The sequence below is a fragment of the Zobellia sp. 1_MG-2023 genome (assembly GCF_030549125.1).
In the GTDB taxonomy this organism is placed as follows: domain Bacteria; phylum Bacteroidota; class Bacteroidia; order Flavobacteriales; family Flavobacteriaceae; genus Zobellia; species Zobellia russellii.
Map to the genome: position 1 here is coordinate 807,399 of NZ_JAUOSY010000001.1, position 115,343 is coordinate 922,741.

At 39.0% G+C, this 115,343-nt stretch carries 110 protein-coding genes (2 of these 110 cut by a window edge); 76 read left to right on the forward strand and 34 right to left on the reverse strand.

The genetic code is table 11. From position 1 onward, the window contains the following. From rfbB to purD, 12 genes are all read left to right on the forward strand, one after another. Nucleotides 1-62: the 3' portion of a dTDP-glucose 4,6-dehydratase gene (gene rfbB / locus Q4597_RS03240; protein ID WP_303404714.1), read on the forward strand. 961 nt of this gene lie to the left of the window's left edge; only the last 62 of its 1,023 coding nucleotides appear in the window; its start codon lies beyond the left edge, outside the window; it ends in the stop codon at nucleotides 60-62. Between the two features lie 3 nt (nucleotides 63-65). Next, nucleotides 66-920, forward strand: a complete 855-nt coding sequence (gene rfbA, locus Q4597_RS03245; protein WP_303404715.1) for a glucose-1-phosphate thymidylyltransferase RfbA — start codon at nucleotides 66-68, stop codon at nucleotides 918-920. A gap of 18 nt (nucleotides 921-938) precedes the next feature. Next, complete coding sequence (gene rfbC / locus Q4597_RS03250; RefSeq protein ID WP_303404716.1) at nucleotides 939-1,484, forward strand: dTDP-4-dehydrorhamnose 3,5-epimerase; 546 nt, start codon at nucleotides 939-941, stop codon at nucleotides 1,482-1,484. Next, nucleotides 1,481-2,257 (forward strand): dTDP-4-dehydrorhamnose reductase, encoded by a 777-nt coding sequence (gene rfbD / locus Q4597_RS03255; protein WP_303404717.1) that lies wholly within the window; start codon nucleotides 1,481-1,483, stop codon nucleotides 2,255-2,257. Before rfbC ends, rfbD begins: the two co-directional genes overlap by 4 nt. Nucleotides 2,258-2,330: 73 nt before the next feature. Then, nucleotides 2,331-4,538: an ATP-grasp fold amidoligase family protein gene (locus Q4597_RS03260; RefSeq protein ID WP_303404718.1), complete on the forward strand. Its 2,208-nt coding sequence runs from the start codon at nucleotides 2,331-2,333 to the stop codon at nucleotides 4,536-4,538. Nucleotides 4,539-4,554: 16 nt separating this feature from the next. Continuing rightward, complete coding sequence (locus Q4597_RS03265; RefSeq protein ID WP_303404719.1) at nucleotides 4,555-5,640, forward strand: glycosyltransferase; 1,086 nt, start codon at nucleotides 4,555-4,557, stop codon at nucleotides 5,638-5,640. Nucleotides 5,641-5,652: 12 nt separating this feature from the next. Then, a complete protein-coding gene (locus Q4597_RS03270) occupies nucleotides 5,653-6,684 on the forward strand; it encodes an EpsG family protein (RefSeq protein WP_303404720.1) in 1,032 nt (343 codons plus the stop codon). After that, on the forward strand, nucleotides 6,681-7,781 hold the full coding sequence (locus Q4597_RS03275; RefSeq protein WP_303404721.1) for a glycosyltransferase: 1,101 nt from the start codon (nucleotides 6,681-6,683) through the stop codon (nucleotides 7,779-7,781). Before Q4597_RS03270 ends, Q4597_RS03275 begins: the two co-directional genes overlap by 4 nt. Further along, nucleotides 7,778-8,863: a glycosyltransferase gene (locus Q4597_RS03280; protein ID WP_303397220.1), complete on the forward strand. Its 1,086-nt coding sequence runs from the start codon at nucleotides 7,778-7,780 to the stop codon at nucleotides 8,861-8,863. Before Q4597_RS03275 ends, Q4597_RS03280 begins: the two co-directional genes overlap by 4 nt. Further along, nucleotides 8,860-9,993 (forward strand): O-antigen ligase, encoded by a 1,134-nt coding sequence (locus tag Q4597_RS03285; RefSeq protein ID WP_303404722.1) that lies wholly within the window; start codon nucleotides 8,860-8,862, stop codon nucleotides 9,991-9,993. The genes Q4597_RS03280 and Q4597_RS03285 overlap by 4 nt, the downstream gene beginning before the upstream one ends. A 93-nt stretch (nucleotides 9,994-10,086) precedes the next feature. Further along, on the forward strand, nucleotides 10,087-11,454 hold the full coding sequence (locus Q4597_RS03290; RefSeq protein ID WP_303404723.1) for a sugar transferase: 1,368 nt from the start codon (nucleotides 10,087-10,089) through the stop codon (nucleotides 11,452-11,454). A 93-nt stretch (nucleotides 11,455-11,547) separates the two neighbouring features. Next, a complete protein-coding gene (purD, locus tag Q4597_RS03295) occupies nucleotides 11,548-12,819 on the forward strand; it encodes a phosphoribosylamine--glycine ligase (protein WP_303404724.1) in 1,272 nt (423 codons plus the stop codon). 49 nt (nucleotides 12,820-12,868) lie between these two features. Here purD and Q4597_RS03300 read toward each other — a convergent pair whose 3' ends face one another. Further along, nucleotides 12,869-13,090, reverse strand: a complete 222-nt coding sequence (locus Q4597_RS03300) for a DUF6341 family protein (RefSeq protein WP_215436665.1) — start codon at nucleotides 13,088-13,090, stop codon at nucleotides 12,869-12,871. Nucleotides 13,091-13,387: 297 nt separating this feature from the next. Here Q4597_RS03300 and Q4597_RS03305 point away from each other — a divergent pair, with 297 nt between their 5' ends. Genes Q4597_RS03305 through Q4597_RS03315 form a run of 3 tightly spaced genes read left to right on the forward strand, consistent with a single transcriptional unit; the run spans nucleotide 13,388 to nucleotide 15,905 of the window. Further along, nucleotides 13,388-14,233 (forward strand): hypothetical protein, encoded by an 846-nt coding sequence (locus Q4597_RS03305; RefSeq protein WP_408065828.1) that lies wholly within the window; start codon nucleotides 13,388-13,390, stop codon nucleotides 14,231-14,233. A gap of 33 nt (nucleotides 14,234-14,266) precedes the next feature. Next, nucleotides 14,267-14,869, forward strand: coding sequence for a DUF4254 domain-containing protein (locus Q4597_RS03310; protein WP_303404726.1), 603 nt, complete (start codon nucleotides 14,267-14,269; stop codon nucleotides 14,867-14,869). Between the two features lie 34 nt (nucleotides 14,870-14,903). Next, entirely contained in the window at nucleotides 14,904-15,905 is a 1,002-nt protein-coding gene (locus Q4597_RS03315; protein WP_303404813.1) for a glycosyltransferase family 9 protein, read from the forward strand. 4 nt (nucleotides 15,906-15,909) lie between these two features. On the opposite strand, the gene Q4597_RS03320 is transcribed toward Q4597_RS03315, so the two are convergent. After that, nucleotides 15,910-16,527, reverse strand: coding sequence for a TetR/AcrR family transcriptional regulator (locus tag Q4597_RS03320; RefSeq protein ID WP_215436660.1), 618 nt, complete (start codon nucleotides 16,525-16,527; stop codon nucleotides 15,910-15,912). 362 nt (nucleotides 16,528-16,889) lie between these two features. Between Q4597_RS03320 and Q4597_RS03325 the strand changes: the two genes are divergently transcribed. The 10 genes from Q4597_RS03325 (at nucleotide 16,890) to Q4597_RS03370 (ending at nucleotide 27,801) form a co-directional block, all read left to right on the forward strand. Continuing rightward, nucleotides 16,890-17,600, forward strand: coding sequence for a DUF2064 domain-containing protein (locus tag Q4597_RS03325; protein WP_303404727.1), 711 nt, complete (start codon nucleotides 16,890-16,892; stop codon nucleotides 17,598-17,600). A gap of 95 nt (nucleotides 17,601-17,695) precedes the next feature. Next, nucleotides 17,696-20,914, forward strand: coding sequence for a SusC/RagA family TonB-linked outer membrane protein (locus tag Q4597_RS03330; protein WP_303404728.1), 3,219 nt, complete (start codon nucleotides 17,696-17,698; stop codon nucleotides 20,912-20,914). 39 nt (nucleotides 20,915-20,953) lie between these two features. Continuing rightward, nucleotides 20,954-22,396 (forward strand): SusD/RagB family nutrient-binding outer membrane lipoprotein, encoded by a 1,443-nt coding sequence (locus tag Q4597_RS03335; protein ID WP_303404729.1) that lies wholly within the window; start codon nucleotides 20,954-20,956, stop codon nucleotides 22,394-22,396. Nucleotides 22,397-22,479: 83 nt separating this feature from the next. Then, entirely contained in the window at nucleotides 22,480-23,703 is a 1,224-nt protein-coding gene (locus Q4597_RS03340) for an ABC transporter substrate-binding protein (RefSeq protein WP_303404730.1), read from the forward strand. Continuing rightward, a complete protein-coding gene (locus tag Q4597_RS03345; RefSeq protein ID WP_303404731.1) occupies nucleotides 23,693-24,547 on the forward strand; it encodes an ABC transporter permease in 855 nt (284 codons plus the stop codon). The genes Q4597_RS03340 and Q4597_RS03345 overlap by 11 nt, the downstream gene beginning before the upstream one ends. Further along, nucleotides 24,537-25,310, forward strand: coding sequence for an ABC transporter permease (locus Q4597_RS03350; RefSeq protein ID WP_289037885.1), 774 nt, complete (start codon nucleotides 24,537-24,539; stop codon nucleotides 25,308-25,310). The genes Q4597_RS03345 and Q4597_RS03350 overlap by 11 nt, the downstream gene beginning before the upstream one ends. Beyond that, the gene (locus Q4597_RS03355; protein WP_303404732.1) at nucleotides 25,310-25,636 is read left to right on the forward strand and encodes an ATP-binding cassette domain-containing protein; all 327 of its coding nucleotides are present in this window, start codon (nucleotides 25,310-25,312) and stop codon (nucleotides 25,634-25,636) included. Before Q4597_RS03350 ends, Q4597_RS03355 begins: the two co-directional genes overlap by 1 nt. 20 nt (nucleotides 25,637-25,656) lie before the next feature. Continuing rightward, nucleotides 25,657-26,031: an ATP-binding cassette domain-containing protein gene (locus Q4597_RS03360; RefSeq protein WP_303404814.1), complete on the forward strand. Its 375-nt coding sequence runs from the start codon at nucleotides 25,657-25,659 to the stop codon at nucleotides 26,029-26,031. Between the two features lie 28 nt (nucleotides 26,032-26,059). Continuing rightward, complete coding sequence (locus Q4597_RS03365) at nucleotides 26,060-26,980, forward strand: nucleoside hydrolase (RefSeq protein WP_303404733.1); 921 nt, start codon at nucleotides 26,060-26,062, stop codon at nucleotides 26,978-26,980. 35 nt (nucleotides 26,981-27,015) lie between these two features. Beyond that, entirely contained in the window at nucleotides 27,016-27,801 is a 786-nt protein-coding gene (locus Q4597_RS03370; RefSeq protein ID WP_303404734.1) for a patatin-like phospholipase family protein, read from the forward strand. 41 nt (nucleotides 27,802-27,842) lie between these two features. On the opposite strand, the gene Q4597_RS03375 is transcribed toward Q4597_RS03370, so the two are convergent. After that, nucleotides 27,843-28,892, reverse strand: coding sequence for a ferredoxin--NADP reductase (locus Q4597_RS03375; RefSeq protein ID WP_289060182.1), 1,050 nt, complete (start codon nucleotides 28,890-28,892; stop codon nucleotides 27,843-27,845). Between the two features lie 267 nt (nucleotides 28,893-29,159). Here Q4597_RS03375 and Q4597_RS03380 point away from each other — a divergent pair, with 267 nt between their 5' ends. The 19 genes from Q4597_RS03380 (at nucleotide 29,160) to Q4597_RS03470 (ending at nucleotide 47,225) form a co-directional block, all read left to right on the forward strand. Then, nucleotides 29,160-30,629: a DUF5687 family protein gene (locus Q4597_RS03380; RefSeq protein ID WP_303404735.1), complete on the forward strand. Its 1,470-nt coding sequence runs from the start codon at nucleotides 29,160-29,162 to the stop codon at nucleotides 30,627-30,629. A 53-nt stretch (nucleotides 30,630-30,682) separates the two neighbouring features. After that, nucleotides 30,683-31,411 (forward strand): ABC transporter ATP-binding protein, encoded by a 729-nt coding sequence (locus Q4597_RS03385; RefSeq protein WP_303404736.1) that lies wholly within the window; start codon nucleotides 30,683-30,685, stop codon nucleotides 31,409-31,411. Between the two features lie 417 nt (nucleotides 31,412-31,828). Continuing rightward, on the forward strand, nucleotides 31,829-34,384 hold the full coding sequence (locus Q4597_RS03390; RefSeq protein WP_303404737.1) for a lipopolysaccharide assembly protein LapB: 2,556 nt from the start codon (nucleotides 31,829-31,831) through the stop codon (nucleotides 34,382-34,384). 3 nt (nucleotides 34,385-34,387) lie between these two features. Beyond that, nucleotides 34,388-34,837, forward strand: coding sequence for a polymer-forming cytoskeletal protein (locus Q4597_RS03395; RefSeq protein ID WP_215436624.1), 450 nt, complete (start codon nucleotides 34,388-34,390; stop codon nucleotides 34,835-34,837). Beyond that, nucleotides 34,815-35,039 carry an AtpZ/AtpI family protein gene (locus Q4597_RS03400; protein ID WP_215913386.1) on the forward strand — a complete coding sequence of 75 codons (225 nt, stop codon included), beginning with the start codon at nucleotides 34,815-34,817 and terminating at the stop codon, nucleotides 35,037-35,039. The genes Q4597_RS03395 and Q4597_RS03400 overlap by 23 nt, the downstream gene beginning before the upstream one ends. 2 nt (nucleotides 35,040-35,041) lie before the next feature. Further along, complete coding sequence (locus Q4597_RS03405; protein WP_215436618.1) at nucleotides 35,042-35,428, forward strand: DUF6168 family protein; 387 nt, start codon at nucleotides 35,042-35,044, stop codon at nucleotides 35,426-35,428. Between the two features lie 95 nt (nucleotides 35,429-35,523). Next, complete coding sequence (gene atpB / locus Q4597_RS03410) at nucleotides 35,524-36,702, forward strand: F0F1 ATP synthase subunit A (RefSeq protein ID WP_215436615.1); 1,179 nt, start codon at nucleotides 35,524-35,526, stop codon at nucleotides 36,700-36,702. Between the two features lie 38 nt (nucleotides 36,703-36,740). Next, nucleotides 36,741-36,935 carry an ATP synthase F0 subunit C gene (gene atpE, locus Q4597_RS03415; protein WP_036825176.1) on the forward strand — a complete coding sequence of 65 codons (195 nt, stop codon included), beginning with the start codon at nucleotides 36,741-36,743 and terminating at the stop codon, nucleotides 36,933-36,935. Nucleotides 36,936-37,021: 86 nt separating this feature from the next. After that, a complete protein-coding gene (locus tag Q4597_RS03420) occupies nucleotides 37,022-37,522 on the forward strand; it encodes a F0F1 ATP synthase subunit B (protein WP_215913385.1) in 501 nt (166 codons plus the stop codon). Nucleotides 37,523-37,588: 66 nt separating this feature from the next. Next, a complete protein-coding gene (gene atpH / locus Q4597_RS03425; protein ID WP_215436611.1) occupies nucleotides 37,589-38,128 on the forward strand; it encodes an ATP synthase F1 subunit delta in 540 nt (179 codons plus the stop codon). Nucleotides 38,129-38,183: 55 nt separating this feature from the next. Next, the gene (gene atpA / locus Q4597_RS03430) at nucleotides 38,184-39,764 is read left to right on the forward strand and encodes a F0F1 ATP synthase subunit alpha (RefSeq protein WP_215436608.1); all 1,581 of its coding nucleotides are present in this window, start codon (nucleotides 38,184-38,186) and stop codon (nucleotides 39,762-39,764) included. Between the two features lie 92 nt (nucleotides 39,765-39,856). Further along, on the forward strand, nucleotides 39,857-40,717 hold the full coding sequence (gene atpG / locus Q4597_RS03435; protein WP_215436605.1) for an ATP synthase F1 subunit gamma: 861 nt from the start codon (nucleotides 39,857-39,859) through the stop codon (nucleotides 40,715-40,717). A 141-nt stretch (nucleotides 40,718-40,858) separates the two neighbouring features. After that, nucleotides 40,859-41,305 carry a hypothetical protein gene (locus Q4597_RS03440; protein ID WP_303404738.1) on the forward strand — a complete coding sequence of 149 codons (447 nt, stop codon included), beginning with the start codon at nucleotides 40,859-40,861 and terminating at the stop codon, nucleotides 41,303-41,305. 81 nt (nucleotides 41,306-41,386) lie between these two features. Then, complete coding sequence (locus tag Q4597_RS03445) at nucleotides 41,387-42,853, forward strand: lipopolysaccharide biosynthesis protein (protein WP_303404815.1); 1,467 nt, start codon at nucleotides 41,387-41,389, stop codon at nucleotides 42,851-42,853. 76 nt (nucleotides 42,854-42,929) lie between these two features. Beyond that, the gene (gene dut, locus Q4597_RS03450; RefSeq protein WP_303404739.1) at nucleotides 42,930-43,364 is read left to right on the forward strand and encodes a dUTP diphosphatase; all 435 of its coding nucleotides are present in this window, start codon (nucleotides 42,930-42,932) and stop codon (nucleotides 43,362-43,364) included. A gap of 35 nt (nucleotides 43,365-43,399) precedes the next feature. After that, a complete protein-coding gene (locus Q4597_RS03455; protein ID WP_303404740.1) occupies nucleotides 43,400-44,341 on the forward strand; it encodes a lipopolysaccharide assembly protein LapB in 942 nt (313 codons plus the stop codon). A gap of 14 nt (nucleotides 44,342-44,355) precedes the next feature. After that, nucleotides 44,356-45,150 (forward strand): DUF4292 domain-containing protein, encoded by a 795-nt coding sequence (locus Q4597_RS03460; protein WP_289037905.1) that lies wholly within the window; start codon nucleotides 44,356-44,358, stop codon nucleotides 45,148-45,150. After that, nucleotides 45,140-46,369, forward strand: a complete 1,230-nt coding sequence (locus Q4597_RS03465) for a murein hydrolase activator EnvC (RefSeq protein ID WP_215436595.1) — start codon at nucleotides 45,140-45,142, stop codon at nucleotides 46,367-46,369. Before Q4597_RS03460 ends, Q4597_RS03465 begins: the two co-directional genes overlap by 11 nt. 13 nt (nucleotides 46,370-46,382) lie before the next feature. After that, complete coding sequence (locus tag Q4597_RS03470) at nucleotides 46,383-47,225, forward strand: aldo/keto reductase (RefSeq protein ID WP_303404741.1); 843 nt, start codon at nucleotides 46,383-46,385, stop codon at nucleotides 47,223-47,225. Nucleotides 47,226-47,232: 7 nt separating this feature from the next. On the opposite strand, the gene Q4597_RS03475 is transcribed toward Q4597_RS03470, so the two are convergent. Together Q4597_RS03475 and Q4597_RS03480 are read right to left on the reverse strand one after the other, a co-directional pair. Next, entirely contained in the window at nucleotides 47,233-47,745 is a 513-nt protein-coding gene (locus Q4597_RS03475; protein ID WP_215913378.1) for an acyl-CoA thioesterase, read from the reverse strand. Nucleotides 47,746-47,876: 131 nt separating this feature from the next. After that, nucleotides 47,877-48,836 (reverse strand): SPOR domain-containing protein, encoded by a 960-nt coding sequence (locus Q4597_RS03480; RefSeq protein ID WP_215436585.1) that lies wholly within the window; start codon nucleotides 48,834-48,836, stop codon nucleotides 47,877-47,879. Nucleotides 48,837-48,941: 105 nt separating this feature from the next. Between Q4597_RS03480 and dprA the strand changes: the two genes are divergently transcribed. After that, a complete protein-coding gene (gene dprA / locus Q4597_RS03485; protein WP_215436582.1) occupies nucleotides 48,942-50,045 on the forward strand; it encodes a DNA-processing protein DprA in 1,104 nt (367 codons plus the stop codon). 182 nt (nucleotides 50,046-50,227) lie between these two features. Here dprA and trpS read toward each other — a convergent pair whose 3' ends face one another. Next, nucleotides 50,228-51,196, reverse strand: coding sequence for a tryptophan--tRNA ligase (trpS, locus tag Q4597_RS03490; RefSeq protein WP_303404742.1), 969 nt, complete (start codon nucleotides 51,194-51,196; stop codon nucleotides 50,228-50,230). Between the two features lie 72 nt (nucleotides 51,197-51,268). Here trpS and Q4597_RS03495 point away from each other — a divergent pair, with 72 nt between their 5' ends. After that, the gene (locus Q4597_RS03495) at nucleotides 51,269-52,009 is read left to right on the forward strand and encodes a 1-acyl-sn-glycerol-3-phosphate acyltransferase (RefSeq protein ID WP_303404743.1); all 741 of its coding nucleotides are present in this window, start codon (nucleotides 51,269-51,271) and stop codon (nucleotides 52,007-52,009) included. A 13-nt stretch (nucleotides 52,010-52,022) separates the two neighbouring features. Here Q4597_RS03495 and Q4597_RS03500 read toward each other — a convergent pair whose 3' ends face one another. The 6 genes from Q4597_RS03500 to recA form a co-directional block, all read right to left on the reverse strand. Next, a complete protein-coding gene (locus Q4597_RS03500; RefSeq protein ID WP_303404744.1) occupies nucleotides 52,023-52,943 on the reverse strand; it encodes a YeiH family protein in 921 nt (306 codons plus the stop codon). 77 nt (nucleotides 52,944-53,020) lie between these two features. Further along, complete coding sequence (locus Q4597_RS03505) at nucleotides 53,021-53,905, reverse strand: LysR substrate-binding domain-containing protein (RefSeq protein ID WP_303404745.1); 885 nt, start codon at nucleotides 53,903-53,905, stop codon at nucleotides 53,021-53,023. Between the two features lie 53 nt (nucleotides 53,906-53,958). Continuing rightward, nucleotides 53,959-55,557: an outer membrane beta-barrel protein gene (locus Q4597_RS03510; protein ID WP_303404746.1), complete on the reverse strand. Its 1,599-nt coding sequence runs from the start codon at nucleotides 55,555-55,557 to the stop codon at nucleotides 53,959-53,961. A 56-nt stretch (nucleotides 55,558-55,613) separates the two neighbouring features. Then, nucleotides 55,614-56,186 carry an RNA polymerase sigma factor gene (locus Q4597_RS03515; RefSeq protein WP_215436564.1) on the reverse strand — a complete coding sequence of 191 codons (573 nt, stop codon included), beginning with the start codon at nucleotides 56,184-56,186 and terminating at the stop codon, nucleotides 55,614-55,616. Between the two features lie 76 nt (nucleotides 56,187-56,262). Then, nucleotides 56,263-56,688 (reverse strand): hypothetical protein, encoded by a 426-nt coding sequence (locus Q4597_RS03520; RefSeq protein WP_303404747.1) that lies wholly within the window; start codon nucleotides 56,686-56,688, stop codon nucleotides 56,263-56,265. 144 nt (nucleotides 56,689-56,832) lie between these two features. Beyond that, complete coding sequence (gene recA, locus Q4597_RS03525; RefSeq protein WP_215436558.1) at nucleotides 56,833-57,840, reverse strand: recombinase RecA; 1,008 nt, start codon at nucleotides 57,838-57,840, stop codon at nucleotides 56,833-56,835. A gap of 515 nt (nucleotides 57,841-58,355) precedes the next feature. Here recA and Q4597_RS03530 point away from each other — a divergent pair. Further along, a complete protein-coding gene (locus Q4597_RS03530; RefSeq protein WP_289060152.1) occupies nucleotides 58,356-59,387 on the forward strand; it encodes a rhodanese-related sulfurtransferase in 1,032 nt (343 codons plus the stop codon). A gap of 3 nt (nucleotides 59,388-59,390) precedes the next feature. On the opposite strand, the gene Q4597_RS03535 is transcribed toward Q4597_RS03530, so the two are convergent. Further along, nucleotides 59,391-60,560 carry an MFS transporter gene (locus Q4597_RS03535; RefSeq protein ID WP_303404748.1) on the reverse strand — a complete coding sequence of 390 codons (1,170 nt, stop codon included), beginning with the start codon at nucleotides 60,558-60,560 and terminating at the stop codon, nucleotides 59,391-59,393. A gap of 176 nt (nucleotides 60,561-60,736) precedes the next feature. Between Q4597_RS03535 and Q4597_RS03540 the strand changes: the two genes are divergently transcribed. The 6 genes from Q4597_RS03540 to Q4597_RS03565 all read left to right on the forward strand — a co-directional run bounded on the left by Q4597_RS03540 (nucleotide 60,737) and on the right by Q4597_RS03565 (nucleotide 66,702). Next, nucleotides 60,737-61,987 (forward strand): regulatory iron-sulfur-containing complex subunit RicT, encoded by a 1,251-nt coding sequence (locus Q4597_RS03540; RefSeq protein WP_215436549.1) that lies wholly within the window; start codon nucleotides 60,737-60,739, stop codon nucleotides 61,985-61,987. Continuing rightward, nucleotides 61,980-62,465: a gliding motility lipoprotein GldH gene (locus Q4597_RS03545; RefSeq protein WP_215436546.1), complete on the forward strand. Its 486-nt coding sequence runs from the start codon at nucleotides 61,980-61,982 to the stop codon at nucleotides 62,463-62,465. The genes Q4597_RS03540 and Q4597_RS03545 overlap by 8 nt, the downstream gene beginning before the upstream one ends. 3 nt (nucleotides 62,466-62,468) lie before the next feature. Next, the gene (locus tag Q4597_RS03550; protein ID WP_215436543.1) at nucleotides 62,469-64,811 is read left to right on the forward strand and encodes a penicillin-binding protein 1A; all 2,343 of its coding nucleotides are present in this window, start codon (nucleotides 62,469-62,471) and stop codon (nucleotides 64,809-64,811) included. A 113-nt stretch (nucleotides 64,812-64,924) separates the two neighbouring features. Continuing rightward, complete coding sequence (locus tag Q4597_RS03555; RefSeq protein ID WP_303404749.1) at nucleotides 64,925-65,623, forward strand: CoA transferase subunit A; 699 nt, start codon at nucleotides 64,925-64,927, stop codon at nucleotides 65,621-65,623. A gap of 31 nt (nucleotides 65,624-65,654) precedes the next feature. Next, nucleotides 65,655-66,008, forward strand: a complete 354-nt coding sequence (locus Q4597_RS03560; protein ID WP_038236936.1) for a four helix bundle protein — start codon at nucleotides 65,655-65,657, stop codon at nucleotides 66,006-66,008. 40 nt (nucleotides 66,009-66,048) lie between these two features. After that, a complete protein-coding gene (locus Q4597_RS03565) occupies nucleotides 66,049-66,702 on the forward strand; it encodes a CoA transferase subunit B (RefSeq protein ID WP_215436538.1) in 654 nt (217 codons plus the stop codon). 368 nt (nucleotides 66,703-67,070) lie between these two features. Here the strand turns inward: Q4597_RS03565 and Q4597_RS03570 are convergent, their stop codons facing one another. Next, on the reverse strand, nucleotides 67,071-68,228 hold the full coding sequence (locus tag Q4597_RS03570; RefSeq protein WP_303404750.1) for a methionine aminotransferase: 1,158 nt from the start codon (nucleotides 68,226-68,228) through the stop codon (nucleotides 67,071-67,073). 111 nt (nucleotides 68,229-68,339) lie between these two features. Here Q4597_RS03570 and Q4597_RS03575 point away from each other — a divergent pair, with 111 nt between their 5' ends. Then, nucleotides 68,340-69,314, forward strand: a complete 975-nt coding sequence (locus Q4597_RS03575; protein ID WP_303404751.1) for a ThuA domain-containing protein — start codon at nucleotides 68,340-68,342, stop codon at nucleotides 69,312-69,314. A gap of 2 nt (nucleotides 69,315-69,316) precedes the next feature. Beyond that, entirely contained in the window at nucleotides 69,317-69,706 is a 390-nt protein-coding gene (locus Q4597_RS03580) for a DUF2721 domain-containing protein (protein ID WP_303404752.1), read from the forward strand. Nucleotides 69,707-69,969: 263 nt separating this feature from the next. On the opposite strand, the gene Q4597_RS03585 is transcribed toward Q4597_RS03580, so the two are convergent. Beyond that, nucleotides 69,970-70,959, reverse strand: a complete 990-nt coding sequence (locus Q4597_RS03585) for a succinylglutamate desuccinylase/aspartoacylase family protein (RefSeq protein WP_215436532.1) — start codon at nucleotides 70,957-70,959, stop codon at nucleotides 69,970-69,972. 41 nt (nucleotides 70,960-71,000) lie between these two features. Beyond that, nucleotides 71,001-71,891: a RimK family alpha-L-glutamate ligase gene (locus Q4597_RS03590; RefSeq protein WP_289060136.1), complete on the reverse strand. Its 891-nt coding sequence runs from the start codon at nucleotides 71,889-71,891 to the stop codon at nucleotides 71,001-71,003. 258 nt (nucleotides 71,892-72,149) lie between these two features. On the opposite strand from Q4597_RS03590, the gene Q4597_RS03595 reads away from it, so the two are divergent. From Q4597_RS03595 to Q4597_RS03615, 5 genes are all read left to right on the forward strand, one after another. Beyond that, on the forward strand, nucleotides 72,150-72,818 hold the full coding sequence (locus Q4597_RS03595) for a succinate dehydrogenase cytochrome b subunit (RefSeq protein ID WP_289037946.1): 669 nt from the start codon (nucleotides 72,150-72,152) through the stop codon (nucleotides 72,816-72,818). A gap of 2 nt (nucleotides 72,819-72,820) precedes the next feature. After that, nucleotides 72,821-74,824 (forward strand): fumarate reductase/succinate dehydrogenase flavoprotein subunit, encoded by a 2,004-nt coding sequence (locus Q4597_RS03600; protein ID WP_303404753.1) that lies wholly within the window; start codon nucleotides 72,821-72,823, stop codon nucleotides 74,822-74,824. A 6-nt stretch (nucleotides 74,825-74,830) separates the two neighbouring features. Continuing rightward, nucleotides 74,831-75,577 (forward strand): succinate dehydrogenase/fumarate reductase iron-sulfur subunit, encoded by a 747-nt coding sequence (locus Q4597_RS03605; RefSeq protein ID WP_215436524.1) that lies wholly within the window; start codon nucleotides 74,831-74,833, stop codon nucleotides 75,575-75,577. Nucleotides 75,578-75,665: 88 nt separating this feature from the next. Then, the gene (locus tag Q4597_RS03610; RefSeq protein ID WP_215913359.1) at nucleotides 75,666-76,136 is read left to right on the forward strand and encodes a very short patch repair endonuclease; all 471 of its coding nucleotides are present in this window, start codon (nucleotides 75,666-75,668) and stop codon (nucleotides 76,134-76,136) included. Between the two features lie 92 nt (nucleotides 76,137-76,228). Further along, nucleotides 76,229-76,774, forward strand: a complete 546-nt coding sequence (locus Q4597_RS03615) for a type 1 glutamine amidotransferase domain-containing protein (RefSeq protein WP_303404754.1) — start codon at nucleotides 76,229-76,231, stop codon at nucleotides 76,772-76,774. Between the two features lie 388 nt (nucleotides 76,775-77,162). On the opposite strand, the gene Q4597_RS03620 is transcribed toward Q4597_RS03615, so the two are convergent. Continuing rightward, nucleotides 77,163-80,027, reverse strand: coding sequence for an exo-alpha-sialidase (locus tag Q4597_RS03620; RefSeq protein ID WP_303404755.1), 2,865 nt, complete (start codon nucleotides 80,025-80,027; stop codon nucleotides 77,163-77,165). Between the two features lie 368 nt (nucleotides 80,028-80,395). On the opposite strand from Q4597_RS03620, the gene Q4597_RS03625 reads away from it, so the two are divergent. Further along, the gene (locus tag Q4597_RS03625) at nucleotides 80,396-81,688 is read left to right on the forward strand and encodes an aminopeptidase P family protein (protein ID WP_303404756.1); all 1,293 of its coding nucleotides are present in this window, start codon (nucleotides 80,396-80,398) and stop codon (nucleotides 81,686-81,688) included. 27 nt (nucleotides 81,689-81,715) lie between these two features. Here the strand turns inward: Q4597_RS03625 and brnQ are convergent, their stop codons facing one another. Beyond that, a complete protein-coding gene (gene brnQ / locus Q4597_RS03630; protein ID WP_303404757.1) occupies nucleotides 81,716-82,996 on the reverse strand; it encodes a branched-chain amino acid transport system II carrier protein in 1,281 nt (426 codons plus the stop codon). A 383-nt stretch (nucleotides 82,997-83,379) separates the two neighbouring features. Here brnQ and Q4597_RS03635 point away from each other — a divergent pair, with 383 nt between their 5' ends. Next, nucleotides 83,380-83,598 (forward strand): hypothetical protein, encoded by a 219-nt coding sequence (locus Q4597_RS03635; protein WP_038236978.1) that lies wholly within the window; start codon nucleotides 83,380-83,382, stop codon nucleotides 83,596-83,598. 196 nt (nucleotides 83,599-83,794) lie between these two features. Here the strand turns inward: Q4597_RS03635 and Q4597_RS03640 are convergent, their stop codons facing one another. Then, the gene (locus Q4597_RS03640) at nucleotides 83,795-84,832 is read right to left on the reverse strand and encodes an alpha/beta fold hydrolase (RefSeq protein ID WP_303404758.1); all 1,038 of its coding nucleotides are present in this window, start codon (nucleotides 84,830-84,832) and stop codon (nucleotides 83,795-83,797) included. A gap of 9 nt (nucleotides 84,833-84,841) precedes the next feature. After that, a complete protein-coding gene (gene thiL / locus Q4597_RS03645) occupies nucleotides 84,842-85,891 on the reverse strand; it encodes a thiamine-phosphate kinase (protein WP_303404759.1) in 1,050 nt (349 codons plus the stop codon). A gap of 323 nt (nucleotides 85,892-86,214) precedes the next feature. On the opposite strand from thiL, the gene Q4597_RS03650 reads away from it, so the two are divergent. From Q4597_RS03650 to Q4597_RS03695, 10 genes are all read left to right on the forward strand, one after another. Continuing rightward, nucleotides 86,215-86,544, forward strand: a complete 330-nt coding sequence (locus tag Q4597_RS03650) for an iron-sulfur cluster assembly accessory protein (RefSeq protein ID WP_215436501.1) — start codon at nucleotides 86,215-86,217, stop codon at nucleotides 86,542-86,544. Between the two features lie 62 nt (nucleotides 86,545-86,606). Continuing rightward, nucleotides 86,607-88,052 carry a Fe-S cluster assembly protein SufB gene (sufB, locus tag Q4597_RS03655; protein ID WP_215913352.1) on the forward strand — a complete coding sequence of 482 codons (1,446 nt, stop codon included), beginning with the start codon at nucleotides 86,607-86,609 and terminating at the stop codon, nucleotides 88,050-88,052. A gap of 49 nt (nucleotides 88,053-88,101) precedes the next feature. Beyond that, on the forward strand, nucleotides 88,102-88,854 hold the full coding sequence (gene sufC, locus Q4597_RS03660; protein WP_215436495.1) for a Fe-S cluster assembly ATPase SufC: 753 nt from the start codon (nucleotides 88,102-88,104) through the stop codon (nucleotides 88,852-88,854). A 72-nt stretch (nucleotides 88,855-88,926) separates the two neighbouring features. Further along, nucleotides 88,927-90,243, forward strand: coding sequence for a Fe-S cluster assembly protein SufD (gene sufD, locus Q4597_RS03665; protein ID WP_303404760.1), 1,317 nt, complete (start codon nucleotides 88,927-88,929; stop codon nucleotides 90,241-90,243). A 142-nt stretch (nucleotides 90,244-90,385) separates the two neighbouring features. After that, a complete protein-coding gene (locus Q4597_RS03670; protein ID WP_215913350.1) occupies nucleotides 90,386-91,003 on the forward strand; it encodes an outer membrane beta-barrel protein in 618 nt (205 codons plus the stop codon). A gap of 79 nt (nucleotides 91,004-91,082) precedes the next feature. Beyond that, nucleotides 91,083-92,297 (forward strand): aminotransferase class V-fold PLP-dependent enzyme, encoded by a 1,215-nt coding sequence (locus Q4597_RS03675; RefSeq protein WP_303404761.1) that lies wholly within the window; start codon nucleotides 91,083-91,085, stop codon nucleotides 92,295-92,297. A gap of 73 nt (nucleotides 92,298-92,370) precedes the next feature. Beyond that, a complete protein-coding gene (locus tag Q4597_RS03680) occupies nucleotides 92,371-92,793 on the forward strand; it encodes a SufE family protein (RefSeq protein WP_215436486.1) in 423 nt (140 codons plus the stop codon). A gap of 52 nt (nucleotides 92,794-92,845) precedes the next feature. Continuing rightward, nucleotides 92,846-93,175 carry an SUF system Fe-S cluster assembly protein gene (locus Q4597_RS03685; protein WP_215436484.1) on the forward strand — a complete coding sequence of 110 codons (330 nt, stop codon included), beginning with the start codon at nucleotides 92,846-92,848 and terminating at the stop codon, nucleotides 93,173-93,175. Between the two features lie 8 nt (nucleotides 93,176-93,183). Then, entirely contained in the window at nucleotides 93,184-93,690 is a 507-nt protein-coding gene (locus Q4597_RS03690; protein WP_303404762.1) for a DUF2480 family protein, read from the forward strand. Between the two features lie 66 nt (nucleotides 93,691-93,756). Continuing rightward, a complete protein-coding gene (locus Q4597_RS03695) occupies nucleotides 93,757-94,677 on the forward strand; it encodes a DUF3078 domain-containing protein (RefSeq protein ID WP_215436478.1) in 921 nt (306 codons plus the stop codon). Between the two features lie 888 nt (nucleotides 94,678-95,565). On the opposite strand, the gene hflX is transcribed toward Q4597_RS03695, so the two are convergent. Continuing rightward, nucleotides 95,566-96,777, reverse strand: coding sequence for a GTPase HflX (gene hflX, locus Q4597_RS03700; protein ID WP_303404763.1), 1,212 nt, complete (start codon nucleotides 96,775-96,777; stop codon nucleotides 95,566-95,568). Nucleotides 96,778-96,853: 76 nt separating this feature from the next. Between hflX and Q4597_RS03705 the strand changes: the two genes are divergently transcribed. After that, a complete protein-coding gene (locus tag Q4597_RS03705; RefSeq protein WP_303404764.1) occupies nucleotides 96,854-97,828 on the forward strand; it encodes an endonuclease/exonuclease/phosphatase family protein in 975 nt (324 codons plus the stop codon). Between the two features lie 5 nt (nucleotides 97,829-97,833). Here Q4597_RS03705 and Q4597_RS03710 read toward each other — a convergent pair whose 3' ends face one another. From Q4597_RS03710 to hemB, 6 genes are all read right to left on the reverse strand, one after another. Then, complete coding sequence (locus Q4597_RS03710; RefSeq protein ID WP_303404765.1) at nucleotides 97,834-98,547, reverse strand: 3'-5' exonuclease; 714 nt, start codon at nucleotides 98,545-98,547, stop codon at nucleotides 97,834-97,836. A gap of 135 nt (nucleotides 98,548-98,682) precedes the next feature. Next, a complete protein-coding gene (locus Q4597_RS03715) occupies nucleotides 98,683-100,482 on the reverse strand; it encodes a DUF4153 domain-containing protein (protein ID WP_303404766.1) in 1,800 nt (599 codons plus the stop codon). A gap of 320 nt (nucleotides 100,483-100,802) precedes the next feature. Then, the gene (locus Q4597_RS03720; protein WP_303404767.1) at nucleotides 100,803-101,279 is read right to left on the reverse strand and encodes a methylated-DNA--[protein]-cysteine S-methyltransferase; all 477 of its coding nucleotides are present in this window, start codon (nucleotides 101,277-101,279) and stop codon (nucleotides 100,803-100,805) included. A gap of 39 nt (nucleotides 101,280-101,318) precedes the next feature. Beyond that, nucleotides 101,319-102,425, reverse strand: coding sequence for a CNNM domain-containing protein (locus tag Q4597_RS03725; RefSeq protein ID WP_215436464.1), 1,107 nt, complete (start codon nucleotides 102,423-102,425; stop codon nucleotides 101,319-101,321). 51 nt (nucleotides 102,426-102,476) lie between these two features. After that, on the reverse strand, nucleotides 102,477-103,808 hold the full coding sequence (locus tag Q4597_RS03730; RefSeq protein ID WP_303404768.1) for a serine hydrolase: 1,332 nt from the start codon (nucleotides 103,806-103,808) through the stop codon (nucleotides 102,477-102,479). 20 nt (nucleotides 103,809-103,828) lie between these two features. Next, a complete protein-coding gene (gene hemB / locus Q4597_RS03735) occupies nucleotides 103,829-104,818 on the reverse strand; it encodes a porphobilinogen synthase (RefSeq protein WP_215436460.1) in 990 nt (329 codons plus the stop codon). Between the two features lie 69 nt (nucleotides 104,819-104,887). On the opposite strand from hemB, the gene Q4597_RS03740 reads away from it, so the two are divergent. Next, complete coding sequence (locus Q4597_RS03740; protein WP_303404769.1) at nucleotides 104,888-107,530, forward strand: DEAD/DEAH box helicase family protein; 2,643 nt, start codon at nucleotides 104,888-104,890, stop codon at nucleotides 107,528-107,530. Here the strand turns inward: Q4597_RS03740 and Q4597_RS03745 are convergent. The 7 genes from Q4597_RS03745 to hemA all read right to left on the reverse strand — a co-directional run bounded on the left by Q4597_RS03745 (nucleotide 107,517) and on the right by hemA (nucleotide 113,872). Beyond that, the gene (locus Q4597_RS03745) at nucleotides 107,517-108,176 is read right to left on the reverse strand and encodes a hypothetical protein (RefSeq protein ID WP_303404770.1); all 660 of its coding nucleotides are present in this window, start codon (nucleotides 108,174-108,176) and stop codon (nucleotides 107,517-107,519) included. The genes Q4597_RS03740 and Q4597_RS03745 overlap by 14 nt on opposite strands. Further along, nucleotides 108,173-108,334 (reverse strand): hypothetical protein, encoded by a 162-nt coding sequence (locus Q4597_RS03750; protein WP_289037988.1) that lies wholly within the window; start codon nucleotides 108,332-108,334, stop codon nucleotides 108,173-108,175. Before Q4597_RS03750 ends, Q4597_RS03745 begins: the two co-directional genes overlap by 4 nt. Nucleotides 108,335-108,352: 18 nt before the next feature. Further along, complete coding sequence (hemF, locus tag Q4597_RS03755; protein WP_303404771.1) at nucleotides 108,353-109,255, reverse strand: oxygen-dependent coproporphyrinogen oxidase; 903 nt, start codon at nucleotides 109,253-109,255, stop codon at nucleotides 108,353-108,355. A 118-nt stretch (nucleotides 109,256-109,373) separates the two neighbouring features. Next, complete coding sequence (locus Q4597_RS03760; RefSeq protein ID WP_303404772.1) at nucleotides 109,374-109,925, reverse strand: GNAT family N-acetyltransferase; 552 nt, start codon at nucleotides 109,923-109,925, stop codon at nucleotides 109,374-109,376. Nucleotides 109,926-109,941: 16 nt separating this feature from the next. Continuing rightward, nucleotides 109,942-110,976 (reverse strand): uroporphyrinogen decarboxylase, encoded by a 1,035-nt coding sequence (hemE, locus tag Q4597_RS03765; protein ID WP_303404773.1) that lies wholly within the window; start codon nucleotides 110,974-110,976, stop codon nucleotides 109,942-109,944. 59 nt (nucleotides 110,977-111,035) lie between these two features. After that, entirely contained in the window at nucleotides 111,036-112,619 is a 1,584-nt protein-coding gene (hemC, locus tag Q4597_RS03770; protein WP_303404774.1) for a hydroxymethylbilane synthase, read from the reverse strand. Continuing rightward, the gene (hemA, locus tag Q4597_RS03775; RefSeq protein ID WP_215436442.1) at nucleotides 112,616-113,872 is read right to left on the reverse strand and encodes a glutamyl-tRNA reductase; all 1,257 of its coding nucleotides are present in this window, start codon (nucleotides 113,870-113,872) and stop codon (nucleotides 112,616-112,618) included. The genes hemC and hemA overlap by 4 nt, the downstream gene beginning before the upstream one ends. Before the next feature lie 206 nt (nucleotides 113,873-114,078). Here hemA and Q4597_RS03780 point away from each other — a divergent pair, with 206 nt between their 5' ends. Together Q4597_RS03780 and Q4597_RS03785 are read left to right on the forward strand one after the other, a co-directional pair. Further along, nucleotides 114,079-114,969, forward strand: a complete 891-nt coding sequence (locus Q4597_RS03780) for a helix-turn-helix transcriptional regulator (protein ID WP_215436440.1) — start codon at nucleotides 114,079-114,081, stop codon at nucleotides 114,967-114,969. A 170-nt stretch (nucleotides 114,970-115,139) separates the two neighbouring features. After that, nucleotides 115,140-115,343: the 5' portion of a ThuA domain-containing protein gene (locus tag Q4597_RS03785; RefSeq protein ID WP_303404775.1), read on the forward strand. 2,607 nt of this gene lie beyond the right edge of the window; only the first 204 of its 2,811 coding nucleotides appear in the window; the start codon lies at nucleotides 115,140-115,142; the stop codon falls past the right edge of the window.

The following is a 115,343-nucleotide window of genomic DNA, read 5'->3' on the forward strand; positions in this document are numbered from 1 at the left end:
ATTTTGATTCTGGATTACGAGATACGGTTATGTGGTATATAAACAAATATCAGAAGGTTTAGCGTATGAAGGGTATCATTTTAGCAGGAGGATCAGGAACGCGTTTACATCCCCTTACATTGGCCGTAAGCAAGCAGCTTATGCCCATTTACGACAAGCCGATGATATATTACCCATTGGCCACCCTTTTGTCCGCTGGTATTCAAGAAATTTTGATCATAACGACCCCACAGGATATTGGCCTTTTTCAAAAATTATTGGGAGACGGAAGTCAATTGGGCTGTAATTTTCAATTTGCCGAACAAGAGAACCCGAACGGATTGGCAGAAGCTTTCATTATCGGAGCGGATTTTATAGGAAACGATAAAGTTGCCCTTATTTTAGGCGATAATATATTTTATGGCTCCGGTCTTGCAAAGCTACTCCAGGCGAACAACGACCCTGATGGAGGTATTATTTATGGCTATCACGTACAAGACCCGAAGCGCTACGGTGTAGTGGAGTTTGATAAGGACGGAAAGGCAATTTCCATAGAGGAAAAACCCCAGAACCCTAAATCTAATTATGCGGTTCCAGGCATCTACTTCTATGATAATGAGGTGTTGGAAATAGCAAAGCGCATTAAACCCAGCCCTAGGGGCGAATTGGAAATTACCGATATCAATAAAGAGTATCTCGCTAAGGAGAAATTGACAGTGAGTATCTTAGATCGCGGTACGGCCTGGTTAGATACCGGAACCTTCAGTTCCCTTATGCAGGCCTCGCAATTTGTTGAGGTTATTGAAGAGCGTCAGGGACTAAAGGTGGGAGCCATTGAAGAGGTGGCCTATACGATGGGATATATTTCTCGGGAACAACTACATAAATTGGCCAAACCGCTGGTAAAAAGTGGTTATGGTATCTATTTGCTAGAGTTATAATCGACGGAAAACCGCAATATGAAAATAACGGAAACCAGTTTAAAAGGCTGTTTTATCATACAACCGAGATTATTTAGAGATGAGAGAGGTCTCTTTTTTGAATCGTATCAACAAAAAAAATTCGAAAGCGCTATCGGGAAAGAAGTCCACTTTGTCCAAGATAATATCTCGGTATCGAAAAAAGAGGTACTAAGAGGACTTCATTTGCAGACAGGGCTTCATGCCCAGGCCAAATTGGTTCAGGTAGTCCATGGGGAAGTATTGGATGTGGTAGTTGACTTAAGGCCTGAAAGTCCTACTTTCGGACAGCATTTTAAGCAAATATTGTCAAGTGAAAATAGAACTTCTATTTTTATACCAAAAGGTATGGCCCATGGTTTTTTGACCTTGAGCGAAGAGGCCACCTTTATGTATAAGTGCGATGCTTTTTACAACGTAGCTTCCGAAAGTGGTATAATCTATAACGACGAGGATCTAAAAATTGATTGGGAGAGCCCGGTAGAGTCGCCTATGATTTCCGAAAAAGATAAGTTACTTCCTACCTTTAAAGAATTTTTTAAATGAAGTCCGTACTTGTTACCGGGGCCAAGGGGCAGTTGGGGAAAAGTATTTCCGATTTTGTCGTTAATTATCCTGATTTGGATTTCACCTTTAAGGATAAGAGTCAATTAGATATCAGTAACCCGTTGGACGTGAACAAAGAGTTTAGTTCATCAACATATGATTACTGCATTAATTGCGCTGCTTACACCAATGTGGATCAGGCTGAAATAAACCCGGAATTAGCAGATAAGATAAATGCCAAAGGTGTTAAAAATTTGGCTTTGGCTTGTAAGGAAAATAAGGTGATATTGGTGCATATATCTACCGATTATGTTTTTGATGGAGATAAAACCCAACCCTATACCGTTGGCGATAAACCCAACCCCATCAATGTATATGGTAAATCTAAGCTAAAGGGAGAACTGATTATTCAAGAAACATTAAATAGTTTTTATATTGTTCGCACGTCATGGTTATATCACAAAAGCTATGGAAAGAACTTTTATAAACGGATTATAGAAAAGGCAAAGGCAGGTGAAATTCTTCGCGTAACCGATACACAAAAAGGTTGTCCAACAAATGCGAGTAATTTGGCTGTTTATGTCCTAAATTTGATTGATCAAAATACTACGCCCTTTGGTATCCTACATTTTACGGACAATGAGGCGATGACTTGGTTTGATTTTGCAAAAATAATAATTAGAAACGAAGGTCTCGATTGCGAGGTTAGGGTTCTTGATAAGAAGAAGAGCTTTGGGGGTGCGAGAAGACCTTCAAACAGTGTTTTGGGGTAAAAGTTTTAAAGAATAAAATTTGTTCATCAAGAATAGCCCCCTAGTGTTGATTAGTATTATAGATTTTTAATTAATGAAAAATTTCAGATTCCTCTTAAGGAAATATAGTAATATTGTTCAGAATTTTTCATACCTAACTGTACTTCAGGTTTTTAATGTTTTCTTTCCAGTTATAATCTATCCTTTCCTCATTGATTTATTTGGATTGGAACTTTGGGGAAAAATAGTTTTGGCGCAGTCTTTGGCCCTCTATCTTTCATTATTTGTTGATTTCGGCTTCGATCGATACGCAACCAAGGAGATTTCCATTTACAGGGACAATGTTGATAAGCTCTCAGAAATTGTTTCTTGTATAGTACCTATAAGAATCGTTTTGGGTGTTGTTGTTTTTGCTTTATATGCCCTAGTTGTTATTAACGTTCCGTTCTTCAAGGGAGATGAAACACTATATCTTCTGTTTTACGCTTTGAATTTTAACTTCATTCTGTTTCCAAAATGGTTTTTTCAAGGTATCGAGAAAATGAAATACATTGTAATAATCAATGTTTCTGTAAAAATATTTTTCGTCGCATTGATGTTTACGACAATTAAGAGCAGCACAGACTATTTGTTTGTGCCTTTATTTTTTGGAATAGGGGCTTTTGTGGGAGGGATTATAGGCCTTGCTATAATGCTGAGGCATAAGAAGGTGTCTTTTAAAATTTATGGGATAAGCTACTATTATCACTATATAAAAAATAGTTTTTATCTTTTTGCATCCTCTTTGGTTATTTCGGTTAAAGATAGGTTCAATGTGTTTATTGTAGGGTACTTCTTAGGCATGTCGGAAGTTGCCCTATATGACATTTCTATCAAATTGGTTTCTCTCATGACCCAGCCTATAGACGCGATTAATGGAGCTATATACCCAAAAGTGGCAAAAGAATTGAATATGTCTTTTGTGAAGAAGGTAGCGTTATACAGCATTTTGCTCGTATTGGCTGCAGTATTGCTCACCCAGTACTTTTTATATGATATTTTTAATTTTTTGAATATTGATGAAATTATCAATGAAGGGGCCATTCGATTGTTTTTGTTTAGCTCTCTGTTTCTAACCGCTTCTGTATTTTTGGCGAGAAATTGTTTTATCGTATTTGATAGATTTAAGCTCTTGTTTAATTCTATGGTATGGTCATCGGTTTTGTACGTGGTTCTAATTTTAGTACTGTTTTTTCTTGGTCATATAACTTTTAAGTATATTGTTCTTGTTGTATTTATAGTTTATGTTTTTGAATTTGCATACAGGTACTATTTGGCAGAAAAATATAATCTTTTATCTATGAATGTTAGAAAAAATTTGGGCAAGTATTATTATGGCAACGGGCCATATAGTTTTTTAATAAAACCATTTGTTTATTTGTATGATCTCTATAGACATTACTTAGTAAATGAGATTGTATTCACTAAGAGTAGGTTTAAGAGAAGAATGGGGGAAAAATTAAACCTCAAGAATCCCCAAACTTTAAACGAAAAGATTCAGTGGCTTAAGTTATATAATAGAACCCCCTTGCATACAACCTGTGCCGACAAAATAGAGGTTAGGGATTATGTGTCGGAAGAAATTGGTGAAGAATATTTGGTTCCGCTGTTAATGGTAACTACAAATGTTAACGATATTGCGTATGACAAACTACCGAGTGGCCCTTTTATAATTAAGACTAACCACGATTCAGGTAGTTATAAAATAATAAAAGATAAAGACAAGGTCAAGGATTGGGAGGAACTCAGGAAATTTTTCGCTAAGAGTTTGAAAACAAATTTTTATTATAAATCGAAAGAGTGGCAGTATAAGAATATACCTCCAAAAATATTGGTTGAACGCCTATTGCAAACGAAGGAGGGAAAGATTCCTGAAGACGTTAAAATACATTGTTTTCATGGTAGGCCTGAGTATATACAATTAGACTTTGATAGAGGAACGGACCGTCATTCAAGAAATTGGTATGACAAAAACTGGAATAGGGCCAAATTTCATTGGTCAACAAAGCTTAAAAGCGGAAAGGAAACCTTGCCAAATTCAAAAATGGTTCTAAAACCTTTGACACTTGATAGAATGTTGAGTTTTGCAGAAATTCTAAGTAAGCCGTTTCCATATGTAAGAGTTGATTTTTATTCCTTGAATGATGAGAAAATTTTTTTTGGTGAATTAACATTTAATCATGACTCTGGGTTCAGACCAATCGTTCCGAAAGAATGGGATTATAAACTTGGTGAATTGGTAACATTGCCAAAAAAAAAATAGACCAATTAAAAGTTATATGAAAAGAAGTGTAGTGTTTTTACTGCCTTCATTATGGGGAGGAGGGTCTGAAAGGGTGTTTCTGAATCTATGTAAGCATTTAGATAAAAATAAGTTTGATGTGACCTTATGTCTTCTTAAAAAAGAAGGTGAGTTTTTATCGCATATTGGTAGCAATCCAAGCTTTCAGATTCACGACCTTGGGGTTTCAAGAGTGCGTTATTCCATTTTACCTATTGTAAAATATCTTAGAAAGGTTAAGCCAGATGTGGTGATATCTACTTTAGGCCATTTAAACGCCATATTGTCGGCGATTTCATTTGTTATACCTAAGAAAGTTAAACTCATTGGAAGGGAGTCGAATATCGTAAGTATGAGCAATCACAATAAAATAACACTATTGTTGTATCGGTACTTTTATAAAAACTTCGATAAAGTTGTCGTACAAAGTAATGATATGGAGGTCGATTTAAAAAAAGTCGTCAAAAACTTCAAGGAAAATCAAATCGTTAAGATTAATAACCCTGTGGATTTGGATAGTATTGTTAAAGCAAAAGATACGGCGAATGCATTACTTCCGAAAGATAAAATAAACCTAATATCCGTAGGAAGCTTGACGCATCAAAAGGGATACGATATTCTTTTAAAATCATTTGCCCGATTTCATAATAAGAACAAATATCATATCACTATTTTAGGAAGGGGTAAACTTTTAGATGAATTGAACAAATTGGCAATAAAGGAGAATGTAGACAAAAATGTTTCGTTTATCGGGTTTAAGCCCAATCCTTACGAGTATATTGCACAGTCGTCGATATTCATATCCAGCTCAAGGTTTGAAGGCTTTCCCAATGTGGTCTTAGAGGCTTTGACATGCGATGTACCTGTTATAGCTAACTCGTATAAAGGCGGTATAGATGAAATCCTTAATAAACCGATTTTGGGTAAAATAATTGATTTGAAAAAGAGTGATGTTTTTGAAAGTACATGTGAAGAGATTCTGTCAAGAGATTTACCTAAAGGTTGTTTGAGTAAAGAAATAAACCAAATGTATGGAATAGCCGCAATTGTCAAAAAGTATGAAATGCTTATACTCAACATATAACTAGTTGTAATAATGACATATTACCTCGTTCTTTACCTCTATTCATTAGCAACCTCACTTTTACAGGTATTACTAAATAAGCGAATAAGTTTATTGTTGTTCTCTCTGTTTTTGGCTCTGATAGCCGTGTTGGCATTTAGGGGTAGCGATGGCGTAGATACAGAAAACTATCTAACTTTTTTCAATGATATAGGGTATAAGGAAGAAGGATATGAGGGATTAGATATTGGTTTTCTATATCTTTCAACACTTATTAAATGGATTAAAAACAGCGAGGTTTTTTATTTTCTTTGTATTGCTGTATTGTCGGTGGGGCTGAAATTAAAGGCAATGGATAAACTTTCTCCTTTGCCTCTTGTTAGTGCCTTTGTTTTATTTGGCACTTATTTTTTGTCTTTGGAGGCAAATCAAATAAGACAGGCCTTAGCGTTAGGCGTAGGTCTTCTTTCTTTACACTTTATAATTAAAAGGAAACGACTATGGTTTTTTTCTTCTATAATTTTAGCGGCAACATTTCATGTTTCTTCTATAATATTGTTGCCGGCATGGTGGCTCTTTGATTTCAAGATTTCAAGAAAAAGGTTGTTGCTGATTTTGGGGATATCCTTTTTATTTGTGTTCATTTCACTCGTAGATGTTTTTCAATTTAGTGTTAAGTACGCTTTTTTTTGGGGCCAATTTATTTTTTCCAAGTTATTGAACTATGCTTCAAAAATGGAGAGGGTAGGGTTTTCCCCCATTCAATTATGGTATGTTTTTATTTCTGTAGTTTTTATTATTGAAAGAAAACGAATTAACAATCAGACCTATTCCTTTTTGCTCAATTTATTCATTATTGGGGTTGCAATGAATTTCTTTCTCAATAGTTTTTCATACATGATAAGAATTACTTATTACTTCATTGCAATAGAGGGTGTTCTATTGGCATACTTGCTCAAGAATAGTAAACTAGGAACTAGAATTGTGTTTTTCCTCCTTGCTGCCATAATGTTGGCCCTCAAAAACTTTAAATACTATAACGCAAATTTGGAATTTTTTCAATGAAAAAGGTATTACACTTATTTCCTGCATATAAAATTGGGGGAGCTCCAGTTAACGTGCTTCGATTCATCAAGGGCAGCAACGATCAGATTATTAACTACGCCGCGGCATTAAAGGTTGATAATCGATTGTTTGCCGACTATTTAGAAAATACGGATGATAGCTTCGATGTCGATTTAACCAGCTTAAAGTGGAAATCATTTATTGAGCTGTTGCGCATTGTTAAAAAGATAAATCCCGATATTGTTCATGCCAATGGTAAAGGTGGGGCTGTATATGCGTTTTTAATATATGTGTTTTACAGAAAAAGAGTTTTTTATACGTTTAGGGGCTTTCACATCAAATATGCGGGTATTAAACATAAATTTTATGTTTATTTTGAGCGTTTATTTTCTCACATATACACAAAGGCCATTGCCGTCAGCCACTCTGAGAGAGAGTTATTTTTAAAAACGACACAGGTCAAAGCTGAAAAGGTTGAGGTGATAGGAAATGGGGTGGAAATTAGCCCTAGGCCATTACCGCCAGAGATGCGGTGTGAGGTCGATAAATATAAACTCAATATCGTAACCTTGTCTAGAATAGCTGAGGTTAAAGATATTGAGACCATGGTCAAGGGGCTGGAGTTGTTGAATGACACCGAGGTGTCCCTCCATATAATGGGAGGCTATTTGAGCGTAGACCAGTTTTATAAAGATAGGATTGATAAAATCATTGCGGGCTTATCTTGTAAAGACCGTATCTACTTGTGGGGAGATATAGAAGGTGCGGGCGACTATGTCCATAATTTTGACTTATATTTGTCCACGTCGCTTTCCGAAGGTTTGCCCACGTCTATAATCGAGGCAGGCTTGAGCGAAGTATTAGTGTTAGCTACGGACTGCATTGGTAATATCGATTTAATTGTAGAAGGCAAAACGGGGTATTTATTTCCAAAAGGAGATACTGCAGAACTTGTAAATCAACTTAAACAAGCTATTGGCCGGTTTGGCTCTCAACAACAATCCGAAATCATCGCGAATAATTTAAGGCAGATGAAGATGTATTCCATTAGTTCAAACGTTAGTAAATTAATGTATTTATACTCGAGAAAGGATTGAAAATTTTACAAATAAATAAATATTTCTTCCCTGATATTGGAGGTGTAGAAACGGTAGTGAAACAATACGCCCATGCCGTTAACACTGAACACTCTGTCAAAGTTCTTTGTGTGCATAAGGACTTTAGTTTTAAAACTGTTGAAGAAACTATAGACGGGGTAGAAGTCTTAAGGTGTTCATCATTGGGGACTTTTATGTCCATGCCTATTTCTTTTTCCTTCTATTTCCATTTTTTCAGACTTTATAAAGAATTTGAGATCTTTCACTTTCACGAACCTTTTCCACTTGCCTCTTTGCTGTCATTGTTTATCAGCAAAAAAAGAAAGATTGTAGTAACATGGCATAGCGATATAATTAAGCAAAAGGCCTTAAAAAAAATAGTTGAGTATTTTCAATCCTTACTCTGTAAAAAGGCTACGGTTATAACTACAACATCCCCTGATCTTCTCGATTTTTCTTCCGTATTACATGCGTATCGGGATAAAGTAAAAATATTGCCCTTGGGTATTGATTTCGATTTTGAAACCGTTACGGCAAAGACAGGGGACTATATCCTATACTTGGGAAGACTCTCTTACTATAAGGGAATCAATACGCTTTTAGAAGCTTTTCTCAAGGCCAAAACTGATAGAGAGTTGGTTATCGTTGGTGATGGCGACAAGGGTATTGTTGATTTAATCGTAAGTACACAAAAGAAAACGAGTAAAAATATTAGATTCATTAATGAGTTTGTAGATGAAGAAGAAAAGCAAAATTTTTTAAAGAATTGTTTCTTTTTCGTTTTTCCCTCCATTGCTGCTAGTGAAGCATTTGGTATTATACAGTTAGAGGCAATGGTTTATGGGAAACCGGTTATTAATACAAATTTGCCGACGGGTGTGCCTTTCGTAAGTTTAAATAATATAACTGGTATTACGGTAGAACCATCAAATGCCGATGAACTGGCCATTGCGATAGATCGGTTGTCTTCCGATACAGATTTGGTCGAAAGTATGGGGCACAATGCTGTTAAAAGGGTCCAGTCTTACTTTTCCAATATAAAAATTATGGCGGACCTTAGGGCTTTATATAATGAATTATGAAGTTGGATAAAGACTTTTTTGGGTTTTATGTTTTTGCTTTTGTTCTGCCATTGCCGTTGCCTTTAATCGTGTCGTCGTTGGCAATGGCCGTTCTAATAATCAACTGTCTCATGTTGATCAAAAAGCCAATCAGGGTTGATGGACTTACCATAGCATTCTTATTGTTCTTTCTTTCAGATTTGATTGCGCTTGTACTTTCAGGAAGAAGTTTTGCCGAAAACACTATCATAAACGAGGTAAAAATAACTTGTGCAATATTGCCTTTATTAGTCTATAATATTGGTGTTAAGGAAAAGTTGAAAACGGCACAAAATTCAATTCTAACGGTGTTCTCCTTAGGTGTATTGGCATACATTGTATTTTGTATTTTGTTTTATGGCTATTTTATATATACCCACCCGAGATACACAGTACAAATCGACAGGTATTTGTTTTGGGCAATAGAAAACAACTTTCCCGGGACATACCACAGAACTTATATCGGAGCGTATATTGTTTTGTCTTCGGTGTTTGTTGCCAATTTAATATTCAATCTACCAAACCTAAAAAAAAGGTTAATCTTATCATTTGTGTTTATTTTACAATTGACCGCTATTTTTTTCTTAGGATCTAAGCTTACCATGGTTTTGTTTTTGGTATTGAACACTCTTTTACTATTGGTTAAATATAAACCCTTGGTTATTCCGTTTTTCGTCAGCATAGCGGTTTGTTTCTTCTTAATCAAGGAATGGATTCTTGTTTCTATGAAAAAATCGTTTTACGATCGAACCGTATTTTTTAAGAAGTCCGTAGAACTTATAGGGGAAAATTTTTTGTTTGGAGTTGGCGAAAAGAATATTACGGGGTTCATGGTAAGTATTAATGGCGAGATTACGGCGCTTATACCGCATAATGTTTTCTTAAAAGAAACCCTTTCCAATGGACTTATTGGCCTTGTAATATTGTTGTTTTTATTCGGTTATATCCTCTATTATGCAACAAAATCGAATGACCGGATTTTTAAGTACTTTTTGATTTTGGTGTTGACCATTTGTTTTATTGAAGATTTTATTTATTTACAAAGAGGTCTTTTTTTGTTTGTATTTTTATCGGTCTTTTTTGTGAATGTTAATCGGTCTAGATCTAGTTAATTTTGTACGAGCGTAAATTTCTGACCACTTATAAGTATTTAGTCTAATAATTAAAATTGAAAAGTTACTTTTGGTAATTCTAACTTGTTAAAAATGCCTAGGCCTTCCGTATTAAATTCTGTAGAACGCAAGTTTATATTACTTGTGGGCGATTTAATAATCGTGTTGGCCTCGTTAAATGTCTTGGTGAACAATGCTATTGATGCCAAGTATATTTTAATGGGGCTAAAAGTGGTTGTTTTTTCTTTTGGGGTGATAAGCTATTTGGTTTTGGCCTATATTTTGGAATTTTACAATCTTGAGAAAGTTTCAAAACGTCGGTATGTTTTTTCACAGTCACTTTATATAAGTGCCATGTACGTTTTTATAGTATTTCTTTTTTTGGTAATTGTATACGATGTGAGCTTTTGGAGAATGCCGTTACTCTATTTTCTCGTACTGACACCTTTGGAAATAGGTCTGTGGCGTTTATTTTTCAGGAATATTTTTAGAATTATTCCAGTAACAAAGAATGTTCTGTATATATATGATGAACAGGCGGCCGGTTTACTTAAAGATGACGTAGCCGTTATTAATGGAGACGAGCTAAAAACATTTTATCGTGTTAAGCTTACATATCCTTTAGAGCAGGTAGATTACATTAAAAAGAAACTGTTCATGTCTGCTGTTGATAAAATTGATGTTTTTATTATAAATATGCAGAGTTATAATGATATTCCCAAAGATGTAGAGAAGGTGTTACTTAGGGCTATATTGTTGGGGAAAGAAGTGGTGACCTTTACCTCTTTTTATGAGGACGTGTATCAAGCTTTACCTATTCGATCTCGTAACGATAGTTTTTATGAAATACTACAGTTAAGAAATAGAAAAATTAGGTATTTGGGAAGGATTTTCACCTTCGGTGTGAATTTTGTTTTGTCGCTATTTGCAGGTTTTGTATTTATATTTTGTATCCCTTTTGTGTGGTTTGGGAATCTATTTCTTAATAGAGGGCCCTTGTTCTATACTCAAAAGAGAGTGGGGTTGCATGGTAAGGAATTCAATATCTATAAGTTCAGGTCTATGGTAGTTGATGCTGAAAAATCAGGTGCGGCAATGGCTACTACAAATGATGCAAGAATTACTCCTTTCGGAAAAATATTAAGATTATTTAGAATTGATGAACTACCACAAATCATATCCGTAATTAAGGGGGACATGCAATTTATTGGCCCTAGACCGGAACGAAAAGTTTTTGTGGATCAACTGAATGATATGATTCCCTATTACGGCGCAAGACATCTCATTAAACCGGGAATTACAGGTTGGGCCCAAGTAAAGTATAAGTATGGGGAGAACCTTGAAGATTCTATTAGAAAGCTTGAGTATGACCTGTATTATATTAAGAACAAATCTATTACTATAGATTTACGGATTATTTTCAAGACGGTTACCACGGTTTTGTTTTCACGAGGAGTGTAGCTATAGGATTCGGTTTTTTGATTTTGGGATATTAATTGATGGTTATAAGTAATATTTCCACTTCAAAACGTATTTTTGCGCAAACCTTAGAACATGAATATTCTTATTTTAGGTGCTGGCGGTCGCGAGCACACTTTAGCTTGGAAACTAAAACAGAGCCCAAAACTAGATAAACTTTATGTAGCACCCGGAAATGCCGGTACTTCCGAAATTTCAACAAATATACCAGTTGGTGTAAACGATTTTGAAGGAATCAAAAAGGCGGTTCTGGCTAATGACGTGAATATTGTTATAGTAGGGCCAGAGGACCCTTTGGTAAATGGGGTTCACGATTTTTTTCTTAGTGATTCCGAATTAAAGCACATACCTGTAATAGGACCTCAAAAAGCAGGTGCTGAGTTAGAAGGCAGTAAGGAATTTGCTAAAAAGTTCATGATGCGGCATAATATACCTACCGCTGCTTACGAAAGCTTCACTTCAGAGACACTTCAGAAAGGGTTTGACTTTCTAGAAACGTTACAACCTCCTTATGTACTAAAGGCAGACGGACTTGCAGCTGGTAAAGGGGTGGTTATTTTAGAAGATTTGACCGAAGCAAAAGAGGAGCTTAAAACCATGTTGGTAGACGCTAAATTTGGTAACGCAAGCGCCACGGTCGTTATCGAGGAGTTTTTAGCAGGTATAGAGTTGAGCGTTTTTGTATTGACGGATGGTAGTGGTTATAAGGTTTTGCCCACTGCAAAAGATTACAAACGTATTGGTGAAGGTGATACCGGACTTAACACAGGCGGAATGGGCGCTATTTCTCCCGTTCCTTTTGCGGATGAAGCTTTTATGGACAAGATACACCAGCGCGTTGTAAAACCTACGGTAGAAGGCCTTAAAAAGGATAATTTACCGTATAAAGGTTTTATATTCATAGGTCTGATAAAAGTAGGTGATGAGCCCAAGGTTATAGAATATAATGTGCGTATGGGAGATCCCGAAACGGAAGTGGTTATTCCTCGTATTCAGAATGACTTGGTTGAGGTCTTTGAGGCTGTTGCCAACGGAACTTTAGATGATATTGAACTTGAGTTGGACCCAAGAACCGCATCCACGGTTATGTTAGTGTCTGGAGGATATCCCGAAGCGTATGAAAAAGGAAAGGAAATTACAGGATTCAATGCTCTTGAAGATTCGTTGGTCTTTCACGCAGGTACACAATTAGAAGACGGTAAAGTAGTAACCAGTGGCGGTAGGGTAATGGCAATTACTTCCTACGGAAATAACTTTAAGCAAGCGTTGGCTACTTCCTATAAGAATATAGAAAATATTAAGTTCCAGAATATGAACTATAGAAAAGACATTGGGTTCGATCTTTAAAAGAAAGAATCCAATGTCTTTACAAATGTATTAGTAGTAAACCTACTGTTTATAGGTAAGAGTGAGAAGAGATAGACTTGTCCTCTTCGTCGTTATCGTTGTATTGTTTTAGCTGTAACATCCAATATACGAAAGCTACACAGCAAATTAGGGCAAGAATCCAGTTAATGATATTGGCACCCCACCAACTATGCATAAAACGCAACTGGTCCAACGGCCAAAATAGGTGGTTTACGAACAAATCTGCTATTCCTTCAAAAAATGATTTCATCTTAGCTATATTTACACTTGCAAAAGTATAAAAAGCTAAGAAACTTTCTAAATTTAAATGTTGATGATTTAGTTTGTTCGTTAGAAGGTACTACCAAATAAGGGTTGCCGGCCCAAGATTATAGTTCCTGTTGCAATGAAAGGTTTGTGCTTTTCAATAAAGAAATTGTAGTATCATCCGGTGAAATTTTAGATAATTTTTCAAATGATATCAATCATTTTTGGCAAGACAAAGCCAATTAACTACATAATAGTTCTTTCGTTTCTATTCGTTTTCTATTGGTTTGCCCATTTCTATATGTTCGATAGAATCTATTCTCTTGTCCGTGTTTTTTGGCAGTTGTTTGTTCTATCGGTCTTATTTTTTAGTGTATTCATTGTCAACTTTATCGTAAAACGAAATAAAGTAACCGGGGCAAACTCATTTACCATTCTTTTTTATGGGCTTCTAATGGTGGTATTTCCGGAAACCCTGCTGGATTCTAATGCTATTTTTTGTAGCTTTTTCCTGCTGTTGGCCACAAGGAGGCTCATAAGTATTCGGTCCTTGAAAAATATTAAGTTCAAGATTTTTGATGCAACTATTTGGGTATTGGTTTCAAGCCTTTTTTATGATTGGGCCTTGTTGTTTCTAATTTTAGTTTTGGCCGCTATATATTTTTACGAACCTAAAAATGCCAGAAACTGGTTTGTGCCACTTGCCGCTATTTTTACGGTACTTATGATAACGGAATGCGTCCTGATACTGTACGGTAATCAAGATTTTTTAAGCAACCATTATAAGTTTTCTGTGTCTTTGGATAGCACTTACTTTTCATATTGGGGGCATAGCACTAAGCTGGTTTTATTTGCTTTGACCACGTTTGTATCGGGTATTTTAGCTTTTGTAAAGTTGGGTAAATCCGGATTTGGAAAAGTGATTACCATGCGCCTAATTGCGCTTTCTTTTGTAATTGGCCTTGTGTTGAACATACTTCTATTATCGGACAACGTCTATCCGGTTATGATTACGTTTTTTCCTGCAGTTGTCTTTATGACCAAGTACATAGAATCCTTGCGTAAAGCTAATATTCGTGAGATAATCTTAATGGCTGCGGTACTAATTCCGTTTTTGGTGTTGATGACCGGCATTGCCATAAAATAATTATGAATAACTTTGCCCTTAAAGCTATAAAAAATGTTCAGCAAGTTCGCATTTACCATTTTCGAGGAAAGTATTCAGAAATATCATATTAAGGATAATGTATATCAGTCTTTTGAGAACCCCTACCCTAAAGATGATATTGCACGTTTGCTCTATCGTAAAAACTGGATAGACACTGTACAATGGCATTATGAGGATATTATTCGCGACCCGGATATTGCACCGGCGGATGCTTTGGTGTTAAAGCGAAAGATTGATGCGAGTAATCAGGACAGAACGGACTTGGTAGAGTTTATAGACAGCTATTTCTTGGATAAATATAAAGATGTTGTAGTAAAGGAAAATGCGACCATTAATACGGAAAGTCCGGCCTGGGCTATAGACAGGCTATCCATTTTAGCGCTTAAGATTTATCATATGCAAGAAGAAGTTGGCCGTACGGATGCGTCTTTGGAACATATTGAAAAATGTACGCAAAAGCTAAATGTGTTATTGGAGCAGCGTAAAGATCTTTCTACGGCAATAGACCAATTGCTGATGGATATTGAATCTGGTGATAAGTACATGAAAGTGTACAAACAGATGAAAATGTACAATGATGATGAGATGAACCCTGTTCTCCGTGGCCAAAAATAAACCCGAACACCTATTGGTCATCAGGCTCTCCGCAATGGGGGATGTAGCCATGACCGTACCTGTCCTTCTTGCGCTTACCAAGCAAAACCCGCAGCTAAAAATTACCGTACTCACACGGAAATTTTTTGCCCCCATGTTCTCTAATGTCCCCAGCGTAAGTGTTTATGAGGCCGATGTAAAGGGAAGGCACAAAGGTGTATTTGGACTCTGGAAGCTCTATAAGGAACTTACCAAATTAAAGATTGATGCCGTTGCTGATCTTCACAATGTTTTGCGGAGCAAAGTATTAAAGCGATATTTTAAATTTGGACGTATTCCGGTTGCACAGATCGATAAAGGTAGGGCAGAAAAAAAAGCGCTTACCTCCACTGTTTCAAAGGTCTTTAAACCTTTAAAAACCACCCACCAACGTTATGTAGATGTGTTTGCGAAATTGGGTTTTCCAATAGATTTACCTAAGAATTCTGTATTGCCCAAAGAAAGTCTTTCGGATGAAACACAAAAAATTCTAGGAATCGATTCAAAAAAATGGATTGGGATTGCTCCTTTTGCCGCATTTGAAGGTAAAACTTACCCATTAGAATTAATGGAGGAAGTTATTGCCAAGCTTAACAAAGCTAATGGATATAAAATTTTCATTTTTGGAGGTGGACCTATCCAGGAAAAGAAACTTCAAAGTTTTGAGAACATGTTTACGAACTGTCTAAGCATGGTAGGCAAACTTTCTTTTCATGAGGAACTTGCCCTTATTTCAAATTTAGACACTATGCTGTCTATGGATAGTGGTAATGCACATTTGGCGGCTATGTACGGCATTCCAGTAGTTACACTTTGGGGAGTTACCCATCCTTACGCCGGGTTCTACCCCTTTGGCCAAGATGTAGATAATGCATTATGTGCTGATCGGAAAAAATTTCCGTTAATTCCAACATCCGTTTACGGTAATAAAATGCCCCAAGGTTATGAAATGGCCATGCGTACCATTCTGCCGGAACAAGTTGTAACCAAGGTTAAGAGCGTATTGAACGATGTATAAATTTCTATACGGTTGTCCTTTTGGGTTCCAAAGATTTAAAGTACTGACGTAATTGGGACATAAACCTATATTTACGGGCACTTGGGGTAGTTTCTACCATTAGGGTTCTAACTCCTATATAAGAGCTCATAAGATAAACGGCAACACCTTCACTATCAATGTGTCTATCAATGTGTCCGTTAAACTTTCCGCGTTGTATGGCAGATACCAAATTCACCTCCCAAATACGCAAAATGTCATTTAGGTGCTTCATTACGGTTTCATTCTTACCATTAAACTCATTAATGAAATTACTAAGCACAAAACCAAAGTCAAACTCGTTATGTACGGCCGTTTCTAAAGCCTCTTCAAAACATTGTGTAATAAGGTCTAAAGTATTGTCATGACCTTCTATAGGCTCAATAAGCTGACTGTACATTTTACGAACCAGTAAGTTTTCAATAATCTGAATAAAGAAATCTTCTTTGGACTCAAAGTGATAATAGAAGGCTCCTTTGGACAAGGATAGTTCTTTTAATATATCATCAACACTTGTATTATAGTATCCGTTTCTGTAAAAAAGTTCAAGTCCTGTTACTTGCATTCTTTGCATGGTAGCCATGCGTTTTAAACTCTTGGTCATAATTATAGATTTGGGGTTAAACAGACCGTTGGGTCTCATACAAAGAACCGCAGCAATGAAGGCTATGTTAGAAATGAAGGGTTGTCTGACCATTTTTCTCGTTAAAAGACCTAAATTGTTTAATATGAGGTTATTCAACGAGTGACTCACAAACCACATGGTCGGTAAATAATGTCGATTACCGAGTGAAAAACCACCAAGAATTTATAAAAAGGAAACTTTTACGCATATAATATACCAACGTAAGCCTGGTTTTATACGTAAGAAAATATATACAAATATTAAAAAGGTCACACCTTGTTTAGTATCTTGCACTTAAAACCCGAGTAAGGTTCAAAAACAATTACGACGAAAGTTGGTAAATGGGGCAGATAAATAAGGATACGGCTATATTAATATTCTCGCTTTCGGCGCAGCTGGAGGCAGAACGGAAGTCCGTTTTTGGAAATGCCAACAAGAAAGCCTCCCGTGGTTTTTTTAATATCCTTATCAATCGTACACGTAAAATTGCATCCTCCACTGGGGCAGACGTTATTATAGTAGACGAAAGCCAACAAAAAGGAACAACCTTTGGCGAGCGTTACGCCAATGCTTTTCAAGAACTTTTTGATCAAGGGTATACCAAAGTGCTTTCTATTGGTAATGATACGCCAGATTTAACTGCAGAAGTTTTAGAGCAGGCTATAGACAAAATTCAGTACAAGGACTTGGTCATTGGGCCTTCAACTGATGGTGGGGTGTATCTATTGGGTATGCGCCGTGAGTTCTTTAACTTGGATCAGTTTAAGGCACTTCCCTGGTTAGAATCCACCTTGTTCAATACAATGGTGAACGGGGTTTTCTGGAATAGAGCAAAAGCATACTATTTTGATGAGCTTACGGATATTGACACCGCACATCAATTACTTCAATTTTTATATAGTACAGATGATGAAGCTCTAATTAGCTTCATCTTGAGCCATTTATTGGCAGTACAGAACCTTATACAACATTCAAAATCACTGTGCTTATCGGATAAGCATTCGTTTTCCTTTCAATTAAGGGGTCCTCCCGCATTTCTTTTAGCGGCATAGTTTAAACCTTTTACAGGTTAAGAAGGATAGTCCCTATATATGATATAGTGATTTTAACTTCTTTTAAAAAAATAACAACCTTTTATTGAATTTTAATGAAAACAGCTATAATAGCGCTTATGCAGCTATGTGCAGTATTGGCGTACGGCCAGACCAATTCGTATACTGCAAAATTGATAGATACGGATAATGTACCCGTACCCTACGCAACTATAAACGAGCTCGGGACCAATAACTATGTGGTATCCGATGACTCTGGATTTTTCACCCTACGGACGGAAGCAAATACTTTTACAGTAAGTATAGCATCCATAGGATATATCACCCAAGAAATTAAGGTGGTAAACGGAAGCTTTCCAAAAGTTATTACTTTGGAACTGTCTTCCGAGCAACTAGATGAAATTGTAGTTACCGCGTTAGGAATTGAACGGGAAAAGCAATCCTTGGTATCTGCGGTAACTACGGTAAAGGCCGAACAACTTACGGAAGTACCCCTTACCAATATGGTAAATAGTCTTGCCGGCCGCGTGGCGGGTGTTCAGATTACGAACGGTTCATCTGGTGTAGGCTCTTCTTCTCGTATCGTTATCAGGGGAGAAAATTCTTTGGGCGGTAGCAACCAGCCCTTGTTTGTGGTAGACGGTGTGCCTATAAGCAATGAACAGATTACGAGTAACCTTGTAAATGACGGTGCGCTTCAAGAAGTAGATTTTGGTAATGGCGGTGCAGACATAAGTCCGGATGATATTGCCTCTATCTCTATTCTTAAAGGAGCGGGTTCCGCAGCATTATACGGAGCGCGGGCAGCAAACGGTGTGGTAGTCATTACCACTAAAAGAGGACGAAAGAAAAAGGGGCTGGGCATCAGTATCAATAGCACGCTGACAGTAGAGAGCTTATTGACCTTGCCAGATTATCAGAATGAGTACGGTGGAGGTTCAAATGGTGAATACGCCTTTCAAAACGGAACTGGTGCCGGTGTAAACGATGGTGGCATTAGCAGCTATGGCCCTCGTTTGGACCAAGGTCAATTAATTGCTCAGTTTGATAGTCCTTCGGTAGATATAAACGGAAACCCTGTTCGTGCAGGAGATGTCATTTCACGAACCAGGCCAGATGGTTCGTTTACGGATATTACCCCTACACCTTGGGTGTCAAGACCGGACAACGTTCGTAATTTCTTTGAAACGGGTGTTACTTATCAAAATAACATTTCTATTAGTTCGGGAGGCGAAAAAGGAAGCGCACGATTATCCTATAGCAATCTAAAGAATGATGGAATTGTTCCTAATACGGACTTAAAACGAAACGGACTTGCCGTGAGTGTAGACCAAAACGTTCATGAAAAGTTTAAGGTAAAAGCATTTTTAAATTACATCAACACGCGCAGTGGTAACCGCCCCAATTTAGGTTACGGTTATGAAAATCCACTTTATGGGTTTAACTGGACGGGGAGAAACACCAATGTGGAATCATTAAAAAATTATTGGCAGGCAGGTCAAGAAGGCATTCAGCATTATGATTTTAATTACCTATGGTTGACCAACCCTTATTTAACGGTTTATGAAAACACCAATAGTTTCAATAAAAACCGAATTTTAGGGAATGCTTCGGCCACTTACGATATTACGGATAAGTTAAGTCTAAGCGTTCGCGCCGGTATTGATACCTATGATGATAAAAGGGAATTCCGCCGTGCGGTAAGCACCAATCAAAACCCGTTGGGTACGTATCGTGAGGATGACGTTCGTTTTAGGGAATTGAATACGGATGTTTTGCTTTCCTATTCGGACAAGATCAACGACGATTGGAAATACAACATATCGGCAGGAGCCAACCGTTTTGACCAAGACATTCAATATAAATTTTCGGAAGCTTCTCAATTGGCGATTCCCGGTATTTATACCCTGGCAAATTCAAGAACACCGTTAAAAGGAGACAGTCAGAAATTTACAAAGCGAATTAATAGCGTATACGCCAGCGGAAACCTTTCCTATAAAAACTCATTGTATTTTGATGCTACTTTTAGAAATGACTGGAGTAGTACATTACCAAGTAATAGCAATTCCTTTGGGTATTACTCGGCAGGACTTAGTTACGTTGTGAGTAATATGTTTACGTTGCCCGAAGCCATTTCATACCTAAACCTCAGGTTTAGCGCGGCCAGTGTGGGTAATGATACAGACCCGTACCAGAACGTACAGAACTTTATGTTCAATCAAAATTATGGTTCCAGTTTTAGGGTAACCAATGAAACGGTATTAAAAAATGCCAATCTAAGACCGGAACGTTTAAATGCACTTGAGGCCGGTCTGGAAGCCTGGTTTTTAGATGGCAGGCTTCAGCTAGATGTGGCTGGGTACCAAAACACCAGTATAGACCAGATTATTTCAAGGCCTATATCGCAGACCAGCGGGTTTTCTAATTTCAACGTAAACGGCGGAGAGGTCAGAACTAGAGGTTTTGAGGCCTTGGTGAGCGCAACCTTGGTTCGCTCGGAAGATTTTGGTTGGGAGTCTTCGGTAAATTATTCAACCTATCGCAGTGAAGTTACCAAGTTGCCAGATGGCGTAGATCAATTTGTAACGGGTACGGCCAATATCTTTTCCGGTGGAGGCGGATCTAATACGGTTTTCTACATCGCCAGGGAAAATGGTCGTGTAGGAGATATGTACGGTACTGGTTTTCTAGAAGTAGATGGTCAAACCGTCTATGGAGCAAACGGCCTGCCCATACAAGATGGAAACCTTAGACTTTTGGGCAACTACAATCCGGATTTTACCGTCGGTTTCAATAACAAGTTTTCGTATAAAAATATTGACATGACTATTCTTTTTGATTGGCGAAAAGGAGGTACCATTGTTTCTAGGATCAAAGCACTTGGAAGTACATCGGGTGTTTTACAGGAAACTTTGGTGGGTCGTGAGAACGGAGTTGTTGGAGATGGTGTGGTTAATGTAGGTACGGCCGATAGTCCGCAATATGTTCCTAATACCACCTCGGTTCCTGCCAGTCAGTTTTACAATAATTTCTTTGACCGAGGTAATGAAGATAGTGCATTGTACAGCGCATCTTATGTAAAATTGCGCCAGTTGGGACTGTATTACAACCTTCCTGAAAAAGTGTCAAAATCCATCGGTTTTCAGAATGTAAAATTGGGCTTGGTGGGCAGTAATTTACTGTTGTTTACAGAAAACCCTCATTTTGATCCAGAGCTGAACGCCTTGCAAGAACAGCGCATCGTTTATGGCGTAGAAGACTTTTCATATCCGTCTACCCGCAGTTTTGGGTTTAGCGTTAAAACGGATTTTTAAGAGGAAAGCACCATGAACGGAAAACTAAAATTTAGAACAATGAACAAACTATATATATTAGGTTTTACGAGTTTCTTCTTAGCATTGGGCAGTTGTACCGATGAGTTTGAAGAGCTTAACGAAAACCCCAATTCTCCTGAAGCTGTTGATCCGCAGTTTTTGTTGGCCAACGTCATTTCCGTAGAAGCGGACCAAAATGCGTTTTACCAAGGATTTCGTCTGGCAAACTATATTGAGCAGTTTGCAGCCAGTGTAGAATTTGAGCGTATAGACCGTTACGAAATGGGTACGAACAGCGATTATTGGAATACGATATTTCAGTTATTGAGCGATATTAAATCTATGCGGGAATTACAGGGTTCCAATGAGGCGTATAATGCCATAGGAGATGTAATGCAGAGCTTTTTGTTCTCCCAGCTTACGGATATGTGGGGAGATGTACCCTATACCGAAGCTGTTAATGCACTAGACGGGCAATTCACTCCCGCTTATGATACCCAAGAAAGTATTTATACAGATCCAGATACCGGCATTTTAACCGTTTTGGAGCGTGCAGCTACAACCCTGGAAAATTCTAATGCCGTAGTAAACGGCGATGTACTTTTTAATGGGGATCTTAACAAATGGGTGCGTTTTGCAAACTCGTTACGGTTGCGATATCTTTTACGGATAAGTAAACGGTTAACTGATTTTTCGGAAATTCAGGAACTGGTCTCTTCCGGAAAACTTATGCAATCCAATGCGGACAATGCGGTGCTGCCCTATCTGAGTTCAGCGCCAAACCAATATCCTATGACGCTGTCGTCTTTGGGATTGTATCAAGAACATCGTATGACCACCACTGTAGATTCGGTTTTAACATTATGGAATGACCCAAGGGTGAATGTTCTTTACAAACCTACCCAGGCAAGTGTAAATGCAGGTACCCCGGAATTTAAGGGACTGTTGAACGGCCAAGACCGAGAAACCATTGCAGAAAAAGGAATTGATTTAAATGACGTTTCTTTGTTCGGTGCTATTTTTAGAGATGTGCCGGATGGGGTAGATGCCCAGTTCATGCAATACTCGGAAGTTCAGTTTGCATTGGCGGAAGCGGTGGAGAGAGGTTATATCACGGGCGATGCTGAGGTCTACTATGAAGCCGGTATAAGAGCTAGTTTTGAATATTATGGTGTTGAGGTTCCTGCGGGATACCTTGCTCAAGAGCCAGTTGCACTTAATGGAACGGATAGCCTTACTAAGATTTTGACACAAAAGTGGTTCAGTCTAATATCTAATGGGCATGAAGCATGGTTTAACGTTCGTAGGACGGGTATTCCCAACTTAAAACCTGGGCCGGATAACTTGAACAACAACCAATATCCCGTTCGGTATTTATATCCGGAATCAGAACAAGCTACCAATAGCGCTAATTACAAAGTAGCGGCAGAACGTATAGGTGGAGATAATATTAATAGCAAAGGATGGTGGGAGAAAGATTAAAAGAGGAATCTTATCCAATTTTTCTAAAGCTTATTATATTGTAAACGACAAAGAAGATCCAAACACAATTAGAAGCTGTTTCAATGAAGAAGATTAACAATATACTTTTTGGTTTTTTATTTGGTTTCTTGCTACTCTCTTGTGGTGAGAATTCTAAACAGGACAGTGACGGGCTAAAGCATGCACCATGGGAGGAAATAGAAGCCAAAGCAAAAGGTACGACCGTTAACTTTATGATGTGGCAGGGAAGTACTGCCATTAACGATTATATTAATAATTATGTGGTTCCTAGTGTAAAGGAAAAATATAACATTGATTTACGGATTAGCGGAGGTCAAGGCCCGGAAATTGTACAGCTTGTTATGGGCGAAAAGCAGGCTGATATTAATGAAGGTCAAGTGGACATGGTTTGGATCAATGGCGAGACTTTTTTTCAATTAAGAAAGGTAGAAGGTTTATGGGGCCCATTTGTAGACCAGCTTCCCAATGCTTCGTTGATTGATTTTGAGGATTCGTATATCAATACGGACTTTCAGCAGCCTGTAAATGGCATGGAGGCTCCGTGGAGCATAAATCAATTCGCAATCGTATACGATTATGAAAAGGTGCCAAACCCTCCAAGAAGCATTCCTGAGCTCAAAAATTTCATAAAGGAGCATCCGGGTACCTTTACTATTTCCAATGATTTTACGGGCATGACCTTTTTGAAAAGTCTATTGGCGGAATTAGGTGGCGGACCCAACGCATTGGATGGTCCGTTTAACGAAACAAAGTACAACCGGCTCTCTGAAAAACTGTGGGAGCTTATTAATAATAACAAACGGTATTTTTGGAAGGAAGGCCGTACATTTCCAAAAGAACAATCCAAGATGAACCAGCTATATGCCAATGGGGAACTTTTAATTGCATACGGATTTAGTGAAGGGGGCATAGAAGATAAAGTACTGAACGGTCTTTATCCGAAAACAACCAAAGGATATGCCTGGGAAAACGGCACCATTAGAAACTCCAATTACTTGGGTATTCTTTACAATTCACCTGAAAAAGCAGGAGCCATGCAGGTCATTAATTTTTTGCTATCCCCTGAAGCACAATTTAAAAAAGCAGATGCCAACGGAATGGATTCCAATACGGTTTTGTCTTTAGATAAGCTTGAAGTAGAATGGAAGGATAAATTCTTAGATGCTAGAAAACGCCAGTACGGACCTACGCTAAAGCAGTTAGAAGTCAATGCCATTGCCGAACCGGCTCCCGAATATATGATACGTCTGTACGAAGATTTTAGAAAACAGGTAATTGAAAATTAGCAAATCTAACATAGGTATACTTTTGTTCGTGTTGGTGGGGGTGGTTCCATTTGCCGCGGCATTTGTCTATGCCCTATTGTATAGCTTTGGAATCATTGGCGTTGCCAACAAGGGATTTACATTTCAGTTCTGGGAATCCGTTTTGGCTTCGGGAACTTTTTTTACGTCTTTAGGTTATAGTGCCTTAATTGCGTTCGTAGCTGTAAGCATATCCGTAGCAGGCGCACTCTGGATAACTTTAAAGTTCAGGCGGCAATTGGAGAAACGGTTTTTGTCGTTTATTATTTATTTACCTCTGGCCATACCGGGCATCGTTACCGGGTTTTTTACGTTTCAACTGTTTTCAAAAGGAGGTTTTTTTGCTCGTATCAGCCATAAATTGGGATGGATAACAGAAGCAGCTCAATTTCCGGATTTGGTAAATGACGGATTGGCTATTGGAATCATTCTGTCCTTCATCACCATGATAATGCCATTCTTTGTGTTACTCTTTTTAAATGTTTACAAAAACGAACGGGTAGAAGAACTTTCAATTTTGGCACAATCGCTCGGGGCAAATGCAAAGCAGATTGTTAGTCGCGTATTTTTGCCTATTCTTTTAAAGAAGACTTGGGTACTTATCGTTCTGTATTTCATTTTTTTGTTGGGAGCTTATGAGGTACCGTTAATTTTGGGTCAAGAATCACCGCAGATGCTATCGGTACTCATTATTCAAGAAATAAAACAATACGATTTGGATAAAATTTCGGAAGGGTATGTGGTTGCCGTGTTGTACACATTAATTGTGTCCGTGGCGGCAATTGCGTTGTTCTTGCCAAAAAGAAAAAGAGCGTATGCGAGCTAATTGGAAACCTTTTGTATTGAGTTTGGCGGTGCTCCTAATTCTTTTCCCCTTTGTATACCTCGTGTTTTTATCACTGGCTTCGGAGTGGCGTTTTCCTGAGGTGTGGCCTTCATATGTTGGTTTTAGGAACTGGATTACCGTTTTTAGTTCCGAAACAGGTCTTTTGCAGAGTTTTTTATCGTCTTTATTAATCTCACTTTTGGTGGCAATCTTTTCTACTACTTCGGGATTTTTGATCAGTAAGGCCGTATTTTATCATCCCAAAAAAAAGACATTGACCCTATTGGCTTATTTTCCATATATCTTGGCTCCGGTTGTTTTTGCCGCTTGCCTTAGTTTTTTCTTTCTAAAAATGGGTCTATTTGGAAATACAACAGGGGTTGTAGTTGCTCAGTTTATTATAGCTTTTCCGTATGCGCTACTGTTTTTCAGTAGTTTTTGGAACGAAAAAATAAAAAGCTACGAAGATTTAGTGGCCACTCTAGGAGGCAACAAATGGCAGACCTATACCAAAGTGCTCTTACCTTTGGCTAAAGGTTTATTGCTTATTTGCTTTTTTCAGACCTTTCTTATTTCTTGGTTTGAATATGGTCTCACTTCCATAATAGGCATTGGTAAAGTACAAACACTTACCATTAAGGTGTTTATGTTCATTAAAGAGGCAAACTATTATTATGGGGCCTTAAGTTGTTGTCTATTGATTTTTCCGCCTGTAGTTTTGTTGTATTTTAACAAGCGTTATGTATTTAAAAAATTGGTCTAATGTTTCTTGAAGTTCAACATATTGTAAAAAGTTTTGGTGCCGAAAAGGTGGTCAAAGACTTGAATTTTTCACTTCAGGCAAAACAGACTTTGAGTATTTTGGGAAAATCTGGTTGTGGCAAGACTACAATGTTAAAAACCATAGGTGGACTCGCAACACCGGATTCGGGTAAAATCCTTTTAAACGGAGTAGATATTACGGAGACCAAACCGGAGAAACGGAATATCGTATACCTCTATCAGGAAGACCTTTTATTTCCGCATCTAAACGCTTATGAAAATATAGCTTTTGGATTACGGTTAAAAAAAAAATACCGGAAGGTTTAATCAATGAAAAAGTGGAGCATATGCTGCATAGCTTGGAGCTTGAAGGACAGGCGGATAAAATGCCTACGCAGCTTTCCGGAGGACAAAGACAAAGGGTTTCCTTTGGGCGGGCCATTAGCACCAACCCATCACTTTTATTGTTGGATGAACCCTTTGGAAGCCTTGATACAGGTACGCGCCAACGGATGCAAGAATTGTTTAAAAAGCTCACTGCTGAGTTTAATATAACATCTCTTTTTGTTACCCATGATTTAAAAGAAGCAGTTTTAATGGGCGATCAAATTGGTTTTATGGAGAACGGGGTTCTAAAGGTGTACAAGGATAAAAAAGATTTTATCCAAGACCCACAGACCGGTGTGCAAAGCGAAATTGAATTTTGGGGCGGATTGATATAGTTACAACAGAAAATATAATTTGGATAGCATGATGAAGAAAAAGGTGTGGATAGACACAGATTTGTCCGTGGGTATGACAAGGCATAAACGAGAGGGCTATTGTGATGTAGATGATGGATATGCCGTACTGCAATTGATAAAGGCCGATACAATTGAAATATGTGGTATTAGCGCGGTTTTTGGAAATACCATTATAGAAAACTCGTATCCGCTAAGTCAACAAATGAGCACGGAGTTTGCCATGGGCAATATTCCTGTGTATAAAGGGGCAGGGGAAGCTATAGGCTTAAAAGATGTAAACAGTAATGAAGCGGTAGAAGCCTTGGCAGAAGCGCTCCGTAGGCAGCCTATGACCATTATGGCCATTGGCCCCGCAACAAATATTGGATTATTGCTCTTAAAGCACCCGGAACTAAGGAGTGAAATACAGGAAGTAGTTCTTGTTGCAGGACGTAGAACACCGCAGGACTACTTTAAAATTGGAAATAAAGGCAATCATGCCCAGGATCTTAATTTTGATTTGGATAATGATGCTTTCCGTTTGATGTTCGAGCATGGAGTGCCCGTAACGCTCTGCCCTTTTGAAATTTCTAACAAGGTTTGGATCAAAGCGGAAGATTTGGATGCTTTGGAAAAAGGTGATGAGGGCAATAAATGGTTGGCCAATGCTTCTAGGGCTTGGTTACAACAGTGGGTAGACCAAGGAGCGGACGGCTTTAACCCGTTTGATGTGCTGGCGAGTCATTATATTATTTCCCCGGAGGACATTATCTCTGAAAATTTAAACGCAAGATTGGAAATTCATCCGGACGATACGGTAAAAGAGAACAATAAGGAGGTATTTAAACCCTACTTGTTATGTGACAGAAAAGAAGGATTCCCTGTAAAGTACTGCTATGATGTGGTTTCAGGCTATCATAAAAAGTTAATGGATAGTCTGCTGAAATAAATACCTTCGTAGTATCGTTTTTCAGAAAACCTACTATGAGTGATATACAGACAAAATCAATTGGACTTGTGCTTTCCGGCGGAGGCGTTCGTGGTATGGCACATATTGGGCTTATACAGGCTATGAACGAATTTGGCCTATCGGCCAAAATAGTTGGGGGCAGTAGCGTAGGTGCACTGGTAGGCGCGTTATATGCCAACGGAAATTCTGTGCCGGAAATGATGGCGTTTTTTAGGGAAACACCTTTGTTCAGATATAACTTTTTAACTATTGTAAAACCAGGGTTTATAGATACCGATAGGTATTTTGATGTGTTCCGAGCGCATTTCCCGGAAGATAGTTTTGAGGCTCTTCAAAAAGGGTTACACGTTGTGGCCACCAATCTCCAAAAAGGAGACTTGGAGTATTTCTCTAAAGGGGAATTAATACGGCCTTTACTGGCTTCTGCCGCTTTACCTCCGGTTTTTAGTCCGGTTGAAATGGAAGGGCAACTCTATGCAGACGGTGGTATTATGAACAACTTTCCGTTAGAACCAATTGCTGGAAAGGCAGATTTTATAATCGGCAGCAACGTATCCGTAGTTGGGGAGCTCAACAAAAATGCCTTGAAAAACTCGTTACAACTTACGGGAAGGGTAACCGGCCTAATGATTTACGCCATTAATAGAAGCAAATTGGAAGCTTGTGATTTGTTGATGGAGTTCAAGGAATTGGAAAAAATAGGCGTGTTGGACCGTAAAGGGCTGGAAAAAGCGTACTTGGTAGGTTACGAGAACACCGCTAGAAAATTGGAAGAACTATTAAAAAAGCCCCAGTTGTAATGTACAACCGAGGCTTTTTCTATTTGTAAATGATGTTCATTTTAAACATCGTCATAATCAATTTTTAAAGTAGGTGTTGTTGGGTGAGCCTGGCAGGTAAGGATAAGACCATCGGCAATTTCACCGTCCGTTAGAATCTGATTTTTTACCATTTCCGCTTTACCTTCGGTTACTCGTGCTATACAACTACTACAAACACCACCTTGGCAAGAATATGGCGCATCTATATTCTGTTTTAATACCGCATCAAGAACAATCTCCTTTTTGTCCATAGTCAACGTAAACTCCTCATCATCGACCAAAACGGAAACTTGGGTCTTGCCTTCTGGTTGCTCTGGCATTTCATCCAAGATTTCGGTAGTGGTGAAAAGCTCAAAATGTATTTTGTCCTTAGGCACCTCGTTTTCCTTCAATGTATCGGAAACCAAATGAATCATTGCTTCGGGACCACATAGGTAGTACCCATCAAAATCTACATCTTTATGCTTGTTTTTAAGCGCATAGTTAACCGTAGATACATCAATTCGACCAAAAAGGGAATCATCTTCTTTAGTCTGGCTGTTTATAAAATAGGTGTTGAATCTACCTGCGTAATCCAATTCCAATTTCGCCAAATCTGTATAGAACATGGTTTCCTTCTGAGATTTGTTTCCGTACACCAAAACAAACGTACTTTTTGGATGATCTGCTAAAACGGCTTTGGCAATACTCATGATAGGGGTAATACCACTACCTGCGGCAAAAGCTGCAATATTTTTAACCTTTCCCGTAGGCTGAAAAGTAAACCTACCTTCGGGCGGCATGACCTCCAATACATCTCCGGCCTTTAGTTTGGTATGTGCATAATCTGAAAATCCGCCTTTATCCACACGCTTGACACCAATTGTAAAACAATCGCTTTTTGGTGAGGAACAGATAGAATAAGCCCTTCTAATTTCTTTTCCCTTAAGTTCCATTTTAATTGTAATGTACTGTCCGGGAACAAAATCAAAGGTTTGTATAAGGTCTTTAGGTATCGTAAAAGTGATGGCCACAGAACTAGGTGTTAGCGGCTTAATATGTTTTACGGTCAAGGAGTGAAAATGCACCATTATGTGTTTTTTAGTCAAATGTGACCGCAAAAATAAGCATTGATACAGCCATTTGAAACGGAAACCATAAAAAAAGGAACTTAAATACCGTTTTTAATTAGACGGTCCTTTTAGATTCTAGATTGTTATGTACGCAATAGGATAGCACGGAGATATAAAAGCGATAAATCTCTCTCTAAAAATCTTGGAGATGTAATTTATCTGAAATTTTTGTAACAAACTGTATTGCTTTTAACACTAACTTACCCAAATAGTAATCCAATTCTTATGTTTAAAAAATTTACTAAGCTGCAATGGAAGTCCTTCTTTCGGTCTTCATCCATGGGTAAAAGTCTTGGTATAAAGATAGTCATGGGTTTTTTTGCATTGTATTTTATGGGCATGCTGGCCTTTTTTGGCTCTGCATTGTTCTATATTTTAGAAAGAGCGATCCCAGATACGGACCCGCTTATACTGGTAAGCCAATTTTTATTGTATTGGATGCTTGGAGAACTGTTTCTTAGGTATTTTATGCAAAAACTTCCGGTTATGGATGTGAAACCATATTTGGTCCTTCCCATAAAGAAGAGCAGCATTGCGCATTATATTCTAGGTAGGTCTGCGGTATCCTTCTATAATTTGTTTTCTCTTTTTTTCTTCGTTCCCTTTAGTGTGGTGTTGCTCATAAATGGATATGCGCCCTTAAACGTTTTGCTCTGGTTGTTGGCCATGATAAGCATTGTGCTGAGTATTAATTTCATCAACTTTATTGTAAACAAGAGTGATAAGGCTTTGGTGATTATCGGGGCTCTGTTACTAACATTTTATGGTTTGGAGTATTTTCAGGTTTTTCCTGTTCAGGAATATGCGGGCCATATATTCTATGCCCTTTATAAAAGTCCGCTGTACACACTAGTTCCTTTGGGTATTGCAGGCTTGACGTATTATTTGAATTACTCCTACTTAAGAAGCCGTATTTTCCTTGATGCTTCCCTTAAAAAGAACACGGTAGAAGCTACTTCGTCAGATTTATCTTGGACAAAACGTTTTGGTGCTATTGCTCCGTTTTTGCAGTTAGACCTAAAGCTAATTTGGAGGAATAAAAGAACCAAAACACAGGTTTTTATATCACTTGCTTTTGTTTTCTACGGATTGCTTTTTTATGGAATGGAAGATTTTGGAATGGGTTCTATGATGTTGGTTTTTATCGGTATTTTTATGACCGGCGTTTTCCTAATGAACTTTGGGCAGTTTATTCCGGCTTGGGATAGTTCGTATTTTAGTATGATAATGTCACAGAACATACCTCTTAGAAGGTATTTGGAGTCTAAGGCATTCTTAATTTATGTTAGTATTGGGGTAATGTTCTTACTATCTGTGCCCTATATTTATTTTGGATGGGAAGCGCTTGCCATAAACTTTAGCTGTGCCGTATATAACCTAGGGGTAAACGTACCGTTAATCCTGTTCTTTGGGTCAATGAACAAAAAGCGTATAGACTTGAACAAAAGTGCCCTTGGTAATATGCAAGGTACCAGTGCCACCCAGTTTATAGTAGGTATTCCTTTGTTCGGGATTCCTTTGCTCGTTTATGCCGTATTAACATTTTTCTTTACACTAAATGTAGCTCTAATCACATTAGGCATTTTGGGTATGATAGGTTTCGCATTTAGGAATAAACTTTTAGACCTGATTACAAAAGCTTACCGAAAAAGAAAATACCGAATGATTGCCGGATTCAAAGAGCAGAATAACTAGTGCAATGTGCATTGGCAAATCTTTAAATGAAATAAGAAACTTATACCGTTACTATGATATCAGTTGAAAACCTTACTAAGAAGTACGTTGGCAAAGCCGTGTTGAATATTAACAATTTAGAAATACCAAAAGGACAAAGCTTTGGACTAGTTGGCAACAATGGGGCCGGCAAGACCACTTTCTTTAGCCTTTTGTTGGATTTAATAGTGCCCACTACCGGGCATATTATAAACAATGGTGTACAGGTAAACCAAAGTGAAGCTTGGAAGACCAATACATCTTCTTTTATTGATGAGAGCTTTTTAATCGGGTATTTAACGCCAGAAGAATATTTCTATTTTATTGGGGAATTGCGGAACCAAAACAAGGCGGATATAGACGCACTACTAACCAATTTTGAAGATTTTTTTCATGGCGAAATCTTGAACCAGAAAAAATATTTGCGAGACCTCTCAAAAGGGAACCAAAAGAAAGCGGGTATTGTGGCTTCATTTATAGGTAATCCGGAAGTAGTTATTTTGGATGAACCTTTTGCGAACCTAGACCCTACCACCCAAATACGGTTGAAAAACATTATCAAAGATTTGGCGGCAAAACAAGGAGTTACGGTTTTGGTCTCTAGTCATGACCTTATGCACGTAACCGAAGTATGTGAGCGCATTGTAGTTCTGAACAAGGGAGAAATTGTAAAGGATATTGAAACTTCTGAAGCCACTTTAAAGGAATTGGAGCTGTTTTTTAGCGGAAAAGATACTCCTAAAGAAGATATTCCGGTGTCTTAGGTTCTTTTTTAAAACCGACTGCCTCGTCTATTTTTAGTTTTTCAACACCACAATCTGTGCTAGAAGATGTAGTTAATTTGCGTATTTTGTCTGTCAAGTAGCAATAAAACCAGAGGTTTATCTATGAAAAGAGCGTTTACAAACTACTTAGTCTGTAAGAAATGAAACCTGTTACTTTAATTTTATAGTCTTTATTTAGAAAATAGAGAAGCTATAAAACGAACATGCAATTCTTAATTGGATAAAGTAATTCTTACCCGGTTCATTAAAGAATTGTCAAGAACTAAAAAGAGACCTAGTTTAGAATATCATATTTTTGTTTCCACAGGTAAAGCCCGAACCCTAAACTTTTTATCGACCAACTGCATAATAATACCGTTCTTTTTTAGTTAAAGTAAAGTACGTAGATATACAATTTTGAAGCTGCACTATAAACTTATCATATTTTCTATTCTGGGGGCCATCATTTCAAATGCTTGTTCCACCAAGAAAGACGCGTTCGTCAATCGCAATTGGCATGCGCTCAATACCAAGTACAACACACTGTACAATGGTAATATCGCTTTTGAAGAAGGAAGGGAAGAACTTAATCTTAACTACCATGATGATTATTGGGAAATTCTGCCCATAGAGCGTCTAGAAGTCACGGAAGACATCAAATTAGATTCGGAAGATAACAATCCCAATTTTATCATAGCCGAAGAAAAGGCAACGAAAGCCATACAGAAGCACAGTATGGATATTAAAGATATTGAGCGCAATCCGCAAACGGATGAAGCTTTTCTTCTTTTGGGCAAGGCACGTTATTTTGATCAGCGTTATATGCCGGCACTTGAAGCCTTTAATTACATAATTAAAAAGTACGATTATAGCGATAAACTAAATGAGGCACATATATGGCGAGAGAAGGTGAACATTCGCCTGGAGAATGAAGAATTGGCCATTAGAAACCTAAAACGCCTACTAAAGTTTGAACAGCTTACAGATCAGGAATATGCAGATGCACGTGCAATGATCGCACAGGCCTATATAAATGAAAAGGTACTTGATACGGCCGTACAGCACTTAAAAGTTGCTTCTCACTATACAAAGAAGAATAAGGAGAAAGGCCGCTACTATTACATTATTGGTCAGTTGTACAATCAAATTGGGCATAAGGACAGTGCCAATTATGCTTTTGATAAAGTTATTGCCTTGAATAGAAGGTCGCCAAGGGTGTATATGATCAATGCGGAAATTCAGAAGATTAGGAATACCCAGATTACTTCTGAAAACAGCGAAGAAATGCTTGAATATTTGACGGATTTGGAAGAGAACCGAGAGAACCGTCCTTTTCTGGATATCATCTACCGTCAGGTTGCCGAGTATCATTTAGAGCAAGAAAATGATAGTATGGCTATTGTGTATTTTAATAAATCGCTTCGTGCTACGCAGAACGAGCCCAAATTGAATGCCCTGAATTATGAAAACTTGGCAGAATACAATTTTGACAAGAATGAATACAGGCTTGCTGGTGCGTACTATGATAGTGTTATTCCTAATCTAGATGAGAATACAAAGAAATTTAGGTCTACCAAGAAAAAATTGGACAACCTTGAGGACGTTATTAAATATGAAGATATTGCCCAGCATACAAATAGCATCATTACCCTTTATAATCTGCCTTTAGCGGAGCGTAAAGCCTATTTTGAAGATCATATAGCCAAATTACAGGCTGCAAAAGAAGCTGCGGCCAAGAAAGAAGAAAGAAGAATAGCCTCCGGTTTTGCGGAGTTTGCCAAGAGCAAGGGAGGTAAGGAGAACAAAGGTAAATTCTACTTTTACAACCTTACAAGCTTGGGGTACGGTAAGAACGACTTCGTTCAACGATGGGGCAAAAGGGAATTGGAAGATGATTGGAGGTGGAGCAATAAAAAAAGGACACTGCCCCAAGAAACTACAGATGATGCCCTTGCCGCAAATGATAGCATTGCAGGTGAAGTTGGTGAGGATGAAAAATTCTCCTTGGATTATTATTTAGACCGTGTACCTACGGATGTTGCGGTAATAGATAGTTTAAAGAACGAAAGAAATTTTGCCAATTATCAATTGGGACTGATTTACAAAGAGAAATTTAAAGAGAACCTTCTAGCAGCTGCAAAGTTGGAAAATGTGTTGGATTCGGAACCAGAGGAAAGATTAATTCTTCCGTCTAAATACAACCTTTACAAAATTTACGAAGAAGAAGGCAGTCCGCTTTTGGCTTCAATGAAAGAAAACATTCTGACGAATCATGGAGATTCCCGCTATGCGGAAATTATACTGAACCCTAGGGCGGTCCTGGAAGATGATGCAGATAGCCCAGATGCACGGTATGCGGCTTTATACCGCAAATACAGAGAGCAAAGGTTTTTGGAGACCATTACCGGTGCAGAGGAAAATATAGAGAAATATACGGGAGACCCCATAGTTCCCAAATTTGAAATGTTGAAGGCCAATGCCATTGGAAGGCTAAACGGATTCGAGCCTTTTGAAGAAGCTTTAAACTATGTTGCCCTAACCTATCCTAATAATCCGGAAGGTAAAAAGGCGGAGCAAATGGTAGCGGAACAACTTCCAAAATTAGCCGTTAAGGAATTTTCAACTGAGCTAGGGTCGTCGGGTACCGGCAACTGGAAAGTGGTTTTTCCGTTTAGACGAAGTAACGATGAAATTGCCAAAAGGGTGAAGAAAGCTCTGGAAGATGCCATTATAGACTTGCGTTATAAGAATGTGGTTTCAAAAGATATCTATACCTTAGAAGACCAATTTGTGGTTGTACATGGCTTTAAATCCAAAGATTATGCGTTGGGCTTTGCCGAACTTATAAAGTTTAACAAGGATTACCTTATTGAGAATGAGAATTTTGTAATTTTATCTACTAACTATAAAATAATACAGGTACATAAAAACCTACAATCTTATAAAAATCAAATTTTAACCCCAAAACCTTAAAAAATGTTTTCTGACAACAAAAAACCAAGAACTATGAACGAAATTGGCGCACAACCTAACAGAATTTCCAAGCACACAAAAATTAAAGGTGATATAGAATCTGAAGCAGATTTTAGAATCGATGGAAAATTAGACGGTAACGTAAAAACTACCGGTAAGGTAGTTATTGGTAAGGATGGCTATATTCATGGCAAAGTAGAATGTGTAAATGCTGATATTGAGGGAAGCTTTAATGGCGAACTTTTAGTGTCCGATTTACTTTCATTAAAGTCTTCTGCGGTAATAGAAGGTACCGTTTCGGTAACCAAATTGGCGGTTGAGCCCGGAGCTACGTTCAATGCTTCCTGTACCATGAAAGGTAAAGGTGGTTCTTTGAACAGTTCTTCAAGTAGCTTTAAATCATCGTTAAGCAACAGTTCTAGTACGAGCAATGAGCCAGCAAAAGCCTCGTAATGATTCAAATTTAATACGTACTGCGGCCAGTTTTTCGGGTATTGCCATACAAATGGGTGCTACTATCTATTTAGGCAATCTTTTGGGGGCCTGGTTAGATGTAAAGTTTGAAAAAACGTTTCTAGAGGATACATTTACTTTACTTGCCGTATTTTTGTCAATGTATATCGTCATCAAAAAAGTGATGACATTAAATAAGTAACATTGATAAAGCAAATAGTACAATATATAGTCGTGTTCATTTTGGTGGGCACGACTTCTTTTTTTCTACATCAGTTTTTATTGGCAGATACTAATTTAGACTTTAGAGCACTGCTCAAAAAAGCCTATATCTTTCATTTTATTTTCTCTTTATCGGTAATTATTGCCTTTCAACTGCTCTCCAAAAACGAAAAAGTTTTTGTTCAATTGGGTTTTATTTATATCGGGCTTTTAGTATTTAAAATTGCCGCTTATACTGCTATGTGCTACCCACAACTTATGGGAGATCAGTATTTACCGAGATTTTACAGGGCTTCACTTTTAATTCCCGTGTTTGTTTTTTTAGGCTTGGAAGTCTTTTTTGTTTCAAAAATTATGCAGCGTAGATAGTTTCAAAATTTTATGGAATAAAAATGCTTTGTATTACGGCAAGATTACCTACTTTTGCGCAAAATTTCAGGAGCATAATTTTTTGATAAAAAATAATGAAGGAAGTTTCAAAAATGATCAGAACACTAGTTTTACTTTGTACACTATGCATTTCTCTTCAGGGTTTTGCATTCTCTGAAGGAGGTGATGAAGGGGCGGTAGACACAAAAGATGAAGTGAATGCATACATTTTGCACCACATTAAAGATGCTCATGATTTTCATTTGTTTTCATATACGGGAGACAATGGCGAGCGTAAGCATGTAGGCTTTCCATTGCCGATCATTCTTTGGTCTAGCAATGGGTTGGTGACTTTCATGTCTTCTGAATTTCATCATGACGATGCCGGAAAGGTTATAGTAGAGAAAGGTGGATCCAAATTCGTAAAGCTTCACGGCAAGATTTATGAGTTAAATGCGGGAGCTTCCGAGGTTCAATTTGATGAACATCACCATGCAGAAAATGCAGCTAAGGTTTTGGATTTTTCAATCACTAAAAGTGTTTTCGGAATTTTATTGGTTGGACTTTTAATGCTTTGGGCATTCTCTTCATTGGCCAAACAATATGCTAGCAAAAAAGTACCTACAGGATTCGGTAGAGTTTTGGAGCCTTTGGTAATTTATGTTAGGGATGAAATTGCTAAGCCAAACATTGGCGAGAAAAAATACAGAAAATTTACAGGATACCTTTTAACCGTGTTTTTCTTTATATGGATTTTGAACCTTTTAGGTTTAACTCCGTTAGGTTTCAATGTAACCGGTCAGTTGGCCGTTACCGCTGCTTTGGCAATTTTCACTTTAATTATCTATACGTTTAGCGGAAACAAAGATTACTGGATGCACATGTTGTGGATGCCGGGTGTTCCTGTTTTGATCAGACCTGTTCTTGCTATCATAGAATTGGCCGGAGCTTTTGTAATCAAGCCATTTTCATTGTTGGTACGTTTGTTCGCGAACATATCTGCAGGACACATTGTAGTAATGAGTCTAATTGCAATCATGTTTACACTTAAGGAGAGCCTTACCGTCGGTGGAGCTACAATCTTGTCGTTGGTACTATCGTTTTTCATTACATTGATAGAGGTACTGGTAGCCTTTTTACAGGCTTATATTTTTACCATGTTATCGGCATTGTTTATTGGTATGGCTGTTGCAGAGCACGACCATGAGCATGAGCACGATGCAAACGGACATGAAATTCCAGATGCGGAAGACGTTAGAGGGGATTTTATCTAAAAGAGAGTTTTTTAATTTAATTATATAAATCAATTAGTATGGTAACTTACAACTTAATTGGAGCTGGTTTAATCGTAATCGGTGCAGGTATCGGTCTTGGTCAAATTGGTGGAAAAGCAATGGAAGGTATTGCTCGTCAGCCAGAAGCAACAGGAAAAATCCAAACTGCGATGATTATCATTGCTGCACTTTTAGAAGGTTTGGCATTCGGTGCTTTGTTCTTAGGAAAATAAGAACTACAAAACCCAAAGACATTTTCCTGCAACGGTTGGTTGCAGGAAATGTTTTAATTATTGATTTAGTATTTTAAAAAGAAAGTATGGAAACTTTATTGAACGATTTCTCACCAGGCCTTTTCGTAGTTCAGACAATATTATTGTTAGGGTTGATTTTCCTATTGGTGAAATTTGCATGGAAACCGATCTTGACTTCTTTGAACGAACGTGAAGAAGGTATTCATGGTGCATTGGAGGCTGCTGAAAAAGCGCGTGCAGAAATGCAGAACTTGCAGGCCGATAATGATAAGTTGTTAAAAGAAGCCCGTGCAGAGCGTGAGGCTATGTTAAAAGAAGCTCGTGAAATCAAAGATAAGATGATTGCGGATTCTAAAGAGCAGGCTAAAGTAGAAGGCGATAAAATGTTGAAGCAAGCTCAAGCTGCTATTGAAAGCGAAAAGAAAGCTGCTGTTGCTGATATTAAAAATCAGGTAGCTGAACTTTCTGTAGAGATTGCAGAGAAGGTTTTAAAAGAACAACTATCCAACAAAGACCAACAATTAAAATTGGTTGAAAGTATGTTGGGTGATGTTAAATTGAATTAAGTAGCTATATTGCTCTTTGTTGTGCCAATGGTTTTTGCGCAACAGGACAATAAAACAAAATAAAAGATGAGCGATTCTAGAGCAGCAATACGTTACGCAAAAGCAGTCTTGGACCTAGCAGTTCAAAACAAGGCTACGAGTGCAGTTGAGAAAGACATGCGTTCGGTTGTGGCAACTATTGCCGATAGTAAGGAGTTGAGAGCAATGTTGGCCAGTCCCGTAGTAAATGGGGAAACCAAGAAAAAAGCTTTGGCCGCTGTTTTTGAAGGCAGTGATCAAATTACCCTTGGTGTAATCAATACGCTTGCTGCGAACAAAAGAATATCTATTTTAAACGAAGTTGCTTTAAAGTATATTATTCTTAATGAAGATTTGAAAGGAGAAGGAGTGGCTTACGTTACTACCGCTGTGCCGTTAAGCGCAGACCTTGAAAAGAAAGTTCTTAAGCAAATAGCTCAGATAACCGGTAATGCCGTTACCATCGAGAATAAAATTGATGAAAGCATTGTTGGAGGATTTGTATTGCGTGTTGGCGATTTGCAATATGATGCTAGCATTTCAAACAAATTGAATAATATTAAACGAGAGTTTACAAGTAGTTTATAATAATAACAAGGGCTTAGGATGTATTTCTTAAGTTCTAGGTCTTATATCTATAAAAATGGCAGGAGTAAAAGCCGCTGAGGTATCAGCAATTTTAAAGAAACAATTATCAGGATTTGAAGCCACCGCTACATTGGATGAGGTGGGAACTGTACTGCAGGTTGGTGATGGTATCGCCAGAGTCTACGGTCTATCTAATGCCCAGTACGGGGAATTGGTAGAATTCGAAGGCGGCCTTGAAGGTATCGTTCTTAACCTTGAAGAAGATAACGTTGGTGTGGTTCTTTTAGGACATTCCAAGTCTATTGGAGAAGGTGCTACGGTAAAACGTACCCAGCGAATTGCTTCTATCAAAGTAGGTGAAGGTATCGTTGGCCGTGTGGTAGACACTTTGGGTAACCCTATAGATGGTAAAGGACCTATTGCTGGTGATACTTATGAGATGCCATTAGAGCGTAAAGCTCCTGGTGTAATCTTTAGAGAGCCGGTAACTGAGCCTATGCAATCTGGTATTAAGGCAATTGATGCAATGATTCCTGTTGGGCGTGGCCAGAGGGAGCTTGTAATTGGTGACCGTCAAACTGGTAAAACTACCGTTTGTATCGATACCATTTTGAACCAAAAAGAATTTTACGATGCTGGTGAGCCAGTATTTTGTATATATGTTGCTATTGGCCAAAAGGCCTCTACTGTTGCTGCCATTGCGCAGACATTAGAAGATAAAGGTGCTATGGCATATACAACTATTGTTGCTGCTAATGCTTCCGATCCTGCACCAATGCAGGTATATGCTCCTTTCGCAGGTGCATCTATCGGTGAGTATTTCCGTGACACAGGTCGTCCAGCTTTGATTATTTATGATGATTTATCAAAGCAAGCGGTTGCGTATCGTGAGGTATCACTTCTTTTAAGAAGACCACCGGGACGTGAGGCTTACCCAGGTGACGTTTTCTACCTTCACTCTAGATTGTTGGAGCGTGCTGCAAAGGTTATCAATGATGATGCAATTGCTAAGAACATGAACGATTTACCTGAGGTGTTGAAGCCTATGGTAAAAGGTGGTGGTTCGCTAACGGCACTTCCTATTATTGAAACACAAGCAGGTGACGTATCGGCATATATTCCTACGAACGTAATTTCTATTACGGACGGACAGATTTTCTTGGAACAGGATTTATTCAACCAAGGGGTAAGACCGGCAATTAACGTTGGTATCTCTGTATCTCGTGTGGGTGGTAACGCTCAGATTAAATCAATGAAAAAGGTTGCAGGTACATTAAAACTGGATCAAGCTCAGTTCCGTGAATTGGAAGCTTTTGCGAAGTTCGGTTCAGATTTGGATTCTGCTACATTGAACGTTATTGAAAAAGGACGTCGTAACGTAGAGATTCTTAAGCAAGCTCAGAACGACCCTTACACGGTTGAAGATCAGGTAGCCATTATCTATGCAGGTTCTAAGAATTTGTTGCGTGATGTTCCTGTGGAAAAGGTTAAGGAGTTCGAAAGAGATTATTTGGAATTCTTGAATGCAAAACACAGAGATGTGTTGGATACCTTAAAGTCCGGTAAACTTACTGATGAAGTAACGGATACGTTGACTACGGTAGCTAAAGACCTTTCGGGTAAATATAGAAACTAGTACTAAGTACAGAGTATTGGGTGGGAAGTAACCATCAAAAGGTAAACCATAGGTTGGATGCGGCCCACTCACTACTAAATACTATTTAAAGAATGGCAAACTTAAAGGAAATACGAAACAGAATATCGTCGGTATCATCAACGATGCAGATTACCAGTGCCATGAAAATGGTATCTGCCGCAAAGTTGAAGAAAGCACAGGATGCCATTACTGCAATGCGACCTTATGCCGATAAGCTTACGGAGCTGTTGCAAGGTTTAAGTGCTAGCTTGGATTCTGATTCTGGTAGTGTATATGCTGATAATAGAGAAGTAAAAAAGGTATTGGTGGTTGCTATAACTTCAAACAGAGGTTTGGCCGGTGCTTTTAACTCTAACATCTTAAAGCAATGTACTATTTTGCTTAATGAAAAGTATGCTGGCAAGCAGGTAGATTTTGTAGCCATTGGTAAAAAAGCCAATGATTTCTTGGTAAAGCGTTCAAAGGTAATAGCAAATCATAGCAGTCTTTATGATGATTTAACTTTTGACAATGTATCTGCCATTGCCGAAGATTTAATGGAGCAATTCACTTCAGGTAATTATGACCGTATAGACATCGTTTACAATAAATTTAAAAACGCTGCTACACAGATTGTAATGACGGAGCAATTCTTGCCTATCGTGCCTATGGCCGGGGCAGATAACCTGAGCACTGATTATGTTTTTGAACCTTCAAAAATAGAAATTGTTGAGCAGTTGATTCCTAAGTCGTTAAAAACACAATTGTACAAAGGTATCCGTGATTCTTTTGCCAGTGAACATGGTGCTCGTATGACGGCAATGCATAAAGCAACGGATAACGCAACCGAATTGAGAGATCAATTGAAGTTGTCTTACAACCAAGCAAGACAAGCGGCAATTACCAACGAAATCTTGGAGATTGTTGGTGGTGCGGAAGCGTTGAACAACTAATAGAATATATCAGCTTTGACTTAGTCATTGTAGATACGTATAGAATAGAAAATCCCACAGCAATGTGGGGTTTCTTTTTTTAGGATAGTCCCTGAGCATGCTTTATGCGTATGTATTGCCAAATACAATAAGATAACTATCATGAAAAAATACATCTATATTTTAGGATTAAGCTTATTTGTCCTTTCGGGTTGTGGGTCTACCAAGAAATTAGAAACCACGGCACCTTTTAGTTTAGGAGAAGCCTACGCTCAAAAATGGTCCATAAGTCAACCCCCCAAAGATGGCGGTTACGAGATAGTGGTTTCAGTGCTAAGTTTGGAGAACGATAATGCCAACTTAAAGAACGTCTACTATAATGGGAAAATGGCAGCTATTTCTATTGAATTAACGGATAAGGGCATTATAGGTATTGCAGAATTTGGAGCGGTTGTTCAAAGTCCTGAGGAATTTCCTTTTGATTTAACAGAGACACAAGCGGTCATTAGTTATGTGCATAAGGAAAAGGTGAAATACTATCAAATCAACGGAATTCAACAGAACCTTCCCATTTCATATTCCAGTTTGGAAGAAAAAGAGGCCCGCTAGAAAAAAGAAAGATGGCGGGAGATTAACTTCACTTTGCTACATGCCTTTAAATAGGTACTTTTGGATTTAAATACAGCACTATTGAATCCGCTTAAAAAATTGTTCAAGCAAACGGCTATCTACGGTCTGGCCACTGTATTGCCCAGAATGATTTCTTTCTTTTTGGTAAGGGTGCATACAGATGCTATGCCCCCGGAGATATATGGTGAGCTAGCCGTTATCTTTGCATATTTTGCAATGTTCAACGTGGTACTGGCCTACGGAATGGAAACTGCTTTTTTTAGATTCTACTCCAAGTCCGCTGATAAGGAAACGGTTATATCTACTTCTCTAACTTCTATTTTGGGATCCACCATGCTTTTTATGGTGTTCTCGTTACTTTTTCAGGACGGTATGGCAAGTATGCTCAATATTGACCCAAAATACATAAAGTACGTTATTTTTATTCTGTCTTTGGATGCCTTGGTAATTATACCCTTTGCCTGGTTGCGTGCCAATGAACGCCCCTTACGATATGCGGTGGTCAAGATTTTAAATGTGGTTATCAATTTTGGTCTTACGTTACTTTTTCTTTTGATACTACCAAAAGTTGCCGAGAGCAGTCCGGAAAGCTTTTTAGCAACGCTTTATAAGCCTAATTTTCAAATTTCATACATAATCATTGCAAATCTGGTAGCTAGCGCCGTGACGCTTCTATTGATGCTAAAACCTTATTTAATTAGTAAATACACTTTTGATAAGAAGCTCTGGAAAGAAATGATGAAATATGCTATTCCGGTTTTAATTGCAGGTGTGGCTTTTACCATAAACGAAGTTTTTGATAGGGTAATGTTGGAAGCACTTTTACCCCAGGATATTGCCAATAAAGAAGTGGGCATGTACAATGCCTGTGTAAAGCTTGCCTTGTTTATGACTTTGTTCTCAACAGCGTTCCGTATGGGAATTGAACCTTTCTTTTTTAGTCATGCGGGTACGGAGAATCCTCAAAAGGCGTATGCGCAGATAACCAACTACTTTGTAGTTTTGGGTAGTGTTATACTTTTGGGCGTGGTAGTCTTTGCCGATGTTCTTAAGGTGCTTTTTGTGAAGAATCCGGCCTATTGGGAAGCCATGTCCGTTGTACCCATTATTTTGCTGGCCAGTTTCTTTTTGGGTATTTATCACAACCTATCGGTCTGGTACAAGGTAACGGATAAAACCCGTTATGGTGCACTCATATCGGTGTTCGGAGCATTTATAACTATCGGTATAAATTATTTTTTCATCCCATATATTGGTTATATGGCCAGTGCCATTGCTACGGTTATGGCTTATGGTAGTATGATGGTGCTCTCGTATTACCTTGGTAAATCGCGCTATCCCGTTCCCTATAATTTTAGAAAAATCCTCTTCTATTTAGGGGTTTCCATTCTTTTTTCCGCGCTGTCTTTTTATGTTTTCAATAGGAACTTAATTATTGGAGGTATCTTACTTTTGTTATACCTAGGTTTGGTATACAAACTTGAAAACGATAAGTTGAAGCAGATTTTTCTTAGACAGAAAAGTTAACGAAGTAATAGAGATGGCCTAACCCAATAATCGTTGGCCAAAATCAAATTGAACATTTTACAATTAACGCAATACTATGGAAATAAAGATTATCAATAAATCACAACATAAGCTTCCGCATTATGAAACGGGTGCGTCTGCGGGAATGGACCTAAGGGCCAATATTACCGAGACGGTAACGTTACAACCTTTGGAGCGTGCTATTATTAAAACAGGACTGTTCATAGAGCTTCCGGTTGGTTTTGAAGCGCAGGTGAGACCTAGAAGCGGTCTTGCTGCAAAAAAGGGCATTACGGTTCTAAATGCGCCTGGTACGGTAGATGCGGATTATCGTGGAGAGATTGGTGTAATTTTGGTAAACTTGTCTAATGAAAGTTTTGCTATCGAAAACGGGGAGCGTATTGCCCAACTGGTCATAACCAAACACGAACGCGCAGATTGGATAGAGGTTAACGAGCTTTCCGAAACCTCAAGAGGTGAGGGTGGTTTTGGTAGTACGGGTGTAAAGTAGTTAATTCTATAGCAATGAAAGGTAGATGTTGTAAGATGAGAATAAGTCGGGTTATATTCACTTTCTTCGGGGGATTTTTTCTTATCGCCCTATCTACCTATGCCCAAGAGTCGCCTAATATTGATGAAACACAAAGTGCAGAGCTTTTTCTGGAGGACTATTCGGATGATTTTCAGGACAAATTTTTTGATGCCCTAAAGCAAAAGGGTATTGAAAATTACGATAGGGCCATTAACCTTATGCTCCAATGCAAACAATTGGATGAAAATAATACTGTGGTAGACCATGAACTGGCACAAATGTACCTCAAGGAAAAACAATATCCGGTTGCGGAAACATTTGCTTTAACGGCGCTATTGGCAGAACCTGATAATTTATGGTATACCAATACGTATGTAGAGATATTGCAAAAACAGCAGAGATCCGTTGAGAGCAATAAAGAGCAGTTGCCTTTTGATGAACCCAAGTTCAAGGAAAATTTGGCTTTGGTATATTATAGAAAGGGAAGGGCCAAAGCAGCAAAATCTATTCTGGAGCAGACTCCAAAATCTAGCTTTACGCAACAGCTATCCGTAAAAGTAGATGATTTAATAGAATCGCAACAGGCGGCTATTACCAGTAGTTCCTTTTCTGCTACCAACGTAAACAGATCGGAATCAGGTTCCGTTGAGCAATACAAGGCCCGTATTCAGGGCATGCTCAGAACCAATAATTATTTATCTCTAGATCAAGTTGCGGCAGAGGCTTTGGAAAGTTACCCTTCGCAACCCTATTTTTATTATGCCCAAGGTTATGCCTATAATAAAAAGGGCAAACCACGCGATGCTATTGAGGTATTGGAAACCGGACTGGATTATTTTGTAGGTGATATTGCATTGGCCAATAAGTTTTATCAAGAACTGGCAGATGCTTATAATTCCATTAACAATTCAGTCAAGGCAAATATGTATCTTCGTAAGATAAAACCCGGGTTTTAAACTTTACAAAGATTATGGCTTTACCCTTACGAATGGCCCTGCGTTTAACGGCGTTGGTCTCACTTTCTTTTTTTATTTCTTGTAAATCTACCAAGGTTCTGGCCGATGGTAAGGTTGATGGCAATCTTTCGGCGAAAGCTATTGTTAAGAACCATTATGCGAATACAACCAATTTTAATACGTTAAGCGGGAAAATGCGAATAGATTATTCCGATGGCGAATCGTCTCAAGGGGTTTCAGTTAGCTTGCGAATGGAAAAGGATAAGGCTATTTGGATGAGTGCTCCACTTGGCATGGTAAAGGCATATATAACGCCGGGCAGGGTCTCCTTTTATAACAAATTGCAGAATGAGTATTTTGATGGAGATTTTGCTTATTTAAGTAAGTTTCTAGGAACAGAACTGGATTTTGAGCAGGTACAAAATCTGCTAATGGGCCAGGCGCTTTTTAATTTAAGGGAAGGAAAGTATGATGCATCTATTGTAAATGGGGATTATCAATTAAAACCTAAAAAAGCAATGGAACTCTTTAAGGTGATGTTTCAAGTAGAGCCCAAGAATTTTAAGATGGCTGCGCAACAACTCTCTCAGCCTCTAAAGAAGCGTTTGTTACAAATAAACTATACGGATTATCAGAAAATTGACAAGTATATTCTTCCGCAACGTATTGCCGTTGCTGCTATTGAAGGTGAGGACCGCAATACGGTTGATATAGAATACAAAAATATAGAGTTTGATCAACCTATGAATTTTCCTTATAAAATACCAAAAGGTTTTAAAGAAATTACACTTACTGACGATGCGCGGTAATACCCATTATATTGCAATTTTCTTTTTTTTCTATCTCTTGGGATGGAACCCCGTTTTTGCTCAAAACGAAGAGCAGGAAGCGTTGGAAGCCAAGCGAGAGCAGTTGCAAAAGGAGATAGAACAAATTAACTATTTACTGTTTGATCAAAAGAAGAAAAAGGGTACGGTCTTAGATCAGATGGAGGCCTTGGACAACAAAATAAAAGTGCGTCAAGAGCTGATTAATGTGACCACGAAACAGTCCAACATTCTAAACCGAAAAATAAATGCCAATATAAAGGTCATTTCCGGTTTAAGGAAAGAATTGGATGAGCTTAAGGATGATTATGCTATGATGATCCAAAAGGGCTACCAAAGCAAAATTCAACAGAGCAAATTAATGTTTTTGCTGTCATCAGATGATTTTTATCAAGCCTTTAAGCGCATACAGTACATAAAACAATACACGGAATTTAGACGTAAACAGGGGGAGAAAATTGTTGTTAAGACCGAAGAACTTAGTAAGTTGAATCAGGGGCTTAGTGCGCAACGAAAGGAAAAGGACCGTTTAGTGGCCCAAAACCTCAAAGCCAAAAGGGCAATGACCCAAGAAAAAGAGGATCATCAGGCACTATTGGGAACGATACGTAAGAGCGAAACCAAATTTGCCGCACAAATTAGGGACAAGCAAAATCAGGCCAAGGAAATTGATCGTCAGATCGAGCGTCTCATTCGTGAGGCCATAGCAGCATCCAATAAGGACGCCAACAAAAAAAGTAACGACCCAAGCAAGTTCTTATTAACTCCGGAGGCGGCTATCGTAGCCAATAGCTTTACGGCAAATAAGGGCAGATTGATTTGGCCTGTTGAAAAAGGGTTCAAAAGCCAAGGTTTTGGGGTGTATGCAGATGCTATTTATCCTGGAATTAAACATCAGAGTAACGGTGTGGTCATTACCACGGACCAAGGGGCCAAGGCACGGGCTATTTTTAGAGGTGAGGTCATTGCCATACTTTCCATTCCGGGTGGTAATAAGGCTGTGCAATTAAAACATGGTAATTTTATCAGTACGTATTATAACCTCTCGGTCCTTTATGTGAAAAAGGGTGATAAGGTAGAAGCAAAGACGGATCTCGGAGAAATTTATACCAATCGGTCTAACGGTCAAACAAAATTGAAATTTTATTTACATCAAAACACTTCCAAGTTAAATCCTGAGGAGTGGGTGTACCAATTATAAACTTAAGAATGCTATGAAGAAGATAACAGACTTACAGGGAACATTTACGTTAAACAATAAAGTAGAAATGCCATACCTTGGTTTGGGCACGTACCAAGCGGATAATGAGCAAGAGGTAATAGATGCTGTTAAGAATGCATTGAATGGTGGTTACAGACATATAGATACGGCTTCGGCCTATAAAAATGAAGAAGGAGTAGGTAAGGGTATTCAGGAGAGCAATGTGGCCCGTGAAGAGGTGTTTTTGGTCTCTAAACTATGGAACGCGGACCAAGGTTATGAAAGCACCTTAAAAGCCTTTGAGGAGAGCCTGGAGCGTTTGGGTGTAGATTATCTGGATCTATATTTGATTCACTGGCCGGTTGCCGGAAAATATAAGGATACTTGGCGCGCCATGGAAAAGCTATATCGGGAGAAACGGATTAGGGCCATTGGGGTCAGTAATTTTTTGCAGCACCATTTAGAAGATTTACTGGAAACTGCAGAAATTATTCCAACGGTAAACCAAATGGAGTTCCACCCCTACTTGGTGCAACAGGATTTAATAGATTTCTGTAACGAAAAGGAAATTCAGTACGAATCTTGGTCACCTTTTATGCAGGGAAAAGTTTTTGAAGGGCATTCCAATGATTTTGACCCACTCACTGCTAAATACAACAAATCTATTGCACAGATTATATTGCGCTACAATTTGCAGAAGGGCATTGTTGCCATTCCAAAATCGGTACATGAAAACAGAATCAAGTCCAATGCGGATATTTTCGACTTTGAACTGTCAGAAGCCGATGTAGTTTATCTAGATGGGCTGGATAAAGGTGAACGCAGCGGACCTGATCCCGATAACTTTGATTTCTAACAGAGGATTACTGTGTAAACAAAGCCTTTAGTTCTGTAGCTTCATTAGGCTTCATTTTGCCTGCCAGAACAAGGCTTAGTTGTTTTCTGCGCAGAGCGCCTTCAAAGCGTTCTTGCTCTAGTTTTGTCTCAGGTTCTAACGGAGGAACAACAGTAGGTCTTCCGGTATCATCTACTGCTACAAAGGTATAGATGGCTTCATTGGCCTTGGATTTTTCGCCGGTAAAACGGTCTTCCATCCAAACATCAATATACACTTCCATAGAAGTTTTAAAAGCGCGTGAAACGGCCGCTTCTACTGTAAGTACACTTCCCACGGGCACAGATTGGTTAAACGCCACATGGTTTACAGATGCGGTAACGGTAATGCGGCGGCTGTGGCGGCGTGCAGAAATACTAGCGGCACGGTCCATTCGGGCCAAAAGCTCACCTCCAAATAGGTTGTTTAAGGGGTTGGTCTCACTAGGGAGTACCATATCGGTCATTACGGTTCTAGAATCACGGGGATTTTTAGCCTGCATAAATCAATTTTTTGGCAAAGATACCTTTTTTAACGGGCACCAAAGAAGAACCTTTTCTAAGTTGTAAAAGGTAAATTTAAAAGCTTGAAAAATAAGCTTTTTCAAAAAGGATTTATGATACAAAGTTGGTTTTAGTGACCGGATTTTAACCAAGCGTCTTTTTGAGTGCGCTTAATCTCACGTAGTGCTTCCAAGGCTTTGTTAGAGTCCGTAAAACTATCGTAGGCAACCAAATATAGACCAAAAGGATTTGTACCTATATAAGAGGGATTAAAGCCCTTAAGTTTTAATTGCTCTATTTTCTTGTCGGCATTGGTACGGTATCTAAAAGCTCCAGCAATAATATGGTGCATACGCTTTTCCGCCAGCTCCGAAACCGCTTTTTTAGAAGTTTTTAGTGTAATTGTAGGCAATTCCAATGGCTGTGCATCAAAGAAGGTTGCTTCTTGAATACGTTTGGATACCTGTTGTTCCGCTTCTTGACGGGCCAGTTGTTGGTTGTTTTCGTTGGATTTATAAAATTGGAATCCGGTAACACCTAGAGTTAAGGCAACTAGTGCAACGGCCGCATATTTTAAATAAGGACGGAGCGTAAGCGTTTCACGTTTTTCAGGTGTAAAAGCAAACGGAATTTTTTCTTCAAGCTGAACAACTTCTTCTTTTAACGCTTCACGGGTAACCGGAGCGGAAACAAAAGAAGACATTCCAAAGGAAGATGTCAGGTAGTTTACATTGCCTGAAGGTTGAAATTGAATCTTATCTTCTGAACTGTACCATAGCGTTCCAATATCGGCCAATCTTAATTGATTGCCTTTTTTAAGGTCTGCTTTCCATTCACCTACAATTTCGCCTACTTCTTCAAGCATCTGCTCAAAAGAAACATTTTCTGCTTCGGCGGCATAGGAAACTAAAAGTCCGTCATTGGACAATAATTGTTGGTTGAATGAAACCGTTTTTACCGGAGGATAAAAAGTGTTGGTACTTTCATGTATAACAGCAGATTTTTGTTCGGTTAAAAATGCTCCGAAACCTGGCACAACTACACAGTTGTAGCGATACATTAACTCAGATATATAGCGTTCTAATCCCATATAGCGCAAATATGGAAAAAATTAAAAGGTCAGACCAGCCCCTACATAACTTTTTATTAACATTATAAAATGTGTATTTTGTGGATAACTTTGACGCATATATAAATGACTACAGATGAATTGCTTGCAGTATTACGTTTGCAAGGTGCCCCCAAAATAGGTGATGTAACTTTAAAAAAGCTTATTGCACATTGTGGCAGCGCAACAGCTGTTTTTGAAGAAAAGCGCCAAAATCTTTTAAAAATAGATGGTGTTGGTACGCATGCTTTAAAAGGACTTTACGATGTAGAACACCAAGAGGCCGCAGAGGAGGAGTATGGGTATATTGAGAAAAACAGCATTGGGTTCTCTTATTTTTTGGACGAGGATTATCCCAGTTACCTAAAACACTGTATAGATAGTCCGGTATTGCTCTACAAAAGGGGGAATATCAACTTAGAGAACCGGAAACTCATTAGTATTGTTGGTACGCGTAAAATAACAAGTTATGGCACCGCATTTTGCGAAAAGTTCATTGAAGACTTGGCTCCGTTGAACCCCATAATCGTTAGTGGATTTGCCTATGGCGTGGATATTACTGCTCAAAAGGCTGCCGTAAAACATGGTTTACAAACCATAGGCTGTTTGGCACATGGTCTCAACCAAATGTATCCAAAAACTCATGAGAAATATATTCGTGATGTGGAGAAAAATGGTGGGTTCTACACGGAGTTCAGAAGCACAAGTAATCCTGACCGGGAAAATTTTTTAAAGCGAAACCGGGTTATTGCCGGTATGAGCGAAGCTACTGTAGTTATTGAATCTGCCGAAAAAGGAGGTAGCTTGGTTACCGCGGATATTGCCAACAGCTACAATCGGGATGTGTTTGCCGTACCGGGAAGGGCTCAGGATAAGTACAGCTCTGGGTGCAATAATCTAATAAAACAGCAAAAGGCACATATGCTGACTTCGGCCGCTGATCTGATTTATCTTTTGGGTTGGAATATTGCCGAGAAGGAGCCTCAAACTATTCAAAAGCAACTCTTTGTTGAACTTGAACCAACTGAACAGTCCATTTATGATTACTTGCACAAAAACGGAAAGCAATTGTTAGACAGCATAGCTTTGGAATGCCGGTTGCCTATTTTTAAAGTGTCGTCTACCTTATTGAATATGGAAATGAAAGGAGTTATCCGTCCATTGCCCGGAAAACTGTTCGAGGCCATTTAACAAAAATTGAAAAATGATAGAGAAGACTACCGACTGGCTAGTCTGTAAATAGGTTTGATACGAGCTTAAAGTAGGTTCTTAAGGGCTTTATCGATGAAAAACCTCTTGAAAACGAGACAATTTTAGATTTCCTAAATGCGCTATAAAAACAAAACCGACTCTAAAGTCGGTTCTGTTAAAGTTTAATACCCTAGTTTTTCACGTACTCTTTCCAGTACGCCATCGGCAACTTTGCGGGCTTTTTCAGCACCTATGGCCAATGCTTCGTCTACTTCTTTAGTATTGTTCATGTAGTAATCATACTTCTCCCGTGCATCACCAAATTTGTTTACGATTACTTCGTAAAGGGCTTGTTTAGCATGGCCATACCCGTAGTTTCCTGCAAGGTAGTTGACACTCATTTCTTCAATCTGTTCTTGAGAGGCCAATATTTTATATAAGGCAAAAACGTTGTCGTTAGTCGGGTCCTTTGGTTCTTCCATAGGCGTACTGTCCGTCTGTATGCCCATGATCTGTTTCCTTAGTTTTTTATCGGTCTGAAAAAGATTGATCAGGTTGCCCCTACTCTTACTCATTTTCTCTCCATCGGTACCGGGAATGTACATGGTACTTTCCTGAACCTTACCTTCGGGCAGAACAAAGGTTTCCCCTAGTTGCGCATGAAAACGAGAAGCTACATCACGGGTAATCTCAAGATGCTGCATCTGGTCTTTTCCAACGGGTACAATATTGGCATCGTATAAAAGAATATCCGCGGCCATTAACATAGGGTAGGTAAACAATCCGGCATTAACATCCTCCAAGCGGTCTGCCTTGTCCTTAAACGAATGTGCCAAAGTCAATCTTTGAAACGGAAAAAAGCAACTTAGGTACCAAGAAAGCTCAGTAGTTTGTGGTACATCGCTTTGTCTATAAAAAACAGTTTGGTCTATATCCAACCCAAAAGCCAGCCATGTGGAAGCTATGGCATAGGTGTTTCTACGTAATTCTTCCGCATTTTTTATCTGGGTGAGCGAATGCATATCTGCAATGAACAAAAACGATTCGTTCTTTGGGTCTTGCGCCATTTCTATTGCGGGCATGATTGCGCCTAAGATATTTCCTAGGTGCGGAGTGCCCGTGCTTTGTATTCCTGTTAAGATTCTTGCCATTTGCTTATTTTCAAAGAAGCCCAAAGATAAAAGAAATGCATTATACCTCGTAAAATTGTTACTTTTGATTTTATGCCCGGAATACTCAAAAAAATTGGCTACACCCTGTACCGCATTTGGTTCTATATTTTAGTAGCTCTGCCCATCCTCATATTTTTTCCTTTTTTGTTGCTGACTACGCTTAGCGAGAAGTGGTATCCACAGTTTTTTTGGTTGGCACGGAACCTATGGGCCACCCCAATTTTGTACGGTATGGGTTGTCCACCAAAGGTGATTTTTGAACAGAAGATAGAAAGGCGAAAGAGCTATATGCTGGTGGCAAACCATACCAGTATGTTAGATATTATGTTGATGCTCTACATTAGCAGAAACCCTTTTGTTTTTGTGGGCAAGAAAGAATTGGCGAAGATTCCGCTTTTCGGTTTTTTCTACAAAAGGGTCTGCATTATGGTAGACCGTTCGGATGCCAAGAGTAGAACGGCGGTATATAGACGTGCTCAAAAGAGGTTGGGCCAAGGATTGAGTATCTGTATTTTTCCAGAAGGAGGTGTACCGGATGACGAGCGTATTCTTTTGGACGATTTTAAGGATGGCGCCTTTAGAATGGCCATAGCCCATAAAATACCGGTGGTTCCTATGACCTTTTATGACAATAAAAAGCGATTCTCCTTTACGTTTTTTAGTGGAGGTCCAGGCCGCACTCGCGCCAAAGTACACCAATTTTTCAAGACCGATAATCTCTCCGAATCCGATAAATCAAACTTAAGAGAGAACGTAAGAACGGTAATTCTAAAAGAACTTCAGTCCCAATAATAGCCTCTTGGATCTAGTATAGAATATATGCTAGGGACAAAGCGGAGATGAATATCCAAAGAAGCAATGCCAAAAGCATGGGGCGTATACCCGTTTTCTTTAAATCCCCAATAGAAATTGTTGAACCCACAAGAAACAAGGTCAATACCAAAAGATGTTTAGAAGTGGCAACTAAAAACCCCGTAGCAGGTGCGGGAATGAGGTGATAACTATTCACTATAATGGCCCCTATAAAAAGTAGAATGAAGTAAGGCATTTTTACTTTTTCACCTTTAGTTTTAAAAACGAACATAGAAAGAAGGGACAATGGTATAATCCAAAGCATTCTAGAAAGTTTTACCGTTGTGGCTATTCTCAAGGCTTCATCACCATAACCAATGGCCGCACCTACTACAGAGCTGGTATCATGTATGGCTACAGCACACCAGAGCCCAAATTGATGTTGAGTTAGGTGCAGGTAATGACCAATTGCCGGAAAAACGAACAATGCCACTGAATTCAATAGAAACACAACGGCCAGCGCAATGCTAATGACCCTGCTTTTAGCATTTATTACAGGAGATATAGCCGCTATGGCACTACCACCGCAAACTGATGTTCCGGAAGTAATGAGATGACCTAATTTGGTGTCCAGTTTTAAAACCTTTGTGAGTAAAAAACCAAGGCAAACGGTCAGGAGAATTGATAAAAAAGTTAGGGTGAAGCCTTCTTTGCTTGTTGCTAAGGTTTCTTTTAAAAACATACCAAAACCTAGACCCACAACAGATATTTTTAGAAAGGTGTGTATAGCCTTGTGGCAATATGCTTTAAAAGGGTTGTTAAAAAATAGGGTGAATCCAAAACCGAGTAGCAGGGCAGTTGGGCTATTGACCCATCCGCTGAAAACGATAAGTGCTATACCTAAGAATACTGCTTTTGCCATTCTATCTTTCATACCATCATATTTTCTGATGTTACAAAAGTAAGCCCGTTAAATTACTTTTAAGCAATTTAAAATGCTATATGAAATAACTAAAAGTTATAGTTGTTCCGTGCGAATTTTTGAAAGTAGTCCATTACATTAGATTGGTAACCTGTTCTTGATACAAAATAAAACCAGCGTTGAATGGTAACATTTTTAATGTCGATGATTTTGAGTTTATTGGAAACGAGGTCTTCATTTAACGCATGAACGGAGAGCAATGCAAAAGTTTCAGAATGGTAGAGGTAGTTTTTTATGGCTTCGGTACTGTTAAGGGTTACAATACTGTTCAGCTTTTTAATATTGTGTTCCTTAAGAAAACCGTAGATGATTTCTCGGGTTCCGGAGCCCATTTCACGCTCTATCATGGGGAGTTTTTGCAGTACGTCCGTACTTATGGTGTTTTGTTTAAAAGCACTGTTCTTAACGCTGGTAACCAATACTATTTCATCTTTTATAAACTTTTCATAATGAAGTTTTCTATTGGTGTTGCTGCCTTCGGTTATACCAAAATCTAATTGTTGGTTGAGTATAAACTCCTCAATTTCTTCTGAATTACCGCTTTTAATATCAAAATTGGTGCGTGGGTGCTGTGTTCTGAATTTAGCAATGATTTTTGGCACAATATGGTTTACCAAAGTAGTACTGGCGCCAAAATGAATGGCGTCTGGAATATGTTCTTTTTGATGTAAAAACTGATTTTCAATTTCTGCATGAATCTCCAATATTCTATTGGCGTAAACCAAAAAGGCTTTTCCATCTTCAGTAAGTTCAATGGAATTTCGCTTTCGCAGAAAAAAGGTCGTCTTGTATTCGTCCTCTATACTGCGAATGGCTTTGGAAACTGCAGGTTGGGATATAAAGAGTTGCTCCGCCGCTTTAGTAAAACTAGAGTGAATGGCTACCGCTTTAAAAATCTGTAGTTTCTGTTTCATCAGTTTAAATAAAAGAATAGTTCCGCTTTAGAAACTGTTTGTACAGCAAGCCTTTAAAATTTAAAATTGAGACCACTGTATACCCCAATCGAAAAAGGCCTAAAATCTCCGGATACATCTGAAAAGGTATTCAGTTGATATTTAAAAACCGGCTCTACATTAAAACGTATTTTTGGTGTGAACTTGTAATTGACACCAAACCCAACATTGGTGCTAAAGTTTACAGAATTTATGTTGTTGGCTTCACCTATTTCTGTAGTTAGTTCGCCAGAAGTTAAGGTTACGGAATTATCTATTAAGAACAGCGAACTAACACCGCCCAGAATATTTAATCCAAACTTACGGTCAATTAGCGCGTAATCCAACTCCAGAGGCACCTCTAGATAACCAAATTGCTGTGCCATAGTCCCGCTTCGTTGATTGGTGTTGGCGTTGGTCACTTCAAAGGCAAACATGGCATCCGAGTTTGATAAGCTGTTAAAATTACTGTTTTGGCTCGTTACTACTATGTTTTTTGCAGTACTGGCATAATCAATATTCTTTAGTTTGTCAGTTGAAGCTTCTTGCAAGGTAGATGAAAAGCCAACATCGTTGGTGTCGTACCCATAGTCTACTTTATTTATTCCTGAGCGAATACTCAATTTATCGTTTAGGGCATAGGCCACGGTAAGGCCGTAACTAAAATTGGTATTACCGGATTTTGAGTTCTCATTAAAAATGGAGTTGACGGGTGAACCTTCGCCAATAGCATTATAGTACACTGGGGCAACATTGGGCCCTGCGGACCAACGGCCTGTTTTTTCTACAGTTGCAATTTCCTCTTTGGCTTCAATCTCATCAAAAATGGATTTCTTTTCCTGGGAAGATTTTTTGGGTAAGTCTGTGTTGCTTTCGGCTATTTCAGTATGTAAAACCGAGTTTTGCGCGTTGCTCTTATTTGTTTCAAGGTTTTCAGAACCTTGTTGTTCGGCCTTTGCCAAATCTGTAGATTCCATTTTATCTCTAATGGTAGAACCTGTTTTTTGATTTGTCGGGGAGTTAGCTGTGTCAGGCGAATCAACACCTGTCTCATTACTTACAAGTCTGGAATCAGTAGGGCTTTCATCCTGTTGGTTGGTCTCGTTTTTCGTTTTTAAAGCATCCTTAGTTTTGTTGCTCTGAGCTAACTCTGTGCTTTTAGACGGTGTAACATTCTGATTTTTAAGCGTGCGCTTTTCTACGGTCTGTTCATCTTTTTCTAAGCTTGAACTTTGGGAGTCACCATTTTCTTGAGTGTTGGCATAGGATTCAACATTCTGCTTTTTTTCTGGGTCAATTTTAGCATCGGAAGAAACTACAGTACTTTCCTTTTCGGACGAATCTAAAATAAACTCATTGGTATTTTTTTTGCTATTGTCCGGTAGCTCTTCATTTTCATCAGTATTGGTTATACCGTTGGAATCTATGGTTTGTGGAGAGGTTGGATAGAACGCCGAAAGCGCAATGACCAAAGCTGCAGCTGCACCACCCAGGGTCCACCAGATAGGAATGACCCTTTTCTTTTTCTTCTTGTCCAAAGAAGCCTCAATGGCGTTCCAGACTCTATCGCCCGGAACTTCCTCAAAGTCGCGAAACTTCTCTTGGAACAGATTATCTATATTTTTTTTACTCATTATGCAATGCTTAGGTACTTGGTATTTTGTTTTTTTGATGTACTATTTTTCAAGGGTCATACACAAAATCCTATCAAAAGGAAGATGAGCAGGCCAATGATGGCTTTATTCTTTGTAATCTCTATTTTTTCTTTTAATAGGTTTCTGGCTCTGGCCAGATTACTTTTTGAGGTGCCTTGGGAGGTGCCTAAAAGTTCACTTATTTCCTTATGGGTATATCCATCAAGAACATATAGGTTAAACGTAAGACGGTATTTGTCCGGAAGCTCCTGTATATGTTTTAATAAGGTGTCCAGGCTTAGGTTCTCATAATCCCCATCTACTTCTGGTTCTATTTCCTCAGTATTTTCCGTTACTAAGCTTAAATGTTCCTCCTTACGGTATTTTTGAAGAACGGTGTTTACGGTTATACGTTTTAACCAACCTTCAAAAGAGCCTTTGTGTTTAAACTGTCCAATTTTTTCATAGATAACCATAAAACTGTCGTGTAGGTTGTCTTCCGCTTCCGTTCGGTTGCGGGAATACTTAAGGCAGATACCGAACAACGTACGGGAATAGTCCCGGTACAATTGTTCCTGTGCCTGTCTGTTTCCTTTCTTACAGTTAATAATGAGCTCTTCTAGACCCAATTGGCATTGTATTATTAAAGCATGTAAACTACGTGCTTGTTTTTTAGAAATAGTGAATGACTAAGGTTAAAGATAATTATTCTTTTACAGGTACTTCTATTTCTAAAAATTCAGGTTCCCCTGCAGAATCGTCGCCAGTATAGAATCTGAAAATATACGGTTTGGTATAAAGTACTTCAAACTGAAAAGCGTCCTGCAGACTGTCGTTCATCTCAATACATTCCTCTTTGTCCAGTGTAATACCAATTGCGGATATGGTTCTAATTTGGGTAGAGTCCGTAAACGAACGTTTTACATCAAACTGGTCCATTAGCGTACAATCATTTGGCCTTAGGATGTTAACATCTACGTTGTATACGCGTCCTAGTTCAAATGTATCCGGCAAACTTGCTCCGGTAATATTGAGTGATGTATATTGAAAATTTACGCCGTCATCATTAAGGCTGCAAGATGCAAGGGCAAGTGCACAGGCTAAACCAAAAAGTTTAAGGTATGGTCTCATGGTAATGCATTTTATTTACTAGATGAAAAATACGGGCAAGGGTTGCGTGGAGTGGTTCTATACTAGCAATAAAGAGTTACGCCGCTAAAAACAACGGTTGATCGTTGCTATTAGCGGCGTAACAATAAGGTAAACCTTTTTAGTTTATTCTTTTAGCGCTTTTATGGCTGCCCTGATTTTTGCATCTAGTTCTTCAAAAAGCTCTGGGTTGTCCAGTAATAGGGACTTTACGGCATCACGGCCTTGCCCTAGTTTGGTATCGCCATAGCTAAACCATGAACCGCTTTTCTTGATGATTTCATATTCAACACCAAGATCAATGATTTCACCAACCTTAGAGATTCCTTCACCATACATAATATCAAACTCCGTTGTTCTGAATGGTGGAGCTACTTTGTTTTTCACGACTTTTACTCGGGTCTTGTTCCCTTGAACACCTCCGTCCGTATCCTTGATCTGTGTAGATCTACGAATATCTAGTCTAACCGAAGCATAGAATTTTAAGGCATTTCCACCTGTGGTAGTTTCTGGATTACCAAACATTACCCCAATTTTTTCACGTAGTTGGTTAATGAAAATAACCGTACAATTGGTTTTGCTTATAGATCCGGTAAGTTTACGTAATGCCTGAGACATTAACCTTGCATGAAGACCCATTTTGGAATCTCCCATCTCACCTTCTATCTCACTTTTAGGAGTCAATGCGGCAACGGAGTCAATAATAACAATATCAATCGCGCCTGAACGAATCAGGTTATCGGCTATTTCTAAAGCTTGTTCCCCGTTATCCGGTTGAGAAATGATAAGGTTGTCTATATCTACACCAAGTTTTTGCGCATAAAAACGGTCAAAAGCGTGCTCAGCATCAATAAATGCTGCAATGCCCCCATTTTTTTGGGCTTCGGCAATGGCGTGTAAGGTCAAAGTGGTCTTACCAGATGATTCAGGACCGTAAATTTCAATTACCCTACCTCTTGGATAACCGCCAACGCCCAAGGCTATATCAAGACCTAATGAACCGGATGGGATTACTTCAACATCTTCTACTACGCTGTCGCCCATCTTCATTACGGCACCTTTTCCGTAAGTCTTGTCCAACTTATCCAAGGTTAACTTTAGGGCTTTTAGTTTTGCATCTTTTTCCGAGCTCATATTTTCTTTTTTTTAAGGGATGCTAAATTAGCATTTCTTTTATCATAATGCCAGTTCTTAAGTTCATTTTCTGAAAATGGGGCGTATGTTTTTAGAGGATATGCAATACAGTGTTTTTTTAAAATAATTGATAAATGCTGTAAGGCTAAAGCTTGGTAGACGTCTAAGGGATAAGTGTTTGTTAAAATAGTTGTTTCCTTAACGCAACTTTTAGGTTGGTTTGGTATCTTATTAAAAATACTGTTCCGATTGTAATCGGAAACTAACTCAAACAAGCTTCCCTTTTTAGTGTTAGGGAGCAATGGTGGCCACTTCCTTTTTTATGTATTTTAAAGATGCTATGAAAAAGAAAAAAATGGAATGGTCAATAAAGAGTCTTGATTTTATCAAGGCTCTTTTTTTTATGGCCTTGGGAGGTTTGGCGGCCCAAATTCTGCCCACGAAAAAGAATTATCTATAATTGTTATCTTTGCGGACTTAGAAAATTCTTTATAAACTTAAAACATTGGTATAGCATGCAACTGTACAATAACTTAAGTGCAAAAGAAAGGGCAGCTCTTATTGAAGAAGCCGGTCAAGAACGTTTGACTATCTCTTTCTACAAATATGCACAGATCGGTAACCCGGAAGTATTCAGAAATCACCTTTTTATCAATTGGAACGAACTAGACGTTCTTGGCCGTATTTACGTTGCCAACGAAGGTATAAATGCGCAATTATCCGTTCCGGCCGAAAATTTTGAACGTTTTAAGGCCCATTTGGATAGCATTACCTTTTTGGAGAATGTGCGTCTGAACATAGCTATTGAACAGGATAACCTTTCATTCTTGAAGTTGAAAGTTAAGGTTAGGAACAAAATTGTTGCAGATGGTCTAAATGATACCACTTTTGATGTTACCAACAAAGGTATTCATGTAGGAGCTGAAAAATTTAATGAACTTATTGAAGACCCGGATACCATTTTGGTAGACATGCGTAACCATTATGAGAGTGAAATAGGTCACTTTAAAAATGCCATTACCCCAGACGTAGATACGTTTAGAGATTCTTTGGATATTATTGAGAAAGACCTGGCAGACCATAAAGAAGATAAAAAATTGGTCATGTACTGTACCGGTGGCATACGGTGCGAAAAAGCAAGTGCCTACTACAAGCACAAAGGCTTCAAACAGGTGTACCAGTTAGAAGGAGGAATTATTGACTATACCCGTCAGGTAGAGAATAAAAAACTTGAGAATAAATTTTTAGGAAAGAATTTTGTTTTTGATCATAGACGTAGCGAACGTATTACGGACGATGTTATCGCTAATTGCCACCAATGCGGCAAGCCTTGCGACAATCATGTAAACTGCGCTAATGAAGCATGTCACCTATTGTTCATTCAATGTGATGAATGTGCGAAAAATATGGACAATTGCTGTTCGGATAGTTGCCAAGAAATAAATGCTTTACCCTATGAAGAACAGAAAAAGTTACGCAAGGGAAAAGGGGCTAGCAACAAAATTTTTAAAAAGGGACGATCGGAAGTGCTCAAATTTAAAAAGTAGACTTTAAATTTTCTTATCGCCATATATCAAATGGGCCACTAACGTAACTATTGAAAGTGTAAGGCCCAGGACAGATACGCCTGTCCATTGGTAATGCAACCATGCAAAGGCGGCTAAGATGGTGCCAAGGGCACCTCCCAGAAAGAAAATGACCATGTACACGGTATTTATTCTGTTTCTGGCATGTTCGTTCCTGGAGAAAATAATGTTCTGGTTGGCAATATGGAGCGATTGTTGCCCAAGGTCTACCAAAATAACACCTAGTACAATGCCAATGATAGAATGATGAGAAAATAGAAATACTACCCAAGAAAGAATCAAAATTAGGGTAGATACAATTATGATCCGGTTTTTGCTCATTCGGTCACTTAGTTTTCCCACTACTGTGGCCGCTAGGGCACCAACAATACCAATCAGTCCAAAAGTTCCGGTAATGCCGCTTCCGTAGCCAAAATTATCTTCCATCAGAAACACTAAATTGGTCCAAAAGGCACTTAATCCGGCAAATGAAAGTCCGCCTCTAAATGCGGCAAGACGCAAAGGAGGTTCGGTCTTAAAGAAATGCACAAGGGACTTAATTAGATCTAAATAACGACCTTCGTACACCGGTTCTACTTTCGGTAATTTGAATTTTAGCACCACAAATAACACAAACATCATTGCAGTGGCCGCAAAGTACATGGTACGCCAGCCAAACTGCTCCCCAATAACCCCGCTAATTACACGGCTTCCAAGAATGCCGATCAGCAACCCGCTCATCACTATGCCTATGGCACGCCCTCTATTTTCCGCATTGGACAACTGTGCGGCCATGGGAACGAACAATTGCGGTAGGGCAGAAGTACATCCTATAAAAAAACTGGAAACGACCAGTAGCCATAAAGAGGTGGAAAATGCAGCGGCCAATAAGGACAGCAGCATCAGTATAAAATCTATTTTCAATATTTTTTGACTGGAAACCATATCGCCCAGAGGAACAATGAACAGCAACCCGAACGCATAGCCCAATTGAGTGGACAGGGCCACATTGCTCACGGCAGATTCGCTAACTCCAAAACTTACGGAAATCATATGGAGCAAAGGCTGGTTGTAATAGAGGTTCGCAGCTACCAAGCCTGCGGAGAGGCTCATGAGATAGAGAACGGTATTACTTAGCGTTTTTTGCTTTTCCATGAAAAGGGATCTTAGATTTTTTTTAAGGAAGACAAATTTGGCGCAAAGGAACGAAGAACCTTCGTAAGTTGAGATAACTTTCTATCACATTAAAAATTTAGTACCTTTACATATAAAATTAGTACGAACCCTATTTGGCCAAAAACCCCCGTTTAGGCCAAACCAAGATATAATATATGGGCTGTAGCAGTTGTTCGACCGGTAAGGACGGACAACCTCGTGGTTGCAAGAATAATGGAACTTGTGGTACCGATGGTTGTAATAAATTAACCGTCTTTGATTGGCTTTCCAACATGTCGCTTCCTAATGGTGAAAAGCCGTTTGATTGCGTTGAAGTTAGATTTAAGAACAGTAGAAAAGAATTCTTCAGAAATACCGAAAACCTATCCATTTCAATAGGTGATATTGTGGCAACACAGGCACAATCCGGTCATGACATTGGTATGGTTACCCTTGTTGGTGAATTGGTGAAAGTGCAGATGAAGCGTAAAAAGGTTGATCACAAAGATGAAACCCTTCCAAGGATTCATCGTAAGGCATCTCAAAACGATATTGATAAATGGCAAAAATGCCGTGACCGCGAAGAGGAAATAAAAAAGCGCGCACGGGAAATTGCCATTATTTTGAAACTTCAGATGAAAATTTCGGATGTTGAGTTTCAAGGAGATGGTTCAAAGGCCACATTTTATTACACGGCCGAAGATCGCGTAGACTTTAGGCAGTTGATCAAGGATATGGCCAAAGCATTTGGTATTAGAATTGAGATGCGGCAAATAGGGTATCGCCAAGAAGCCCAACGTTTGGGTGGTATAGGTTCCTGCGGACGGGAATTATGCTGCTCTACATGGCTCACGGATTTTAGGTCCGTAAGTACTTCTGCGGCACGGTATCAACAGTTATCGTTAAATCCACAAAAATTGGCAGGACAATGCGGAAAGCTCAAATGTTGTCTAAACTATGAGCTAGATATGTATTTAGATGCCTTAAAGGATTTTCCGTCTCAGGACACTAAATTGTTCACGGAAAAAGGCCTTGCGTTCTGTCAAAAAACAGATATTTTTAAAGGAATGCTGTGGTTCTCTTACAAAGAAGATCCATCAAATTGGCACACTTTAACCAAGGAGCAAGTGCAGGAAATTCTCGAAAAAAACAAAAAGAGAGAAAAAGTTGCCAGCCTAGAGGAATATACGATAGATAATTTCGTTAAGGAAGAGAAGGTGTTCGAGAATGTTGTGGGGCAAGATAGCCTAACGCGTTTTGATAGACCTAAAAGATCATCTAGAAATAGAAACCGTAAGAGAAGCAAGGCTAAAAGTAACAGTGGCAATACCAATAAAAATAAAGGGGCTAAAACGGGTAACACAAACCCTCCTAAAAATAAAAGAAGGAGAAACAATAATCCTAAAAGACAGCAAAATAATGGCTAGGCTCTTACTGGTTCTTGCTGTGGCAACACTGTGTTTTTCGTGCAATGACAATTTGGTCAGGTCAGAATTTCAGGCAACTAAAGGTGGGGTCTGGAACAAGACGGATAATATTGTGTTTTCTTTTACCGAGATAGATACCACCCAAAGACATAACATGTTCATTACCGTTCGTAATGATGCTACTTTTCCCTACAACAACCTGTTCTTGATAGCGGAACTGGAATATCCTTCCGGAGAAACGGTAAAGGATACATTGGAGTATGAAATGGCGTTACCGGATGGTACATGGTTGGGAAAGGGCTACGGTAGTATCAAGGAAAATAAATTATGGTATAAGGAAAACATCGTTTTTCCATCTTCTGGCGTATATAATTTACGGGTCTGGCACGCCATGAGAAAAAATGGTAGTGTTAACGGTGTTGAAAATTTAAAAGGCGTAACAGACGTCGGTTTTGAAATAGAAAAAAGTAACGAGTAAGGTATGGCCAAGGTTGTTAAAGAGAAAAAGACCAATGGGTATTTTAAATATATCAAATGGTTTTGGATCCTGTTTATTTCAGGTATTCTGTTAGTTGTATTGATATTTTTGTCTGCGTCTTGGGGACTTTTGGGAGAGATGCCCGAATACGAATACCTAGAAAATCCGCAGACCAATTTGGCTACCGAAATTATTTCTTCGGATGCAAAGACATTGGGTAAATTCTACTTGGATGATAACCGCACACCTGTGCCCTATGACAGCCTTCCCCAAAATTTGGTAAATGCGCTTGTGGCCACGGAAGATGCCCGTTTTTATGATCATTCAGGAATAGATGCCCGTGGTACGCTTAGAGCTTTTGCTTATTTAGGAAAAAAAGGAGGTGCTAGTACCATATCACAACAGCTGGCGCGTCAACTCTTTGTAGGGGTACGGTCTAAGAACAAATTTGAGACCATCAAACAAAAGGTAATGGAGTGGGTTCTGGCCACACGTTTGGAAAGACAATATACCAAGGAGGAAATCATTGCCATGTACCTTAATCAATATGATTTTCTTAATAATGCAGATGGAATACGTTCTGCCGCAAAAATCTACTTTGGTAAGGAGCCACAAGAGTTGAAAACGGAGGAGTCTGCCGTATTGGTAGGTATGCTTAAGAACTCATCTTATTTTAATCCGATCAGAAGAGAAGAATTGGTTAAAAACCGAAGAAACACCGTTCTGGGTCAGATGGCTAAATACGATTACATCACGGAACAGGAAAAAGATTCGTTACAAGCCTTGAAGATGGATATTAATTTTAATCCAGAATCACATAAAGAAGGTTTGGCTACTTACTTTAGAATGTACCTACAGGGTTTCATGAACGACTGGATATCCAAAAACCCTAAGCCAGCTTTAGAAGGTGGTAGGGACAAATGGAATCTTTATTTGGACGGACTTAAAATTTACACGACTATAGATTCACGTATGCAGGCTAATGCCGAAGACGCTGTACGTAAACATATGGCTAATCTTCAAAATGAATTTTTTCACCAAAATACGCCTGATAGAAACCCTACGGCCCCATTTTTAGACTTGGAGAAGTCTGAAATTAATAAGATTATGGAGCGAGCAATGAAAAATTCCTCCAGATGGCGTAAAATGAAGGCGGAAGGAAAATCTGACAAGGATATTCGCGCATCATTTACCAAGAAAACGGAAATGACGGTTTTTGATTGGAATAGTGATGGTCGTGAACGTGATACCATTATGACTCCAATGGATTCAATCAGGTATTATAAAACCTTTTTAAGGGCGGCTATGATGTCTATGGAACCCCAAACAGGACATGTAAAAGCTTGGGTTGGTGGAATTGACTATAGGCATTTTCAATACGATAATGTTATTCAAGGTTCACGACAGGCAGGTTCAACTTTTAAACCTTTCGTATATGCTGCGGCCATTGACCAATTAAGACTTTCTCCATGCGATTCTTTACCGGATACTCAATACTGTATTGAAGCAGGAAAACACGGTAATATGGAAGCTTGGTGTCCTAAAAATGCAGTTGGGCAGTATTCTGGTAAAATGTATACCTTAAAAGATGCATTGGCAAACTCAGTAAATACGGTTACCGCACAATTGATCGATCGGGTCGGACCTAGATCAGTAGTGTCAATAGTTAAAAATCTTGGAATTAAAGGAGACGTATTAGAAGTGCCATCTATTGCATTGGGTACGCCTGATTCCAATGTTTATGAAATGGTCGGGGCTTATGGTACGTTCGCCAACCAAGGTGTATATGTAAAACCTGTTATGGTTACGCGTATTGAAGATAAGAATGGTACGGTATTGTATGAATACGTGCCTGAGACCAAAGATGTGCTTAGTAAAGATGTAGCTTATGCTATGGTTAATCTTATGGAAGGTGTTACTCATGGAGGTTCTGGTACACGTTTGCGTCATAGTTACCAGAAGAATGCTACTGAATATAAAGAAATCATTACGGGCTATCCATACGGATTTACAAACCCGATTGCAGGTAAAACTGGAACAACGCAAAACCAGAGTGATGGTTGGTTTATGGGAATGGTACCAAACTTAGTTACTGGCGTTTGGGTTGGTGGAGAAGAAAGATCTACACACTTTGCGTCTATAAAATACGGCCAAGGAGCATCTATGGCATTGCCTATCTGGGGGCTGTACATGAAGAAAAACTATGAAAATAAAAATCTAGGAATTTCTGATGGCGAGTTTGAAAAACCTAAAAATTTATCCATTAACGTAGACTGTACCAAAGTGGTTGGTGATAGCGATGATGATGGTGGGTTAGACGATGATTTGGATGATTTGGATTTCTAATCCATAAAAGTAATTTAAGCTTTTTAATTGCCCGTGACTTTCACTGAAAGTCACGGGCAATTTCGTTTAAAAATTGTAACTTGACTCCAACAGAAATCTTTTATTCCTTAAGTATGATCTCTAAGAAAGTAGCAGATGTAAAAGAAGCCTTGCAAGGCATTCAAGACGGGATGACCTTTATGCTAGGCGGTTTTGGGCTTTGCGGAATTCCAGAAAATGCCATTACCGCACTTGTTGAATCCAACATTAAGAATATTACTTGTATTTCCAACAACGCCGGGGTAGATGATTTTGGGCTAGGGTTATTGCTTCATAAACATCAGATAAAAAAAATGATATCTTCTTACGTAGGTGAGAACGAAGAATTTGAACGGCAAATGCTGAGTGGCGAATTGGAAGTGGAGCTAACTCCACAGGGTACGTTAGCCGAAAAATGCCGCGCGGCACAAGCCGGATTTCCTGCCTTCTATACGCCTGCCGGTTATGGTACGGAAGTAGCAGAAGGTAAGGAAACCAGAGAATTTAACGGAAAAATGTATGTGCTTGAGGAAGCCTTTAAAGCAGATTTTGCATTCGTAAAAGCATGGAAGGGAGATGAAGCCGGGAACCTGATTTTTAAGGGTACGGCCAGAAACTTTAACCCTTGTATGTGTGGAGCTGCCAAGATTACCGTTGCCGAAGTTGAAGAACTTGTGCCGGCAGGTGAATTGGATCCCAATCAAATTCATATTCCCGGAATATTCGTGCAACGTATTTTTCATGGAAAAGACTATGAAAAGCGTATTGAACAACGAACGGTTAGGGAGCGATAACTATACCATTTGAAAATTACCTGATTTGAAGATGAGAAACGATAGGGAAAATTTAATTGTAAAATTAACTTTTGATTTAGCTCTTGAAGTCGTAGCATTTTCAGAAAAGATTAGGGCTGATAATCGGTTTGAGATGGCCTCACAGATATTTAGAAGTGGCACATCTATAGGGGCGAATATAAGGGAGGCCCAAAATGCGGAAAGCAAAAGAGATTTTGTTCATAAGTTCAAAATTTCGGCAAAAGAGGCTGATGAACTTAAATATTGGTTAGAAATATGTAGGTCTTCGGAATTTTATCCAAACCCAAGTGAAAGCTTAATGAAAAATTTAAATTCGGTGACTTTAATCGTTTCGAAAATTATATCAACAAGTAAAAAATCGTAATTGTTCAATTTTCAAATCAACACATTTTCAAATTACCATTATGTTAGATAAAAACGGAATCGCAAAGCGAATAGCAAAAGAAGTTAAAGACGGTTACTACGTAAATCTAGGAATCGGGATACCTACGTTGGTGGCCAACTTTGTGAGAGATGATATAAATGTAGAGTTTCAAAGTGAAAACGGAGTTCTAGGCATGGGGCCTTTTCCGTTTGAAGGAGAAGAGGATGCAGATATTATAAATGCCGGAAAGCAAACTATTACCACCCTTAACGGAGCATCTTTCTTTGATTCGGCTACCAGTTTTGGAATGATTCGCGGTCAACATGTAGACCTTACTATTTTAGGTGCGATGGAAGTTTCGGAAGATGGCGATATTGCCAATTGGAAGATTCCCGGAAAAATGGTGAAAGGTATGGGGGGTGCTATGGATTTGGTAGCTTCCGCCGAAAACATAATCGTAGCCATGATGCACACGAACAGAGCTGGTGAATCCAAGCTTCTAAAAAAGTGTAGTTTGCCGCTAACGGGCGTGGGCTGTGTTACTAAGATCGTTACCAATTTGGCGGTGATCGAGGTTACCAAAAAAGGATTTAAACTGTTGGAACGTGCACCTGGTGTAACTGTTGATGAAATTAAAAAAGCAACTGAGGGAACGTTAATTGTTGAAGGAGAGGTTCCTGAAATGATTTTGTAAGTAAAATCTCTTTCTTTTTTCGCTGTATTTTCTAGGCAAATACATCTTGTTTAGTCCTTTACAACAGAATATTGCTACTTCACAACAAGTTTTTTTTTAGCAAGGGCTTGGGTGCTATTTTTATGGTGTTATTAATCGAAAGTCGCATCCCAAATCCGATTTTACCAAAACTTACAACCTATGGAAGCCCAAATTAACCGAACTACAGAAGAAATTCAAGTGTACAAGAATGATTTTTTCAGCGGAATCGTAATGCTGACAAGAAAGTTATTTATGCTGTAAAAGCTTTTGAAAAAGAAATTAGAAAAAGTGGCTCACCCAAAGGCCGCTTTTTTTATACCTTGTTTTTTTGAATTGTAAAATTTGGGTTATAGTAACCTAAGGATTTCCAGGGCCCGTTCCAGCGTTTCGTTTTTCTTGGCGAAACAGAACCGTAAAACACCATCTTGCCTATTGTGATCATTAAAAGAAGAGATAGGAATACTAGCCAATTTGTAATCTACAATTAGTCGCTTCGCTAAATCCTCATCACTTTCAGTTGTAATTTCTGTATAGTCCAAAAGTTGGAAATAGGTCCCTTCTGACGGCTTAAACGTAAACCTAGAATCTTTTAATCCTTCCAGAAACAAATCCCTTTTTTCTTGATAGAAAGAAGGTAGGCTCAAATAATGTTCCTCATTTTTAAGATAAGCCGCCATGGCACGTTGTACAGGATGGTCTACACAAAACACTGCAAACTGATGTGTTTTTCTAAATTCATGCATTAATTCCTCAGGTGCGGCACAATAGCCTATTTTCCATCCGGTAACATGGAAGGTTTTGCCAAAGGAGGCGCAGACAAAACTACGTTGTGCTAAATCTTCAAAACGGGATGCACTTTGGTGTTCGTTTCCATCAAAAACAATGTGTTCATATACTTCATCACTTAAAACAATACAATTGGTCGGTCTTAAAATGTCTTGTAGCTGTAACATATCCTCCTTAGAAAAAATGCGTCCGCTGGGGTTGTGGGGTGTGTTTATGATGACCATCCGGGTTTTGTCGGAAAGCTTGTTTTTAAACTCTTGCCAATTCACTCGGTAACCATCGGCATCTAATTGCACATAAACTGGTACTCCCCCATTAAGTGTAATGGCCGGTTCGTAGCAATCGTATGCCGGTTTCAGAACAATTACTTCATCGCCGTGATTAACAAAAGCAGTGATTGCCGTAAATATAGCCTGTGTAGCACCTACCGTAACGGTAATTTCGGTTTCAGGATGGTATGATCTGTTATGTAGTGTTTCAATCTTTTGTGAGATGATTTCACGTAGGCCATAATACCCTTGCATGGCGGCGTATTGGTTATGTCCGCTTTGCATGGCATCCGTAACCAGACTTTTTAACTTATCATCTACTTCAAAATTCGGGAAGCCTTGGGAGAGGTCTACCGCATTATGTTTGCGCGCCAAATTTCCAACCGTAGTGAAAATTGTGGTTTTTGCGTTCGGAAGTTTAGATGAAAATCTCAAATTAGAGGGTGTCATTCGGTACTGTTAGGTTAAGATTTCAATTTACAACTTTATAAGGCACATACTTTTTCTTTTTTTCCAAACTTAACTACAATCCCTTATATTTATGCATCCAAAATATATGATATGCGTAATTTTCGAACTTTAGTTTTATTACTTTCTATGGTTTTTGTGTCAAATACCGTTTTTTCCCAAACACCTTCATCAAAAAAGATAAAAACGCTTATCGTTGATGGTCAAAACAACCATGGTGAGTGGCCCAAGATTACGTATATGTTGAAGACCGAAATGGAGAATACTGGGTTATTCACTGTTGAGGTGGCTCGTTCAGCATTTACATGGAAAGGCGATGAGTTTATTTCTGAGTTTCCTATTGCAAATCTTCCAAAAACGGAAGCAAAGGAGAAACCACAAATGGACCCAAATTACAATCCTGATTTTTCAAAGTATGATTTGGTCATTTGTAATTTTGGGTGGAACGCCGCTCCATGGCCGGAAGCCACTCAGAAGAAATTTGAAAAATACATCAAAAAAGGAGGCGGACTAGTGGTTTTCCATGCTGCTGATAATTCTTTTCCTGAATGGGAAGCCTACAATCAAATGATCGGTTTGGGCGGTTGGGGAGACCGTACGGAAAAAGATGGACCCTACGTATATTATAATGATGCCGGTAAACTTATACGTGATAATTCGCCCGGAAATGCCGGTGCCCACGGTCCACAAAGTGAGTACCAGATTCAAATAAGGGAAGACCATCCAATAACCAAAGGAATGCCAAAAGTGTGGTTGCATACCAAAGATGAGTTATATAACAGTTTACGTGGTCCTGCGGAAAACATGACCGTTTTGGCTACGGCTTATTCAGACCCTGAAAACAAAGGAACAGGTAGACATGAGCCTGCGCTAATGACTTTGGAGTACGGTAAAGGCCGTATATTTCATAACATCATGGGGCATGTAGATTATTCCGTGGAATGTGTAGGCTTTATGACCAGCATGCTTAGAGGAGCTGAGTGGGCAGCTACAGGTAAGGTAACGCAATCCATTCCTGAAGATTTTCCCACAGCCGATAAAACAAGCTCTAGAAAGTTCGTAAAATAATCATGGAACTTACATTAAGTATACCGGCGCTACTCTTCCCGGCCATATCATTAACCATGTTGGCGTATAACGCAAGGTATTTGGCTATTGCCGCATTGATCCGGCAACTTCATCAGAAGTATGAAGAAACGTCGTCGCCCGCTATTGCTTTGCAGGTTAAAAAATTGCGTAAACGCTTATCTATAATAAAGAATATGCAGGCAACGGCAATTTTTAGTTTCTTGTTGGCCGTTATAACAATGAGCTTAATTTATGTTGAATTGAGTTTCTGGGCCAACCTTGTTTTTGGAATCAGCCTTTTGGCCCTTATGCTTTCTTTGGTGCTCTCTTTAATAGAAGTTCAACTCTCTACAAAAGCCCTCGAAATTCAACTAGAGGATATGGAAAAATAGAAATTCACGACCGGATTTTAAAACGTTAAGAAACCGACTAACTGATTTGTAAAAGGTATAGAAGAAATTGTTCCTGCTAAAGTTAAGTCCCGTTTTTTGTTGTTCAATCTTAGATGAACGTCATACATTATAGGCTTTTTCCGATTAGAGGGATAGCTTACAAACTGCTTAGTCGGTTTTTTTTGTAGGCGTTTCTTAAATTCTGAGAGATTACTTTTTTGATGTTTCGGTGAAGCATAGTTTAAATGGGATAAACACCAACCTTATCTATCGGCTTGTATAACGCCTTTGTTGGTAGGCATGCCAATGTGAAAAAGAGCATCGCCTCTATTGACCACCGCCTGGTGATTGATGCAAAATACCAAACCATCAAAAGGGGCTTTTACTATTTTGCTCCGTTTGGCATAGGGTCCGGATACGATACCCAATACCTGCCCTTTTTTGATTTTACTGCCGTTTTCTATTTTTGGAACGAACATTCCTGCGGTAGGAGCCCGTAACCACTTTCTGCTGCCCAAATGAACCGTATTGTTCCGTTCAATATATTTGGGTTCAATGGTTGCTATCATATCAAAGTGCTTCATTACGTTCAGGACGCCTTGCATCCCTTCAATTATAGCGTGATTGTCAAACCGCATACTTTCTCCTGCTTCAAAGACCACTGTAGGTATTTTCATTTGAAAGGCCGCATTCCTAAACGAGCCCTTTATCAGCTTGGATGAAAAGGAAATGGGAGCATTAAATACCTTGGCCAGTTCTTCGCTTTGCTCATCTTTTTCGGTATACCTTATTTGCGGAAAATTGTGCCGTTGTCCTCCTCCTGTATGCAAGTCTATCCCATAATCTACTTGAGATAGAATTGCTGAGGTATAGTGATATGCAATTCGGCCGGCCATGGAGCCAATTTTAGAACCGGGAAAACTTCGGTTTACGTCTTTTCCATCAGGAACATCTCTGGAATAATGGATAAATCCAAAAATGTTTAGGATAGGCACTGCAATTACGGCACCACTGGTAATATTGAATCGTTTTTCGGTCAGCATTCGCCGTACAATTTCAATACCGTTTATCTCATCGCCATGAAGGCCAGCTTGTACCAAGAGTGTAGGGCCCGGTTTTTTTGAGTTAAATACATACACCGGTATGTCAATTAAAGTCCCGGTAGGTAACCTATCAATACTAATATTTAATAATTTGGATTCTCCAGGTTTAACGCTTTCGCCTTCTATAGTTATGGTTTTGTTGTTTTCCATTTGGTATTGTGATGTTCTTTTTTTTCTTGAAGTATAAGAGGTTATCGTCTTCTCTTAAGGCAATTTTGTTCTACAAACTGTACAATTTCTTTGGCAACGTTTACTCCGGTTGCTGCTTCAATACCCTGCAATCCGGGTGAAGCATTTACCTCTAAAAGTAACGGACCTTTTTTTGAACGTATCAAATCTACGCCCGATACGCCTAAACCAATATATTTAGTGGCATTTATTGCTATTGCTTCTTCTTTGGGGGAGAGTTTTACGGCTTGGCTGCTGCCACCACGGTGTAAATTGGAGCGAAACTCATCTTTTCCGCTGGTACGTTTCATACTGGCCACAACCTTGTTGCCAACTACAAAAACCCGAATATCCTCGCCTTTACTTTCCTCAATGAACTCCTGCATAAAAATGCCGGTTCCCATTTTGTAAAAAGTGTCTATAATGGATTTTGCCGATTTTTTGGTTTCCGCTAAAATAACCCCAAGGCCATGTGTACCTTCTTCTAGTTTAATGATAAGGGGTGCGCCACCAAGAAGTTCAATTTGTTGTTCAATATTATCCGGGTCTATGGAAAGCAGGGTTTCTGGTACGGGAATTCCTTTATTGGACAGTAAAAGTAATGCTTTGGCCTTGTTTCTTGCTTTATAAATACCTGTAGAGTGCGCGGTACTGAACACTTTGTTCATTTCAAATTGCTTAACAACGGCTACACCATGGTTGGTGACTTTAGAGCCTATACGGGGTATAATAGCGTCAAAAGCGTCTATAATGTTTTCTTGACGAAAAAGTACTTGAGGTTGGGCGGCACTAATTTTTACGGAACATTGGGTATGGTCTACCCATTCTATGTAGTGCCCTAATTTTTTGGCTTCGTCTGCTATTCTTCGAGTTGAGTAGACATTCATACTAACTGAAAGGAGGCCAATATCCATATTAAAATATAAGTCTGTGGTAATTTAAGACCTTAATATCGTTCAAAAAATGGATATGCGGAAACTGGAAGTTAAAAATTGAAGAATAAAGTATTCTATTTTAAAATCTAATAGAAGTTGAAAAATCTGGAGAAAGGCGTGGAGGCCTTGCTTAAAACGTTTCTAAATACTTTACTAAAGAGACTCAAAGTTTGTTAAAGCCAAGCTTATGCCCTAATTTTGTCTACAGTCTTTAAACTAACTCCAACTTATTATAAAATGAGCGGATTGATAAAATCTTCGATAGCCCGAAAAGTGGTCATGGCCCTGTCGGGTCTTTTTTTGGTCTTTTTTCTTTTGCAACACTTTGTCATTAACATTACTTCGGTAATTGCGCCCGATACTTTTAACGAGTGGTCGCATTTTATGGGTTACAACGGTTTAGTGCAGTACATCTTGCAGCCCGTACTTATAGCCGGTGTAGTAGTTCACTTTGTTATGGGTATTGCACTTGAATTAAAGAATAACAAGGCAAGAGCCGTAAAGTACAAGAAGTACAACGGTGGAGCCAATTCTTCCTGGATGTCCAGAAACATGATCGTAACCGGTTTGGTTGTCCTTGCTTTTCTTGGATTACACTTGTACGATTTTTGGGTGCACGAAATGGCATACAAGTACATTGAGGTAAACCCTGAAGACCCAACACGTTATTATGCGGAAACCGTAGAAAAGTTTGAGCCGTTCTTGAGAACTATTCTTTACGTAATTTCATTTGTGCTTTTATCATTGCACTTATGGCACGGTTTTGCTTCGTCTTTTCAGTCGGTAGGGGTGAACAACAAGTACTCTGCAGGCATTCAGACTTTCACTAAAATATACTCGATAGTAATTCCATTAGGATTTATTTTTATCGCTCTTTACCATCATTTTAACCCAATAACACATTAATTATGGGCATATTGGATTCAAAAGTTCCAAAAGGGCCATTGGCCGCTAAATGGACCCAACATAAAAACGATATTAACCTGGTTAACCCTGCCAACAAACGTAATATTGATATTATAGTTGTGGGAACTGGGCTTGCAGGTGGTTCTGCCGCTGCTACTTTAGCAGAGTTAGGCTATAACGTAAAAACATTTTGCTACCAAGATTCGCCTCGTAGAGCGCACTCTATTGCCGCTCAGGGTGGTATTAACGCAGCAAAAAACTATCAAGGTGATGGCGATAGTGCCTACCGTCTTTTTTATGATACTATAAAAGGGGGCGATTACCGTTCTCGTGAGGCCAACGTTTATCGTTTGGCAGAAGAATCGGCCAATATTATTGACCAATGTGTTGCGCAAGGGGTTCCTTTTGCAAGAGAATATGGTGGATTGTTGGACAACCGTTCTTTTGGTGGTGTTCTGGTGTCGCGTACGTTTTATGCAAAAGGACAAACAGGGCAGCAGCTTTTATTAGGTGCCTATGCGGCCATGAACAGACAAATCAATAGAGGTAAAATACAATCTTTCAACCGTCATGAAATGATGGATTTGGTACTTGTTGATGGAAAAGCAAGAGGTATCATTGCCCGTAACTTGGTTACCGGTGAAATTGAGCGTCATTCGGCCCACGCCGTGGTTTTGGCTACCGGAGGTTACGGAAACGTATTCTTCCTATCTACCAACGCTATGGGAAGTAACGTAATGGCCGCTTGGAGAGCACACCGTAAAGGAGCGTTCTTTGCAAATCCATGTTTTACCCAGATTCACCCTACTTGTATTCCGGTTTCAGGTGACCATCAATCTAAATTAACGTTAATGTCCGAGTCGCTCCGTAATGACGGTCGTATTTGGGTGCCAAAACGTATTGATGATGCAGTTGCGATCAGAGAAGGGAAATTAAAACCTATTCAGCTTAAAGAAGAAGATCGTGATTACTACTTAGAGCGAAGATATCCTGCTTTTGGAAACTTGGTGCCTCGTGACGTGGCTTCACGTGCGGCCAAAGAACGTTGTGATGCCGGTTTTGGAGTGAATAAGACGGGAGAGGCCGTTTATTTGGATTTTGCTTCGGCAATTCAACGTTACGGTAAAGAGGAAGCGCTTACACACGGTATTAAAAATGCCGATGACAAGGAAATTACACGCTTGGGTAAAAAAGTAATAGAGGCTAAATACGGAAACCTTTTTCAGATGTACGAGAAAATCGTAGATGAGAATCCGTATGAAACCCCAATGATGATTTACCCAGCGGTTCACTATACCATGGGCGGTCTTTGGGTTGATTATAACTTACAGACCACTATAGAAGGATGTTATTGTGCGGGTGAAGCTAATTTTAGCGATCACGGAGCCAACCGTTTAGGGGCTTCTGCATTAATGCAAGGTCTTGCAGATGGCTATTTTGTATTGCCTTATACAATTGGAGATTACCTATCCAAAGATATTAGAACGGGTGCCATCCCAACGGATTCTGCGGAGTTTGATGCTGCAGAAACTGCGGTTAAAGAAAGGTTGAACAAATTAATGTCCGGTAGCGGACAGCACTCTGTAGATTATTACCATAAGAAATTAGGTAAGATCATGTGGGATAAGTGTGGTATGGCCAGAAACGCCAAAGATTTACAAATAGCCATTGATGAAATTTCTGCACTACGTGCCGATTTCTGGGCAAATGTAAAAATACCAGGAAAAGCAGAGGGCATGAACCAAGAGCTTGAAAAAGCGGGTCGTGTTGCAGATTTCTTGGAACTTGGCGAATTGTTCGCTAAAGATGCCCTTACCAGAAACGAATCTTGTGGAGGTCACTTTAGGGAGGAATACCAAACTGCAGAAGGTGAAGCGCTACGTGACGATGAGAACTTTAAATTTGTTTCCGCTTGGGAATACAAAGGAGAACCTAAAGATGCCGTGTTGCATAAAGAGGAGTTGGTGTACGAGAATATTGAATTGAAGACAAGAAGTTATAAATAAATAGCTATGAAGCTTAACTTAAAAATATGGCGTCAAAAAGATGCTAAGTCCAAAGGCGAACTTGTAGACTATCCTATTAAAGGTATAGAAGGCGATATGTCTTTTCTTGAAATGTTGGATGTTCTTAATGAAGAACTGATCAACAAAGGAGACGAGCCGGTACAATTTGACCATGACTGTCGTGAAGGAATTTGTGGTGCTTGTTCATTGCAAATAAATGGTGAGCCTCATGGTCCAGACCGTTTGGTAACTACATGTCAGTTGCATATGCGTAAGTTTAAAGATGGCGATACTATTGTTATTGAGCCATTTCGTGCAACGGCCTTTCCGGTTATCAATGATTTGGTTGTAGATAGAAGTTCTTTTGATAGAATTCAACAGGCTGGTGGATATATCTCCGTAAATACTTCGGGTAATACGGTAGATGCCAATGCAATTCCTATTAACAAGCATGCGGCAGATGAAGCAATGGATGCAGCAACCTGCATTGGTTGTGGAGCATGTGTAGCAGCTTGTAAAAATGCCAGCGCCATGTTATTTACATCGGCAAAGGTATCGCAATTTGCTTTGTTGCCCCAGGGGCAAGTAGAAGCCGTTGATCGTGTTCAAAATATGGTACGCCAAATGGATTTGGAAGGTTTTGGTAACTGTACCAACACCGGAGCGTGTGAAGTGGAATGTCCTAAAGGAATTTCATTAGAGAACATTGCCCGTATGAACCGTGAATATTTAAGCGCTACTACAAAAGGATAACCTTTATACGAGTGTTAAACGCACTTTATAATATTTAAAATCTCAAGCACCTATTTTAGGAGTTTGGGATTTTTTGTTATTTTAAACTATGCCCAAAGACTATCCTAAAGAGCGAATTAAAGTTCCCCGTTTTAACGAGGAATCGGGTTTCTATACTACGCCCAAGCGCTCTAAGATTATGAGTAAGATCAGGGGCAAGAACACAAAACCGGAACTGGCATTTAGAAAGGCGCTTTATGCGGCCGGGTACCGCTATCGCATAGACTACAAAAAGTTGATCGGTAAACCGGATATCGTCCTAAAAAAATATAAAACCGTCATTTTTATAGATGGTGAATATTGGCATGGCCACAACTGGGAGGAAAGAAAACCAAAGGTAAAGACCAATAGAGAATTTTGGATTGCTAAAATAGAACGGAACATTCAGCGGGATGAGGAAGTCAATGAAGAGCTAGAGCGCTTAGGTTATAAGGTGTTTCGATTTTGGGAAACCGAAATTAAAAAGGAACTTGATCGATGTTTAACTGAAGTAATCCATCATTTGCAATCTTATCAATAGAGCAAGTATCCATTTGTTTTCCGTCAATGCAAACTGCTATTAACCGGTATCTTGCAGTATAATAAATTAATAATCATTAAAAAATTATACATATGAAGAGGATAGCAATTTTAGCTACAAATGGATTTGAAGAAAGCGAATTAAAATCACCAAAAGAAGCCATGGAAAAAGAAGGCTTTCAGGTAGATATCGTGAGTCTGCAATCAGGGGAAATCAAAGGATGGGCCAATGGCAATTGGTCTAACTCATACAAAGTGGATAAAACCATAGACCAAGTAACTGCAGAAGACTATAACGCACTAATGTTGCCTGGCGGTGTTATTAATCCTGATAAGCTGAGAAGAGAAGAGAAAGTATTAACTTTCGTAAGAGACTTCTTTAAGCAAGAGAAGCCCGTAGCAGCCATATGTCATGCAGCTTGGACACTAATTAGTGCAGACGTGGTAGAAGGCCGTAAAATGACTAGTTTTAATTCTATTAAGGACGATTTAGTAAATGCTGGAGCCAACTGGGTAGATGAGGAAGTTGTAGTAGACCAAGGATTTGTAACCAGTAGAAATCCTGATGATTTACCAGCCTTTAATTCAAAACTGGTAGAAGAAATCAAAGAAGGTAAACACGAAGAACAGCACGCATAGGAATAAAGCGTAGCTAACCGTGATTAAATTATGGTCCCTGCAGTTCGCAGGGGCTTTTTTTATTTCGGACTTTGGGAAATATAATTAGCGCTTTATAGCATTTCATCGGTGAAATGAGCCGCTTGTATTTTTCACAACAGGCTGGGATGAGTTCACAACAATAATTTAGGCGAATGAGAAATCGTCCGTAAGTTTACAGTGTAATTAAGTGATAGTAATGACCCCAAATCTACTCTTGAACTTAACCGAAACAAGTAACGAATCCCAAGTCCGCTACTTAACCTACAGAAGCTTATAGAAAATACCGGTCCCCACCGGAAAGTTTAAAAACCTACTTAAAAAGAAAAGCCCCGATAAGGGGCTTTCTTTTTTTTCCCTGTGTTCTGGGTCAATCAATAGTAAACGTTACTTCTGAAGGTTTTCCGCTACCTTTTAATTGAACCGTATATTTCCCTTTGGGCAAATAGGTTTTTCCGTCCTTTGCAGTCTTTAAATTTGTTTTGCTCTTTTTTTCAAAAGCTGCTTTTCCGGCATCTGTAAAGGCTAGATCATACGAAAGTATATTAAGGCCCTTATCCGCTTTTAGTTCCGCCTTACTCACAATTACACCTTGGTCAGAGGTAATAACAGCTTCAAATGAATTGGCTTCAGCACTATAAAAAGTAATATCAAGGCCCGGTGTGCTTGCTTTTGCCCAAGTGCTTGGCGGGTTGCCCCAATTTTTAGAGTGTTTGATATTCTCCAAACCAAAAACCACCAACTCCTTTTTAAGTAGTTCAGGAGTCATTTTTTGAAGAACCGAAATATCTGCTTTGTAAATACTTCGCCCGTGTGTACCAACTAAAAGATGCTTGGCTTCCGGTTGAATTACCAAATCATGAATGGCCACATTGGGCATTCCGTTTTGAAAAAGCTCCCAAGAACTCCCTTGATCAAAAGATACGTACAGACCATTATCGGTTCCAACAAAAAGAAGGTTTTCGTTTTCAGGGTCTTCAACAATTACGTTCACTGCAGCCGTAGGAATACCAGTTGCAATGGTTTTCCAAGTTTTTCCATAGTCGTCGCTTTTAAAAATATAAGGTGTAAAATCATCCCACCTGTAACCGTTTAAACAGAGATATACACGCTCTTTTTTATGCTTGGAAGCTACAATACGGCTCACCCAAAGCTTGGCATCCGTTTGAACTTGATCTATGTTTTTTGAAATATTCTCCCAGTTGCTTCCTCCATCCTTTGAAACATGAACGAGTCCGTCATCACTTCCCGCGTACAAAAGGCCAAAGGAGAAAGGCGATTCCGATAAGGTAGTGAGTGTTCCGTAGGCCACATTGCCCCGCTTTCCATCGTGGGTAAGGTCTGGTGATATCGTTTCCCAATCATCTCCTTGATTCATGGAACGATGAAGTTTGTTGCTGCCCAAGTAAAGAATATCTTGGTTGTGTGGTGAAAGCAAAATTGGGGTTTGCCAATTAAACCGGTACGGAGCCTCGCCCAATTCATGCTTTGGTTGAATATAGTATCGTTTTCCGCTGTTCTTATCAATCCTGTAATAATTACCAAATTGATATCCGGTGTAGACGGTGTTATGGTTGCGGTTATCTATTTCTATTTGCATACCGTCGCCTCCCATTAGGGATTTCCACGGGTAATCTCCCGTTTGGTGCCATTTTTTGTTTTCCTCTGCATTATGGGCACCTTCCCATACCCCATTGTCCTGTAGACCGCCATATACATGATAGGGCTCTTGATTATCTACATTTATCGCATAGAATTGGCCTACTGTGGGCGAGTTGTTCTTGATCCAGTTTCCCCCATCATCATAAGAAATATTAACACCACCGTCATTGCCATTTATTAGATGGCCCGGCATATATGGATTGACCCATAGTGCATGGTGATCGGCATGTACGTTATCACCGTTTATAGAAGTGTAGGTTTTGCCTCCATCTGCGGATTTTATTATGGGTACTCCTCCCAAATATATTTTGTTTACATCGTTGGGGTCTACCCGTATTTCACCAAAATAATATCCGTAACTGTACAATAGACCATCAATATAATCTTTGTTTTGTTTTTGCCATGATTTTCCTCCATCATTACTCTGGTATACCTCTGCACCGATTACGGGAGTGTCAAAAAGGGCGGAATTTGCATTTTCCAGGTATTTAGTAATGTCTGCCGGTTTAGCTACACCACTGCGAATCATTTGTTTCACATTTTCGGCACGGTATTTTTCCTGAAAATTATTCGTTTTTAGAAAGGCGTTCAGTTTCTTGTCATCAAGTTTTAGAAAATCGATTTCAGACATCGACTTAAAATCTTCTTTTGACAGTTCATTGGATTTTTTTTCGGGCTTTTCAGTTTTCTCCCGATGTTCCTGATTGTCTAGAAAAGCATACACCGTGTTTTCATCAAATACGGCCAACCCAATACGGCCAACCCCATAACCGGTAGGAAAACCGCTTCCGTCATTTGAGATTTTTGTCCATGAACTTCCGCCATCGTTACTTTTGTAAATGCCCGAATCGTTTCCGCTGCCAAGAAAATCCCATGCTTTTCTATCTTTTTCCCATGCGGAGGCGTAAAGGATATTAAAGTTGCCCGGTACCTGAGCAATATCTATTATCCCGGCCGTGTCACTTATGAACAATGTTTTTTTCCATGTTTTGCCACCGTCTGTAGTTTTGTAGACACCTCTTTCGGTATTTGGTGAATATAAGTGGCCTGTAACACCTATAACTACCTCATTTGGGTTGTTCTCATTTATAAGAATGCGTCCAATGTGGTGGGAGTTTTTTAACCCAACATTCTGCCATGTTTTTCCCTGATCGATTGATTTTAGAATTCCCACTCCCGAGTAAGAGGATCTAGAGGCGTTGTTTTCGCCAGTTCCCACCCAAATTATGCCCGTTTTCCAGTGAACGGCAATATCGCCAATATTCTGGGTTTCCGAGGAATCCATTATAGGAGAAAAAGAAGTTCCGTTATTGTTGGTGTACCATAACCCGCCACTGGCATACGCTACATAAAACTCTATGGGATTTTCAGGATTCACATCTAGATCAACAACCCTGCCGCTCATAACAGACGGACCAATATTTTTTAAAAGGATGTTCTTTACCAAAGAAGTGGTACCCATTTGTTTCTTAAGCTGAAGCCCTTGCTGAACAGCTTCGTATAAACTAGGCATATTTTGTGCGTTGCCGGTAAGCCAAAAAAGCAGGAGGAAGGATAGGCCAAAAAGTCTCATGATAATCAGTTTTCTACGTAACGGAAAGTTACTAAAACTGAGTTATAATTTACGCTTAACCCTAAGAAATACAGATAAAACTTACAAGTAAACCGTCATATACTAACAGTTAACGAGGAAACAGTTAAAATTTACAATTTCTGTTGTGTCCTAACTTAAATTTTTGTTAATTTATTCAAGAGGATGAAGCTAAAAACCAGTTTAATCGTCCTTTTTCAGTAAAATATTTGACCTGTTCACCACAGGTTTTAGAACAAGTAACATAACCAACTTTAATTAGGGACCCCAAAGGTTTTAACAAACCTTTGGGGTCTTACCATTTGTGGGTTCTTGTAAATCATTAATTTTGATAAAATTCAAAAATTGATATGAAGTACAATCAAATAAAGAGTAGTCTTTTTATTAAAAACAGAAAGAAGTTTATGGCTGCAATGCAACCCAAAAGTATTGCTGTTTTTAACTCTAATGATATTTACCCGATAGGTGCGGATAGTACCTTGCCTTTTGAGCAGCATAGGGACCTATTTTATTTAAGTGGCGCGGATCAGGAAGAAACGATATTGGTTCTTTTCCCGGACGCACTTTCCAAGAAACATCGTGAAATACTTTTCGTAAGGGAAACCAATGCCCATATTGCCGTTTGGGAAGGAGAAAAACTAACGAAAGAGAAAGCTACGGAAGTCTCGGGAATTGAAACCATTTATTGGTTACAGGATTTTGACAAGGTATTTTTTGATTTGATGACCGAGGCAGATACCATCTACTTTAATACCAATGAGCACTACAGACAAGCGGTTGAAACCCAAACCCGTGAGGACCGCTTTATAATTGATTGTAAACAAAAGTTCCCTGCACATAAGGTAGCTAAGAGCAATCCAATTTTACAAAAGATAAGAGGTGTAAAAGAACCCGAAGAAATAGAACTGATGCAGACGGCGTGTAACATTACGGATAAGGGGTTCCGTCGTGTGTTGAGCTTTACAAAGCCCGGTGTTTGGGAGTATGAGATAGAGGCGGAATTATTGCATGAATTTATTCGCAACCGTTCTAAGGGTTTTGCGTATTCACCTATAATTGCGTCGGGTAATAATGCCAATGTTCTACATTATGTTGAAAACAACCAACAGTGTAAAAGTGGCGATTTAATTTTGATGGATACAGCGGCGGAATATGCCAATTATTCTTCAGACCTGACTAGAACAATTCCCGTTAACGGAAAATTTACCCCGCGACAGAAAGAAGTGTACGAAGCTGTTCTGCGCGTAAAGAACGAAGCGACTAAAATGCTGGTACCCGGAACAATTTGGGCGGACTATCATGTAGAGTGTGGAAAACTGATGACTTCAGAACTTTTAGGCTTGGGGCTATTGGATAAAGCCGATGTTCAGAATGAAAATAAAGACTGGCCCGCCTATAAAAAATACTTCATGCACGGTACCAGTCACCATATTGGATTAAATACTCATGATTATGGGGAACTGAAGCAACCAATGGAAGCCAATATGGTCTTTACCGTGGAGCCCGGCATCTATATCCCAGAGGAAAAAATGGGCATTCGTATAGAGGATGATGTGGTGATTCAAGAAAAAGGAGAACCGTTTAACTTAATGGCCAACATTCCTATTGAAGTGGAGGAAATTGAAGAGTTGATGAATAAGTAAAATATGTATTAGTTGACAGGGGTGGTTTTATGTCCGTGATTTATCTAGAAGATTGACCATTATAAAAGCCACCCCTGCCGGCAATACCCATCCCAGGCTATATCCACTTAAAGGAATATACCCTTGAACCTCGGATAAGGCTTCGGTAAAACCAATACTTCCTAAAAAATCCGGAACACTGAAAATTACGGTAAGTAAAACCACTGCTCTGAATACTTTTTCAGATGCAAACTTTTCCGGCACTATATTTAAAAGAATAAGCACAATGGTAATAGGGTATATGAACATTAGTGCGGGCAGTGCAACGGCAATAATGTACCCCACATTAAACTGGCCCATGACCACACCTAAAATACAACCCAGTATGGCGGTAGTTAAATATACGGCTTGTGAATCGTGAAACCTGTATTTTATAAAATCTGCCGTACCGGTTACAATTCCCACTGCGGTGGTAAAACAGGCTAGGCTTACCAGAATGCTCAAAAATAGATTGGCGGTATTACCCAAGGTTTTGGTGCTAATGCCACTAAGTAAGGCCGTACGTGAAATATCTGCATTGAATTCGCCGTGCATCAAAGCACCTGTAATGATGAGTCCGGTATAAATAAGTAGCAGACTGAGTCCGGCTAACCAGCCCGAACGTCTGATCAGGACTTTCTTTTCTTCGTAAGTAGCATCTTTTTTCTTTAGATTGATTGAAATAATAATTACGCCACCCACCACAACCGCGCCTATAGCATCAAAAGTTTGGTAACCTTCAAGAATGCCATCTGAAAACGGATTCTGAAATACAGTATCGCTAAAAGTGAAATCATAGGAAAATATAGCCGTACCTATTATAAGGAACAAAATCAAGATGATAGCTGGGGTCAAAAGCTTTCCTAAAATATTCAGTATTTGAGAACGGTTAATGACAAATACAAAAACAAGCGCAAAATATATAATACTGGTTAACAGCGGAGGTGAATCAAAAAAGGGCTGAATGGCCATCTCATGCGTAACCGCTGCCGTACGTGGTGAGGGCAAACTTATAGAAATCGCGTAGATAAGTAAAGAGTAGATGAGACTAAAAGCGGGTGAAACTTTTTTCCCAAAGTCAAAAATTGTACCCTGTAATTTGGCATGTGCCATAATGCCCATAATGGGAATGAGTACCGCGGAAGCACAAAACCCCAGAGCCACCAACCACCACAGATCTCCAGCTTTGTTACCTAGAAGTGGAGGTAGTATGAGGTTACCGGCCCCAAAGAATAATGAGAACAATGCAAAAGCGGTAACCAGTACCTCTCTAGTTTCCTTTGTTAGCATAAAACGTAATTAGAAATACAAAGATGAACCATTTCTATTTGTCTATTGGATTGTTGTACTTCATCGAAAATTTAGATGGTCATTCATCGAGATCGACGAACGGCAAGCTAAAAAACAAGATGTACTAGTCCTAACATAAAATCGCGGAAAGATACCGTAAATTCACCTGATAACAAATGTACGGGAAGCCGATATTAAGGTGTTGTTCATCGAATAAAATGTATTTCATCGAAAAAACGGCACAATCGTAAGACCTTGTCCAATAAAAAAAGATATGGTAGCGTTCAAGTAGAAAGAGTGCCTAAAAATCACTAAAAAGTATAGACCCAAATTTGCAGTAAGCGGCTTCCCAAAAGCCGATGATGCGTTTTAAACCTACAACCATGAAGAAGTTTTTTTGCAGTTTATTCGGGCATCACTACACGGTGTCAAAAAAAGTGACCCTCCACATTAAAGAGTACAAATGTATCCATTGTGGAAAACAAGTTACAACAGACGTAAGTGGAAACCTTTCAACGCTTACTCCGGAACTGCAGGATATTAATAAAACCTTAGAAAATATATTTCAGAAAAGACATAGGGCAGCAGAGCATGCCGCTTAACTATGCTTTGGCACCGAAATCCTGAACCGTTATTGGCATCGGGATTTTAAACTTATTTCCGGAAATTTAGGAAACAGCCTCGTTCTCCACTGTCGTTCGCCCCACAACAGTATAAGTTAGGTATGTCCTTTTTTTTCGGGAATTTTTTGTTTTTAAACCTCTCTAGATAGTTTGTAATAATCTGTATTACAGTAACTTATAAGTTGTTTTCTTCTATTTTTTTTAGAATTTTAGCGCTTATGAGGTCAATTTTTGCATCGGGTAAATCATGCCCCATATTATCTACCCATAAACTATCTGCTTTTGGAATTACCTTTGCCATTTTTCTTCCATGTTCAATAGGTATAACAGGGTCTTGTTTACCGTGAACGACAAGCACAGGCAATTTTAATTTTGATAGGCCATTATATCTTGGTTCAGCGGTCTCAATCGCTTTTTGATGTTGTCTTCCCGCAATAAAATGAAAGCCATCCCGCCTTTCAATATTATAAAGAGCAGCTTTCGCTAGGGGTTTGCTGGCTATAGGGCCCGTAGCCTCTCCCATTAAAATTTTTTTCTGAACAAACTGAAGTTTCATTTGAGCTTTTTTTCCGCCAAAAACACCATATTTTAATACGGCGCTTATCATTTTTGGAAGAACTTCCGGAGATGGTGTGGGCAGAGTAGAATCGAACAAATCTGCCGAAGACATAATAGAGGTTAGACTTTTAAATCGGTTTTCTTGTTGAATTACCGCAATTTGAGATATCATACCACCCATGGATACGCCAAGAATATGGGCCTTTTCAATATGTAAGCTATCAAGAATTGCAACGGGGTCATTGGCCATACTGGCAAGAGTATACTCCTTGTCCGTTTTTTTTAGACGCTGGGTGAGACCTGTTCCTCTATGGTCATAGCGTATAACATCATAACCGGTTTTATTAAATTTTGAAATAAAACTCGGAGGCCACGTTAGAGCGTCGTTGGCAGCACCCATTACCAATAAAATAGTCCCTTTTTTAGGATTTGTAGCTGGGATATGCTCGTACCAAATTTTCCAACCGTCAGAAATGGCAAATCCTGTGTTACCCTTAACCATTTCGGGTAAAGGTTCGTGAATTACCGTTTTGATCAGCGATTCCGTCTCATTGGATAATTTGGGAACGGACGCACAGGCGTAAAATAGGATGGTAATTAGGGTCAAAGCGAGAAACCTAGTTGCCCAATACCTACACCTATTACGCTTTTTCATAGAAGTGATTTAGTCCTTTGATTTGAATGAATTCCACCCTTGGGCGGTCAATTCAATTTTGGTATTGCCTCTTGTGACCAAATGGGCACCTTCACTCTCATGGGTCATATGACCAATTACCGTCAAATTGGGATTTCCTTTTATTTTTTCAAAATCATTCTGTGAAATAGTAAAAAGAAGTTCATAGTCTTCCCCTCCACTTAGGGCTACCATGGTGCTATCTACATTAAATTCCTCGCAAGCCGAAATCACGGTAGGGTCTAACGGAATTTTTTCTTCAAACAGATTACAACCTATTTTACTGTTTTTGCAGAGATGAAGAATTTCGGATGAAAGTCCGTCACTAATATCGATCATTGCGGTAGGCCTTACCTCTAACTTTTTTAAAAGTTCAACAATATCCTTTCTAGCTTCGGGTTTTAATTGTCTTTCAACAATGTATGAATAGGGCGATAAATCAGGTTGATTATTAGGATTCACCTTAAAAACCTCTTTTTCACGATCTAATACCTGAAGACCCATATAGGCAGCACCTAAATCTCCGCTAACAACTAAAAGGTCATTTTCTTTTGCCCCATCACGATATGTGAGTTCCTCTTCTTTTGCCTCGCCTAACGCGGTAATACTAATAAGCATTCCGGAGGTAGAAGATGTGGTATCTCCTCCTATAAGGTCTACATTAAAAATCTTTGCAGCAAGGGCAATACCGGCATATAGTTCTTCTAGTGCCTCTAACGGGAAACGGTTAGAAACGGCCAATGAAACGGTTATTTGGGTAGCCGTTGCATTCATGGCATACACATCGGATAAGTTTACCATCACCGCTTTGTAGCCCAAATGTTTTAAAGGCATATAGCTGAGGTCAAAATGTACCCCTTCTATCAGTAAATCTGTTGTTAAGACGGTTTTATCCTTATGGTCAATTACTGCGGCATCATCTCCAACACCTTTAACGGTGGATTTGTGGGTAATTTCAAAATTTTTGGTCAAATGGTCTATAAGGCCAAATTCACCAAGTTTTTCCAGGGACGTGCGTTCTTGATTTTTATCTTCTAACATTTTGCAAAAGTAAGAATGATAATTTTGATAGCCTTAATTTTTAATGAATGGAGGAAAACAAAATTGTATACAGGTTAAATCCGGGTTTATACAGCTATATAAAACCCTCTTTTTTTACGGAAATGCCAGTGAAATTCTCCTTTGACTCAATTTTTGATAAAGATTTTTCCAAATACATACCTCTGCTTTTTATTAATTGAATAAGATTGGGACATCAATAGAAAAAGCTTATTACAATATGCGTTATAATAATGTTAGTTCTTATGGTAAAACCCTACTAATACCGTATATTTGTAAACTATTTAGATTAAATCCAAATGCTTATGATTCAAGTATCTGAGACTGCGAAAAAGAAAGTCATAGACTTAATGACCGAGGGAGGTTTTGATGCCTCAACGGACTTTGTTCGCGTAGGTGTTAAGAGTGGTGGGTGTAGCGGCTTATCGTATGAACTCGATTTTGACAAGAAGAAAGAAGAAACCGATAAGGTTTTTGAAGATAACGATGTGCGCATTATTGTAGATAAAAAAAGTTTTCTTTACCTAGTGGGTACAACGCTAGACTATTCTGGCGGATTGAACGGAAAGGGGTTTGTTTTTAACAATCCTAACGCACAACGCACCTGTGGTTGCGGAGAAAGTTTTTCGTTATAAACGGAAAATAGTAAAAGAACTAATTATTCAATTACCTAGTGTAGTTGGTATAAAAGGAAAAAATGGCATATACAGAAGAAGAACTAAAAAAGGAACTCGAAACCAAGGAGTACGAGTACGGTTTCTATACGGATATTAAGTCCGATACTTTCCCGAATGGATTGAACGAGGAAATCGTTATCGCCATTTCGAAAAAGAAAGAAGAACCAGAGTGGATGACCCTTTGGCGTTTAGAGGCTTTCAAGATTTGGAAGGAGATGGAGGAGCCGGAATGGGCGAATGTGCATTACACTAAACCGGATTTTCAAGCAATAAGTTATTATTCCGCACCTGTAAAAGCGGACCCTAATAAAACATTGGATGATGTGGATCCGGAGTTGTTGGAAATGTACAAGAAATTGGGTATTTCTGTAGACGAGCAAAAGAAACTACAAAACGTTGCTGTAGATATTGTAATGGATTCAGTTTCCGTTGCTACTACTTTCCAAAAGACACTGGCAGAAAAAGGAATCATTTTTTGTTCTATTTCCGAAGCTATAAAAGAGCATCCGGAGCTGGTTAAAAAATATTTGGGATCGGTAGTTCCGCAGAAAGATAATTTTTATGCGGCTCTAAACTCAGCTGTTTTTTCAGACGGTAGTTTCTGCTACATTCCAAAAGGTGTTCGTTGCCCAATGGAATTATCTACTTACTTCAGAATCAACCAAGCGGGTACAGGTCAGTTCGAAAGAACGCTTGTAATTGCAGATGAAGATAGTTACGTAAGCTATTTGGAGGGTTGTACTGCGCCATCAAGAGATGAAAATCAGTTACATGCCGCTGTTGTTGAGCTTATTGCTTTAGACGACGCCGAAATAAAATACTCAACGGTACAAAATTGGTTCCCAGGGAACAAAGAAGGAAAAGGTGGGGTTTATAACTTCGTTACCAAAAGAGGTTTGTGCGAGAAAAATGCAAAGATTTCTTGGACACAGGTAGAAACAGGTTCGGCCGTTACTTGGAAATATCCTTCTTGTATATTAAAAGGGGACAATTCAATAGGTGAGTTTTACTCCATTGCTGTAACCAATAATTATCAGCAGGCAGATACTGGTACAAAAATGGTGCATTTAGGTAAAAATACCCGTAGTACCATTATATCCAAAGGTATATCCGCAGGAAAATCGCAGAACAGTTATAGGGGTCTAGTTCAGGTGAACAGCCGTGCAGAAAATGCACGTAACTTTTCTCAGTGCGATTCCCTCCTAATGGGTAACGAATGTGGGGCTCATACATTCCCATATATAGAAGCCAAGAACAAAAGTGCACAGATAGAGCATGAGGCAACTACGAGTAAGATCGGGGAAGACCAAATTTTCTACTGTAACCAAAGAGGTATAGATACTGAAAAGGCTATTGCCTTGATTGTAAACGGGTTCAGTAAGGAAGTTCTGAACAAATTGCCTATGGAATTTGCCGTTGAGGCGCAAAAATTATTGGAAATTAGTTTAGAAGGCTCGGTAGGTTAATCTTGCCAAATGCAGTTTATAGTTTTGATTAATAAATAAGATTCGCAAAATGCTTAAAATCGAAAATTTACACGCTAGTGTAGAGGACAAAGAAATATTAAGAGGTATTAACCTAGAGGTAAAAGCTGGTGAGGTTCATGCCATAATGGGCCCCAACGGTTCGGGTAAAAGTACCTTGGCATCTGTAATTGCAGGTAAGGAAGAATTTGAGGTTACTGAAGGTAGCGTTTCCTTGGAGGGTGAAGATTTAGAAGATGCTTCTCCGGAAGAACGCGCTCACAAAGGGGTGTTCTTGTCTTTTCAGTATCCAGTTGAAATACCGGGTGTTTCCGTAACCAATTTTATGAAGACGGCCATTAATGAATCTAGAAAGGCCAAAGGTCTTGAAGATATGCCGGCCAAGGATATGTTGAAGTTGATTCGTGAGAAATCGGAATTATTGGAAATAGACCGTAAATTCTTATCTCGTTCATTAAATGAAGGTTTTTCCGGTGGGGAAAAGAAGAGAAATGAAATTTTTCAAATGGCAATGTTAGAGCCTAAGTTGGCCATTTTGGATGAAACGGATTCCGGATTGGATATTGATGCCTTGCGTATTGTTGCTAATGGCGTTAACAAGCTTAAGAGCAAGGACAATGCGGTAATCGTGATTACCCACTACCAGCGATTGTTGGATTATATTGTTCCTGATTTTGTTCACGTATTGCACAATGGTAAAATTGTAAAGTCCGGCGGAAAAGAATTGGCTTTAGAGCTAGAAGAAAAAGGATACGATTGGTTAAAGCAGGAGACTGCCGTTTAAAATAGTACGAAGTACAGAGTTATTGGTTCAAAGCATTAAAAGCTTTGTAATCAATACTTAATACTAAAATATATGGATTTAAAAGACAAATTGATATCATCTTTTATGGCGTTCGAGAACAACGTAGATGTGGAGCATTCCGTGCACGATGTTAGAACAGAGGCCATGAAGAACTTTGAACTTAAAGGTTTTCCCAGTAAAAAGGAGGAAGCTTGGAAGTACACTTCTCTTAACAGCCTTCAAAAGATAGATTTCAGCATTTTCCCACGAGAAGAAAATACCCTTGAGTATAAAGACGTTAAAAAATACTTTTTGCACGAAATAGATTCGTATAAAATCATTTTTGTAGACGGTATTTATAGCTCTTATCTTTCGGAAACAACGCATGATGGTGTTGATATTTGCTTAATGAGCGCAGCGCTTACAAAGCCAATGTACAAGCCGGTTATAGATGTGTATTTTAATAAAGTAGCGTCTAAAGATGAGTCGCTAACTACATTGAACACTGCATTTAGTAGAGAAGGGGCGTATATTTATATCCCTAAGAATAAAATGCCCAAGAAGCCTATAGAAATTATTCATTTCGCTACAGGTAATGAGGCATCTATTTTGTTGCAGCCAAGGAATTTGATTATTGCGGAAGAGAATGCCGAGGTTCAAATTATTGAACGTCACCAAAGTTTGACATCCAACGAAGTTCTGACCAACTGCGTGACGGAGATTTTCGCAGCAAAAAATGCAATTGTTGATTATTATAAGATTCAGAATGATGCGGCTTCTGCCTTATTGATTGATAATACCTACATAGACCAAAAAGATAAGAGTGTGGTTAAGGTTCATACCTTCTCTTTTGGTGGAAAATTAACACGTAACAATCTTAACTTCTATCAGAATGGAGAATATATTGACTCCACTATGAAAGGGGTTACTATTTTGGGCGATAAGCAACATGTAGATCATCATACGTTAGTGCACCACATTGAGCCTAACTGTGAAAGTCACCAGGATTATAAAGGTATTTATGGCGATAGTTCTACAGGAGTCTTTAACGGTAAGATTATTGTAAATAAGATTGCGCAGAAAACCAATGCGTTTCAGCAGAACAATAATATTTTGGTTAGTGACAAGGCTACAATCAATACTAAGCCGCAGTTAGAGATTTTTGCGGATGATGTAAAATGTTCACACGGTTGTACTATTGGGCAGTTAGATGAAGATGCTTTATTCTACTTACAATCTCGGGGTATTCCTGAAAAGGAAGCGAGAGCATTGTTAATGTATGCTTTTGCTAATAATGTACTAGAAAGTGTACGTATACCAGAACTAAAGACACGTATTAATAAGCTGATTGCTAAAAAGTTAGGGGTTAATCTTGGGTTCGACTTATAAAGAGAATTGTTTGATTTCTTAACAAGAAATTATCTTAAAACATAGATTTTTTTTAACGGCACTTTGGGAGTGCCGTTATTTTTTTGAAGGAATTTACGTATAAATTTACGACCGAATTATAAACCATTAATGAATCGTTCGTATGAAAAAAATCTACTTTTTATCAGTTTTAATTTTCTTTTTAAGTGCAAGCTTGTTCGCTCAGGATCACAAATGGAGTGTGGAAGCAAATTATCCTTTTTCTTCTGGTGATGATTTAGGAAATGATGCTAAAGGTATTATTGACCTAGGTGTAAAATATCGATTTTTGGATTTTAACATTGTCAAAATCGGTGCGGGTATCAACACAGGAATTTACAAGGCAGACACAAAAGACTTTAATGACCCTTCATCATATGATTACACTGAGACTCACTGGCTAATTAAACCTGAGGTCTTTGCAGAATTTTCTATTCCGGGAGCGAAAAAACTTCACCCTTCTATAGGGCTAGGGTATACTTTTGTTGAATCTAAATATGATGGTGTATTTGATTATGGGCCAAATGAACCTCCATTTCCTGGAGCGCACAAGATTACAGAGTCAGAAGGGGGAATAAATGTGAATTTGGGACTCTCTTATGATATAACTAAGCGGTTCTTTTTACAAACTCAAGTTGACTTTATCCGAAATGTTGCTGATAAAACAAAAGGAGAAGGAGAAACTTTAAGAAACATAGAACATATAAGTCTCATAAAGGTCGGAGTTGGTTTTAGGTTTTAATCCTCAGATACAAATTCAAGTACTCTAATACCCGATTTGTTTTTACAATCGGGTATCTTTGTATTTAAGAAGATTGACTATGTTAGATATAAATAAAATAAGAGAGGATTTCCCTATTCTCAAAAGAGAAGTGAACGGAAAGCCTTTGGTATACTTAGACAATGCTGCTACATCACAAACGCCTCAACAGGTTATAGATGTTATAGTAGATTACTACCAGAATTACAACGCCAATATACATCGTGGCGTGCATGCGCTGTCTCAAGAAGCAACTGATAAGTATGAAGTAGCTCGGCAAAAGATTCAGAAGCACTTCAATGCAAAGAATTCATACGAGATTATATTTACCTCAGGAACAACGCACAGTATTAACATCGTTGCCAATGGGTTTACCACCTTATTGAAAAAAGGTGATGAGATACTGGTGTCGGCTATGGAGCACCATTCTAATATCGTGCCTTGGCAAATGTTGGCCGAAAGAACAGGTGCCGTTTTAAAGGTAATTCCGATGAATCTTGATGGTGAGTTGCGAATGGATGTTTTTGAAGAATTACTCTCCAGCAAGACCAAATTGGTTTTCTGTAATCATATTTCCAACGCACTAGGAACCATTAATCCCGTTGAAGAAATAATAGAAAAAGCACATGCTGTTGGTGGAGCTGTTTTAATTGATGGCGCGCAAGCGGCTCCCCATGTTAAAGCGGACATGCAAAAATTGGATGCCGATTTTTATACGGTCTCAGCTCATAAAATGTGTGGGCCTACCGGTGTAGGGGCTTTGTATGGTAAAGAAGAATGGCTAAATAAATTGCCACCCTACCAAGGAGGGGGAGAGATGATTGCTGAGGTAACTTTTGAGAAAACTACCTATGCAGATTTACCGCATAAGTTTGAAGCGGGAACACCAAATATTTGTGGTGGTATCGCCTTTGGTGCCGCTCTGGATTATATGAACGCCATAGGTTTTGAAGCAATTGCTCAATACGAGCATGAACTGTTGGGTTATGCCACGCAAGAACTGCTTAAAATAGAAGGGCTGAAGATTTACGGGACGGCAAAAAACAAGACTTCGGTTATTTCTTTTAATATAGAAGGGCTGCATCCTTATGACATAGGCTCTATTCTGGACAAATTGGGTGTTGCCGTAAGAACTGGTCACCATTGTGCACAACCCATTATGGATTTTTACGGAATTCCGGGAACGGTAAGGGCTAGTTTTAGTTTTTATAATACTATGGATGAGGTAGATGACTTGGCCAAGGCCGTAATCCGGGCAAAGGGCATGCTGGAATAAGGATGGCGTTATCATTCTCTTAAAGTGTTGAAATCCATAGATAGTTGTTGTATTTTTACCGAAAATAGCGATAATGCAGATAAAGGAAATACAGGACGAAATAGTAGACGAATTTTCAATGTTCGATGATTGGATGCAACGCTACGAATATATGATCGAGTTGGGCAAAAGCTTACCGCTTATCAACGAAAAATTTAAGACTGATGATAATATTATCAAAGGTTGTCAGAGCAAAGTGTGGGTTCATGCGGAGCTAGAGGAGGATAAATTGGTTTTTACTGCGGATAGCGATGCAATTATAACAAAAGGTATAATTGCCATTTTAATAAGGGCCTTTAGTAATCAAAGACCTCAAGATATTATAGATGCCAATACCGATTTTATTGATGAAATTGGTCTTAAAGAACATCTTTCGCCTACGCGGGCCAACGGTTTGGTAAGTATGATCAAACAATTGAAGCTATATGCCATAGCCTACCAAACACAATTAAATTAGAGTGATGCCTTGTAAGGGTAACCTCAATCTTTAACGAATTAATCTCAAGAACATGAGTGAAGAAATAGCAGTAGATAGCCAAGAATTGGGCGAGAAAATAGTAGTTATACTTAAGACCATATACGATCCTGAAATTCCAGTAGATATATATGAGCTTGGTTTAATCTATGACGTATTCGTAAATGAGGATAACGAAGTGAAGATATTAATGACCTTAACATCTCCCAATTGTCCGGTTGCGGAATCGCTTCCTGCAGAGGTAGAGGAAAAAGTAAAGTCTTTGGACGTCGTTAAAGATGCAGAGGTAGAAATTACTTTTGATCCACCATGGACACAAGATCTTATGAGTGAAGAGGCTAAATTGGAATTGGGCTTATTATAAAAGCGGATATGGCAGAAGAAATTATTAATAGGGTAGCTGAGAGCAAATTGGTTACGTTTAACTTGGAGGATTATTATCTCCCGGGAAAGCGCGTGCTTTTTGATATTTCCGAATGGCTGTTGGAAGGTTTTATTTTAAAGGAAAAAGAATTCCGCGCCCGTGTCGCTGAGCACGACTGGGCAAAGTACAAAGATTCTTACGTTGCCCTGCATTGCTCAACAGATGCGATAGTTCCGGGCTGGGCCTATATGTTATTGGCCACTTATTTGAACCCTTATGCCAATCGGTATATTCAGGGTTCTTTAGAGGATTTGGAAACCTTACTTTATACAGAAACGTTAAAAGATTTAGATGTTTCGGAGCTAAAGGACAAATTTGTTATTGTTAAAGGTTGTAGTAATAAACCGGTACCGCCCAATGCTTACGTGTTGATAATAGGAAAGTTACAGCCCATAGTAAAATCTCTCATGTATGGAGAGGCATGTTCTTCCGTGCCTTTGTACAAAAGAAAGTAGACATTTATTATTAAAATAAGTGACAATTAGTACTTTTGCGTGTCTAAATTAATAAACACAAATACCATGAGAAAATTACTGCTTACATCTTTGGCATTACTTACCTTTTCGGTGGGTTTTGCACAGACAATTGATGAATTAAAAGCTGAACAGGCTGCAAAAAAAGACTCTATCAGTGCCATTCAAGGTAGGGTAGATGCGCTTCAAGGACAAATTGATGCTTTTCCAGGGTGGAAAATAAGAGCGTTCGGTACAATAGGTGCCAACCTTTCAAAATTTAATAACTGGTACTCGCAAGGTACACCGGATAACTCTTCAGGAAACATTGGGGTTACGGTTAATGCAATCGCTAACTTGGATAGGGAGAAGTTCTTCTGGAGAAACTCTGCCAATGCTAATTTCCAATGGGTTAAGTTAGATGATAAAAATGATCCTACGGATGCGGAGGGATTTGATAACACAACAGATGTTTTTAACATCACTTCGTTGTACGGTTACAAATTGAATAAGAACTTTGCTATTTCGGCCTTGGCAGAATATCGTACATCTATCATAAACAACTTTAATGACCCTGGTTATTTAGATTTTGGTGTTGGTGCTACTTGGACTCCTATTCCTGATATGGTAGTTGTTATTCACCCATTAAACTACAACTTTGTTTTTGCTGATAATGATGCAGCTTACGATTCTTCTGCTGGTGCTAAGATTGTTGTTGATTATGCAAAACAGTTGGGGTCAATTAACTTTAAGACCAACTTCTCTACTTTTCAAAGTTACAAGAGCGGTGATCTTTCTAACTGGACATGGATCAACTCTTTTGGATACACGCTTTGGAAAGGAATTGGTGTAGGTTTTGAATTTGGTCTTCGTGACAACAAACAAGAAGGTTTGGCTAATGCATTAGTTTCGGATGCCAATGCGTCTTTTGACAATTTGGATAATGTTCTACAGAGCTACTACCTTTTTGGTCTTAACTACTCTTTCTAAAAAAAGTTTAATTCATACATAATGAAAACGCCCCGATGATAATTGGGGCGTTTTTTTTGTTAAGTAGGATTAGTTAAGTTTGGTTGTACAGTCAATAAATCAAACCTTGGTTAAGTAATTTATTTGGGACGTACACTAAGTTTCAAATACAAGACGAATGTAATAGGCAACGCTATCATTGCTAAACTTTTGTTGTGAACCTATTTCAATTTGTGGTGTAGCTCGTTAAAATGAACATAGCTTCGACGAAATACATCTAGAATCCATTTTTTAATCAGGTTATAGAAAACAAAAAAGCCCGTTTTAACGGGCTTTTTTGTTAAGTAGGTTTACTTGTACTTTTTGATTGCAATTTGGGGTCGCAATTTTTTAAGCTTTTCGTAGGTCAAGTCCGGATTTGGGATTCGTACTTGTTTCGGTTAAGTTCAAGATTCGATTTGGGGTCATTGCTATCACTTAATTACACTGTAAACTTACGTTGGTTTCTGCGGTCTTCTAAATTATTGTTGTGAACCTAAGCAAGGCTGTTGTGAAAAATATCAACGGCCCACATTGTTCGATGAACGGCATAGTTTAAGTTTGATTTAAAAAACAACCAAAATAGGAGGTATAAAAAAACCCTCTTGTACAGAGGGTTTTTTTATCAAGTAGGTTTGGTCAATTTGGTATTATTTTTTTCTGATCAAGTAACAGGTTTGGGGTTCGTTACTTGTTTAGGTCAAGTTCAAGATTCGATTTGGGGTCAATGCTATCACTTAATTACACTGTAAACTTACGGTGGTTTCTTCGGTCTTCTAAATTATTGTTGTGAACCTAAGCAGGGCTGTTGTGAAAAATACAAGTTGTTGTGTATGTCCGATGAACGGTAAAAGATTTCTTGAAAACAGTTTAATACTCGTCCAAATGTTCCGGATAGAGGAAGTTGTTGTACGGGAAGCGTGTTACATGAATATCCCTTACCTCGTCATAAACCCTTTTTCTAAATTCGTCTAGATTTTCTTTGTTCAAGGCAGATATGAATAGGGCGCGGTCCCCAACACGTTGCATCCATGTCTTTTTCCATTCTTCAATACTAAAATGCCTTTCTGTCCTTTCGGTGATGAGGTCATCCTCATCTATTTCGGCATGTTTGTATTGATCAATTTTGTTAAACACCATAATGGTATTCTTGTCCGCACTATCTATTTCGTCCAAGATTTTATTAACGGACTCTATATGTTCCTCAAACTGCGGGTGTGATATATCAACAACATGAAGTAACAGATCGGCTTCGCGAACTTCGTCTAAAGTACTTTTGAAGCTTTCTACGAGCTGCGTAGGTAGCTTTCGGATAAAACCAACCGTATCACTTAATAAGAAAGGCAAATTACCTATAACCACTTTACGTACGGTGGTGTCTAACGTTGCAAAAAGCTTGTTCTCTGCAAATACCTCGCTTTTACTTATGACGTTCATTAAAGTAGACTTACCTACGTTGGTATACCCAACCAGAGCTACACGAACCAGGGCCCCACGGTTTCCCCGTTGGGTTTCCATTTGGCGGTCTATCTTAAGGAGTTTTTTCTTTAACAGGGAGATACGATCACGAACAATACGTCTATCCGTTTCAATTTCGGTTTCACCTGGTCCACGCATTCCAATACCTCCACGTTGGCGCTTAAGGTGAGTCCAAAGTCCCGTTAATCGCGGTAACAGATATTCATATTGCGCCAGTTCTACCTGAGTACGTGCATAACTGGTCTGCGCGCGTTGCGCAAAAATATCCAGAATAAGGCTCGTACGGTCCACAATTTTGCAACGTAACAACTTTTCTATATTACGTTGTTGGGCAGGGGTAAGTTCATCATCAAAGATAACGGAGCCTACATCGTTCGCTTTTACGAATGCCTCTACTTCTTCCATCTTACCGGAACCTATAAGGGTCTTGGGGTTGGGAACATCCATGCGCTGTACAAAACGTTCTATAACCTCGCCACCGGCAGTGTAGGTCAAGAATTCAAGTTCATCAAGATATTCGGTAACTTTTTCTTCGCTCTGTTCGCGGTTAATAATACCGATTAAAACGGCTTTTTCGTGATCTATGGTCTTCTTTTCTAACATATCTAAACTAAAGTGCAAATTTAAGCAATACTGACCGAGCTATTTTCGTAATTTTAAGATCCCAATCGAAAATTTTATGATTTTTTCATTTTTCAGGAAAAAAAAGGGAAGCCATTTAAATACAATTAGCTTCTACAACCTAGAAAATCTATTTGATACGGTAGACGACCCGGAGACCCTTGACGATGATTTTACGCCAAAAGGCCGCAAAAAATGGTCTTTAAGAAGGTACAAAAAAAAGTTGTACAAATTGGCTAAGACCATTTCTGAGATTGGCAATTCCGAAACCCAGAGCCCGCCAGTCCTAGTGGGAGTAGCAGAGGTAGAAAACCAACAGGTTATGGAGGACCTTCTGGCTGCAGAACCTTTGGCTAATATAAAATATAGTTACGTACATTATGATTCTCCGGACGAGAGGGGTATAGACTGTGGGTTGATCTATCATAAGAACCATTTTGAGGTGTTACATTCGGAGCCCATTACTTTATTTATTTATGAAGAGGATGGAAGACGCGATACCACGAGGGATATTCTGTACGTAAAGGGCAAATTGAACAATGAAGTGGTTCATATATTCGTAAACCATTGGCCTTCTAGAAGGAGCGGCAATTCAAAAACCGGATATAAGCGAGTTATTGCGGCCGAAACTATAATTAAGTTCATGGCCGGAATTGAGGAGCAAGAGGCCAACCCCAACTACATAATCATGGGTGATTTTAATGATGGCCCAAAGTCCGAAAGCGTACAGTCGCTTATGGAAACCAAAACCTTGTACAACCCTATGGAAAAGTTGCTCACACCAGAACGCGGTAGTGCCAACTATAAAAGGTCATGGATGCTTTTTGATCAGATAATGGTTTCGCACAGTTTTCTAAATTTTGAAAAGGGAACCCACAGTTTTGCCCATGCCAATATCTTTGATGAACACTTTTTAACGGAGTTTGAAGGAAAATACATGGGGTCTCCCTTCCGCACTTACGTAGGCAACAAATACATTGGTGGGTACAGCGATCATTTTCCGGTTTATATTCAATTGAAATATAACGCTTAGTTTTTCTAGATACTTTTAATATTGCTATCGTCCAGGAGTTCATCTCCTCGTAAGCGTAGAAAAACTTGGGCCGTAGTAACTACATCAAGCTCACAATAGGTAACAATACGGTCTAGGTCTTCTTCTTCGTAATAAACTTCACGAACCATACTACCGTCAATATCTTGTTTGGGAGAAGGAATACCTAAAATATTGGCCAGTAGTTTTAGAGAGGTAAAATTCTTATAATCCCCAAATTTCCATAACTCCATGGTATCTAGATGCGGAATTTCCCATGGTTTTTTGCCAAATAGGTTCAGTTTGTACGGTAATTCAATACCGTGAATGATCATTCTGCGTGCAATGTATGGAAAATCGAATTCCTTGGCATTGTGTCCACAGAGCAAATGCTTGGTTGAGCTAAAATGTCCGTTCAATAAATTTTTGAACTCTTTTAATAATTTATCTTCTTCTCCATAAAAAGAAGTAGTTCTAAAGGTTTTGGTTTCTCCGTTCACACGAAAATACCCTACTGAAATACACACGATCTTTCCGAACTCCGCCCAAATTCCGGCACGGTCATAAAACTCTTCAGCTGTATAATCTTCTTTACGTTGGTATCGGGACTTTTGTTCCCATAGCTCCTTTTTTTCCTCATCCAAGGCATCAAAGTTGGGCTGTTCGGGAACGGTCTCAATGTCTAAGAATAAAATATGCTCTAAGTTTATCCTACCTAACATGATTGGATTTTTTTGAATAAATATAAGAAAATAGCCATCTTATTTTAGCTGAGATTCGTTTATTTCATTGAAATAACCCATGTTTTCAGATTAAGAAGGTGGGCGTTGTTATAAGTAAACCATTTCTAAGAAGTATTATTTCTGTTTTAGAAAAAGAAAAATTCTGGCGCTGCTTAGATGTAATGAATCCCCCATTTTTCGGAAATTAAGCTCATCAAAAATTATTTTCACCGAAATATTTTCATGTTCTACTTCCATTATCATTTGTTCAGGGTCAATGTTATATAGATTAGTTCCTCTCTTGCTCAAGTCTCTAAGTTTTGGGAGAAGTTGAATCTCATGTAGCGTTAGACTATCCTTAGGTGCAAGTAGGCTCAGAAAATTGTTCTTATGGTCATAATCTATGGTGTAATCTCCTATTGAGGCGTTTGTGGAAATATTTTCGTTAATGGTAAATACCGCTAGATCATGATACCCTTTAAGCGTATAGTTTTGTGCTTGCTGTCGGTCTGCATAGTAATTATAATATTTTGTGTTTCGGGCTTCGGACCCGAGTTCATTTGGGGCCAAGGCTATGTCAAGGGAGTCTAAAACTTTTTGGGAATCGAACCAATTATAAACCTTCGGCTCATCGCTAAAAGTATCTTTAAAAATATCCTTAATCTCGATACCGGTAATGCTGTTTAGTTGGTTGACCGATTTTCTATCGTCCAAGTATTTTAGAATGGACGTTAATTGATTGTATTGGTCAGAAGTGGCCAATCTGTTGTTTTGAAGTACATTTTCGTATACGATTTGGAACTGATGTGTCTGACTTTTTAATGACACGCTGGACGCACTCCAAAAACCAAATGATGATAGTATTGCTAGAATAAAGAGGGAAAACGGTAAAACTAGGAGACTCTTTTTTCGGCTGAATAAAAGAAACAGACTAATTCCTAAGATCCAAAAGGCCAACAGTATTACGAAGTAACGATTCTCAGTGATGCCATAATCGGAAACACGTCTAAAAATGGCAATGAAAAGAAGTACCAATAAGGGTAATATCAAAATATAAAACCAAGGATAAAAGCGTTTGATAGTCCAAGACTTCACTGTTTCATGAATTGGATTTATAATGACCTGTACGGTAAAACCTAAAAAGGCCAATGCGGTGACCAAATAGGAAACCCATCCTTTTGGAAGTTCCCATTCAACCAAGATTTTTATACTATAGGAATAAAGAATCAGCAGGTATAGAATGACTAGCGGAATCAGAATGTACTTGACAAAGACCTCTAATGCCTTATTGAAATGGATTTCTTTTTGTTGATGTATATTTTTTGGGAAGTCCGATAGATATATCCATGTATTGACCACTCCTAAGCAAAAAAGAAACAACTGAAAATATATATCGCCATCTATTCGCATATTGAACAGCGCGTCAATAGCCAAAAGGGCCAGTACTAGTCCAAGATAAAGTACACCTGAGAAAAAACCGCTTCTCACGATGGCAAAACCAGCAGCTTTGAGGTAATTCCAATAAGCATTCTTATTCCATTTGAATAAAAAGGGAGCGAATAGAACGAATAAATGTCCTGCAATCAAAAACAGGAAAAAACGGACTAGATAAATAGGGTCATCATCAAAAGTATCAACTTCGGGTAAATGCCAGTAGAAGAGAAACAATAACAAGAGCAGAACAGGTTTCAACCAAATGGCCTTTTTAGAGTTTTTAAGTTGTTCAAGAAAAAACTGGGAGCCAATAAGCCAACTTACCCCCAAAATAAATGTAAGTATGATATTGGTTTGGTTATCTGTATTTGCTTCTTTGGGTGCATCTACCACCCATATGGCATAGAGTGTACCGCATAATGCCCAGAGGATTGTTAATGGAAACCTTTTGAAAGCACTTTGCGCTTTACTGGTTAAATCATTAAGGGAGAGAAAAGCCATAGTTTAGTTTTTACAATAGTTAACCACAAAATTACAGCGGATTGTCTTAGAATAACTCCCTGAATTTGGGGATATTGTGACATGTAATCTTATAGGGGTGATAAAAGTTGGAACAAACCGCTGGGTTGGTTGATACATTTCTCGAACAGGCTCAAAGCTGTGAGCACTTCAATAAAAAGAAATATTTATCGATGAAATACACCATTAGTAACTATAATAGGGGATTTCGAATTTTTAAACCGACTAATCAGTTTGTCGGAGATGCTTAAATCATTGGTGAAACGGTGGCAAATTGTGCAGTTGATGCTAAAGGATTTGTGCTAATCGAAAAGGCTTTGTTGTTTAAAGGGAGATTCATGTTCCAACAACCACTTCTTACGGTGCAGACCTCCTGCATAGCCTGTTAAGGAACCATCGCTACCAATAACCCGGTGACATGGAACCACAATCCAAAGCGGATTTTTGCCATTCGCAGCCGCAACGGCTCTAATAGCTTTTACGTCTCCCAAAGTTTTGGAAAGGTCCAAGTAAGAAACTGTTTTTCCGAAAGGTATTTCTAGCAGAGCCTCCCAAACGCGTTTTTGAAAATCCGTACCTTCTGGGTTTAATTTAATATCAAAATCACTTCGTGTACCCGCAAAATATTGTTCTAGTTGTTCTGCAGCTTCTACTAGGTGCACAGGAACATCAACGGATAGGCTTTTATCCTCATCCAAAACGGTAATGGCCGCTAAGCCGTTGCCATCGCCTTCAAGTTTTGCCGTACCAAGCGGAGTGCTGATATAAGCGATTTCCATACTAGAGTATTTTGGGGTGCGTTGCTTCTTGATTAAAACCTACTTGTCAAGTATTCCTGAGCGTTTTGCACGCGTATTCCAATTTTTTCGGGCTAGTTCCTGCAAGTCGGCCACATTGTCGCTCTCGTCCATTATTTCAAGTCCTAGAAGGGTTTCAATCACATCTTCCATAGTGACTAACCCGCTTACCGATCCATATTCATCTACAACTAGGGCAATATGTTCCCGTTTGGCGATAAAGGTATCAAAGAGGCGAGGTATAGGGGTGTTCCTTTCGGTTATTAGGATTTCCCGTTTTATTTCGGATAATGGGGTGTTTCCGTTTTCATTAACCATTTCCTCTAAAATAGTATCCTTTAGCACAAAACCATCTATATGATCCATTTTTTCGCCATATACAGGAATCCGTGAAAAACGCATTTTGGGATTATCTTCAAAAAATTCCGCAATCGTTTTATTTTCCGAAGCAATTTTCATCACTGCACGTGGGGTCATTACATCCTTGACCAGAACTTGGTCAAAACGTAGCAGATTCTTTATGATAGTAGATTCGGATTTTTCAAAAACACCTTCTTCGCGGGCCATATCGGTCATGGCGGTAAAATCTTCTCTACTTAAAACGCTTCCATGGTGTCCTTTGCCGCCCACAAGTTTAGTGAAAAGCTGTAGGAGCCATAAAAGTCCGGTATATTTTAAGGCAACCACCATAATGTTGAGTGCTTTTGCGGTAAAATTGGCCAACTGCCTCCAATAGGTGGCGCCAATGGTTTTAGGAATAATTTCCGAGGCCACTAAGATGAGAATGGTCATTATAGTAGATACCGCCCCAACCATTAAATCCTCGGTAAAGGTTACCCCAAATATGCTTCGCGTAGATGAACCGTACATCTCTGCATAGGCAACTTTGGCTTGAACACCCACCAAAATAGCACCCACGGTATGGGCAATGGTGTTTAGCGTTAAAATGGCAATAAGGGGTTTGTCTACGTCCTGCTTTAGTTCCTCTAAGGTAACTGCATAGGTTTTGCCTTCCTTCTTCTTAACATTTACAAAGGTTGGGCTAATGCTCAAGAGCACCGCTTCAAGTATGGAGCAGAGAAACGAAATAAAAATTGAAATTAAAGCGTAAAAAATTAATAAGCCCATGAATGAGTTTTAGTGTAACGAATATACCAATTAAAGTACAATCTTGTAATCTTATTTGCTTGGTAATGTGGCTTTATAAAATACCTGCTGCACTGCAGGTCTAATATTTAGGTTATAAAGATTTCTGTTATCTCTAGTAGGGTTTACCCGATTGGAAAGGAAAATATATACCAGTTGATTTTCTGGGTCTGCCCAAACGAATGTTCCTGTAAAACCGCTGTGACCAAAACTACTGGCACCTACTTCTGGGGCCGGATAAGCTTTGGACAGGGGCAGTTCCGAGTTGTTCAATGAAGGCTTGTCAAAACCAAGACCTCTACGATTGTCATTTTCGGGAAATTGAACTCTTGTAAATTCCTTTACGGTGGCTTCAGATATGTAGCGCTTGCCGTCATAGACGCCATATTGCATGTACATTTGCATCAATTTGGCCAAATCTGTTGCCGTAGCAAAAAGCCCGGCATTACCGGATATTCCACCTAAAAGTGCGGCATTTTCATCGTGGACCCAACCTTGGGTCAGCGTATGCCTAAAAAGGGTATCTACCTCTGTAGGAACGATAAAATTGGTAAAGTCCTTGGTTTTTGGTTTAAACCCCATAGAGGGGGCATTCAGCGGTAAATAGAAATTCTTCTCCAAATAATAGTCATAGGACTCTCCGGTAAGTTGCTCTATTAGTTGCGGAAATATGAGAAATGCAAGTCCCGAATATTTGTATTTCTTTTCAGCAGATACTTTTGAACGGTCAATAAGACGATACATTTTCTTGTTGAACTTGTTTTTAACGAACAAGCCATCATATGCCTGATTTTGAAATCTGAGGTTTGGGGAACTATGAACAAAACGCCGTTTAAGTTTTTTATTCTTTTTAAAAACCTCATTTAGAAAAATAATGTAAGGTTGTAGTCCGGCTTGATGGGCCAGAATTTCCCGAAGCGTAATATCTCTTTTATCCTTTTCTTTTTTCCAACGTTTCCAGTAGTTGCTGAACGGAGCGTCCAAATCAAGTTTTCCTTCATCCACTAATTTCATGAGGGCAGGAAGGGCAGCAGTAATTTTAGTTACCGAGGCCAAATCATACATATCATCTAAAGCCACGGGTTGTATACTGTCATAAGTGTGATATCCGTAAGCTTTATGAAAGATGATTTTTCCGTTTTTGGCAACTAGTACTTGCACACCGGGAAAAGCGTTGTTTTTTATACCGTTAGTTATTATTTTTTGCACGTTCGTGTTGATGTAGCTGGAATCCAGCCCTACATCGTAGGGAGTGCCATAAGTTAAGGCATCCTTTATTCCTAAATTTAAAGGCGTTTTAGTGCCTTCCTGCGCTTGTAATGGCTGGAGAAATATAAAAAGGAATACAAACGATACAATTCTCAAATCTGCTCTTTTAATAAAAACTAGTCCAACAGCCTTACCGCGTCCTTGGCAAAATAACTAGCGATGATGTTGGCCCCGGCACGTTTTATAGCCGTCAGTTGTTCCATAACCACGGCATCATGGTCCAACCAACCTTTTTCGGCGGCAGCTTTGACCATAGCATACTCCCCTGAAACTTGGTAGACCGCAACGGGAACATCAACTTCATTACGAATTTCACGTACAATATCCAGATAACAAAGACCTGGCTTTACCATAACAATATCAGCACCTTCATCAATATCCATCTCGGTTTCCTTTAAGGCTTCGAACCGGTTGGCATAATCCATTTGATAGGTATTTTTATCTTTTGGTACATTTTTAACATCGACTGGTGCAGAATCCAAAGCATCTCTAAAAGGACCATAAAAGGCACTGGCATATTTGGCACTATAGCTCATGATTCCCGTATTTACCAGGCCTTCGTCTTCTAACGCTTCACGAATGGAAAGAATACGACCGTCCATCATATCACTTGGTGCAACAAAATCAGCCCCGGCCAAAGCATGGGAAACGCTCATTTCGGCAAGAAACTCCGCAGTTTCGTCATTCAGAATCTGACCGTTTTCTACAATACCGTCATGGCCAAAGGAAGAATAAGGGTCCATGGCTACATCGGTCATTACCAACATTCCCGGGCAGGCATCTTTAACGGTCTTGATGGCCTTTTGCATCAGTCCGTTTTCATTCAAGGCTTCGGTGCCTTTGTTGTCCTTTAAATTATCGGGCACTTTTACAAATAGAAGAACGGCGTGCAGGCCCATACTCCAAAGCTCCTTAACTTCGGCAGAAAGTAGGTCAAGACTCAATCTATAATAATCAGGCATAGAGTCGATCTCTTCTTTTATGCCCTTACCTTCGGTTACAAAAAGAGGCACCAAAAAATCCTTTGGCGATAAAATGGTTTCACGTACTAAATGTCTAATGGAGTCGTTTGTTCTTAACCTGCGGTTTCTTCTAAGTGGATACATGCTTTTACCTATTTTTGAATAGCCAAAGTTACTTATTATCCTCCTAAAAACCCCAAAACAAACCAACTCTTGACCGAATTGATCCATAGTCTGAAATTTAAATTTGAATGGCGAAGCTATCAGCAAAATTTTCTGGACCATTTTGAGGAGCATATTAAAGACCATCATTTACATGTGGTAGCACCTCCGGGGTCTGGAAAGACCATTTTGGGTCTGGAAGTACTAAGAAGGGTCAACAAGCGGACCTTGGTTTTGGCTCCTACTTTAACCATTAGGAACCAGTGGAAAGACCGATTGGTATCGTTCTTTTTGAAGGATTCGGGGTTCGCGGACTTTTCTATGAACATCAAGGAACCCAAACTTCTCACCTTTTCTACATACCAGTCCTTACATGCATTAAACAAGCGCTTGGCCGACGAAGAAAATCATTCTCTTCTGAAATTCATTAGGGAAAACGGTATAGAAACCTTAGTACTAGATGAGGCACACCATTTAAAAAACGAATGGTATAAATGTTTGATGGCCCTAAAGGAAATTGAGGGTTTAACGGTAATAGCATTGACTGCAACCCCACCGTACGATAGTTCTAGTGCGGAGTTAAATAAGTATTTTGATCTCTGCGGGCCAATAGATGATGAAATTGCCGTGCCAGACCTTGTCAAGAACGGGGACCTTTGTCCGCACCAGGATTTTGTTTATTTCTCCAAACCGTCCGAAGCACAAATACGATACATCGTAGAATACCGAGAGAATATTATTCAGTTTCTTAGTGATTTGAAAGCTGATATTGATTTTCAAAATCTGCTTTTAGAACATCCGTTTTACAAAAATACAGAAGACACGCTTGAGGAAATTTACGGGAAACCATCGTTTCTATCCGCAATGTTAATATTCTTGAATTCTGCCGGAGTTCAGATAGATAAAGAGAAACTACTGTTTCTTGGTTTTGAAGACAAAGCGGTAGACTTTCCGGAGTTAACATATGAGTGGATTGAAATCCTTCTGCAGGAATTGTTGGTGGCTCAAAGAGAAGCTTTAGGAGCTTATGAGGAACAATTGAAAGCTATTGAAAAACAGCTGGGAAGAATTGGAGTGTACGAGAAGAAGAGGGTAAATTTTATTGGCGACGAGCAACTCTACCGCTCATTGGCCAGCAGCCCTAGTAAATTGAATAGCATACATGCTATTCTTGAGAAGGAGTATGAAAATTTGGGAGAGCGATTAAAAGCTGTGGTGCTAACCGATTTTATAAGAAAGGAATTTCTTGATTACACAGGTGAAGCCACGGGAGTTCTTAATAAACTTGGAGTAGTCTCTATTTTTCAATTCTTACGGATCAAATCCAAACACAAGGAGCACTTGGCCATACTAACAGGGTCTTTGGTGGTGCTGCACAAAGCTATTGTTGAAGATTTTGAAAAGGTCCTGGGAGAAGGGGCTTTTGGCAAGCAACCCATGGCTGCGGATGCTGATTTTATTACGATATCGGCTTTTGGAAACGCTAAAAACAACATAGTTGCCGCGGTAACGGAGCTTTTTCAGAAAGGAAAAATAAAAATACTAATTGGTACTAAATCTCTTCTCGGCGAAGGTTGGGATGCCCCGGCTATCAACAGTTTGGTTTTGGCTTCGTACGTTGGCTCTTTTGTTTCTTCTAATCAGATGCGTGGCAGGGCAATCAGAACAGATGTTAACGAGCCTACCAAAACCGGAAATATATGGCACTTGGCCTGTTTAGATCCAACGGTAAGTGATGGCGGAAAGGATTTGGAAAAACTAAAACGCAGGTTCACCGCTTTTTCCGGTGTATCCATTCAGGGAGAGCCCTATATTGAAAACGGATTGGACAGGTTACAACTTCCAGACCATTTTGATGAACATAGCACTTTGGAGGATTTGAACGGATCCATGGTACAAAATGCTTCCGATAGGCAGAATCTTGGAGGGCGATGGCAGCAAGCTATTCAAACGGGCAGTGTGCTGGTGCGTGAAATTAAGGTTCCTTATACACATAAAACTCCCTTTAGAAAAGTAAAGAGGATGCGTTCTGTAGATGCTGCACAGTATTTAATTATTGAAGTGGTAGCGGGTTTGGGCCTGTTTCTCCCTGAGTTTCTTATGAAGAATATAGGAACATTATTAAATAAGGGTATTTTTCAGTTTGTATATTTTTTGCTGGCAGGCGTACTTATTGGTTTTGCCCCAAAAACTTACAAAGCATTAAAGCTATATTTCTTGTTTGGAAATTCTTTTAAAAAGACCAAAAAAATAGGCGCCGCTTTGTTGGACTACCTCTGTAAAACCAACCAGATTCATTCGGGTCCTTCTGGTATTTCTGTAGTGGCCGAACAGAATGCTAATGGTGCATTTGTTTGCTATCTGAAGGGCGCTAGTAATTATGAAAGTACGCTTTTTGTAAACCTAATGTATGAGATATTGGCCCCTGTTGAAAATCCAAGATATTTAATGGTCAATAGCAATTGGTTAAAGCGGAAATGGGGTATTCGTAATTATTATGTGGTACCTCAGGATTTGGGTAGACGAAAAGCGGATGCCCAAAAGTTCCATAGCTTTTGGAAGAAGCATGTAGATGGTTCCAAACTATTGTATACTAGAACGCAAACGGGTAGAAAAGAATTGCTTAAAGCTCGCCTTGCCCATGTAGTATATCAATTTAAAGAAGTTTCGGAAAAGGCGATTACTTGGAAATAATACGTTCGGTATTTTCTCTGCACCGTATCATTTGTTTTAGTTGTTGCCGGTATCCGTAGGCAGACCATAAAGTGGAGTCCTCTTTAATTTCAATCGGGTTTTCATCGGCATCTATAAATCGCTTTGTAGCTCCAACAAGTGGGTGATCTAATCCTTTTATGTTTAGAATGGAGTTGTTTCCCGGAATTACAAGTTCGCCCTCATAATCATAACAGAAAACAAGAACTTTGTCGCCAACCGTAACATCCGTATGATTAAAGCAATCCGTTGTAAAATATTTTTGACTTGCATAACTGTTAGTGCCCATCTCCTTTATCTTGTATACTTCGTCTAAGGCTATGGTTCCTTTTTGAGAAATGTAGAGTGGTGCGGCATCGTGGTTGGCCTTTTTTAAATCTACCACCGTACCTGAAAATACAAGGGCATATTCTTTACCGCAATATCCAATAAAAGGGCCGGATTCTTCCCACCAGTATGTATACCCTACATTTAAGGTATCAGGAGTAAAGCTAATTTCTATATCGCTTTTTGCTTTTTGCTGGGGATTACAAGAAGTAAATAAGGCAATAAGTAACGCTACCAATACTACCTTTAGTAAAAGATTGCCTAGACTAATTAAATAGGAAGTGAGATTAAAGGTCTTCACGAAGATGGAGTGTTTTTATTTTGGCCCTGCTTAATAATCTCCTTCAAACGCTGTTTGCGCGTTTCCTTTTCTAATTTAAGCTTGGCTTTTTTTCGATTTAAAAGCTTGGTGTGCTTGGCTTTGTTTACAGTATTTTTTGCTTTTCCTTTTTTAGGCATAATTTGGCCATTAGAGGTCTAGACCCAATTCTTTGGTTCTTTTAATATTTCTACCAATCGGTATTCTTCTGTCCCGTTTTCAGGTTTATGGTCATAACGCCACTGTACATGTGGTGGTAAGCTCATTAATATACTTTCAATCCTTCCATTGGTTTTCAGACCGAACAATGTGCCTTTATCATGAACAAGGTTAAACTCAACATAACGTCCTCTTCGTACCTCTTGCCAATCGCGTTGCTCTTTGGAATATTCCTGTTCCTTTCGTTTTAAAACAATCGGTACATAACTTTCCAAAAAGCTGTTTCCTACTTCAGTTACAAAATCGTACCAGTTATCCATACGCATCTCATCGGTAGCTTTGCAATAGTCAAAGAAGAGCCCGCCTATACCCCTAGCCTCATTTCTGTGGGCATTCCAAAAATAATCATCGCACTTCTTTTTATAGGTGGAATAGAATTCTGGATTATGGGCATCACAGGCTGTTTTACAGACCGTGTGAAAGTGAACGGCATCTTCATCAAATAAGTAGTAGGGAGTTAAATCCTGACCGCCACCGAACCACTGGTCAACTATATTGCCTTCTTTGTCATACATCTCAAAATAGCGCCAGTTTGCGTGTACGGTCGGTACCATAGGGTTTGTGGGATGCAGCACCAAGCTTAATCCGCAGGCATAAAAATCTGCATCTTCAACGCCAAAATAGGCCTGCATACTTTGGGGCAAAGCGCCATGTACACCAGATATGTTTACGCCTCCCTTTTCAAAAACGGCACCATTCTCTATAACTCTGGTACGTCCTCCACCGCCTTCGGGTCTTTTCCATATATCTTCTTGAAACTTGGCCTTCCCGTCTATTTCCTCTAATTTGGAGGTAATCGTATCTTGAAGGTTTTGGATGTAACTAAAGAATTTGTCTTTCATGAAGAGAAATAGTTTTGTGCGAATTGACTGTAAATTTACGATTTACAGAGGAAGCTATAAAGTAATACGGACTACAAAAAGTTTTTTAGAAGGATTATTGTGAATTTTGAAACGGTTCTTAAGCTCCTAGCTCGTACAGCTCCATGTCCAATGCATCTTCATTGGGTGGTGTATGTTCCTTTAGAAGTGTTTTTTGCCAAATATAACCGCATTTTTCTGCTACTCTAACACTTCCTAAGTTGGTTTTATGTACAATTATTTGAAGATTTTGAAGACCTAGAGCCTGTATGGCGTATTGGGATAAAATTTTTGTTGCCCTGGAAGTAATTCCTTTGCCTTCGTAGTCGTAACCGATACAATAGGCCAGTTCCGCTTGTTTTTTGTCCCAATCTAATTCTTTGATGTACACCAAACCCGTTACTTTACGGCTTTCAGTATCCTTGAGAACAAATAAGAATTCTTCCTTTTTTTGGTACTCACGGACTTTCTGCTCTACAAAAATTTGAGAAAGGGTAGGTGTTAGGTTCTGGGCCAGCGTTTTTGGAAAATAGCGTTGTAGGCGTTTGCTGTTTACGGTTACGAAATCGCAAATGCGCCAAGCGTACTTTTCATGTATGGGTTCTATGGAAAACTGTTCGAAAATGGCAATTGGGCTGTTCTCATTTTCCATAGAGCTCAAACTTTATTTAGCTTACAGGTTTCCACTCTTTTACCGCATCTATAAACGCTTTTGCGTTTTCTACGGGAACATTAGGTAAAATGCCATGACCCAAGTTTACCACATAACTGTCTTTCCCGAACTCGTTGATCATTTGCGTAACCATCTTTTTTATTTCCGATGGTGGCGATAACAATCTAGCTGGGTCAAAATTACCTTGAAGCGTAATCTTTCCTCCGGTCAGGTAACGTGCATTTCTTGCGGAACATGTCCAATCTACACCCAATGCCGAAACACCGGATTTGGCCATATCGCCCAAGGCGAACCAACACCCTTTACCAAAGACAATAACAGGTGTCTCATCCTTTAAAGCATCAATAATTTGCTGAATGTACTGCCATGAAAATTCATTATAATCCGTTGGTGAAAGCATGCCTCCCCAAGAATCAAAAACTTGAACCGCATTAACACCGGCCTTAACCTTTGCTTTTAAATAGGCAATGGTAGTATCCGTTATTTTCTGTAGCAGCTCATGGGCTACTACAGGTTGTGTAAAGCACAATTCTTTGGCCTTATCAAAGGTTTTACTGCCTTGACCTTGTACGCAATAACATAAAATGGTCCACGGTGAACCGGCAAAACCGATAAGTGGCACCTCGTCGTTCAGTTTTTCTTTGGTAGCTTTTATAGCCTCCATAACGTATCCTAAAGTATCGTTTACATCAGGAACAATAACACGGTCCAAATCTTTTTGTGAACGGATTGGGTTGGGTAGGTACGGGCCAAAATTGGGTTTCATCTGCACCTCAATATTCATGGCCTGGGGAATTACCAATATATCGCTAAAAAGAATAGCGGCATCCATTCCATATCTGCGGATGGGCTGTACCGTAATCTCAGAGGCTAGTTCCGGGGTCTGACAACGCGTAAAGAAATCATACTTTTTTCTGATTTCCATAAACTCTGGAAGGTATCTTCCTGCTTGACGCATCATCCACACGGGTGGACGGTCTACTGTTTCGCCCTTAAGGGCCTTAAGAAATAGGTCGTTCTTTAGTGACATAGATATAAGTTAACCCCATGAAACGGAACGTCCGTTCGTGGTTCTATTCGTAAAAATAATTAATGCTTTCCGTAGGTTTGGTTCACCAGTTCAATAACACTTTCTACAGTGGGTATTTTGGCTACGTGAACCGTTCCAAAGTGTTTCTTTGCTTCGGTAGCCGTAGTTTCTCCAATACAATACGCTGTTTTGTTAGGTGCGTTTTTTTGCAAATAACTCGTAACCGTAGATGGACTAAAGAACATTACACCTTCAACAGTTTCCTCAACTTCTGCCGGTGCATGCTTGGTGGTGTATGCCTCTATCTCATTAACTTTAATGTTGTTTTCAGCAAGTATAGCGGGCAGATCATCAAGCCTTAGGTTACTGCAGAAATAAGTAACCTCGGCACCTTCCATATACTCTACTAAGTACTCGGCTAATTTTTTAGCATCTTTTTCCTGATGAGTAACAGGACCAATGTATTTCTTTATCATGCGTTTGGTCTTTCCTCCAACACAATAAATATTTTTAAATTTCAGCTCTTCCGGAGATATGCTCTTGATAAGTGCCTCTACAGCATTCTGACTGGTAAGCACTACATTTTGAATTTCTTTTTTCAATACAAGTGTAGAAATTCGGTTCGGGCTTATTTTAATGAAATCTTCCGATTTTACTTTAATATCCGCATCAAAAAGTTCTTCTTGGGCGGGTGTTAGGTTCCTTGTGGAAAATATTTTAGTGTTTTCTACATTGCCCGTTGCATTAGTCATCAATAGCTTGCCGCCACGGCTAAGAATACTGTTTGCACAATCTTTTGCCAGATAGGAATGTTTGCCCAATGGCGCAGTAAATTCCGCTTCTAGCTTTTTCTTCCCGTCTACGGTTAAAAGTACACCTTTGAGGGTTACTTCGTTCTCTTTGTTTATGGTAGCAATCGCACCTATGGGCGCCGAACAGCCTCCTTCTAAAATACGAAGAAACTCACGTTCTAGTTGCGTACATATTTCCGTGGGCCTATGATTTAGTTCTGCACAGGCTTCACGAACAAATTCATCTTCTTCTTTGGCCACCACCATAATAGCTCCTTGCGCAGGGGCAGGTACCATCCATGTAAGTCCAATTGTATTTTCCGGTTCCAGACCAATACGCTCCAGACCTGCAGCGGCGAATATGGCGCCGTTCCAATCGTTGTCCTCAAGTTTTTGGTAACGACTGTTAACGTTTCCGCGAAGGTCTACCACGGTATGGGTAGGATATCTATTAAGCCATTGGGCTTTTCTTCTGAGACTTCCGGTAGCAATGATTGCATCCCTTTCCCCAAGAAATTCTTCGTTCTTTTTAAAGGCAAGGATATCCAGAAAGTTGGCGCGTTCCAAAACCGCTGCCTGAACAATACCTTGTGGCAGGGCGGTAGGCACGTCTTTCATGCTGTGAACGGCAATATCAATATCATCGTTCAGCATAGCAACGTCTAGGGTCTTGGTAAAAATACCGGTAATGCCCATTTCGTACAACGGCTTGTCAAGAACAAGGTCGCCTGTAGATTTTACGGAAATTACTTTTACTTTATGGCCTAAAGCTTTGAGTTTGTTTTTGACGGTATTTGCTTGCCATAGCGCTAATTCGCTATCGCGTGTACCAATTCGTATGACCTTGCTCATGGAGTGTCGAGTTCGAGTTGAAAGACTTTTTGAATAAGTTCTAGACTAGTGTCTGAATCGACATTATCGTCTTTAAGATGATTTGCGAACTGCTTCGTTATTTTTTGAATGATTCTGTTTGATATTACATCTGCCTGTTGCTCGTTAAAGTCCGATAGTTTTTTGGATTGATAGTCCATTTCTTCGTCTTTCATGGTTTTGAGCTTCTGCTTCAGGGCTTTAATGACAGGGGCAAATTTTCGGGTTTCAAGCCATTGGATGAAATCTCCTTTTACCTCGTCTATGATAACTTCCGCTTCTGGAATGAACTGTTTTCTTCTTTCGAGCGTATCGTCCGTAATTTGGGAAAGCTGATCTAAATGTACCAAAGTAACGTTATCATGTTCTTCTACCGTTTCCGAAACATTCTTGGGAATGGAAAGGTCTAAGATTAAAAGAGGTTTCTTGGTGTGGATAAGATCTTTTGAAATTGTTGGGGATTGTGCTCCCGTAGCAACAATTAATACATCGGTAGACCTAATTTCAGTTTGGAGGTCCCCATAGTCCTTAACTACCAATTGAAATTTACCGGCAATTTTTTCCGCTTTGTCCTTGGTACGGTTAATAAGGGTAATATGTGTGTTTTTGGTATGCTTGATAAGGTTTTCACAAGTATTCCTGCCAATCTTTCCAGTACCAAAAAGTAAAATATTCTTTTCTGAAATGTTTTCAACATTTTCCATAATGTACCGTACCGATGCAAAAGAGACCGATGTAGCGCCAGAGGAAATTTCCGTTTCGTTCTTGATGCGCTTACTGGCCTGAATGACCGAATTGCAAAGTCGCTCTATAAACGGATTGGCAATACCGTGCTTTTTGGAACGGTTAAAACTTGCCCTTAATTGGCTTATAATTTCAAAATCACCTAAAATCTGACTATCCAATCCTGTGCCTACTCTAAAAAGATGGCTAATGGCGTCATTGTTTTTGTACACGTAGGCTACCTCTTGAAATTCTTCAACAGAGCCGGCGGTATTATCACAAAGTAATTTTATAAGTTGAAAAGGATGCTGTGCAAAACCGTTCAATTCCGTTCGGTTACAGGTAGAGGTCACTAGAAGCCCGTCAATACCCAATTCACCAGCTTTGGATAGGATGCGTTCCATAGCGGCATCGTCCAAACTAAATTTGCCACGAACCTCGGCATCAGCTTTTAGATAGCTTAAACCAATGGTGTAGAACGAGTTATTTTTTGAAATGTGGTAATCTTTCATGAAAGCTCTTTCAAAGCGGAAACAAAAATAAGAGGCTTAACGCTATAAAAATAACGCTAGAGGAACAATAAGTGTCGTTGAGGGTTTTTTTAGTTATATATGAATGTAAATCCGTTGAAAACCAGTATTTTTGTAGGAAATACTGTGCTTAGCGATGTATCTATTTAGAACGTTTCTAAATAAAAATAAACCAATTCATGTTTCATATGGAAGCTAAAAATACCGCTCAAGGTTCATTTCAAGAAGTGCTTATAGAGGATGGGTTTTACGTGCTCAAAATTCAAAATGATACCGCAGAAACCCAAAATGTGGTACGTGATATAGATAGTAGTTTTATACAATTTCATTTTTGTTTAAAGGGAAATGCCAAGTTCATTTTTAATGAAGGAAGGTACAACCTTGAAGTGTCCGAAGAAAACTCTTTGTTGCTCTATAACACGCAGATAGACCTTCCTATGAACCTGCAGTTGGCCCCAAATTCTTGGTTGGTTTCGGTAGTGATGACCATTCGTAAATTCCATTCGCTCTTTTCCAAGGAGGCAGATTATATTCCCTTTTTAAGTGCGGACAACAAGGATAAAAAATACTATGCGCAAGAAGGTGTAAGTCCGGCAATTGCGGTTATTCTTAGTCAGATGATGAATTACAACCTTCACCCCTCTATAAAAGAGTTGTACATAAAAGGAAAAGTGTACGAGCTTATTTCTTTATACTTTAACAAAAGTGATGATGCGGATATAGAACAGTGCCCATTTTTGGTAGATGAGGATAATGTGCGCCGTATACGTAAAGCCAAGGAAATTGTTATCTCTCGTATGGCGGAACCTCCTACGCTAACAGAGCTTTCTGAAGAAATTGGCTTGTCCTTAAAAAAATTAAAGGAAGGTTTTAAGCAGATTTATGGCGATTCCGTGTTCAGCTTTTTATTCGATTATAAAATGGAATATGCCCGTAAAATGTTGGAAACAGGGCAACACAATGTTAATGAAGTAGGACTTAAGGTGGGCTACAGTACAGCTAGCCATTTTATTTCGGCCTTTAAAAAGAAGTACGGAACCACTCCCAAAAAATACTTAATGGCCTCTGCAAATAATTAATACGGCAGAATTAGAGTATCACTTTTGTCATTTTTATATAATTGAAGGTGTCTGCGTTTTATTTTGTTAATAACCTTCGGTAAAAGGTTCATTTTTATCGATGAAATTTCTGAATTTTGCTAGTGAGAAACTATAGTTAGGAATTCAACTTAAACATGTCCCCCTAGAAAATGAAAGAAAGACCCATTGTAGGCCTACTTTCCGCAATATTCATATGTTTTTTATTCTTTGGTATTGCCTGTGAAAAGGACAAAAGTGACGACCCCGTTGCTATTGCCCCAGATGTGATACCGCCATTGCCTCCCAAAAAACTGGAAACGGTACAGGTTACGGATTCGTCCATTACCGTGTCTTGGGAATCTGCTAAGGACAAC

Coding starts and splice junctions, on each gene's coding strand:
- Q4597_RS03675 (WP_303404761.1), top strand. CDS start 91,083: ATGTTAGATATAAATAAAATAAGAGAGGATTTCCCTATTCTCAAAAGA.
- atpG (WP_215436605.1), top strand. CDS start 39,857: ATGGCAAACTTAAAGGAAATACGAAACAGAATATCGTCGGTATCATCA.
- Q4597_RS03385 (WP_303404736.1), top strand. CDS start 30,683: ATGATATCAGTTGAAAACCTTACTAAGAAGTACGTTGGCAAAGCCGTG.
- Q4597_RS03370 (WP_303404734.1), top strand. CDS start 27,016: ATGAGTGATATACAGACAAAATCAATTGGACTTGTGCTTTCCGGCGGA.
- Q4597_RS03340 (WP_303404730.1), top strand. CDS start 22,480: ATGAAGAAGATTAACAATATACTTTTTGGTTTTTTATTTGGTTTCTTG.
- Q4597_RS03575 (WP_303404751.1), top strand. CDS start 68,340: ATGCGTAATTTTCGAACTTTAGTTTTATTACTTTCTATGGTTTTTGTG.
- Q4597_RS03355 (WP_303404732.1), top strand. CDS start 25,310: ATGTTTCTTGAAGTTCAACATATTGTAAAAAGTTTTGGTGCCGAAAAG.
- Q4597_RS03670 (WP_215913350.1), top strand. CDS start 90,386: ATGAAAAAAATCTACTTTTTATCAGTTTTAATTTTCTTTTTAAGTGCA.
- sufD (WP_303404760.1), top strand. CDS start 88,927: ATGGATTTAAAAGACAAATTGATATCATCTTTTATGGCGTTCGAGAAC.
- Q4597_RS03275 (WP_303404721.1), top strand. CDS start 6,681: ATGAAAAAGGTATTACACTTATTTCCTGCATATAAAATTGGGGGAGCT.
- Q4597_RS03720 (WP_303404767.1), bottom strand. CDS start 101,279: ATGGAAATCGCTTATATCAGCACTCCGCTTGGTACGGCAAAACTTGAA.
- Q4597_RS03685 (WP_215436484.1), top strand. CDS start 92,846: ATGAGTGAAGAAATAGCAGTAGATAGCCAAGAATTGGGCGAGAAAATA.
- Q4597_RS03335 (WP_303404729.1), top strand. CDS start 20,954: ATGAACAAACTATATATATTAGGTTTTACGAGTTTCTTCTTAGCATTG.
- Q4597_RS03540 (WP_215436549.1), top strand. CDS start 60,737: ATGGGCTGTAGCAGTTGTTCGACCGGTAAGGACGGACAACCTCGTGGT.
- Q4597_RS03315 (WP_303404813.1), top strand. CDS start 14,904: ATGGGGGATGTAGCCATGACCGTACCTGTCCTTCTTGCGCTTACCAAG.
- hemC (WP_303404774.1), bottom strand. CDS start 112,619: ATGAGCAAGGTCATACGAATTGGTACACGCGATAGCGAATTAGCGCTA.
- Q4597_RS03300 (WP_215436665.1), bottom strand. CDS start 13,090: ATGAAATCATTTTTTGAAGGAATAGCAGATTTGTTCGTAAACCACCTA.
- Q4597_RS03465 (WP_215436595.1), top strand. CDS start 45,140: ATGCGCGGTAATACCCATTATATTGCAATTTTCTTTTTTTTCTATCTC.
- sufB (WP_215913352.1), top strand. CDS start 86,607: ATGGCATATACAGAAGAAGAACTAAAAAAGGAACTCGAAACCAAGGAG.
- Q4597_RS03500 (WP_303404744.1), bottom strand. CDS start 52,943: ATGAAAGATAGAATGGCAAAAGCAGTATTCTTAGGTATAGCACTTATC.
- atpB (WP_215436615.1), top strand. CDS start 35,524: ATGAAGGAAGTTTCAAAAATGATCAGAACACTAGTTTTACTTTGTACA.
- Q4597_RS03535 (WP_303404748.1), bottom strand. CDS start 60,560: ATGGAAAAGCAAAAAACGCTAAGTAATACCGTTCTCTATCTCATGAGC.
- Q4597_RS03640 (WP_303404758.1), bottom strand. CDS start 84,832: ATGAAAAAGCGTAATAGGTGTAGGTATTGGGCAACTAGGTTTCTCGCT.
- Q4597_RS03725 (WP_215436464.1), bottom strand. CDS start 102,425: ATGGGCTTATTAATTTTTTACGCTTTAATTTCAATTTTTATTTCGTTT.
- Q4597_RS03715 (WP_303404766.1), bottom strand. CDS start 100,482: ATGGCTTTTCTCTCCCTTAATGATTTAACCAGTAAAGCGCAAAGTGCT.
- Q4597_RS03380 (WP_303404735.1), top strand. CDS start 29,160: ATGTTTAAAAAATTTACTAAGCTGCAATGGAAGTCCTTCTTTCGGTCT.
- Q4597_RS03470 (WP_303404741.1), top strand. CDS start 46,383: ATGAAGAAGATAACAGACTTACAGGGAACATTTACGTTAAACAATAAA.
- Q4597_RS03570 (WP_303404750.1), bottom strand. CDS start 68,228: ATGACACCCTCTAATTTGAGATTTTCATCTAAACTTCCGAACGCAAAA.
- Q4597_RS03545 (WP_215436546.1), top strand. CDS start 61,980: ATGGCTAGGCTCTTACTGGTTCTTGCTGTGGCAACACTGTGTTTTTCG.
- Q4597_RS03270 (WP_303404720.1), top strand. CDS start 5,653: ATGACATATTACCTCGTTCTTTACCTCTATTCATTAGCAACCTCACTT.
- sufC (WP_215436495.1), top strand. CDS start 88,102: ATGCTTAAAATCGAAAATTTACACGCTAGTGTAGAGGACAAAGAAATA.
- Q4597_RS03530 (WP_289060152.1), top strand. CDS start 58,356: ATGCAACTGTACAATAACTTAAGTGCAAAAGAAAGGGCAGCTCTTATT.
- atpE (WP_036825176.1), top strand. CDS start 36,741: ATGGTAACTTACAACTTAATTGGAGCTGGTTTAATCGTAATCGGTGCA.
- Q4597_RS03710 (WP_303404765.1), bottom strand. CDS start 98,547: ATGTTAGGTAGGATAAACTTAGAGCATATTTTATTCTTAGACATTGAG.
- Q4597_RS03260 (WP_303404718.1), top strand. CDS start 2,331: ATGAAAAATTTCAGATTCCTCTTAAGGAAATATAGTAATATTGTTCAG.
- hemF (WP_303404771.1), bottom strand. CDS start 109,255: ATGAAAGACAAATTCTTTAGTTACATCCAAAACCTTCAAGATACGATT.
- Q4597_RS03265 (WP_303404719.1), top strand. CDS start 4,555: ATGAAAAGAAGTGTAGTGTTTTTACTGCCTTCATTATGGGGAGGAGGG.
- Q4597_RS03495 (WP_303404743.1), top strand. CDS start 51,269: ATGCCCGGAATACTCAAAAAAATTGGCTACACCCTGTACCGCATTTGG.
- Q4597_RS03480 (WP_215436585.1), bottom strand. CDS start 48,836: ATGGGATTAGAACGCTATATATCTGAGTTAATGTATCGCTACAACTGT.
- Q4597_RS03635 (WP_038236978.1), top strand. CDS start 83,380: ATGAAGAAGTTTTTTTGCAGTTTATTCGGGCATCACTACACGGTGTCA.
- Q4597_RS03350 (WP_289037885.1), top strand. CDS start 24,537: ATGCGAGCTAATTGGAAACCTTTTGTATTGAGTTTGGCGGTGCTCCTA.
- Q4597_RS03460 (WP_289037905.1), top strand. CDS start 44,356: ATGGCTTTACCCTTACGAATGGCCCTGCGTTTAACGGCGTTGGTCTCA.
- Q4597_RS03690 (WP_303404762.1), top strand. CDS start 93,184: ATGGCAGAAGAAATTATTAATAGGGTAGCTGAGAGCAAATTGGTTACG.
- Q4597_RS03320 (WP_215436660.1), bottom strand. CDS start 16,527: ATGACCAAGAGTTTAAAACGCATGGCTACCATGCAAAGAATGCAAGTA.
- Q4597_RS03440 (WP_303404738.1), top strand. CDS start 40,859: ATGAAAAAATACATCTATATTTTAGGATTAAGCTTATTTGTCCTTTCG.
- Q4597_RS03285 (WP_303404722.1), top strand. CDS start 8,860: ATGAAGTTGGATAAAGACTTTTTTGGGTTTTATGTTTTTGCTTTTGTT.
- Q4597_RS03550 (WP_215436543.1), top strand. CDS start 62,469: ATGGCCAAGGTTGTTAAAGAGAAAAAGACCAATGGGTATTTTAAATAT.
- Q4597_RS03625 (WP_303404756.1), top strand. CDS start 80,396: ATGAAGTACAATCAAATAAAGAGTAGTCTTTTTATTAAAAACAGAAAG.
- dprA (WP_215436582.1), top strand. CDS start 48,942: ATGACTACAGATGAATTGCTTGCAGTATTACGTTTGCAAGGTGCCCCC.
- Q4597_RS03520 (WP_303404747.1), bottom strand. CDS start 56,688: ATGAGACCATACCTTAAACTTTTTGGTTTAGCCTGTGCACTTGCCCTT.
- rfbA (WP_303404715.1), top strand. CDS start 66: ATGAAGGGTATCATTTTAGCAGGAGGATCAGGAACGCGTTTACATCCC.
- Q4597_RS03580 (WP_303404752.1), top strand. CDS start 69,317: ATGGAACTTACATTAAGTATACCGGCGCTACTCTTCCCGGCCATATCA.
- hemA (WP_215436442.1), bottom strand. CDS start 113,872: ATGAAAGATTACCACATTTCAAAAAATAACTCGTTCTACACCATTGGT.
- atpH (WP_215436611.1), top strand. CDS start 37,589: ATGAGCGATTCTAGAGCAGCAATACGTTACGCAAAAGCAGTCTTGGAC.
- Q4597_RS03585 (WP_215436532.1), bottom strand. CDS start 70,959: ATGGAAAACAACAAAACCATAACTATAGAAGGCGAAAGCGTTAAACCT.
- Q4597_RS03760 (WP_303404772.1), bottom strand. CDS start 109,925: ATGGAAAATGAGAACAGCCCAATTGCCATTTTCGAACAGTTTTCCATA.
- Q4597_RS03330 (WP_303404728.1), top strand. CDS start 17,696: ATGAAAACAGCTATAATAGCGCTTATGCAGCTATGTGCAGTATTGGCG.
- recA (WP_215436558.1), bottom strand. CDS start 57,840: ATGAGCTCGGAAAAAGATGCAAAACTAAAAGCCCTAAAGTTAACCTTG.
- Q4597_RS03420 (WP_215913385.1), top strand. CDS start 37,022: ATGGAAACTTTATTGAACGATTTCTCACCAGGCCTTTTCGTAGTTCAG.
- purD (WP_303404724.1), top strand. CDS start 11,548: ATGAATATTCTTATTTTAGGTGCTGGCGGTCGCGAGCACACTTTAGCT.
- Q4597_RS03615 (WP_303404754.1), top strand. CDS start 76,229: ATGAAGAGGATAGCAATTTTAGCTACAAATGGATTTGAAGAAAGCGAA.
- Q4597_RS03325 (WP_303404727.1), top strand. CDS start 16,890: ATGGGGCAGATAAATAAGGATACGGCTATATTAATATTCTCGCTTTCG.
- Q4597_RS03650 (WP_215436501.1), top strand. CDS start 86,215: ATGATTCAAGTATCTGAGACTGCGAAAAAGAAAGTCATAGACTTAATG.
- Q4597_RS03565 (WP_215436538.1), top strand. CDS start 66,049: ATGTTAGATAAAAACGGAATCGCAAAGCGAATAGCAAAAGAAGTTAAA.
- Q4597_RS03750 (WP_289037988.1), bottom strand. CDS start 108,334: ATGCCTAAAAAAGGAAAAGCAAAAAATACTGTAAACAAAGCCAAGCAC.
- Q4597_RS03695 (WP_215436478.1), top strand. CDS start 93,757: ATGAGAAAATTACTGCTTACATCTTTGGCATTACTTACCTTTTCGGTG.
- Q4597_RS03590 (WP_289060136.1), bottom strand. CDS start 71,891: ATGGATATTGGCCTCCTTTCAGTTAGTATGAATGTCTACTCAACTCGA.
- Q4597_RS03305 (WP_408065828.1), top strand. CDS start 13,388: ATGTTCGATAGAATCTATTCTCTTGTCCGTGTTTTTTGGCAGTTGTTT.
- Q4597_RS03605 (WP_215436524.1), top strand. CDS start 74,831: ATGAAGCTTAACTTAAAAATATGGCGTCAAAAAGATGCTAAGTCCAAA.
- atpA (WP_215436608.1), top strand. CDS start 38,184: ATGGCAGGAGTAAAAGCCGCTGAGGTATCAGCAATTTTAAAGAAACAA.
- rfbC (WP_303404716.1), top strand. CDS start 939: ATGAAAATAACGGAAACCAGTTTAAAAGGCTGTTTTATCATACAACCG.
- hemB (WP_215436460.1), bottom strand. CDS start 104,818: ATGTATCCACTTAGAAGAAACCGCAGGTTAAGAACAAACGACTCCATT.
- trpS (WP_303404742.1), bottom strand. CDS start 51,196: ATGGCAAGAATCTTAACAGGAATACAAAGCACGGGCACTCCGCACCTA.
- Q4597_RS03365 (WP_303404733.1), top strand. CDS start 26,060: ATGATGAAGAAAAAGGTGTGGATAGACACAGATTTGTCCGTGGGTATG.
- Q4597_RS03705 (WP_303404764.1), top strand. CDS start 96,854: ATGATTTTTTCATTTTTCAGGAAAAAAAAGGGAAGCCATTTAAATACA.
- Q4597_RS03400 (WP_215913386.1), top strand. CDS start 34,815: ATGAGCCAGCAAAAGCCTCGTAATGATTCAAATTTAATACGTACTGCG.
- Q4597_RS03375 (WP_289060182.1), bottom strand. CDS start 28,892: ATGGTGCATTTTCACTCCTTGACCGTAAAACATATTAAGCCGCTAACA.
- Q4597_RS03595 (WP_289037946.1), top strand. CDS start 72,150: ATGAGCGGATTGATAAAATCTTCGATAGCCCGAAAAGTGGTCATGGCC.
- brnQ (WP_303404757.1), bottom strand. CDS start 82,996: ATGCTAACAAAGGAAACTAGAGAGGTACTGGTTACCGCTTTTGCATTG.
- Q4597_RS03510 (WP_303404746.1), bottom strand. CDS start 55,557: ATGAGTAAAAAAAATATAGATAATCTGTTCCAAGAGAAGTTTCGCGAC.
- thiL (WP_303404759.1), bottom strand. CDS start 85,891: ATGTTAGAAGATAAAAATCAAGAACGCACGTCCCTGGAAAAACTTGGT.
- hflX (WP_303404763.1), bottom strand. CDS start 96,777: ATGTTAGAAAAGAAGACCATAGATCACGAAAAAGCCGTTTTAATCGGT.
- Q4597_RS03600 (WP_303404753.1), top strand. CDS start 72,821: ATGGGCATATTGGATTCAAAAGTTCCAAAAGGGCCATTGGCCGCTAAA.
- Q4597_RS03555 (WP_303404749.1), top strand. CDS start 64,925: ATGATCTCTAAGAAAGTAGCAGATGTAAAAGAAGCCTTGCAAGGCATT.
- Q4597_RS03610 (WP_215913359.1), top strand. CDS start 75,666: ATGCCCAAAGACTATCCTAAAGAGCGAATTAAAGTTCCCCGTTTTAAC.
- Q4597_RS03395 (WP_215436624.1), top strand. CDS start 34,388: ATGTTTTCTGACAACAAAAAACCAAGAACTATGAACGAAATTGGCGCA.
- dut (WP_303404739.1), top strand. CDS start 42,930: ATGGAAATAAAGATTATCAATAAATCACAACATAAGCTTCCGCATTAT.
- hemE (WP_303404773.1), bottom strand. CDS start 110,976: ATGTCACTAAAGAACGACCTATTTCTTAAGGCCCTTAAGGGCGAAACA.
- Q4597_RS03455 (WP_303404740.1), top strand. CDS start 43,400: ATGAGAATAAGTCGGGTTATATTCACTTTCTTCGGGGGATTTTTTCTT.
- Q4597_RS03290 (WP_303404723.1), top strand. CDS start 10,087: ATGCCTAGGCCTTCCGTATTAAATTCTGTAGAACGCAAGTTTATATTA.
- Q4597_RS03505 (WP_303404745.1), bottom strand. CDS start 53,905: ATGAAACAGAAACTACAGATTTTTAAAGCGGTAGCCATTCACTCTAGT.
- Q4597_RS03620 (WP_303404755.1), bottom strand. CDS start 80,027: ATGAGACTTTTTGGCCTATCCTTCCTCCTGCTTTTTTGGCTTACCGGC.
- Q4597_RS03475 (WP_215913378.1), bottom strand. CDS start 47,745: ATGCAGGCTAAAAATCCCCGTGATTCTAGAACCGTAATGACCGATATG.
- rfbD (WP_303404717.1), top strand. CDS start 1,481: ATGAAGTCCGTACTTGTTACCGGGGCCAAGGGGCAGTTGGGGAAAAGT.
- Q4597_RS03560 (WP_038236936.1), top strand. CDS start 65,655: ATGAGAAACGATAGGGAAAATTTAATTGTAAAATTAACTTTTGATTTA.
- Q4597_RS03360 (WP_303404814.1), top strand. CDS start 25,657: ATGCTGCATAGCTTGGAGCTTGAAGGACAGGCGGATAAAATGCCTACG.
- Q4597_RS03780 (WP_215436440.1), top strand. CDS start 114,079: ATGGAAGCTAAAAATACCGCTCAAGGTTCATTTCAAGAAGTGCTTATA.
- Q4597_RS03310 (WP_303404726.1), top strand. CDS start 14,267: ATGTTCAGCAAGTTCGCATTTACCATTTTCGAGGAAAGTATTCAGAAA.
- Q4597_RS03680 (WP_215436486.1), top strand. CDS start 92,371: ATGCAGATAAAGGAAATACAGGACGAAATAGTAGACGAATTTTCAATG.